Origin of the sequence: Pseudomonas sp. (assembly GCF_017744435.1) — a bacterium.
Taxonomy (GTDB): domain Bacteria; phylum Pseudomonadota; class Gammaproteobacteria; order Pseudomonadales; family Pseudomonadaceae; genus Aquipseudomonas.
Map to the genome: position 1 here is coordinate 1 of NZ_JAGIBG010000002.1, position 113,923 is coordinate 113,923.

The window sequence follows — 113,923 nt, forward strand, 5'->3', positions numbered from 1 at the left end:
AAACGGTATTGGGCGATAATCGAACGCTATGTAACGTCTAGTTAATTATTTGCCTGCACTGGCCTCTTCGCGGGTAAACCCGCCCCCACAGGTACAGCACAGCCTTCAGCATTTGTGCAAAACCTGTGGGAGCGGGTTTACCCGCGAAGAGGCCAGTGCAGGCAAATAATTAACTAGACGTTACATAGCGTTCGATTATCGCCCAATACCGTTTGCGGCGAATTGCCTCCCCCCCGCCCAGCCCCGCACCATCCCCACGCAACGCTTCGCAAGTTCATCACAAGACCCGCGCCTGCAGGCCGCATCCTGCAGCGCAGCGGTTCGCCCATAAAAACAAGAGATTTACGACAGATGAGCACTTCGCAACCCGCACGCCAGCTGCTGCCCGGCCTGTTGGCCATTTCCTGCGCCCTGCCTGTATACGCCGCCGACAATGGCGGCTTCATGGAGGACGCCAAGGCCAGCCTCAACCTGCGCAACTTCTACATCAACCGCAACTTCGTCGACCCGGCCTACCCGCAGGGCAAGGGCGAAGAATGGACCCAGAGCTTCATCCTCGATGCCCGCTCCGGCTTCACCCAAGGCACTGTGGGCTTCGGCGTGGATGTACTGGGCCTGTATTCGATCAAGCTCGATGGCGGCAAAGGCACCGCCAACACCCAGCTGCTGCCGGTGCATGACGACGGCCGCCCCGCCGACGACTTCGGCCGCCTGGGCGTGGCCTTGAAAGCCAAGCTGTCCGAGACCGAGCTGAAAGTCGGTGAATGGATGCCGGTATTGCCGATCCTGCGCTCGGACGACGGCCGCTCGCTGCCGCAGACCTTCCGTGGTGGCCAGGTCACCTCGAAAGAGATCGAAGGCCTGACCCTGTATGCCGGCCAGTTCCGCGGCAACAGCCCGCGCAACGATGCCAGCATGGAAGACATGTCGCTCAATGGCCGCGCAGCCTTCACCTCCGACCGCTTCAACTTCGGCGGCGGTGAATACACCTTCAACGACAAGCGCACCATGATCGGCCTGTGGGACGCCCAGCTCAAGGACATCTACCGCCAGCAGTACCTCAACCTGGTGCACAGCCAGCCGTTGGGCGAATGGACCCTGGGCGCCAACCTGGGCTACTTCTGGGGCAAGGAAGATGGCGCGGAGCGCGCCGGCCAGCTGGACAACAAGACCGCCTCGGCGATGCTGTCGGCGCGCTACAAGGGCAACACCTTCTACGTCGGCCTGCAGAAGGTCAGCGGTGACAATGCCTGGCTGCGGGTCAACGGCACCAGTGGCGGCACCCTGGCCAACGACAGCTACAACTCGAGCTTCGACAATGCCAAGGAACGCTCCTGGCAGGTACGTCACGACTTCAACTTCGTCAGCGTCGGTATTCCTGGCCTGACCCTGATGAACCGCTACATCAAGGGCGATAACGTCACCGCCGGCGGCGTGACCGACGGCAAGGAATGGGCGCGGGAAAGCGAGCTGGCCTATGTGATCCAGTCCGGCACCTTCAAGGACCTGTCAGTGAAGTGGCGCAACTCCACCATGCGCCGAGACTTCAGCAGCAACTCGTTCGACGAGAACCGGTTGATCGTGAGCTACCCGCTGAATCTCCTCTAAATCCACCGGCCTCTTCGCGACTGTGGGAGCGGCTTTAGCCGCGAAGAGGCCAGATGCCTTAACAAATAACTGATAGGCATAAACAAATCAAAAAACCTTCTTTGACGACATAAAAAACAATCGCTTAAATCGAGCCCTGTTCCACCGCAGAGCCTCGACATGGACCTTCGCCAACTGCGCTACTTCATCGCCCTTACCGAATACCGCAGTTTCGTCCGTGCCGCCGAAGCCATGGGCATCACCCAACCCGCCTTCAGCCGGGCCATCCAGGGCCTCGAACACACCTTCGGTTGCCCCTTGGTCGACCGCGCCAGCAAAGCCCTGCCCCCGACCCCTGAAGGCCTGGTGGTGCTGCAGCACGCCCGCCGCCTGGTGCAAGGCGCCACTCAGCTGAGTAACGAAGTGCTGCAAATGACCAAGCTCGACGCCGGCGAACTGCATTTCGGCAGCGGCCCGGCCCTGGCCGTGCGCCTGGTCCCGCAAGCGCTGCAACATTTCCTCGCCAGCCACCCCGGCATCCGCACGGCGCTGGTGGTGGACAATGCCGAACGCCTGGGCCAGGCCCTACGCCGAGAACAGATCGAGTTCTTCGTCGATGACATCCGCCCCTTCGAAGCCGACCCCAACTTCCACACCGAACCGCTCACGCCGCGCCCCGGGCTGTTTTTCTGCCGCCCCGGCCACCCGCTGCTGGCCAAGGACAGCCTGTCGACCAACGACCTGTTCACCTACCCCTTGGCCAGCGCCCTGCTCGCCCCCGGCGTGCGCAAGCGCCTGGCCAACCTGAGCGGGCGCAGCGACTTCGTCCCGCACCTGCAGACCGAGCACCTGGCGGTGTTGCGCAGCGTGGTGCTGGCCAGCGATGCCGTGGGCACGGCCAGCGAAGAAGCCGTGGCCGACGACCTCGCCAACGGGCGCCTGGTGCGCCTGCACTGGCGCAACCTGCCACCGGCACTGGAAGTCCTGAGCGTGAGGTGTGGGGTGGTCAGTCGCAGCGGCTACCGGTTATCACCGGCGGCACGGGCAATGATCGAGACCCTGGTAGGGCTGGATGCACCAATGCGCGCCGCGGCCATTCGCTGAACTGATGATGGTAGTGGCTTCCGGCTATTCTGGGCTATATGGGTGGGTAGTCCCGGCCTCTTCGCGGGCAAACCCGCTCCCACAGGAATACCACAACTCCAGAGAACTGCGCCGTACCTGTGGGAGCGGGTTTACCCGCAAAGAGGCCCGCACAGCCAGCACACCCCGATCAGGCAAACCAGGGAGGAACAACAATGAAAAACCTCGTCGAACACCTGAGCCAATACGCCAACTACCACCGTGACCCACGCAACATCGCCACCCACTTCGTCGGCATTCCGCTGATCGTCGTCGCCGTCACGGTGCTGCTGTCGCGCCCCGGCTGGGACCTGGCCGGCATCTGGCTATCCCCCGCCCTGCTCGCGGCTGCCGCTGCCGTGCGGTTCTACCTGCGCCTGGACCTGCGCTTCGGCCTGGTCATGGGCCTGCTGCTGGGCCTGTGCCTGTGGATTGGCCAGGCACTGGCCACGCAGTCCACCAGCCTGTGGCTCAGCGCCGGGCTGGGGGCGTTCGTGGTGGGCTGGATCATCCAGTTCGTCGGGCATCATTACGAAGGCCGCAAGCCCGCGTTCGTCGACGATATCAGCGGGCTGATCATCGGCCCGCTGTTCGTGGTGGCTGAAGCGGCGTTCATGTTGGGCCTGTGCCCGGCACTGAAACAGGCCGTGGAAGCCAATGCCGGGCCGGTGGCCGTGCGCGGGGTCTAGCCCCGCGACTCTACGCCCAGCTCATCCCACACCGACTCGGCCATGTGGAAGGTGGCATTGGCTGCCGGGATGCCGCAGTAGATCGCGCTCTGCATCAGCACTTCCTTGATCTCGTCGCGGGTCACGCCGTTGTTGGCCGCCGCGCGCAGGTGCAGCTTGAGCTCGTCGTTGCGGTTCATGCCGATCAGCATGGCGATGGTGATCAGGCTGCGGGTGTGACGCGGCAGGCCTGGGCGGGTCCAGATGTCGCCCCAGGCATGCCGGGTGATCATTTCCTGGAACTCGCCGTTGAAGTCGTTGAGCTTCTCCAGGCTGCGGTCCACGTGGGCATCGCCCAGCACTGCGCGGCGAACCTGCATGCCAGCGTCGTAACGTTGTTTCTCGTCCATGGCCAATTCCTCAGCGAGCCAGCAGGAAGTCGAGTACGCGGCGGCTGAATGCCTCGCCGATCTCGACGTTGGACAGGTGCGCCGCCGGGAACTCGGCGTAGGTGGCACCGATGATGCCAGCCTGCATGAAGCGGCCATGCTCCGGCGTGGTGACCACGTCTTCGGTGCCGGCGACGATCAGCGTCGCCACCTGGATGCGGCCCAGTTGCTCACGGAAATCGGCGTCACGCACGGCCGCGCAGTTGGCGGCATACCCTTGGGGGCTGGTTTGCGCCAGCATCTGGCAGATGCGCTGGGCTTCTTGTGGCTGCTGCTGGGCAAACGCCGGGGTGAACCAGCGGGCGATGGAGGCATCGCGCAGGTCGACCATGGCTTGCTGGCCGCCCTTGAGCACGGTGTCGATACGGGTGTTCCACACCTCGTCGTTGGCGATCTTGGCGGCGGTGTTGCACAGGGTCAGGCTGTGCAGGCGTGCGCCGGCATGGATACCCAGCCACTGGCCGATCAGCCCGCCCATGGACAGGCCGACAAAGTGTGCGTGCTGGATGTCCAGCGCGTCGAGCAGCGCCAGTACATCCTGACCCAGTTGCTCGATGCTGTAGGGGCCATCACTCACCAGCGAACCGCCATGGCCACGGGTGTCGTAGCGCAACACGCGCAAGTGTTCGCTCCAAAGCGGAATCTGGCTGTCCCACATGCCAAGGTCAGTACCCAGCGAGTTGGACAGCACCAGCACCGGCGCATCGGCCGGGCCGTCGAGTTGGTAGTTCAGTACGCCATCGGCCAGTTGCAAGTGCGCCACAGCGGTCTCCTTCAGGCAGTCAAACGTTGATGTTCAGCCACGGCGCGCGCCACCCAGACGCGGGCCTGGCCGAGGTAATGGGCAGGGTCGAGCAGGCGGTCGAGTTCTTCCGCGCTCAGTTCGGCACTGACCTGCGGCTCGTCACCCAGCACAGCGCGCAAATGGCGCTGTTCGGCCACGGCCCGCTGGCAGCACTGCTCCAGCAAGTGGTGGGCACGGTCACGGCCCAGGCGCTGGGCAAGCACGATGCTGACCGCTTCGGCCAGCACCAGGCCCTGGGTCAGGTCGAGGTTGCGGCGCATGCGCTCGGCATCCACTTCCATGCCTTCGGCGATCACCTGGGCCTGGCGCAGGGCGCCAGAGACCAGGCAGCAGATGTCCGGCAAGGTTTCCCATTCGGCATGCCACAGGCCGAGGCTGCGCTCGTGCTCCTGGGGCATGGCGGCGAACAGCGTCGAAAGCAGGCCCGGCACGCGGGTCGCGGCGCCGATCAGCACCGCCGCACCCACCGGGTTGCGCTTGTGCGGCATGGTCGAGGAACCGCCCTTGCCCGGTGCGGACGGCTCGAACACTTCACCGGCTTCGGTCTGCATCAGCAGGCTGACATCACGGCCGAACTTGCCCAGGCTGCCGGCAACCAGGCCCAGCACCGACGCGAACTCCACCAGGCGATCACGCTGGGTGTGCCACGGCTGCTCGGGCAAGGTCAGCTTGAGTTGTTCGGCCAGCGCTTCAGCCACCGGCAGGGCTTTGCTGCCCAGGGCCGCCAGGCTCCCGGAGGCACCGCCGAACTGCAGCACCAGCAGACGCGGGCGCAGCTCCTGCAGGCGCTGGCGATGGCGAGTCAAGGCACCGAGCACACCCGCCAGCTTCATGCCCAGGGTCACTGGCGTGGCATGTTGCAGCCAGGTGCGGCCAACCAGCGGAGTATCGGCATGCTGCAAAGCCTGGCGCGCCAGAGTCTCGGCCAGCTTGCCGAGGTCCGCTTCGATCAGCGCCAGTGCATCGCGCAACTGCAACACCAGCCCGGTATCCATCGCATCCTGGCTGGTGGCGCCCAGGTGCACGTAGCGTTCGGCTTCCGGCACACCAGTGGCGATCACCTTGCCCAGCGCCTTGACCAGCGGGATCGCCGAGTTGCCGGCGGTGGCGATGGCATCGGCCAGGGCGCGCACGTCATAGCGTTCGGCCTGGCAGGCCGCTTCGATGGCCGCCACGGCACTGTGCGGCACCAGGCCGGCAGCGGCCTCGGCACGGGCCAGCGCGGCCTCGAAGTCGAGCATGCCCTGCAGGCGGCCACGGTCGGAGAACACGTCGCGCATGGCCGGCGCGGTGAAGTAGGCGTCGAACAGTTGGTTGCTCATGCAACGTCCTTAATCATCGTGGTGCAGGTATTCCGCCTGCTTCGGCAGGCGCAGGCTGAACAGGAAGGCAATCGCCATCATGGCCGTCACGTACCAGTAGAAGGTGTTTTCCATGCCCATGGTCTTCAAGCCCAGGGCCACGTACTCGGCCGAGCCACCGAACGCTGCGTTGGCCACCGCGTAAGCCAGGCCAACGCCCAGCGCACGGACCTGCGGCGGGAACATCTCGGCTTTCACCAGGCCACTGATCGAGGTGTAGAAGCTGACGATGCACAGGGCCAGGGTGATCAGCACGAAGGCCATGAACGGGCTGCTCACGGTCTTCAGCGCCATCAGCAGCGGTACGGTAAAGATCGTGCCCAACGCACCGAACAGCAGCATCGAGTTACGCCGGCCGATGCGGTCGGAGAGCATGCCGAAGAACGGCTGCATCACCATGTACAGGAACAACGCGCCGGTCATCACGAAACTGGCGGTCTTCGCTGGCATGCCTGCCGTGTTGACCAGGTACTTCTGCATGTAGGTGGTGAAGGTGTAGAAGATCAGCGAGCCACCGGCGGTGTAGCCCAGCACGGTAATGAACGCTGCGGTGTGGTTGCGGAACAGCCCCTTGATGGTGCCGGCGTCTTTGTCTTTGCGGGTTTCGGCGCTGCTGGTCTCGTGCAGCGAGCGGCGCAGCATCAGCGAGATCAGCGCGGCGATGGCGCCGACCACGAACGGAATGCGCCAGCCCCAGGCGCGCAGCTCTTCCTCGGTCAGCAGTTGTTGCATGATCACCACCACCAGCACCGCCAGCAACTGGCCGCCGATCAGGGTCACGTACTGGAACGACGCGAAGAAGCCACGCTGACCGCGCAGGGCCACTTCACTCATGTAGGTCGCGGTGGTGCCATACTCGCCACCCACCGACAGGCCCTGGATCAGCCGCGCGAGCAGCAGCAACGCGGGTGCCCAGGCACCGATGCTCGAATAGGTCGGCAGGCAGGCGATCATCAGCGAGCCGAAGCACATCATCAGCACCGAGATCATCAGGGAATTCTTGCGGCCATGGCGGTCGGCCAGGCGGCCGAAGATCCAGCCACCGATCGGGCGCATCAGGAAGCCCGCAGCAAATACGCCGGCTGTGTTGAGCAGCTGCACGGTAGGGTCGTCGGAGGGGAAGAAGGACGCGGCGAAGTAGATCGCGCTGAAGGCATAGACGTAGAAGTCGAACCATTCCACCAGGTTGCCCGAAGAGGCACCGACGATGGCGAAGATGCGCTTACTGCGCTCTTCACCGGTGTAATAGGTTGAGGTCATGACGGTTTTACTCCTGGAGGGGTCCTAGGTAAGTCTAGACATACCTAGTAACACACTCGTTCCGCTTGCGGGCTGGCAATTGGCCTCCTCGCGGGTAAACCCGTTCCGACAGAGGGAGGCGTGGTTCCCCCGGTGGGAGCGGGCTTGCCCGCGAAGAGGCCGGTACAGGTCAAACCCGCTCGATGGCCAGCGCCAACCCTTGGCCGACGCCCACACACATGGTCGCCAGGCCCTTGCGCCCGCCGCTCTTCTCCAGCTGGTGAAGCGCAGTCAGCACCAGGCGCGCACCGCTCATGCCCAGCGGGTGGCCCAGGGCGATCGCGCCGCCGTTGGGGTTCACCTGCGGCGCATCGTCGGCCACACCCAGCTCACGCAGCACCGCCAGGCCTTGGCTGGCAAAGGCTTCGTTGAGCTCGATCACGTCGAAATCATTCACCGCCACACCCAGGCGCTCGGTCAGCTTGCGCACCGCTGGCACCGGGCCGATGCCCATGACACGCGGGGCAACACCGGCGCTGGCCATGCCCAGTACGCGGGCACGTGGGGTCAGGCCGTGTTTCTTCACCGCCTCGGCCGAGGCCAGGATCAGTGCTGCGGCACCATCGTTCACGCCGGAGGCGTTGCCCGCGGTGACGGTCTTGTCCGGACCATTGACCGGCTTGAGCTTGGTCAGCGCTTCCAGCGTGGTCTCAGGGCGCAGGTGCTCGTCACGCTCGACGATGGTTTCACCCTTCTTGTGGGCGATACGCACCGGCACGATCTCTTCGGCGAAGAAACCGGCAGCCTGGGCCGCAGCAGCCTTCTGCTGGCTGCGCAGGGCAAAGGCGTCCTGGTCAGCGCGGGAAACCTGGTAGTCGTCAGCCACGTTGTCGGCAGTTTCCGGCATGGCGTCGACGCCGTACTGGCTCTTCATCAGCGGGTTGATGAAACGCCAGCCGATGGTGGTGTCCTCGAGCTTCATGTTGCGCGAGTAGCCGCTTTCGGCCTTGCCCATGACGAACGGCGCACGCGACATCGACTCGACGCCGCCGGCAATCACAAACTCCATTTCGCCACTGGCAATGGCACGGAAGGCAGTGCCGATGGCATCCATGCCCGAGGCGCACAGGCGGTTCAGGGTCACGCCCGGGACGCTCTCTGGCAGCCCAGCCAGCAGCAGGGCCATACGCGCGACGTTGCGGTTGTCTTCACCGGCCTGGTTGGCGCAGCCGAAGAACACTTCGTCGAGCTGGTCCCACTGTACCGACGGGTTGCGCTCGATCAGCGCCTTCAGCGGAACGGCTGCCAGGTCGTCGGCACGCACGCCGGCCAGGGCGCCGCCGAAGCGGCCGATCGGGGTGCGGATGGCGTCACAGATAAATACTTCACGCATCAGGCTTCTCCTGCCAGGGGTGCTACGTTGAGCCCAGATTAAGGAGACTGAGGGGTCGCTTACAATTCGATAATCGACTAAATGTGCGGTTATCGAACAAAATGTTGCCCTGCTATCCATCTCCGATGTCAGGGCCGCAATGCGGCCCTCACCTGGTCAGGTCGCGTCGGCGTGGCTCACCAACCCTTTGACGATCACTCCCACCGTCGCCAGCGCCGCCGGCACCAGCAAGGCGGTCAGTACCTGTTCGAAGTTCCAGCCCAGGCCCAGCAGCGTTGCACCGCTCCAGGCCCCGAGGATCGCGCCGAAGCGGCCGATGCCCAACATCCACGATACGCCTGTGGCGCGACCTTGGGTCGGGTAGAAGCGCGCGGCCAGCGAAGGCATGGCCGACTGTGCACCGTTGACACACATGCCGGCCACCAGCACCAGGGTGGCGAGCACGGTGATGTTGCCCAGGCTCTGGCCCACGGCGTAGGCAAACACCCCGGCCAGCAGGTAGAAGATGCCAATGACCTTGTGCGGGTTGAAGCGGTCCATGGCCCAGCCTACCCCTACGGCGCTGAGCACACCGCCGAACTGGAACAACGCACCGATGAACGCGGCCTGTTCCATGCTGGCGCCACTGTCGCGCATCAGCGTCGGCAGCCAGCTGGTCAGCAGGTAGACGATCACCAGGCCCATGAAGTAGGTCAGCCACAGCAACACCGTGCCCAGGCCGTAGGTACCCGAGAAGATCACCGCAAACACATTGCGCGCAGCCACGGCCTTCTGCTCCGGTACGCTGAAGCTGGCCGCCTGTGCCACCACCGCCGGCGCGATCGGTGACAAGGTCTTGCGCACCTTGTCGTTACCGCGGTTGCGCACCACCAGGAAGCGCGCCGATTCCGGCAGCCAGACCATCAGCACCACTGCCAGCAGCAGCGGCAGCACGCCACCGATCACCAGCAGGCTGTGCCAGCCGTAGGCCGGGATCATCTTTGCGGAGATGAAACCACCACCGGCCATGCCCAGGTTGAAGCCGCAGAACATGCTGGTCACCAGCAGCGACTTGAGACGCTCCGGGGTGTATTCGGACAGCAGCGTGGTGGCATTGGGCATCCCCGCCCCCAGCCCCAGGCCTGTCAGGAAGCGCAGCACCAGCAGCTGGTCGACGTTGCCGGCATAGGCCGAAGCCAGGCTGAAACCACCGAACACCAGCACCGCACCGACCAGCACGCCCTTGCGCCCGAAACGGTCGGCCAGCGGCCCGGAACCCAGGGCACCGAACACCATGCCGATCAACGCGGCACTCATCACCGGGCCAAGGCTTGCGCGGTCGATGCCCCACTCCTGCGACAAGGCAGGCGCGATGAAACCCATGGCCGCAGTATCGAGGCCATCGAGGAAAACGATCAAAAAGCAGAGGATCACCACGCGCCACTGATAGCGCGACAGCGGTTGTTCATTGATGAACGACTGGACGTCGAGAGTGTTCCCGACAGAGTGTGGCTGGTTCATTGTTGTTATCCAGAATGGGGCACGGTCGGGCCACTGCACCAGGGTCAATAGCACAGGGCTTGATTAGCGATGAAGTGCGGCCTGAATCAGCCTGGATACAACGGCACTGCGAACGGGTGCGGCCGCGGCAGTCGGGTGACAGTGGTCATGGGATGCGCCTCTTATATTTTTCTTGTATCGGTCGGCAGAGCCGACCGTTGCGAGAGACATTAATCAGCGATTGCGGGTGGCGCAATTCACCCGGAGCGACACTGTGCGTTTATCGAACAGGAAACAGTGCCGCCAACACCGTCAACCGAACAACTGATGGCAAAGGTCGCGACTGGCCGCCAGCAGGATCGGCAGGAAGCGCTGCTCCAGCTCGCTGCGCGTCACCCGCCCGACATGGGTGCTCACGTTCAGCGCCGCCAGCACCTGCCCGGACGCATCATAGATAGGCACGGCGATCGAGCGCAGACCCTGCTCCAGTTCCTGGTCGACCACGCACCAGCCCTGCTCCCGCACCTGCTGGATGCAGGCGAACAACGACTCGGGGTCGTTCAGGGTACGGCTGGTACGCGCCTTGAGGTCGGCACGATCGAGGTATTCGCGCAGGCTGGTATCGTCCATTGCCGCCAGCAGGATGCGCCCCATGGACGTGCAATAGGCCGGCAACCGCCCACCGACCGAAAGGTCGACCGAAATCAGCCGCTCCACCGTGGCCGAACGGGCTATATAAAGGATGTCGTCACCTTCGAGGGTGGCCATGTTGGCTGCCTCGTGCAACTGGTCGCTGATGCGGTCCAGATACGGCTGGGCCGACACCGCCAGCGGCGTCGACGACAGGTAGGCATGGCCCAGGGTCAACACCTTCGGCAGCAGCGAATAGGTGCGCCCGTCCGTGGTGGCGTAACCCAGCTTGATCAGCGTGTGCAGGCAGCGGCGTACGGCGGCCCTGGGGATCTCGGTGCGATGGCTGATCTGGGCGATGGTCAGGTGGCGCTTGCGCTCCTGGAAGGCCTGGATCACCGCCAGGCCACGCGCCAGGGAGGTCATGAAGTCAGGGTCACCGGTAAACGCCTGAATACGCTTGGCCGGCGAGGCCACGATCGGCGGTGCCAGTGCGGGTGCGCTCGGGCGGGACACCTCTGGGTTGGCAGATTCGTTGGCCGTGGTTTCGTCGTTCATCGCTCACCTCAAAAAAATCGCTGGCTCGTGCGATTATCGAACGAACGGCCGATAATCGCAATTGACCGCCGACAAATTTACTTATACCTTTCTCCTGCCACATGTGGCTTCTTTGGAGAGACTGGTCAGGTACCCACCGTAGAAGTCCCCAGGCAACGGCCTCGCCTCGTGCGGGGCCGTTTTATTTCCGCCTTGCGGTAAAAAGACGGTGAACTCTTCCAGGTGCTGTTTGCTCAAAGTTTGTACAGGCCGCCTGTAGCCTTGAAACTTTGCACGCTATTACATAAATATCCCTGTTTGGCGATTTACCGATTGCTATAATCGATTCCGCTGGCCCGGATCGACACTCCGGCAATGGAATACTGGCCCGGCTTTCATCCGCCAACCAGCACGTCGCATGCATGGGCAACTTGCACCTGCATGCAACACCAGCCACTTCTACTCATTCAGGTATTACTGTGACGAAAGATGAACTGCGCGCGGAACTCGAGCGCCAGGCAGAACGTTACAAGGAAGTTTACGGTGGTGAAGTCACCACCTATGCCGCGCAACCGGAACCGGAGCGCAAGCCTTGGCGCAAACGCGCCACCGTTCAGGACCAGGCGTTCAGCCAGGAACTGGAAAAAATGGAAAAGGAACTGCGCAGCGAGCAACCCTGAGCTGCCTGTTGCACTGCCATCACGTCGCGGGCCTAGCGCCCTCGACGCGGCCGATCTTTACCGAAAGGCCGAGGATGAAATGGAATTACACAAATTTCATACAACCGTTTGAAGCGCTGCGGCGCCGAGATTTTTCCAGAAATTTAACGATTTTTTGGCGACTTCTTGATTTTTAACGGAACTTTTTCCGCCAGATCACGTCACCTGCTGGGCTGAGGGGGCGCTCACAAAGCTGCCATCGGTCAGCAGTGGGTGCATCGATTGCCAAGGTTTTCTGGCATAATCCCGCCCCCCTATGACCGCCAGACAACCTTCATGATCGATTTATTCAGCGGACTGGATGCCTGGGTATTGGTGAGCCTGCTGCTCGCCCTGACCTTCGTGCTCGCATTCGAGTTCATCAATGGCTTTCATGACACCGCAAACGCGGTAGCCACCGTCATCTATACCAAAGCCATGCCACCACACCTGGCCGTGTTCTTCTCCGGGGTGTTCAACTTCCTCGGCGTTCTGCTCGGTGGTGTCGGGGTGGCCTACGCCATCGTGCACCTGCTGCCGGTCGAACTGCTGATCAATGTGAATACCGGGCATGGCCTGGCCATGGTCTTCTCGTTGCTGGCCGCGGCCATCACCTGGAACCTCGGCACCTGGTACTTCGGCATTCCCGCTTCCAGCTCGCACACCCTGATCGGCTCGATCCTCGGCGTGGGCCTGGCCAACGCTTTGATCAACGACATCCCGCTGGGCGATGGCGTCAACTGGCAGAAGGCGATCGATATCGCCATGTCGCTGGTGGTCTCGCCGATTGCCGGCTTCGCTGTCGCCGCACTGGTGCTGGTCGGCCTGAAATGGTGGCGCCCGCTGTCGAAGATGCACAAGACCCCGGACCAGCGCCGCAAGCTCGACGACAAGAAGCACCCACCGTTCTGGAACCGCCTGGTCCTGGTGATTTCGGCCATGGGCGTGAGCTTCGTGCACGGTTCCAACGATGGCCAGAAAGGCATCGGCCTGATCATGCTGGTGCTGATCGGTATCGTCCCGGCCAAGTTCGTCCTCGACCTGAACAGCACCACCTACCAGATCGAACGCACCCGCGACGCCACCCTGCACATGAGCCAGTTCTACCAGCGCAACGCCGCCACACTGGGCGAGTTCCTGGCACTGGGCAAGGCCAAGTCGACCGACCTGCCGGAGCAGTTCAGCTGCAACCCGCAGCAGACCGAACCGACCATCGCCGCCCTGCAGTCTTCGCTGCAAGGCGTGACCGACTACCACGCGCTGGATGCCGAGAAGCGTGTTGAAGTGCGCCGCTATCTGCTGTGCCTGGACGACACCGCGAAGAAGGTCGGCAAGCTGCCTGGCCTGGACGCCCGTGAAAAGGCCGACCTCGAGAAGCTGCGCAAGGACCTGACCGCTACCACTGAATACGCCCCGTTCTGGGTGATCGTGGCCGTCGCCCTGGCCCTGGGCCTGGGCACCATGGTCGGCTGGAAGCGTGTGGTGCTGACCGTCGGCGAGAAGATCGGCAAGCAGGGCATGACCTATGCCCAGGGCATGTCGGCGCAGATCACCGCGGCCTGCGCCATCGGCATGGCCAACGTGTTCGCCCTGCCGGTGTCGACCACCCACGTGCTGTCGTCCGGCGTTGCTGGCACCATGGTCGCCAACAAGAGCGGCCTGCAAGGCGGTACCGTGAAGACCATCCTGCTGGCCTGGGTACTGACCCTGCCGGCGTCGATGGGCCTGGCAGCCGGGCTGTTCTGGCTGGCCTCCAAGGCACTGGCCTGAGCGATCCCGCTGCACTGAAAAAGGCGCCCCAGGGCGCCTTTTTCGTGGGTGTTTTTCCTGTGCCGACCTCTTCGCGGGACAAGCCCGCTCCCACAGGAATGGCGCTGCCCTCAGGCTGATCGCCACACCTGTGGGAGCGGGCTTGCCCGCGAAAGGGCCGGCACAGGCAATTACCGCTTCTTGCCACCCAGCAACGACCCCATCAACCCACGTACCAGCTGCCGCCCCAGCTGATTGGCCGCCTGGCGCACCGCCGACTTGATCGCCTGCCCCGCCGCACTCTGAAGAAACTCGCCTGCCTTGTCAGTGAAACTCTCTTCGTCCGCCTTTGGCACTGGCGCCGGCTCCACCGGCTCACCTTTGCGCTGGGTCAGCATTTCATAGGCCGACTCCCGGTCGATCGCCTTGTCATACCGCCCCAGCAAAGGCGAAGCCGCAATCAACGCACTGCGCTCGGCTGCACTCAAAGGCCCGATACGCGATTGCGGTGGTGCGATCAATACCCGCTGGACCATTGCCGGCGTGCCCTTCTCTTCCAGAGTGCCGACCAATGCCTCGCCAATCCCCAGTTCGGTCAGCACCGCCAGGCTGTCGAACGACGGGTTCGGGCGGAAGCCATCCGCCACGGCCCTGAGCGACTTCTGCTCTTTGGCGGTGAAGGCGCGCAGGCCGTGCTGGATACGCAAGCCAAGCTGCGCCAATACGCTATCGGGCAGATCACCTGGGGACTGGGTGACGAAATACACGCCAACCCCCTTGGAACGGATCAGCCGTACCACCTGCTCCAGGCGGTCCTGCAGCGCTTTCGGCGTGCCGTTGAACAACAGATGGGCCTCATCGAAGAACAGCGCCAGTACCGGTTTGTCGGCATCACCGCGCTCCGGCAGCTGCTCGAACAACTCAGCCAGCAGCCACAGCAGGAATGTCGCGTACACCTTTGGCGCCTCATGCACCAGCCGGCTGGCATCAAGCAAGTGGATACGCCCACGGCCATCGGCATCCGGCCGCAACAGGTCCTCCAGTTGCAACGCCGGTTCGCCAAACAACGCCTCGGCGCCCTGTTGCTCAAGGGTTGCCAGCCGGCGCAGCAAGGCCTGGGTCGAGCCAGTGGTCATCAACGCGCTGTCTTCACCCAACAGTTGCGGGTTGTCCTTCAGGTGCGCCAACAAGGCCTTGAGGTCTTTCAGGTCAAGCAGCAGCAAGCCTTCGCGATCCGCCACCTTGTACGCCGCATACAGCGCGGCCTGCTGGCTGTCGGTCAGCTCCAGCAGGTTGCCGAGCAGCAACGGGCCCATTTCGCTGAGGGTGGTACGCAACGGGTGGCCGGACTGCCCCGCCACATCCCAGAGCGTTACCGGGTAGGCTTTTGGCGTATACCCCAGCCAAGGCATGCCAGCGATCCGCTCGGCCACCTTGCCTTGTGGCGCACCTGCCGCACCCAGGCCGCACAGGTCGCCTTTGACGTCTGCCGCGAACACCGCCACGCCAGCATCGCTGAACACCTCCGCCAGGTGCTGCAGGGTCACGGTCTTGCCGGTACCGGTAGCACCGGCCACCAGGCCGTGGCGATTCGCCAGGCGCATGGCTTGCTGCACTGGCTGACCGCTCGGGTCAGCGCCTACAACTATGGTCGAAGTTTCCGACATCTCTCTAATCCCCGCTCAAGCTTTGGCTTAATTCGGCCGATACCTTTGGGTGATATTCGCCTTAATAGACAGGAGCAACCGAAAAAGGACTTTTCGGGATGTTGCACTGTTTGCAGCGACACCGTGCGAACGCCCGATAAAAACCTTAGCGGAAACGATTACGCCATGAACAAAAACCTGCGTTTCAGCCACAAGATCCTTTTGGCTGCGTCATTGATCGTGATACTCGCCTTCAGCCTGTTCACCCTTTACAACGATTACCTCCAGCGTAATGCGATCCGCGAGAATCTGGAGAATTATCTGGCTGAAATGGGCGAATCCACTTCGACCAACATCCGCAACCTGTTCGATGGCCGTATCAAGCTGGTGGAAAACCTGGCGCAGAACATTGCCCAGCAACCAGCCAACGCCGAAACCCTGATGGGCCAGAATGCCCTGATCTCGAGCTTCCTCACCGTCTACCTGGGCAAGGTCGATGGTGGTTTCAGCGTACGCCCGGACTCCAAGATGCCTGATGGCTACGACCCGCGTACCCGCCCCTGGTACAAGGACGGCATGAACGCCCAAGGTGCGATTCTCACCGAGCCCTACATCGACCTGACCACCAACAAGATGGTCATCGGCATCCTCAGCAAGGTGTCCGCCAGCGTCGGCGTGGTCGGTGGCGACCTGGCCCTCGATGGTCTGGTGCAGATCATCAACTCGCTGAACTTTGGCGGCATGGGTTATGCCTTCCTGGTCAACGACCAGGGCAAGATCCTGGTCCACCCGGACAAGGAACTGGTCATGAAGTCGCTGTCGGACCTGTTCCCGCAGCAAACGCCGAAACTGTCCGGCGAGCTGACCGAAGTCGACGCCAACGGCCAGGCTCGCCTGCTGACCTTCACCCCGATCAAAGGCCTGCCCTCGGCCAACTGGTACATCGGCCTGTCGGTGGACAAGGACAAGGCCTTTGCCATGCTCAGCACCTTCCGCACCTCGGCGGTGATCGCCACGCTGGTGGCGGTGGTGATCATCATCGGCCTGCTCGGCCTGCTGATCCGCGTGCTGATGCAGCCGCTGCACACCATGACCCGCGCCATGGAAGACATCGCCGAAGGTGAAGGCGACCTGACCAAGCGCCTGAGCATCCACAACCACGACGAGTTCGGCATTCTCGGCAAGGCCTTCAACCGCTTCGTCGAACGTATCCACGGCTCGATCCGCGAAGTGTCGTCGGCGACCGAGCAGGTCAACGAAGTGGCCCTCCGCGTGATCAGCGCCTCGAATTCGTCGATGGCCAACTCCGACGAGCAGTCCAACCGCACCAACAGTGTGGCCGCGGCCATCAACGAACTCGGCGCCGCCGCCCAGGAAATCGCCGGCAATGCCGCCCAGGCCTCGCAGCACGCCAGCTCCGCGCGCCTGCTGGCCGAGGAAGGCCAGCAGGTGGTGGAGCGCAACATCGCCGCGATGAACCGCCTGTCCGACCTGATCGTCACCTCGAGCGCCCACATCGAAACGCTCAACAGCAAGACCGTGAACATCGGCCAGATCCTCGAAGTGATCACCAGCATTTCCCAGCAGACCAACCTGCTGGCGCTCAATGCCGCGATCGAAGCAGCCCGCGCTGGTGAAGCCGGGCGTGGTTTTGCCGTGGTCGCCGACGAAGTCCGCAACCTGGCGCACCGCACCCAGGAATCGGCGCAGCAGGTGCAGACGATGATCGAAGAGCTGCAGGTCGGTGCCCGCGAGTCGGTCGATACCATGGGCCAGAGCCAGCGCCACAGCCAGGACAGCATGCAGATCGCCAACCAGGCCGGCGAGCGCCTGGACAGCGTGACCGTGCGCATCGGCGAAATCGACGGCATGAACCAGTCGGTGGCCACCGCCACCGAAGAGCAGACCGCCGTGGTCGACTCGATCAACATGGACATCAACGAGATCAACATGCTCAACCAGGAAGGTGTCGAGAACCTGCAGGCCACCCTGCGCGCCTGCTCGGACCTTGAGCAGCAGGCCACCCGCCTCAAGCATCTGGTCGGCAGCTTCCGCATCTGACGCTCAGACTGCGTCGCCTGCTTCGCGGCTAAAGCCGCTCCCACAGGGATCACCTCGGCTTCAAGAGCAGTGGAGATCCTGTGGGAGCGGCTTTAGCCGCGAAGAATCCAGCACCGCCCTCCCGCCCAACCCGACCGAACAAACTATCCTTCAGGAAGGTCAACCTTTAGGCGCGTCATCACCAGATGACAGACCCGAAGACGATCCCGGAGGGATGCTGATCGTGCACATCGCCGACATCACCATGTTCTACGCCCCGGCCAGCGGCGGCGTGCGGACTTACCTCGACGCCAAACACCATCGCCTCGACGCGCTTTCAGGCGTACGCCACAGCCTCCTGATCCCCGGCCCCAGCGCCAGCCATGCCGATGGCATCTACCAGGTCCCCGCACCGCCCCTGCCGTTTGGCAAAGGCTACCGCTTCCCGGTCCGCCTGGCGCCCTGGTGCAACGTGCTGCGCCGCCTCAAGCCCGACCTGATCGAAGTCGGCGACCCCTACCTCACCGCCTGGGCGGCACTGGAAGCCAGGCGCAAGCTCGACGTGCCGGTGATCGGCTTCTACCACTCCGACCTGCCGCTGCTGGTCAGCAACCGCATGGGCAACTGGTTCACGCCCAATGTCGAGGCCTATGTCAGCAAGTTGTATGGCAATTTCGACCGGGTGCTGGCGCCCAGCCTGGTGATGGCCGACAAGCTGCGCCGCCTGGGTGTGCGTGACGTGCATGTGCAGCGCCTGGGGGTCGACCTGCAGACCTTCCATCCCGACCATCGCGACCCACACCTGCGGGCCCAGCTGGGCATCGCCGACACCAGCCGCCTGCTCATCTATGCCGGGCGCGGTTCACGGGAGAAGAACCTGCCGGTGTTGCTCGAATGCATGCATCACCTGGGGCGCCCCTATCACCTGCTGCTGGTCGGCTCGAACATGCCGGCCAGCGTGCCTGAGAACGTCAGTGTCATCGACCAGTTCCGCCCACCGCAGGAGGTCGCCCGCCTGATGGCCAGCGCCGACCTGCTGGTGCACGCCGGCGACCAGGAAACCTTCGGCCTGGTCATTCTCGAAGCCATGGCCAGCGCCACCCCGGTGGTCGCAGTACGCGCCGGAGCCTTCGGCGAGATCATCAACGAACATTGCGGGCGTCTGTGCCAGGCCAACGATGGCCAGGCCATGGCCATGGCCGTATGCGAAGCGTTCGAAGCAGGGGTGCGCAAGCTCGGCGCCCAGGCCCGCCTGCATGTGGAGCAGCACTACTCGTGGGACAACGTGGTGGCTGGCCTGCTGCAACACTACCAGGCCGTGCTCGGCCACCAACCCCAGGTACGCGCCCATGGCTGAGCCGGGAGGGGCCTCGGGCAGCCTGATGCTGGTGCTGCACGATATCGCGCCCGAAACCTGGCCGGACTACCAGCCGTTCGTACAGGCCGTGGACGAGAGGGGCAATGTGCCAATGACCTGGTTGGTGGTGCCAGACTTTCATCACCGCAACCCGCTGACCCGCTCACCGACCTTCTGCCGCCTGCTCGAACGGCGCCTGGCCCGGGGTGACGAACTGGCGTTGCACGGTTTCTACCACGCCGACGACGGGCCCACGCCGCGCAGCCTCGGCGAATACTTCATGCGGCGTATCTACACCCACGAAGGCGAGTTCTATGCCCTTGACCAGGCGCAAGCCCTGCAGCGCCTGGAACAAGGTCTGGCCCTGTTCGCCGGGCAAGGCTGGCCGGTGGCCGGTTTCGTCGCCCCGGGCTGGCTGATGAGCCAAGGCACCCGGCAGGCTCTGAGCCAATTGCCGCTGCGCTACACCAGCACGCCCCAGCACCTGTATCGCTTGCCAGACTTCACCGCGTTCGAGGCGCCGGGGCTGGTATGGAGCGCACGCAGCGCATGGCGCCGAGGCCTGTCGAGGGTGGTCTGTGATTGGCAGTGCCGGCACTGGCGCACAGCTGAAACCCTGCGTCTTGGCTTGCATCCGGTGGACATGCGCCACCGCTCAGCGCGCAACTATTGGCTGCGCACCCTCGACAACCTGCTGCTGCAAGGCCGTGAGCCGCTGACCAAGTCGGCCTGGCTGGAGCGCCAGGTGATCGCATGAACCGCCTCGGCTGGCTGGCCCTGGCACTGGCCGGCGCCTTATTGGTGCCGGCGCTGCTCGGCGGCAACGAACTGCTGCCCAGGCTGGCGACTTTCGACACCAGGCTGTTGCTGATCCTGCTCGGCATGATCCTGCTGTGCTGGATGATCAATGCCATGCGCCTGCGCTTGCTGCTCGGCGAGCAAGCGACGCAGCTTGGCCGTGTGCGCAGCCTCGGCGTGGTGATGGCCACCGAATTCGCCATCTGTACCACCCCTGGCGGCAGCGGCGGCCCGATCACCCTCATGGCCCTGCTCGCCCGTGACCGCATCGGGCCGGCCCGCAGTGGTGCGGTATTTGCCATGGATCAACTGAACGACCTGCTGTTCTTCTTCTGCGCGATGCTGGCGATTGCCGGTTACGCCCTGTTCCACAGCCTGGGGCGCAGCCAGCAAAGCATGTTGTTGGGCAGCGCGTTGCTGCTGTGCGCTGCCCTGGCCATGATCGTCGTACTGCTGCGTTATCGCCGGGCGGTGATGCGCTTCAACGGGCGCTTGCTGCAGCGCCTGGGCATGCCCGGCCAGCGCAAACGCCGCTGGGCCCGCAAGGTTCTGCATTTCATCGACGCCCTGGCACAGACCTGGCAGCTGCCCAAACGTACCCTGGCGCTGGTGTTCACCCTCACCTGCCTGCACTGGAGCCTGCGCTACAGCGTGCTGTACCTGGTGCTGAAGGGTCTGGGGGTGGAGCTGTCGTGGATCCCGAGCTTCCTGGTGCAGATGCTGTCGCTCAGCGCCGGGCAATTCAGCCTGCTGCCAGGTGGCGCCGGTGCCGCCGAGCTGACCTCGGCCAGCCTGCTGACGCCGCTGGTGGGCAGTTCGACAGCCGCAGCGGCGATCGTGATCTGGCGGGCGATCACTTACTACTTTTATCTGCTGGCGGGCGGGCCGGTTTTTGTCTGCCTGCTAGCGCGTCCGTTGCTGGAGCGTTGGCGACGTCAGGCGGGTTGAGCTGACGCCACAGTTCAGCAGCATCGGGGAAGTCGGTGCCGTCGTCGTCGCTCAGGGCTTCGGGGTCGTAGCGGGCCAGGCAGCCTTCGCCGAGGGTGGGAGGAGTTGAGGCAGTGGGTTTGTTGCGTGAGATTGCCATCATGTTCTCCGCAAAGCATTGGGGGCCGCGATGCAGCCCCCGCAGTGGTATCAGTCAAAAACCACAGTCTTGTTGCCGTGCACCAGCACGCGGTCTTCCAGGTGATAGCGCAGGCCGCGGGCCAGCACCATCTTCTCGACGTCACGGCCGAAGCGGACCATGTCTTCGATGCTATCGGCATGGCTCACACGCACCACGTCCTGCTCGATGATCGGGCCGGCATCCAGCTCTTCGGTCACGTAGTGGCAGGTTGCACCGATCAGCTTCACGCCACGCAGGGCCGCCTGGTGATACGGCTTGGCGCCAACGAACGACGGCAGGAAGCTGTGGTGGATGTTGATGACTTTTTCGGCATAGTCCTGGCACAGCTGCGGCGGCAGGATTTGCATGTAACGCGCCAGCACCACCACGTCAGCCGCGTGCTCCTGGACCAGGCGCGACACTTCGGCAAAGGCCGGGGCCTTGTCCTTGGGGTCGACCGGCACGTGGAAGAACGGAATGCCATGCCACTCGACCATGCTGCGCAGGTCGTTGTGGTTGGAAATCACACAAGGGATCTCGCAATCCAGTTCATCGGTGTGCCAGCGGTGCAGCAGGTCGGCCAGGCAGTGCGATTCGCGGCTGGCCATCAGCACCACGCGCTTCTTCTGCGCCGAGTCGGTGATACGCCAGGTCATGGAGAACTCTTCGGCGATCGGCGCGAAGGCCTCGCGGAACGCCTCGATACCGAAAGGCAGCGACTCGGCGCGGATTTCATGGCGCATGAAGAACCAGCCGCTCTGCTCATCGGAGTGGTGGCTGGCTTCGTTGATCCAGCCATTGTACAAGGCCAGGAAATTACTGACTTTCGCCACGATGCCAACACGGTCGGGGCAGGCGATCACCAGACGATAGGTGCGCATGAATTAAGACTCCAGAACTTCGCAAAGGCGCTCATTCTAGCGGCCCGACCAAAAAAACGCAGTAATCATTGCGCCCGCCGGTAGCGCCATGCCCGGGAAGACAGGGCGAAAACCGCGCTACTACAGCCTGATGACAATCAGGACGAACTGCAGGGCCATATGTAAATTTTTCTTAATCTTGAGATATTTTGTCACAGGGCTACTAACAGTTAAGTGCCGAATAATATGTTTACTTGAGAGTATCGCCTGTCTATTATTGCCCCACACATTTCTGAACACGCATTAAAGGAACACTCCATGTCCCTGATCAACGAGTACCGCGCTACCGAAGAGGCCATCAAGGAACTTCAGGCCCGCCTGGCCAACCTGTCGCAGGATGACAAGCTGAAGAAAGAACTGGAGTTCGAAGGCAAACTGCGCACCCTGATGGGCGAGTACTCCAAGTCGCTGCGCGACGTCATCGCCCTGCTCGACCCAGAGTCGAAACTGAGCAAAGCACCACGTGGCGCTGCCAAACCTGTCGCTACCAAGCGTGCGCGCAAGGTCAAGCAATACAAGAACCCGCACAACGGTGAAGTGATCGAAACCAAAGGCGGCAACCACAAGACCCTGAAAGAATGGAAAGCCAAATGGGGTGGTGACGTGGTTGAAAGCTGGGCGACCCTGCTGGACTGATTGTCCACAGCAACGTTTTGTATATACAAACAAGAACGCCGGCATGATGCCGGCGTTTTTGTTTGTTCACTCAACAGCTGATAGCAAACTGCTCACGCAAGTTACTGGCATGCACCTGCCAGGCGTCCAGCACTCGCCGCCCGGCCTCGTCGGCATTGGCCCAGGCGCTCAGCCTGGCCTGCTCGAAATCACCCAGCGTGTTCGGTGCCCCCCACTGCGGGTCGCTCAGGCGCTGCTGGCAGAAGCCATACCAGCGCTGGCGCTCTTCACTGTTCAACGTCTCGGGGAAGTTTCGCGCGCGGTAGCGGAACAACAACTCCGGCAGGCGGGGATCATCGAACATCCAATGGCCATGCCCTAATTGCGCAGGGTCCAGCGTGCGAACTTGCTCGCACAGGCGACGGTCACGATCACCGATGAAACCGTCATACAACTGCTGTTCCGGGTCTTCAACCGCAGCGAAGTCCTCCTTGCCGTAGATATGCTCAAGCTTGTCTTGCCATTCAGCCTGTTGATTAGCCAACTGTTCAGCACGTGATTGCATCAGTGCCAGATCGATGCCCAGTCGCTGCTGATCGGAAGGGCGCAATACCGAAAGCGGCGCGACTACCGGGCAGCGATTGATCTGCACCAACTTGAGCGGCACCGGTAATTGTCCTTCAGATAGTTCCTCATGCCGTGTGTACAAACGCTCGCGCAGTACCTCGGCACTTTCCCTTATTAACGGTAGGGTTTCCTGATGCAGGTCGCACACAATCAGTGCATTGCGATTACGCGGGTGCCAGGCCAATGGCAGGACCACCCCCAGATAATTACGCGCCGCGGAAAAGCGCCCGGATATATGCACCAGCGGCTGCAATAGACGGATCTGCTCCATCACTTTGTGCTTGCTGCGCAACTGGAACAGCCACTCATACAACTTGGGTTGTTGCTGCCTTATCAGGCGTGCCAGGGCAATCGTGGCCCGTACGTCGGAAAGCGCTTCATGGGCATGCCCATGGTCGATGCCATTGGCCTGGCTGAGCAATTCAAGACGCAGGCTGGTGCGCCCGTCCTGTTGCGGCCAGACGATGCCTTCCGGACGCAGGGCATAGGCAGTGCGCACCACGTCGATCAGGTCCCAGCGGCTGTTGCCGCCCTGCCACTCGCGGGCATAAGGGTCGAAGAAGTTGCGGTACAGGCTGTAGCGGGTCACTTCATCGTCGAAGCGCAGGGTGTTGTAGCCGGCAGCGCATGTGCCAGGGCGCGCCAGCTGCGCGTGGACCCGGGTCATGAACTCGGCTTCGCACAGGCCCTGGTTGGCGAGTTGCTCGGGGGTGATGCCGGTGACCAGACAGGCGGCCGGGTGCGGCAGAATATCGTCCGAAGGGCGGCAATAGAGGTTGATTGGCTCTTCGATCTCGTTGAGTTCGAAATCGGTGCGCACACCAGCGACCTGCAGCGGCCGGTCGCAGCGCGGGTTGATGCCAGTGGTTTCGTAGTCGTGCCAGAAGATGCTGGAAGTCACGGGGTCGTCCTGTTTCGAGGTCGACCCGATTTTAGCGGAGACAGGCTCAGGCGGAAGCGTTGGCGGGGCGGAAACTGAAATAGTCGCGCAACGAGCGGACGAATTCATCGTATTCGCGCGGCGCCTGCAGCAGCATGAAACCGGAGTCGTAGTGGCCCGGGGTCTGGTCTTCGCGGCACCACAGGCAACTGGCGGTCAGGTTGATGAACTGAAACCCGCCACCGGCCAGTGGCAGGCGCAATTGCAGCTCGAAGTCCGGGCCGACCAGCACAGGCAGCGAGCTGATCAGCATGATCCCGTCTTCGGAGGCATTGCCCAGTTGACCGATCGGCTGATCGGTAAAGCGGTTGTAGACCTTCAGCACACAAGGCAACTGATGGCGTTCGATATGGCGCTGGATGAACATGATCGCGAGTGCAGTCCCGTACCTGATGCCAGGAATGCAAGGTACTGGCGGTTGTTGTAACAGCTGAGTTACAGATTAGCGCAGCGCGCCGGGCAAATCCCGTGAAATTAATGACACCTTGGTGTTAACGCCAAGTAGGGGTATTCACCGGGTTGGCCACCGCGGCCTCTGCACCCCGATAGTGCCCGAGCTTCTGCAGGGTCTCCAGGCGCGCCTTGGCCCGGTAGGCGTATTCATTGCCCGGGTACTGCTGGATCAGGTACTCGTAGGTCTGCGCGGCATCCACATAAAGCATGTCGCGCTCCAGGCACTGGCCACGCAGCAGTGACACTTCCGGGTGGATGAACGGTCGCGCACGGCTGGTGCGGTCGACCTGCGACAACTCCAGCATGACCTTCGAACAATCGCCCCGGTCATAGGCGCGGTAGGCGTTGTTCAGGTGGTGGTCCATGGACCAGCGGGTGCAGCCGACGGTGCTGGCCGCCAGGGCGATTATGATCAGGGCGCGCATGGGGTATCTCCTTTGATGCCTGTTTATCGGCCATTGCCGGCAAATCTTCACAGCCTTTTGCAAGGATACTCCCGCCCGTTCAAATGCCACCCTGCGTTGGTCGCAGGTAGTGCAACGGAACAATGACTACAGCGCAATTGAGGAGTAGCCTTTCGCTGCGCTTCACTATAGGAGTCTGTGCATGAGCATCCGCCGTACCAAAATCGTCGCCACCCTTGGCCCCGCCAGCAACTCGCCGGAAGTGATCGAACAGCTGATCCTCGCCGGCCTGGACGTGGCACGCTTGAACTTCTCCCACGGCACTCCGGACGAGCACAAGGCGCGCGCCCGCCTGATCCGTGACATCGCCGCCAAGAACGGCCGCCATGTCGCACTGCTGGGCGACCTGCAGGGTCCGAAGATCCGCATCGCCAAGTTCGCCAACAAGCGCATCGAACTGAAGATCGGTGACAAGTTCACCTTCTCCACCGCCCACCCGCTGACCGAAGGCAACCAGGACATCGTCGGTATCGACTATCCCGACCTGGTCAAGGACTGCGGCGTCGGTGACGAACTGCTGCTCGACGACGGCCGTGTGGTCATGCGCGTCGAAACCGCCACCGCAGACGCCCTGCACTGCGTGGTGATCATCGGTGGCCCGCTGTCGGACCACAAAGGCATCAACCGCAAAGGTGGCGGCCTGACCGCGCCGGCCCTGACCGAAAAAGACAAGGCCGACATCAAGCTGGCTGCGGAAATGGACCTGGACTACCTGGCTGTCTCCTTCCCGCGTGACGCCAGCGACATGGAATACGCCCGCAAGCTGCGTGACGAAGCCGGCGGCAGCGCCTGGCTGGTGGCCAAGATCGAGCGCGCCGAAGCCGTTGCCGACGACGAAACCCTCGACAAGCTGATCCTCGCTTCCGACGCCGTCATGGTTGCCCGTGGCGACCTGGGCGTGGAAATCGGCGACGCCGAGCTGATCGCCATCCAGAAGAAGATCATCCAGCACGCCCGCCGCAACAACAAGGCGGTGATCGTAGCGACCCAGATGATGGAGTCGATGATCCAGAACCCGATGCCGACCCGCGCCGAAGTGTCCGACGTGGCCAACGCCGTGCTGGACAACACCGACGCGGTGATGCTGTCGGCCGAAAGCGCCGCCGGTTCGTACCCGATCGAAGCCGTACAGGCCATGGCCCGTATCTGCTCCGGTGCCGAAAAGCACCCGACCAGCCAGAAGTCCAGCCACCGCCTGCACACCACCTTCGAGCGTTGCGACGAGAGCATCGCCCTGGCGGCCATGTACACCGCCAACCACTTCCCAGGCGTGAAAGCGATCATCGCCCTGACCGAAAGTGGCTACACCCCGCTGATCATGTCGCGCCTGCGCTCGCATGTGCCGATCTTCGCGCTGTCGCCGCACCGCGCCACCCAGGCCCGTGCCAACATGTTCCGCGGCGTCTACCCGATCGCCTTCGACCCGGCTTCGCTGCCGGCGGACAAGGTCAGCCAGGCAGCCGTCGACGAGCTGCTCAAGCGCGGACTGGTGGAGCAAGGTGACTGGGTGATCCTGACCAAGGGTGACAGCTACCACACCATCGGTGGCACCAACGGCATGAAGATCCTGCACGTCGGTGATCCGCTGGTCGGCTGATGCCTTCCGGGGCCGCTTTGCGGCCCAATCGCGACACAAGGCCGCTCCTACAGGCGTTTGCATTTCCCTGTAGGAGCGGCCTTGCCGGGGCGCCGGACCGGTCGGAAAGGAGGGCAAAGCCCTCCCCTGCTCATTCAGGCATGCTCGACGAACACATCAGCAAACACCTGCCCCCGCGGCACCCCGGCAATGAACAGCCGCCGGGCAAACCGCTCGACGCTACTTGGCGCACCGCACACCAGCGCCACTGTCTGCCGCGATGACGGCCGCAACCCTGCCAACGCCTCCTCCATCTGCTCCGCGAGCACCAGCTCGATTTTCACGCCCTGCAGTTGCATCAACGGCTCAGCCAGATAGTGCCCAACGCTATCTCGCGCCACATGCACCACCCGAATCTCCCCTTGATGCCCCTGGCGCATCGCTTCGCGCAAGATGCCCCACAACGGCGCCAAGCCGGTGCCCGCTGCCAGCAACCAGAGCGGCCGCGCCTGCCAGTCCGGGTCATAATGCAGCGCCCCGCCCCTTAGCTCACCGAGGCGCAACTCGTCGCCTACCTGCAACCCACGGGCCTTGTCACTAAAGGCACCCGGCCGCTGGCAGTCGATATGAAACTCCAGAAAATCTTCTTCGCCCGGCAGGCTGGCCAATGAATAAGGCCTTGCAACAGGCCCGTCCCACAACACCACATGCTGCCCCGTCTGATAACGCAGCGCCCTTTCCGGTCGCAGCCGCAAGCGCAGCACATCGCCAAACCAGCCCACTGCGCAGACCCGCGCTGGCACGCCATCCTGTTGCGGGTCGAACACCGCCACGCGCAGGTCCTCGACCACCCGGCACTGGCAGGCCAGGCGCCAGCCCTGGGCATGCTTGTCCAGCGCCAGAGCCTCGGGCAAGGCGTCCACCGGCTGCCCTTGCAGGCAATGCACCAGGCAGGCGTGGCAACTGCCGGCACGGCAGCTGTAGGGCACATTGAGCCCGGCCTCGTTCAAGGCATCGAGCAGGTTGCTGCCGGTCGGCACCGCCCAGCGGCGCGTGCCCACGCAAAGTTCGGGCATGGTAAGTCTGTCTCCATCGATCACCGGGTCACTGTATGCCAAGCGCGCATTGGCAGCAAAAAGGATGCCTGCCAACTGCCGACCATGGTCCAGACCACGCGCAGGTGTTTCGCGCGGTGAGGCGCGCTATACTGCCGCGCCCTTTTGCGTCGGCCAGCCTGCCGGCGCGCCTTGCAAGGCGCTTCGACACGCTGGTCGGCACCGTCGAGCGTCTTTTTGAATGTTCCCGTCTTTAAGAGGAGCGCGCTGCATGACCGTGATCAAGCAAGACGACCTGATTCAGAGCGTCGCCGACGCCCTGCAATTCATCTCGTACTACCACCCCGTCGATTTCATCCAGGCGATGCACGAGGCCTACCTGCGCGAAGAGTCGCCAGCGGCACGCGACTCCATCGCCCAGATCCTGATCAACTCGCGCATGTGCGCCACCGGCCACCGCCCGATCTGCCAGGACACCGGTATCGTCACCGTGTTCGTGCGCGTGGGCATGGACGTGCGCTGGGACGGCGCCACCCTGAGCGTCGACGACATGATCAACGAAGGTGTGCGTCGCGCCTACAACCTGCCTGAAAACGTCCTGCGCGCCTCGATCCTGGCCGACCCGGCCGGTGCCCGCAAGAACACCAAGGACAACACCCCGGCCGTCATCCACTACTCCATCGTCCCTGGCGACAAGGTCGAGGTCGACGTTGCAGCCAAAGGCGGCGGCTCGGAGAACAAGTCGAAGATGGCCATGCTCAACCCGTCCGACTCGATCGTCGACTGGGTGCTCAAGACCGTCCCGACCATGGGCGCTGGCTGGTGCCCGCCTGGCATGCTCGGCATCGGCATCGGCGGTACCGCCGAGAAGGCCGCGGTAATGGCCAAGGAAGTGTTGATGGAGTCCATCGACATCCACGAACTGAAAGCCCGTGGCCCACAGAACCGCCTGGAAGAGATCCGCCTGGAGCTGTTCGAGAAGGTCAACCAGCTGGGCATCGGCGCCCAGGGCCTGGGCGGCCTGACCACCGTGCTCGACGTCAAGATCATGGACTACCCGACCCACGCGGCTTCGCTGCCGGTCTGCATGATCCCTAACTGCGCCGCCACCCGCCACGCCCACTTCGTGCTCGACGGCTCCGGCCCGGCCGAGCTGGAAGCGCCGTCGCTGGACGCCTACCCGGAAATCGTCTGGGAAGCCGGCCCGAGCGCCCGCCGCGTCAACCTCGACGACATCACCCCTGAGGAAGTCGCCAGCTGGAAGCCGGGCGAGACCATCCTGCTCAACGGCAAGATGCTCACCGGCCGCGACGCCGCGCACAAGCGCATGGTCGAGATGCTCAACCGCGGTGAAGAACTGCCGGTGGACCTGAAAGGTCGCTTCATCTACTACGTCGGCCCGGTCGACCCGGTTGGTGACGAAGTGGTAGGCCCAGCCGGCCCGACCACTGCCACCCGCATGGACAAGTTCACCCGCCAGATCCTCGAACAGACCGGCCTGCTGGGCATGATCGGCAAGTCCGAGCGTGGCCCGACCGCGATCGAAGCGATCAAGGACAACAAGGCCGTGTACCTGATGGCCGTGGGTGGCGCTGCCTACCTGGTGGCCCAGGCCATCCGCAAGTCGAAGGTCCTGGCCTTCGCCGAGCTGGGCATGGAAGCGATCTACGAGTTCGAGGTCAAAGACATGCCGGTGACCGTCGCGGTCGACAGCAACGGTGAGTCGGTGCACATCACTGGCCCTGCCCTGTGGCAGAGCAAGATTGCCCAAAGCCTGGCAGTCGAAGTGAAGTAAACCTGCTGTAACGGCGGCGCCTGCTTCGCGGGCACGCCCGCTCCCACAAGTACAGCTCAAGCTTGAAGGCTACGCTGTACCTGTGGGAGCGGGCATGCTCGCGAAGCAGGCGCCGCCGCTCTCACAGAAGTCTCTCGAACTGTTCCGGCCAGTCCCTGCGGGTAAACACTTGCCCTTCCCGCCTCACCCGCCGCACTTCCTCAAGATCCACCTCACACACCAGCCACTGGCTGCTCACCGGGCTCATCGCCCCACTCAGCGCAACCACCCCGTCTCCCGGCATCCCATGATCCGGCGGAACGAACAGCCCAGCCCGGCCGATGTTCTCATCCAGTGCCGGCGACCAGGGCGCCACCCCCACCGTCGGGCTCTGCAACACGGCAATCTGGTTTTCCAGTGCCCGTGCCTGCGCGCCAATGCGTACCCGATGGTAGCCTGCCTCGGTATCGGTGCAGCTCGGCGCCAGGATCAGGTCGACACCACCCTCGGCCAGGCGCCGCGCCAGCATCGGGAACTCGTTGTCATAGCAGATCAGGATGCCCAGGCGGCCAAGCGCGGTGTCGAACACCTGCAGGCCATGACCTGCGGCAATGCCCCACTGCTCCCGCTCGAAGCGGGTCATCATCAGTTTGTCCTGATAGCCGAGCACGCCCTCGGGGCCGAACAGCCAGGCACGGTTGCGGTATTGCCCGTCGCGGTCGAGCACCGGCAGGCTGCCCGGCTGCAGGTAGATGCCCCAGCGCCGGGCAAGCCCTTCGCACAACGCCAACCAGGGCTCGATCAGCGGCTGGATGCCGGCGATCGAGGCCTTGAGGTCACCACGCTGTTCGGCCGGCAACTGGCCGCTGAGCACCAGCCCGGCGTATTCCGGCAACAGCAGCAGCTGGGCGCTTGCCGCCACCGCCTCGGCACACAAGGCCTGCAGATGCTCGGCATAGGCGTCCCAGGTTTCATGCAGCTCGATGGCGTACTGGCACGCCGCGAGGCGGATCAAATGGGCAGCTCCTTGGTCCAGAACGACATGATCTTTTCCGAGCTTTCCGACTCGTCCAAATCACGCCAGGCGTAGCTCGTGCGCAAGGCCGGGTCATGCAGGAAGCCGCGATTGCGCCAGAACCCGTGCAGCGGCTTGTAGTCGGCAGGCCGGCGCGGATGCACACCCGGGCGCTCCACGGCACAGAACGCGCAGAAGTCGAATTCGGCCAGTTTGTGGGCATAGGACTCGCGCTCGATGAAAAAGCGCACGCCCAGGCCCCGGCCACGGTACGCCGGCAGTACCAGCGACTCACCGAAGTAGTAGACGCTGGCCGGGTCGCGCCCCAGCGCCAGGAATGGCTGCTGGAACTGCGGAGCCACATCCACCAGCGGCAGGCCGGTGGAGGCGCCAACCACCTGGCCGTCGTCCAGGGCCAGCACCACCAGGCTGCGCCCGGAACGGGTGTAGCTGGCCAGGTAGTCGGCCTCGTACTCCGGGGTGCCGTCGTAGAGGTAGGGGAACTCGCGGAACACGGTCAGGCGCAGGCGAGCGAGGTCATCGATGTAAGGCGCGATAGCGGCGCCGTGCAACAGGCGTATTTCCATGCTTGGCGGTCGTTTTGTCGATGTGGATGACGCGCTCGGCTAAGCCGGGCTTGAGGGGAAACCCTATCATCCGAGCCAGCACACTGCCTTTTCCCTACACGACAGGAATTGTTCCATGACCGCTACCGAACTGGTAAATGCTTACTACGCTGCCTTCAATGCTGGCGACATGCCGGCCTTCCTGGCACTGCTCAGCGAAGACGTGATCCACGACATCAACCAGGGCGAGCGGCACATGGGCAAAGCGAAGTTCGCTGCGTTCATGGACAAGATGAACCGCTGCTACCGCGAGCGCCTGGCCGATATCGTGGTGATGCAGAACGCCGATGGCAGCCGGGCGGCGGCGGAGTTCACCGTACATGGCGAATACCTGGCCGACGACGAAGGCTTGCCGGCAGCCAATGGGCAGACCTACGTGCTGCCGGCGGGGGCCTTCTTCTACATCCACTGCGGCAAGATTGCCCGGGTCACCAACTACTACAACCTCAATGACTGGGTCGAACAGGTTGCCTGACGCAACACGGCCCCTGTGGGAGCGTCCGTCAGGCGATACGGGTGCCAAGCACCTTGAGGAAGGCGGCCAGCCAGGCCGGGTGCGCCGGCCAGGCGGGCGCGGTCACCAGGTTACCATCGACATGCGCCTGGTCCACCGCGATATCGATGAACGTGCCACCGGCCAGGCGCACTTCCGGCGCACAGGCCGGATACGCACTGCACTCGCGCCCTTCCAGCACACCCGCCGCCGCCAGCAGCTGCGCGCCATGGCACACCGCCGCAATCGGCTTGCCGGCCTGGTCGAACGCCCTCACCAGCTCCAGCACCTTCTCATCCAGGCGCAGGTACTCCGGCGCACGGCCGCCAGGGATCAGCAACGCGTCATAACCCTCGGCCCGTACCCGCACAAAATCGTAGTTCAGGGCAAAGTTGTGCCCTGGCTTTTCGCTGTAGGTCTGCTCGCCTTCGAAATCATGAATCGCCGTGCGCACGGTCTGCCCCGCGACCTTTTCCGGGCATACCGCATGCACCGTGTGCCCGACCATGCTCAGCGCCTGGAACGGCACCATGGCCTCGTAATCTTCGACATAGTCGCCAACCAGCATGAGAATCTTCTTCGCCGTCATCGCACCCACTCCTTCGATTGCCTAGGGACAGTCACTGCACGATAGCCGTTCTCAGTCGCGCCGGTCGAGCAAGTTGACCACCAGCCGGTCCAGCCATCCCCACACGCGCTGCTTCACCCGACGCCACAGCGGCCGGGCATGCCAGTGGTCAAGGTCGACCACCTCGCTCAAGGCAAAATCGCGCTCGAAGCTGGCCTGCACGGCAGCCGTCAACGGCGGGTCGAGTGCCTCGATGTTGGCCTCCAGGTTGAAGCGCAGGTTCCAGTGATCGAAGTTGCACGAACCGACACTGACCCAGTCGTCGATCAGCACCATCTTCAAATGCAGGAAGCACGGCTGGTACTCGTAGATGCGCACTCCGGCACGCAGCAATCGGGGGTAATAACGGTGCCCGGCGTAACGCACCGAAGGGTGGTCAGTGCGCGGTCCGGTCAACAGCAAGCGCACGTCGACGCCTTTGCTGGCGGCGCGGCGCAACGACCGGCGCACGCTCCAGGTCGGCAGGAAGTAAGGCGTGGCCAGCCACACCCGCTGTTTGCCACTGTTGATCGCCCGTACCAGCGAATGCAGGATGTCCTGGTGCTGGCGGGCGTCGGCATAGGCCACCCGGCCCATGCCCTGGCCTTGCACCGGCACCTTGGGCAGGCGCGGCAGGCCGAAGCCCTCGGCCGGGCGCCAGGCGGTGCGGCGGTTGTTGGCTTGCCACTGGCGGTCGAACAGCAACTGCCAGTCGCTCACCACCGGCCCTTGCATCTGCACCATCACCTCGTGCCAGGCGCTGGTCGCCTCACCTGGCGTCCAGAACTCGTCGGTGACGCCCGTGCCGCCCACCACCGCCCAGCGTTCGTCCACCAGCAACAGCTTGCGATGGTCGCGGTACAGGTTGCGAAAACCCCGCTTCCAGCGCAGGCGGTTATACCAGCGCAAGTACACCCCGGCCTCCAGCAGGCGCTGGCGCAACGCCGCGGTAAAGGCCAGCGAACCATAGTCATCGAACAGGCAACGCACCCGCACGCCGCGCCGTGCCACCTGCTCCAGCGCCTCCACCACTGCCTCGGCACACGCACCGGCCTCGACCAGATACAGTTCGAGGTCGACCTGGAACTCGGCGCGCAGGATCGCCTGGAGCATGCGTGGAAAGAATTCGGGGCCGTCGATCAGCAGTTCGAACTCATTGCCATCCCGCCAGGGGAAGACCGGCCCCGGCATGTCAGCGGGCGTTGAAGATCAGTACCGCATTGACCGGTACCGACGGGTTGATGGATTTTAGTCTGGCGAACTTGCGCAGGCTTTCCAGCCCAGGCAACAGACCAAAGTCCGAGGCCCGTAGCACCAGCGGTTCGAGGGTCACCACCTGGAAGCGCCGCTCATCCAGGCGGGTGGCCAGCAGCAACGCGTTGTAGCTGTGCGATTGGCCGTGCAGGGTGACGGTCAGCGGCAGGCGCAGTTCGATCTGCGCACCGTCGGCCAGGTCGTTGATCGGCCGCAAGTCGATCTGCGCCTTCACGCTCGCCTCGGCGAAGCGCTCTACCTCGAACAGGTTGTCGCGCATCTGCTCGTCACGCAGCGGGATGCCGCTGCTCACCGAGTCCATCTCGATGCTCAGCGCAGCCGCGCCCTTGCGGTTGACGCTGCCGTGCAGCACCAGAAAACGATGCACCTCGGCGGTATCACCGTTCTTGCCGGTGACGAATGACAAGCGTGATGACTCACCATCGAGGTGCCAGTTGGCGTGGGCGGGCAGGCACAAAGCCAGCAGCAGGGCAGGCAGAAAACGGGGCAGCTTGAACATGACAGGTCTCGTGAAACTTGACCGTCAACCTTACCCGCCCGCCCTCATGGCAGCAAGCGGCAGCCGGCCTGCGCGCCCTGCCACGCCGCCTGGTTGCGCTGGCCGAGGCCTTCGGCGGTGACCCGCCGTTGCGGGCCGTCTTCCTCCAGGCGGCTCAGGGGCAACCATTGCTTCACATAGCCCCGGCAATAGGCCTCGTCGAAGCCCATGACGAAGCGGCACGAGCAGTACTCCTTGGCCGAATAGGCCGACAGGATGCTCGGGAAGTCCGCCAGCGCCTGGCGCTCGAGCCAGGCCCAGCCGAGCAAGGCGACGATCACCAGCAACAGCACGCGCTTCATGCGCCCTCCTTGGCCAGCGCCGCCAGCACCCGCTTGAGCAGTTCGTTGTGGCGGTAGCTGCCATCGCGGTCATCGGCATAGCGCACGATCAGCAGTTTCTGCGACGGCACGATATACAGCGCCTGGCCCCAGTGGCCAAGCGCAGCGTAGGTATCGGTCGGGGCGTCGGGCCACGGTGTCGGGCTGCCCGGCAATGGCAGGTTGAGCCACCAGTGGCCGCCCGGGTTGGCTTCGCCGGGCATCGCGGCGGCCAGGGTAAAGGGTGTGCGGTTGAAGGCAACCCAGCTCGGCGGCAGCAGCTGGCGACCTTGCCAGCGGCCATCGCGCTGCATCAGCAAGCCGATGCGCGCCAGGTCCCGGGCACTGAGATAGAGGTAGGAAGAGCCAACGAACGTACCTGCACCGTCGCGTTCCCAGACCGCGCTGTCGATGCCCAGCGGGGTGAACAGCGCCTGCCAGGGGTAGTCGGCATAGGTGCCGGCATCGAGCATGCCGCGCAAGACGGCTGCCAGCACGTTGCTGTCGCCACTGGAGTAGAGAAAGCGCTGGCCGGGCTTTTCAGCGCCGGCGCGGGCGGCGGTATAGGCCGCCATGTCGTCGCGCCCACGGGTATAGAGCATGGCCACGACCGAAGACTTCAACGGTGCGTACTCGTAGTCTTCCTGCCAGTCCAGGCCGCTGGCCCAGTGCAGCAGGTCGGCCAGGTGCACGTCAGGATGGGCCTGCATCGGCGGGTAGAAACGTGCGGCTGGGTCCTGCAGCTGGAAACGGCCTTCACCCTGGGCGACGCCTAGCACGGTGGCCAGCACGCTCTTGCTGACCGACCAGGTCAGGTGGGCAGTATTGGCGGTGGTAGGGGCGCTGTAGCGTTCGTGTAGGATGCGACCGTCGCGGATGATCAACAGGGCGTCGGTGCGGATGCCGCTGCGCTCGCTGGCGTTGCGTTCGGGGAAGGCGTAGGTGTCGACGGCTTGCCAGTCGAGAGCGGTATTGTCGATTGGCCAGTCCGGTTCGGGCCAGACTTCGGCCCAGGCGGGCATGATGGTCAGGCCAATGATTGCCAACAGGGTCTTGATCATGGGGCATGCCTTGTTGGGGCCGCTTCGCACCCCATCGCAGGCAAGCCAGCTCCCACATGTCCAGCGCAAGCTTGAAGCATTGCACCGTCCTGTAGGAGCTGGCTTGCCTGCGATGGGCTGCAGAGCAGCCCCAGAATCTAAAGGATCACGCAGTCTTGCAGACTTTCATGACAACCCTGCTGCCAACCAGGCCTTGGCCAGGCGCTTTTCCCGCGCCGCAGTGGCCAATGCCAATACCCCCTGATCCCGCTGCCACAGCTGCGCCCATTGCTCCGGCCCTGCCAGCAGCGCCTTGTCGATCGCCCCGCGCAGTTCCTGAAACTGCGAGAACAATCCCCCCAGCAGCAGGTGGCAGCCGACGCTGTCGGCGCACTGCCGGCTGCCCTCGGCACATCCTGCCAACAATCCTAACAGACGCAAACGCAGCTCCTGCGGCCAGCCGCACTCCTGCCCCACTCCATACAACCAGGCCGTCAGCGCCGCGAGCACGTACAAGTCCTCCAGCGAGCGGAACGGTTTGACATAGGCATCCCAACCATCGCCAGCCAGCAGCTCACAGGCCGCATCCTGCAACTGCAATCGACCGTGCCCTACCTCGGGCATCAGCGGCAGGGTCGGCAGTGCCTCCAGCGTCACCCCGGCCTCCCCCGGGTAAACCACCGCCAGGCTCAGCCGTGGCGCTTCACCCAGCGCTTCGCTGCGTGCGGCCACCAGTAGCCACTCGGCATCCAGGCCGGCGGTGACGAAATCCTTGTTGCCGTTCAGGCGCAAACCGACCAGCCGGGTATGCATGTCCGCCGGCCGCACGCTGCGCCGCTCGGTGGCGCACAACGCACCCAGGCAGGCAGGCGCACTGGGCCAGAGTACGCGCAAGGCGGCCTGGTAACCGATGAGAAAGGCCAGGCCCGGCGTGGCCATGGCGCGCCCGCCCAGCACCGCCAGTTCGAACGGGGCAACCGCGCCAAGGCGCTCGAGTTGAGTGGCATAGGTCTCGCCCAAGGTGCCGGCCAGCGGCTGGCGGAGAGGGTCGTTGAGTCGTTGCAACCAGGCCATCGGATGCTCCTTCAAGGGGGCTGTTCTGGGGTGTCATGCAAGCATCACCAAAGAGTCACAGGGGTGACACCGCGCCTACCTAGGCTGACTTTGCACAACAAAGCCGACCGGCCGCAACCCTTCATGGCTGGCTTATGGAGACTCGTAATGACTCGGATCGCTCACTCTGGCGACAACAGCACTGAACGCCGTCTGCAAGCCGAACGCCTGGTCGGCGCCGCGGCCCTGCAGGAAGCCCAGGCCCTGCGCTACAAGGTGTTCAGCGCCGAATTCAAGGCCAAGCTCAAAGGCGCCGAACTGGGCCTGGACATGGATGACTACGACGTACATTGCCGCCACATCGGCGTGCGCGACCTGAGCACCGGCGAGCTGGTGGCCACCACCCGCCTGCTCGACCACCAGGCCGCCAGCAGCCTGGGGCGTTTCTACAGCGAAGAAGAATTCAGCCTTCACGGCCTGCTGCAACTGCAAGGCCCGATCCTCGAACTGGGCCGTACCTGCGTCGCCGCCGACTACCGCAACGGCGGCACCATCGCCGTGCTCTGGGGCGAACTGGCCGAAGTGCTCAACGAGGGCCGCTACAGCTACCTGATGGGCTGTGCCAGCATCCCCATGCAGGACGGCGGCGTGCAGGCCCACGCCGTCATGCAGCGCCTGCGCGAGCGCTACCTGTGCACCGAGCACCTGCGTGCCGAACCGAAGAACCCGTTGCCCAGCCTGGCCCTGCCGAACAACGTCATCGCCGAAATGCCGCCGCTGCTCAAGGCCTACATGCGCCTGGGCGCGAAGATCTGCGGCGAGCCGTGCTGGGACGAGGACTTCCAGGTGGCCGACGTGTTCATCCTGCTCAAGCGCGACGACCTTTGCCCGCGCTACGCCCGCCACTTCAAGGCAGCGGTCTGATGCCTGGGCTGCGGGTGCTCGCCCGCCTCGCTCGGCTGCTGCTGGTGCTGTCGCTCGGCATGCTCATGGCTGGCGTCATCGCCGTGGGCGAACGCCTGGGCATCAAGGCGTCCATCGAACTTCGCCAGCGCTGGTCGTGCTGGTTCATGAAGCGACTGGTCGGCGCCCTGCCCTTCGAGGTGCGGGTGATCGGTGAACTGCCACAACGGCCGATGCTGTGGGTCAGCAACCACGTGTCCTGGACCGACATTCCCCTGCTCGGCATGCTGCTGCCGTTGTCGTTCCTGTCCAAGGCCGAGGTCCGCCACTGGCCGGTGGCCGGCTGGCTGGCAGAGAAGGCCGGCACGCTGTTCATTCGCCGCGGTGGGGGTGACGGCCAGCGCCTGCGCGAACAGATCAGCGACCAACTAGGGCAGGCCCGGCCACTGCTGATCTTCCCCGAAGGCACCACCACCGACGGTCGCCAGCTGCGTACCTTCCACGGTCGTCTGCTGGCCGGGGCCATCGACCAGGGCGTGGCCGTGCAGCCGGTGGCCATTCAGTACCTGCGCAATGGCGAGGCGGACCCGATTGCGCCGTTCATTGGCGACGATGACCTGGTTTCACACCTGATGCGCTTGTTTGCCGAGCCACGGGGTGAGGTGTGCATTCACCTGTTGAAGCCGATTGGCAGCGTCGCGAAGGAACGTGCGGCGCTGGCATTTCAGGCGCAGCAGGCGATTCACATGGCGTTGTTCGGCGTCGAGGAAGTCGCGGTGGCTCCAAGGCGTCAAGCGCGCGCGGCTTGATTCATCTATTACCTTTACTGGCCTCTTCGCGGGCAAGCCCGCTCCCACAGGTACATCACAGTTTTCGAGCCTGTGGTCTTCCTGTGGGAGCGGGCGTGCCCGCGAAGAGGCCGGTTCAGCCAGCACAAGGCTCAGTTATCAGATAGCCTTCCTGCCGCCGCAAACACCTGCAACTGTGGATAGAACTCGCGAAAATCCGCCAGCAACGGCTCATACAACCGCTCCAGCTCATCCATCACTCCAGCCACGCCTTCCGGCCGCGACAAACGCCGGGCAATGCCGTTGAACACCTGCTCCAGCGTGGCGAAATCGCCATACGCCCCCAGCCAGTCATCCGCCGCCATGAACGGCGCAATCCGCGCCAGCCGCCCCGGTAGCTCAGGCTCGGCCAGCAGCACCCGATAAAAATTTCCGGTGAACTGCACCAGCGGCTGCTCGGCGTAATCCCCCCAGTGCCGCGCCAGGCAATGGTCGAAAAACACATCCAGGACGATCCCGGCAAAACGCCGCCGCTCCCGCGGAAATCGCGCCAGCGCCGCCAGCACCAAGGGGTGCTGGTCGGTGTAGCTGTCGATATGCCGGTGCAGCCGGATCGCCGCCTCCAGCGCAGGCGGGAAGCGCCCCTCCAGCGAGCCTTTGACGAAGTCGCCATACAGGCTGCCGAGCAGTTGTTGCGGCGCCGGGCCGCCCAGGTGCAGGTGTGCGAGGTAGTTCATGGACGCAGTCTAGCACCCCCATCGCGTATATCGTTATAACGCGATATAGCGATTCGTGCTCAGCTCAGAACCTCTTCATATTTGTATATCGCGAAATACCGATGTACGTTTCGCCCTATCGCGATATACCGCTACAACACGAGCCTCAACCCATGCCACTCGATCTCGACGAAATCATAAAAGCACTGGCCCATCCGGTCAGGCGAGAAATCCTCAGCTGGCTGAAAGACCCGGCAACGCAATTCCCGGACCAGTACCACAGCACCGAAAACGGTGTCTGTGCCGGGCAGATCGACCAGCGCTGCGGGCTGTCGCAGTCGACCGTGTCTGCCCACCTGGCCACCTTGCAGCGGGCCGGTCTGATCAGCAGCCAGAAGGTCGGCCAGTGGCACTTCTTCAAACGCAACGAAGCCACCATCGAGGCGTTCCTCGAACAACTGCGCCAAGCGCTTTGACAAGGCAGGTAACCGTCATGACCACGCTTTTCGATCCGATCCAACTGGGCGACGTGCAACTGCCCAACCGCATCATCATGGCCCCGCTGACGCGCTGCCGCGCCGATGAAGGCCGCGTGCCCAATGCGCTGATGGCCGAATACTACGTGCAGCGCGCCAGTGCCGGCCTGATTCTCAGCGAGGCGACATCGGTCAGCGCGATGGGCGTCGGCTACCCCGACACCCCCGGCATCTGGAACGACCAGCAGGTACGTGGCTGGAACAATGTCACCAAGGCCGTGCATGGTGCTGGCGGGCGCATCTTCCTGCAGCTGTGGCACGTTGGCCGTATCTCCCACCCCAGCTACCTCAATGGCGAACTGCCGGTGGCGCCCAGCGCGATCCAGGCCAAAGGCCACGTCAGCCTGGTGCGCCCGCTGAGCGATTACCCGACCCCGCGCGCACTGGAAACCGAAGAGATCGCCGACATTGTCGAGGCCTACCGCAGTGGTGCCGAGAACGCCAAGGCCGCCGGCTTCGATGGCGTGGAGATTCACGGTGCCAACGGCTACCTGCTCGACCAGTTCCTGCAGAGCAGTACCAACCAGCGTACCGACCGCTACGGCGGCTCGCTGGAAAACCGCGCACGGTTGCTGCTGGAAGTGACCGATGCGGCCATCGAAGTGTGGGGAGCCGGCCGCGTTGGCGTGCACCTGGCGCCACGCGCCGATGCCCATGACATGGGCGATGCCGACCGCGCCGAGACTTTCACCTACGTGGCGCGCGAGCTGGGTAAACGCGGCATTGCCTTTATCTGCTCGCGGGAGAAGGAAGCCGACGACAGCATCGGCCCGCTGATCAAGGCGGCATTTGGCGGGCCGTACATCGTCAACGAGCGCTTCGACAAGGCCAGCGCCAATGCTGCATTGGCGGCGGGCAAGGCCGATGCGGTGGCATTTGGCGTGCCGTTTATCGCCAACCCGGACCTGCCGGCGCGGCTGGCGGCGGATGCGCCATTGAATGAGGCACATCCAGAGACCTTCTATGGAAAAGGGCCGGTCGGGTACATCGACTATCCACGCCTGTAATCGAGATTGCCGGGGCCGCTTTGCGACCCTTTCGCGACACAAGGCCGCTCCTACAAGGGAACGCGATCACCTGTAGGAGCGGCCTTGTGTCGCGAAAGGAGGGCAAAGCCCTCCCCTGCAATCTCAGGGCCGGGAGTTGATCTGCTGCTGCAGGTTCTGGATCTGGCTCTGCAGGGTATTGAGGTTACGCGTGGTCTGCCCGCGGAATGCATCGAACTCCTGCACCGTCGCCCCGCTCGACGAGGCCGAACGGTTTTCCATCTGCGTCTTGAGCACCAGCACATCCTGCTCCAGGCTTTCCACAGCAGCCTTCTGGTTACCCTGCTTCTTCAGCGCGGCCACTTCATCGTTGAGGTTCTTGAGCTGGCCATCGAGCTTGCCGCCATCCACCTGCCCCGACTTCAGTGCCGCCAGCTCACCGTTCACGGCCTTCAGCTGTGCCTGCAGCTGGGTCTGCAGTTCGGTCACCGCCTTCTGCTGCTCACGGGTATCGGCCAGCACCTGCTCCAGGCGCTTGCCCAGGTCACCGGCCTGCCCCGCCACACCTTGCTGCTGCTTGCCCTGCTCGGTCAGGCTGGCCTGCAACTGACGGATCTGCAGCTTCAGCGCTTCACTGCCCGTGGTACTCGACGACTCGCTGGCATCGACCTTGCCGCTGATCGCCTGCAAGCGCCCGGCAGCTTCTTCGCTGATACGTGCAAAACTTTCCTGGGTGGCCACCAGTTGCTGCTCCATCAACGAGATCTGCTGGAAGCTCCACCAGCCCAGCCCCGCCAGGGCGATGAACGACGCTCCCAGCAATGCCCACAGTGGCCCGGTGCTGGCCGGCCTGGCGGCCTTCTGGCGGCTACGCGAGACGTGCGCGGGCAGCAACTCGTCGTCATCTGGGGTACCCGCCCGCAAGGTGGGCACATCATCGAAATCGTCGTTGGCATCGTTACGCATAGGTGGCTTCAACCGCGGTGGTAGCAAAGAGACATGAGTATAAACCGCTCACGCGGCGCACTGATGACCATCATCTGCAGATCTGGTTCACTGCCCCAGTGGTTGATGCTTCCACCAGGCACAGAATTCATCCAGCGCGGTCCACAGGCTGACCTTGGGCTGGTAATCCAGGTATTGGCGGGCGCGGCTGATGTCCAGGGTGAAATCCCGGCTCATCACCTGCATGCCCAGGCGTGACAAGGTCGGCTGCGGGCGCCCGGGCCAGAGCATGCAGGCCGCCTCGTTCAAGGCGGCCAGGCTGTAGGCCAGGCCGTAGGAACGGTAGCGGGTAACTTGCGGCAGCTGCATCTGGCGCATCACGTAGTTGACCACGTCCCATAGCGGCAGTGGCTGGCCGTTGCTGATGTTGTAGGCCTGGCCCAGGGCACGGTCTTCGGCGAACAGCGCGCTGAGCAATGCCTCGTTGAGGTTGTGCACGCTGGTGAAGTCGACCTTGTTCAGGCCGTTGCCGATGATCGCCACACGGCCCTTGCGCTGCATCTGCATCAAGCGCGGGAAGATGCTCGCATCACCGGCCCCGGTGACGAAGCGAGGGCGCAGCGCCAGCACTTCCAGGCCGAACTCCTGGGCACCGAACACTTTCTGTTCAGCGATATGTTTGGTTTGCGCATAGTGATCGTGAAAACGGCGTGGCACCTGGTCTTCGCGGATACCCAGGCGTGAATGGCCGTTGAAGTAGATCGACGGCGACGACAGGTGCACCAGGCGCCGCACATGCTCCTTGAGGCAGCCCTCGACGACGTTTTCCGTGACCACCACGTTGCCCTGGTAGAAGTCCTGGTAACGCCCCCAGTTACCCACGGCACCCGCGCAATGCACCACGGCCTCGACACCCTGGCACAGCCGGCGCGCCAGCTCAGGGTCACCCAGGTCGCCAGGAATGAACTGTGCGCCGCGCTTGACCAGGTGCTCCACGCCTTCGGCACGCCGGCCGCTGACCCGTACAGCCAGGCCCTGCTCCAGGGCAAAGCGCGCAAAGCGCCCGCCAATGAAGCCGCTCGCGCCGGTGACCAGAATTTGCATGTATGACTCCGCCTTGATTTCAGATGCAACAGACGCCAGCCGCTGCTACAAGGGCACCAGCCAATGCCGTGCCGTGTGCCGCAGGTGTTCGGTCAGTTGCGCGAGCAGGTGCCCGCCGTTGCGCCAATGATGCCAGTACAACGGCACATCGATGGGTGTATCGCTGCAGATTTCCACCAACTGGCCATTGGCCAACTGTTCACGGGCTTGCAACTCGGGCACCAGGCCCCAGCCCAGGCCGGCCTCGGTCATGCGCAGAAAGCCTTCGGACGAAGGGCACAAGTGGTGCAGGAAACCATCCTGAATCCCCAGCGAAGCCAGGTAACGGTGCTGCAGGAAATCGTCCGGCCCGTAGACAATGGCCGGCGTGCGGGCCAACCGTTGCGCCGCGAAACCCTGCGGGAAATACCGCGCCATGAAGCCTGGGCTGGCCAACGCCCGATAACGCATGGCCCCCAGCGGCAGGCTGCGTGCGCCAGCCACCGGCCGCTCGCTGCCACACAGGCAGGCTGCCACTTCACCCGCACGCATGCGCTTGAGGCCGACCTCCTGGTCTTCCACCACCAGGTCGGTGAGCAGCTGATGCTCGGCGCAGAATGCCCCCACCGCGCCGGCCCACCAGGTCGCCAGGCTGTCGGCATTGAGGGCAATACGCAGGCGCTCGGGCATGCCCTCCTCGTCCAGTGCCGGCACCTGACGCTGCAGGTCGCGTTCGAGCAGGCGCACCTGCTGCACATGGTTGAGCAACTGGCGGCCGACCTCGGTCGGGCTCGGCGGCGTGGCGCGCACCAGCACTGGCTGACCCACCCGCGCTTCGAGCAGCTTGATGCGCTGCGAAATGGCCGACTGTGACAGCCCCAGCACCTGCGCGGCACGTTCGAAACCGCCTTGCTCGATCACCGCCGCGAGGGCAGCCAGCAGCTTGTAGTCGAACATCGATTTTCCTAATGACAGATCAGCTTTATTTGTTTTTCTTATACAGCCTCACTCGCCACAATAGCCAGCATCTTGTTTGGAGTATTCGCCATGTGGCAAAGCTATCTCAACGGCATGCTGGTGGCCTTCGGCCTGATCATGGCCATCGGCGCACAAAACGCCTTCGTCCTCGCCCAGAGCCTGCGCCGCGAGCACCATTTGCCGGTGGCGGCGCTGTGCATCGTCTGCGACGCGATCCTGGTGGCAGCCGGCGTGTTCGGCCTGGCCACGGTGCTGGCGCACAACCCGACGTTGCTGGCGATCGCCCGCTGGGGTGGCGCGGTGTTCCTCATCTGGTACGGCACCAAGGCCCTGCGCAGCGCCTTTTCCAAGCAGAGCCTGCAGCATCAGGAAGGCCAGGGCATGCGCTCGCGCCGGGCGGTGCTGCTGAGCGCGCTGGCGGTCACCCTGCTCAACCCGCACGTGTACCTCGACACCGTGCTGCTGATTGGCTCGCTGGGTGCTCAGCAGACTGTGCCTGGTGCCTATGTGGCGGGCGCCGCCAGTGCTTCGCTGCTGTGGTTCTCGACCCTGGCGATCGGCGCCGCGTGGCTGGCGCCATGGCTTGCACGGCCAGCGACCTGGCGGATGCTCGACCTGATGGTGGCAGTGATGATGTTCGCCGTGGCGGCGCAGCTGATCTTCAATTGAAGGCCGCCGGTCGGCGGCCGCCAACCGCTCTGGAACCTCTATTCCCTATCTTTGTTGCGTGGTTATGCGCCGGGCCCGGTGCTATGATCCAGCCCTTGCGTCGCAAAGAGTACAAACTCGCCGACGTACATCGGGCCGCCCGTGATCGGCCTTGCGCAAACCGCAAACAGACCTGAATCAGGAGATCCACCATGGCTTTTGAATTGCCGCCGCTGCCGTACGCCCACGATGCCCTGCAGCCGCACATCTCCAAGGAAACCCTGGAGTATCACCACGACAAGCACCACAACACCTATGTCGTGAACCTGAACAACCTGGTCCCAGGCACCGAATTCGAAGGCAAGACCCTGGAAGAGATCGTCAAGAGCTCTTCGGGCGGCATCTTCAACAACGCCGCTCAAGTCTGGAACCACACCTTCTACTGGAACTGCCTGGCTCCTAACGCCGGTGGCCAGCCGACCGGCGCCCTGGCTGATGCCATCAACGCCGCTTTCGGTTCCTTCGACAAGTTCAAGGAAGAGTTCTCCAAGACTTCGATCGGCACCTTCGGTTCCGGCTGGGGCTGGCTGGTGAAGAAAGCTGACGGTTCCCTGGCCCTGGCCAGCACCATCGGCGCCGGCTGCCCGCTGACCAGCGGCGACACCCCGCTGCTGACCTGCGACGTCTGGGAACACGCCTACTACATCGACTACCGCAACCTGCGTCCGAAGTACGTCGAGGCGTTCTGGAACCTGGTCAACTGGAAATTCGTTGCCGAGCAGTTCGAAGGCAAGACCTTCAAGGCCTGATTCATTCAGCCCTGAACGAAGAAACCCGGCCATGTGCCGGGTTTTTTTATGTCTGTGCCGGCCTCTTCGCGGGTAAACCCGCTCCCACAGGGATGGCTTCGACATCACAGGCGGCGCAGTACCTGTGGGAGCGGGTTTACCCGCGAAGAGGCCGGCACGGTTTTGCTTGCTCAGCGCGTATAGCACGCTAACATCAACCGTCTGGAAGTTTGATACCGCGCACTCAAGTTGCAGGGTCGGGCAACCGATACACTACCCAAGGTCGGCCGATAGTGTATTGCCAACAGTTAATGGCAAAATGATGTCATGCGCATGGATTAAGGAAACCCCATTGAAGCTGGAATTGCGGAACAGCTTATCGGTCAAGTTGCTCAGGGTCGTGCTCCTTTCGGCGCTGGCGGTCGGCGTTGTCCTGAGTTGCGCGCAGATCGTCTACGACACCTACAAGACCCGCCAGGCCGTCAACAACGACGCCCAACGCATTCTCGACATGTTCCGCGACCCCTCTACCCAGGCGGTGTACAGCCTCGACCGGGAAATGGGCATGCAGGTGATGGAAGGCCTGTTCCAGGACGAATCGGTGCGCATGGCCTCGATCGGCCACCCCAACGAAACCATGCTGGCGGAAAAGTCCCGCCCTCTGCAGGACATGTCGATGCGCTGGCTGACCGACCTGATCCTCGGCCAGGAACGCACCTACACCACCCAGCTGGTCGGCCGTGGCCCTTACAGCGAGTACTACGGCGACCTGAGCATCACCCTCGATACGTCGTCCTATGGCGAAGACTTCCTGATCAATGCGGTGATCATCTTCATTTCCGGGGTGCTGCGCGCCCTGGCCATGGGCCTGGTACTGTACCTGGTCTATCACTGGCTGCTGACCAAGCCGCTGTCGAAGATCATCGAGCACCTTACCCAGATCAACCCTGACCGCCCCAGCCAGCACCAGATCCCGCTACTCAAGGGCCACGAGAAGAACGAGCTGGGTATCTGGGTCAATACCGCCAACCAGCTGCTGGCCTCGATCGAGCGCAACACCCACCTGCGCCACGAAGCCGAGAACAGTTTGCAGCGCATGGCCCAGTACGACTTCCTCACCGGCCTGCCCAACCGCCAGCAACTGCAGGAGCAGCTCGACAAGATCCTCGCCGACGCCGGCCGCCTGCAGCATCGCGTGGCCGTACTGTGCGTAGGCCTGGACGACTTCAAGGGCATCAACGAGCAGTTCAGCTACCAGACCGGGGACCAACTGCTGCTGGCCCTGGCCGACCGCCTGCGCGCCCACAGCGGGCGCCTGGGTGCCCTGGCGCGGCTGGGTGGCGACCAGTTCGCCCTGGTCCAGGCCAATATCGAGCAGCCTTACGAAGCGGCGGAGCTGGCCCAGAGCATCCTCGACGACCTGGAACTGCCTTTCGGCCTCGACCACCAACGGATCCGCCTGCGCGCCACCATCGGCATCACCCTGTTCCCCGAGGACGGCGACAGCACCGAGAAGCTGTTGCAGAAGGCCGAACAGACCATGACCCTGGCCAAGGCCCGCTCGCGCAACCGCTACCAGTTCTACATCGCCAGTGTCGACAGCGAAATGCGCCGCCGTCGCGAGCTGGAAAAGGACCTGCGCGAAGCCCTGCCGCGCAACCAGCTGTACCTGGTCTATCAACCGCAGATCAGCTACCGCGACCACCGCGTGGTCGGGGTCGAGGCCTTGCTGCGCTGGCAGCACCCGGAGCTGGGCATGGTCCCGCCCGACCAGTTCATCCCGCTGGCCGAACAGAACGGCAGCATCATCTGCATCGGCGAGTGGGTACTCGACCAGGCCTGCCGGCAGTTGCGCGAATGGCACGACCTGGGCTTCAGCGAACTGCGCATGGCGGTCAACCTGTCCACCGTGCAGCTGCACCACAACGAGCTGCCACGGGTGGTCAACAACCTGCTGCAGGCCTACCGCCTGCCTCCGCGCAGCCTGGAGCTGGAGGTGACCGAGACCGGCCTGATGGAAGACATCAGCACCGCCGCCCAGCACCTGCTGAGCCTGCGCCGTTCCGGGGCGATGATCGCCATCGACGACTTCGGCACCGGCTACTCGTCGCTCAGCTACCTGAAGTCGCTGCCGCTGGACAAGATCAAGATCGACAAGAGCTTCGTCCAGGACCTGCTCGACGACGATGACGACGCCACCATCGTTCGCGCCATCATCCAGCTGGGCAAGAGCCTGGGGATGCAGGTGATCGCCGAAGGCGTGGAAACCGCCGAGCAGGAAACCTACATCATCGCCCAGGGGTGCCATGAGGGTCAGGGCTACCACTACAGCAAGCCGTTGTCAGCCCGCGAGCTGACCAACTTCCTCAAGCAAGCCCAGCGCAATCAGGTCTCCGCGCTGTAACGCCTGCCCCTCCGTTTACCGGCCGTGACGCGCATTTACATGAATTGCGCGCCCGCCCCCTTTACAGCAAATGCAAATCTTTCGCATGATGTTGCCGTTTCGCGTGCCACGGCGCACGGCCTAACCCCTTGGTCCAACCACACGACGCAGGAAAACCAATAATGATTCGTATGCCTCTGGCCTCCGCCAGTCTGCTGGCCATCGCCATCGCTCTCGCCGGTTGCGGTGAAGGCAAGGATGACAAGGCCGCCGCTCCGCAAGCTCAGGCACCTGCTGCTGCCAGCACCACCGCTGCGGCGCCCGGGGCTGTCGACGAAGCGGCCGGCAAAGCCGTGGTCAAGCATTACAGCGAAATGGTCTATGCCGTGTACAGCGACGCGCTGAGCACCGCCAAGACCCTGCAGACCGCCGTCGACGCGTTCCTTGCCAAGCCCAACGACGAAACCCTGAAGGCCGCCAAAGAGGCCTGGGTCGCCGCACGCGTTCCATACCTGCAGAGCGAAGTGTTCCGCTTCGGCAACACCATCATCGACGACTGGGAAGGCCAGGTGAACTCCTGGCCGCTGGACGAAGGCCTGATCGACTACGTCGACAAGAGCTACGAGCACGCCCTGGGCAACCCGGCGGCCAGCGCCAACATCATCGCCAATACCGAGATCCAGGTCGGCGAAGAGAAGGTCGACGTCAAGGACATCACCCCTGAGAAGCTGGCCAGCCTGAACGAGCTGGCTGGCTCCGAAGCCAACGTCGCCACTGGCTACCACGCCATCGAATTCCTGCTCTGGGGCCAGGACCTCAACGGCACCGGCCCAGGCGCAGGCAACCGCCCGGCTTCCGACTACCTGGAAGGCGCTGGTGCCACCGGTGGCCACAACGACCGTCGCCGTGCCTACCTGAAGGCAGTCACCGAGCTGCTGGTCAAGGACCTCGAAGAGATGGTCGGCAACTGGACGCCGAACGTCGCCGACAACTACCGCGCCACGCTGGAAGCCGAGCCGGTGGCCGATGGCCTGCGCAAGATGCTGTTCGGCATGGGCAGCCTGTCGCTGGGCGAACTGGCCGGCGAACGCATGAAGGTCTCGCTGGAAGCCAACTCGCCGGAAGACGAGCAAGACTGCTTCAGCGACAACACTCACTACTCGCACTTCTACGACGCCAAGGGCATCCGCAACGTCTACCTGGGCGAGTACACCCGTGTCGACGGCACCAAGATGACCGGCCCGAGCCTGTCCTCACTGGTGGCCAAGGCCGACCCGGCGGCCGACGCCACCCTCAAGGCCGACCTCGAAGCCACCGAAGCGAAGATCCAGGTCATGGTCGACCACGCGCTCAAGGGCGAGCACTACGACCAGCTGATCGCCGCCGACAACGCTGCCGGCAACCAGATCGTGCGTGATGCCATCGCCTCGCTGGTCAAGCAGACCGGCTCGATCGAGCAGGCTGCTGGCAAGCTGGGTATTGCCAACCTGAACCCGGATACCGCCGATCACGAATTCTGATCGACAGTTTCGGTTCACAAAGAGGCGGCCTTAGGGTCGCCTTTTTTCTGTCCCGGCCCGCGAAAGGGCCGCTACAGCAAATGAAAATGCTGGCATTTCACATCCTTTTCACCCGGGTAATTGCAAATTGCTCTTATTCAAATAACGCCGCCCTGCTAAGCTTGCACGCCGGTTTTTCGTCCACGCCCAGGATTTTGCATGTCCTCGTCGCTGTCCCGACTTTCCCCTCTGCTGCTGGCCCTCGCCCTTGCCGCCTGTGACGACGCCCCGCGTTTCACCCAGGCCGAGCCCGGCGAAGCGCTGTCTGGCGGCCAGGCAACGGTCCGGCGCGACGACCGCAAGGCGTTTTCCCTGCCTTCTGCCAACCTCTCGGCCGAACGGCGCCTGGACTTCGCCGTAGGCAACAGCTTCTTCCGCAGCCCTTGGGTAATCGCACCTTCCACCACCACCGCGCGTGACGGCCTGGGCCCGTTGTTCAACACCACGGCCTGCCAGAACTGCCACGTGCGCGATGGCCGCGGGCATCCGCCTGAGCCGGGCGACAGCAATGCCGTGGGCATGCTGGTGCGCCTGTCGATCCCCGATCAGCCTTACCTGGCCAAGGAAATCGAGCGCCTGGGCGTAGTCCCCGAGCCCGTCTACGGCACCCAGTTGCAGGACATGGCCATCCCCGGCGTGGCGCCAGAGGGCAAGGTGCGGGTGAACTACACCACCCAGACCGTCACCTTCAAGGACGGCCACCCGGTCGAACTGCGCCGCCCGACCTTGCAGATTACCCAGCTCGGCTACGGTGCGATGCACCCCGACACGCGCTTCTCGGCCCGCGTGGCCCCGCCGATGATCGGCCTGGGCCTGCTCGAGGCCATCCCCGAGGCCGACATCCTGGCCAACGAAGACCCGGACGATCGCAATCACGACGGTATCCGCGGCCGCGCCAACCGGGTCTGGGACGATGCCCAGGGCAAGACCGTGATCGGCCGCTTCGGCTGGAAGGCCGGGCAGCCCAACGTCAACCAGCAGAACGTGCATGCCTTCAACGGTGACATGGGCCTGACCAGCACCTTGCAGCCGAAGGACGACTGCACCCCGGCCCAGGTCGATTGCCGGGCCGCGCCCAATGGCGACGGCGAGGGCGACGAGAAGGAAGTCAGCGACAACATCCTGCGCCTGGTCACCTTCTACACCCGCAACCTCGGCGTGCCCGCCCGTCGTGACGTCGGCACGCCGCAAGTGCTGGCCGGCAAGAACCTGTTCTACCAGGCCGGTTGCCAGGCCTGCCATATCCCGCAGTTCACCACCGCCGCCAACACCGCCGAAGCGGAACTGGCCAACCAGGTGATCCGCCCCTACAGCGACCTGCTGCTGCACGACATGGGCCCGGGCCTGGCCGACGAGCGCACCGAATTCGCCGCCAACGGCCAGGACTGGCGTACCCCGCCGCTGTGGGGCATCGGCCTGACCGAAACCGTCAGTGGCCACACCCAGTACCTGCATGACGGCCGCGCCCGCAACCTGCTCGAAGCCGTGCTCTGGCACGGCGGCGAAGCCCAGGCGGCGCGCGACCATGTCTTGACCTTCAATGCCGAGCAGCGCGCTGCGTTGCTGGCTTTCCTGAACTCACTTTAATACGCGCAAGGAGCCGGGCATGTTCCGACCCAAACTGTTGTTCACCAGCCTCGCCGCACTCGCCCTGGGTGCCTGCTCGCCGCAGGACCCGCAGGCGGTGACGTCCGCCGCCATCGCCAAACAGGTGATCCTGCCGACCTACAGCCGCTGGGTCGAAGCCGACCGCCAGCTGGCCGCCAGCGCCCTGGCCTACTGTGAAGGCAAGGAAAGCCTGGACACCGCCCGCGCCGATTTCCTCAATGCGCAGAAAGCCTGGGCGGAACTGCAACCACTGCTGGTCGGCCCGCTGGCCGAAGGCAACCGCGCCTGGCAGGTACAGTTCTGGCCTGACAAGAAGAACCTGGTCGGACGCCAGGTCGAACAGCTGGTCAACGGCGACAAGCCGGTCGATGCCGCCGCCCTGGGCAAGGCCAGCGTCGTGGTACGCGGCCTGTCCGCTTACGAGTACATCCTCTTCGACAGCAAGCCGGACATCGCCACGGCCGAACAGAAAGCCCGCTACTGCCCGCTGCTGGTCGCCATTGCCGATCACCAGAAGGTCCTGGCCGAGGACATCCTCAAGACCTGGAACAGCACCGACGGCATGCTGTCGCAGATGACCAAGTTCCCCAACCAGCGCTACGCCGACTCCCACGAGGCGATCGCCGACCTGCTGCGCTCGCAGGTCACTGCCCTGGACACCCTGAAGAAGAAGCTGGGTGCGCCGATGGGCCGCCAGAGCAAAGGCATTCCACAACCGCTGCAGGCCGAAGCCTGGCGCAGCCACTCCTCGCTGAAGAGCCTGGAAGCCACCCTCAAAGCCGCCCAGGCGGTGTGGGTCGGGGTCGACAACCAGGGCCTGCGCAGCCTGCTGCCCGGCGATCAGAAAGCCCTGGCGCAGAAGATCGACGACGCCTACGCTTCGGCGCTCAAACTGCTGGCCGACAACCAGAAGACCCTCGGCGAGCTGCTGGCCGACGACGCCGGTCAACAGACCCTCAACCAGATCTACGATGCCCTCAACGCCGTCCACCGCCTGCACGAAGGCGACCTGGCCAAGGCGCTGAACATCCAGCTGGGCTTCAATGCCAACGACGGTGACTGATCATGCTGCGACGCCAGGCCCTCAAACTCGGTAGCGTATTGCTCAGCGCCCTGACCCTGGGCGGTTGGAGCCTGTTCCGCAACAAAGGCAGCGAACCCTTGCTGTTGTCGGCGCGGGACGATGGCGACGGCAGGCACTACGCGGTCGGGTTCCGCCTGGACGGCACCCAGGTGTTCAGCACCCAGGTTGCCCAGCGTTGCCATGCCATCATCAACCACCCCGAGCTGCCGATCGCCCTGTTCGTCGCCCGCCGCCCCGGTACCGAAAGCTACCTGGTCGACCTGCGCGACGGGCGACTGCTGCAGACCGTCACCTCGCAACCGAACCGGCACTTCTATGGCCATGCGGTGATCCACAAGGGTGGCGAATGGCTGTATGCCACCGAGAACGACACCACCGACCCAGGCCGTGGCGTGCTCGGCGTGTACCGCTTCGAGGGTGAGCGCCTGGTGCACACCGGTGAGATCCCGAGCCACGGCATCGGCCCCCATGAAGTGGCCTGGCTGCCGGACGGCGAAACCCTGATCGTGGCCAACGGCGGTATCCGTACCGAGGCCGAGAGCCGGGTCGAGATGAACCTCGATGCCATGGAACCAAGCCTGGTGCTGATGCAGCGCGACGGCACCCTGCTGAGCAAGGAGACCCTGGCCCAGCAGATGAACAGCGTGCGCCACCTGGCGGTGGGCGACGATGGCACCATCGCCGCCTGCCAGCAGTTCATGGGCGCTGCCGACGAGACTGCCGAGCTGCTGGCGATCAAGCGCCCGGGCGAGCCGTTCAAGGCCTTCCCGGTACCGGAGCGCCAGCTGCAATCGATGGCCCAGTACACCGCCAGCGTCGCCATTCACAGCGACCTGCGCCTGGTGGCCCTGACCGCACCGCGGGCCAACCGCCTGTTCGTCTGGGACCTGGACAGCGGTGCGGTGAAGCTCGATGCGCCGATGCCCGATTGCGCCGGGGTCGGCGCGGTCAAGGATGGTTTCGTCGTCACTTCCGGGCAAGGACGTTGCCGCTTCTACGATTGCCGCAAGGCCGAACTGATCGGGCAACCGATGGACCTGCCGTCCGGGTTCTGGGACAACCACCTGCATCTCGTCTGATTCTTCTGCTGGCTGTACCGGCCCCTTCGCGGCTAAAGCCGCTCCCACAGGAACCGCGCAACCCGTTAACTGCGCGGTCTCTGTAGGAGCGGCTTTAGCCGCGAAAGGGCCGGTACAGGCAATCCCCTCCCCCTTCTGCAATACTTCTCCCATCCGCACGTGGGCAGGATCGCCCGTTGTCGTGTCAAAACGAATAACAACCACGCATCCAAGGAACCGGACTTATGCTGCGCCGCCGCATGCTCATCATGTTGGCTGTCGTTCTGCTGATCGTGCTGGCCCTGGGGGGCTACAAAGGCTTCTCGATCTACCAACAGATCCAGATGTTCTCCGCGCCCAGGCCGCCCATCACCGTTGCGGCTGCCCCGGCCGAACAGCGCCAGTGGCAGGAGCGCCTGCCTGCCGTAGGCAGCCTCAAGGCCCTGCAAGGCGTCGAGCTGAGCCTGGAAGTGGAAGGCATCGTCAAGGCCTTGTACTTCGACTCCGGGCAGAAGGTCAAAGCCGGGCAACCGCTGCTGCAGCTCAACGACGACCAGGAAACCGCCCTGCTCGGCACCGCCCAGGCCGACCTGGGACTGGCCAAGGTCGATTTCGGTCGCGGCAGCCTGCTGGTCGGTGATGCCGCCATCTCCCGTGGCGAGTTCGATCGCCTGTCCTCCCAGTACCGGCGCAATCAGGCGGTGGTCGAGCAGCTCAAGGCGCAGAAGATCAAGAAAAGCATCAACGCGCCGTTCAGTGGCACCATCGGCATTCGCCAGGTGGACATCGGCCAGTACCTGGCCGCCGGCACGGTGATCGCTACCCTGCAGGACCTGTCCAGCCTGTACGTCGACTTCAACGTCCCGGAACAGGCGTTGCCGCACCTGAGCCTGGGCCAGCAGGTGCTGGTGCAGGTGGCGGCCTATCCCGGCCAGACCTTCCCGGCCAGCCTCAGCGCGATCAACCCCAAGGTTGATGAAAACACACGCAACCTGCTGGTGCGCGCGACCCTGGCCAACCCGGACGACAAGCTGCTGCCTGGCATGTTCGCCAACCTGCTGGTCCTGCTGCCCGACCCGCAACCCCAGGTGGTGGTGCCGGAAAGTGCCATCACCTACACCCTGTACGGCAACTCGGTGTACGTCGCCGCGCCGAAGAAGGACAAGGACGGCAACCCGGAAAACGACGACAAGGGCCAGCCACAGCTCAGTGCCGAACAGCGCACCGTGCAGACCGGCGAACGCCGCGATGGCGTGGTGGTGGTCAGCAAGGGCCTCAAGGCCGGGGAGCAGGTGGTCACCGCCGGGCAGCTCAAGCTGACCCCGGGTGCGGCCATCCGCATTGGCCAGGACAGCGCGCTCAAGCCCGAACAGGGCGCCCCGCGCACCGACTGAGCAGGAGGCTGGCATGGCGTTCACCGACCCGTTCATCCGCCGCCCGGTGCTGGCCAGCGTGGTCAGCCTGCTGATCCTGCTGCTCGGCTTCCAGGCCTGGAACAAGCTGCAGATCCGCCAGTACCCGAAAATGGAAAACGCCCTGATCACGGTGACCACCGCCTACCCCGGGGCCAACGCCGAGACCATCCAGGGCTACATCACCCAGCCGCTGCAACAGAGCCTGGCCAGCGCCGAAGGCATCGACTACATGACCTCGGTCAGCCGGCAGAACTTCTCGGTGATCTCCATCTACGCGCGCATCGGCGCCGACAGCGACCGCCTGTTCACCGAACTGCTGGCCAAGGCCAACGAGGTGCGCAACCAGCTGCCGCAGAACGCCGAAGACCCGGTCCTGAGCAAGGAAGCCGCCGATGCCTCGGCACTGATGTACATCAGCTTCTACAGCAAGGAGATGAGCAACCCGCAGATCACCGACTACCTGTCGCGGGTGATCCAGCCCAAGCTGGCCACCCTGCCGGGCATGGCCGAAGCGGAAATCCTCGGCAACCAGGTGTTCGCCATGCGCATCTGGATCGACCCGGTGAAGCTGGCCGGCTTCGGCCTTGCCGCCACCGACGTGACCAATGCCGTACGCCGCTACAACTTCCTCTCCGCCGCCGGCGAGGTAAAGGGCGAGTACGTGGTCACCAGCATCAACGCCAGCACCGAGCTGAAATCGGCCGAAGCCTTCGCCGCGCTGCCGCTCAAGGTGTCCGGTGACAGCCGGGTGCTGCTGGGTGACGTGGCGCGCGTGGAGATGGGCGCGGAAAACTACGACACAGTCAGTTCGTTCGATGGCACGCCGTCGGTCTACATCGGCATCAAGGCCACCCCGGCGGCCAACCCGCTGGACGTGATCAAGGAAGTGCGGCGCATCATGCCGGAGCTGGAAAGCCAGCTGCCGTCGGCGCTGAAGGTATCGATCGCCTACGACGCCACGCTGTTCATCCAGGCGTCCATTGACGAAGTGATCAAGACCTTGGGCGAAGCGGTGCTGATCGTCATCGTGGTGGTGTTCCTGTTCCTCGGGGCCCTGCGCTCGGTGCTGATCCCGGTGGTGACCATTCCGCTGTCGATGATCGGCGTGCTGTTCTTCATGCAGATGATGGGCTACTCGCTGAACCTGCTGACACTGCTGGCGATGGTGCTGGCCATCGGCCTGGTGGTGGACGATGCCATCGTGGTGGTGGAGAACATCCACCGGCACATGGAAGAAGGCAAGTCACCCTTCGATGCGGCCCTGGAAGGCGCGCGGGAAATCGCCATGCCAGTGGTGTCGATGACCATCACTCTGGCGGCGGTGTACGCGCCCATCGGCTTCCTTACCGGGCTCACCGGTGCGCTGTTCAAGGAGTTTGCCCTGACCCTGGCTGGCGCGGTGGTGATCTCCGGCATCGTCGCCCTGACCCTGTCGCCGATGATGTGCGCCCTGCTGCTGCGCCAGGAGCAGAACCCCAGCGGCCTGGCCCATCGGCTCGACGTGCTGTTCGAAGGCCTCAAGGTACGCTACCAGCGCCTGCTGCACGCCACCCTCGACAGCCGCCCGGTGGTGCTGGTGTTCGCCGTGATCATCCTGTGCCTGATCCCGGTGCTGCTCAAGTTCACCCAGAACGAGCTGGCGCCCAACGAGGACCAGGGCGTGATCTTCATGATGAGCAGCTCGCCGCAGCCGGCCAACCTCGACTACCTGAACGCCTACACCGACCAGTTCACGCCCCTGTTCAAGAGTTTCCCCGAGTACTACTCGTCGTTCCAGATCAACGGTTTCAACGGCGTACAGAGCGGCATCGGTGGCTTCCTGCTCAAGCCCTGGAACGAACGCCAGCGTACACAGATGGAGCTGCTGCCACTGGTGCAGGCCAAGCTGGAGCAGATCGGCGGGCTGCAGATCTTCGGTTTCAACCTGCCGTCGCTGCCGGGCACCGGTGAGGGCCTGCCATTTCAGTTCGTGATCAACACTGCCGGTGACTACCCTGCCCTGCTGGAGGTCGCCCAGCGGGTCAAGCAACGGGCGCAGGAATCGGGCAAGTTCGCCTTCCTCGACATCGACCTGGCCTTCGACAAGCCTGAAGTGGTGGTCGACATCGACCGGGCCAAGGCGGCGCAGATGGGCGTGTCCATGGATACCCTGGGCGGCACCCTGGCCACCCTGCTGGGCGAGGCGGAAATCAACCGTTTCACCCTTGAGGGCCGCAGCTACAAGGTGATTGCCCAGGTGGAACGGCCCTATCGGGACAACGCCGGCTGGCTCAACAACTACTACGTGAAGAACGAGCAAGGGCAGTTGCTGCCCTTGTCGACACTGATCACCCTCAGTGACCGCGCCCGCCCCCGCCAGCTCAACCAGTTCCAGCAGTTGAACTCGGCGATCATCCAGGGGGTGCCGATGGTCAGCATCGGCGAGGCGTTGCAGACGGTGCGCGACATCGCCCGGGAGGAGGCACCGGAGGGCTTTGCCTTCGACTACGCCGGGACGGCCAGGCAGTACGTTCAGGAAGGCAGCGCCCTGTGGGTAACCTTCGGCCTGGCGCTGGCGATCATCTTCCTGGTGCTGGCCGCGCAATTCGAGAGTTTCCGCGACCCGTTGGTGATCCTGGTGACCGTGCCGTTGTCGATCTGTGGTGCGCTGCTACCGCTGTTCCTGGGCATATCCAGCATGAACATCTACACACAAGTGGGGCTGGTGACGCTGATCGGGCTGATCAGCAAGCACGGCATCCTGATCGTCGAGTTCGCCAACCAGTTGCGTGAGGAAAAGGGCTTGAGCGTTCGCCAGGCCATCGAGGAAGCTGCCGCGATTCGCCTGCGGCCGGTGCTGATGACCACGGCGGCGATGGTGTTCGGCATGGTGCCGCTGATTCTGGCCACCGGGGCCGGCGCGGTGAGCCGGTTCGATATCGGCACGGTGATCGCTACCGGCATGTCGATCGGCACCTTGTTTACCCTGTTTGTGCTGCCGTGCATCTACACCTTGCTGGCACACAAGTCGGTTGCCAAGGAGCCAGTTGTCGCCTGATAGGGCCCCTTCGCGGGCACGCCCGCTCCCACAGGGATATCACACTCCTTGAGCACTGTGCTTTCCCAGTGGGAGCGGGCGTGCCCGCGAAGAGGCCAGTGAGGCAGACAGAAAAAACGAAGGCCTCGCGATTGCGAGGCCTTCATCTTGCTCGAGCTCTATCAGCCAAACGGCCGTAGCCCCTGGCGCATGCCGAAGAGGAACAACAGCAGGTCCTGGTCCGGCTCGGCCTTGTTCTGCTGTGCCTTGACCTCACGCGGCACCGCGCACTGGTCTGCCTTGCTGAATACCACAGGCCGCGGCTCTTCCCAGGCAGCTACCGCCGCCGTGGTCACAGCCAACCCAGCCACCAGGAATAAAGCTCGAGCTATTTCTAGTTTCATTACTCTAACCCTTTGACAGCGCTGCCAAACGCCATCTGGTAAAAATAGAGCAGCGTTTGCCATTCCGTGTCATTTAGCGACGAGTGGCGGCGCAGCTGACGCAGGTCGTTACCCGCAGCCCGCTGACAGCTGATGCGTCGTCGGCACTTTTCCAGGTCCAGGAGTGCTACCTCGACGCGGGCCTGCTCACCCTCGCCGATGACCTTGATGAAGACGTGCTTGCCGTACAGGCAGCCATGCTGCCAATGCCCCAGGTGCATGCGCGCCAGGTTGTCGGCCAAATCCTTGAGCATGCGTTCATGCACAACTTGAGGATAGTGCTCACGCGCGCCTTCGGCGTGCCACGTGTCGAGTTCGACAAAGCCATCCAGCGCCTCGCTGACCAGCAGCGCGCGCCATTGGTGCTCGGGATCACGCTCGGCACCACAAAACACGATGCGCGGCACGCGCACACCCAGTTGCTCGAAGCTGTTCAGTGCATCGAGCTCACGCAACACGGTCGGCCTGCCGAATGGGTGCAACAGGCTGCGATAGATATGGCCGACCTGACGCTTGGCATACAGCACCTTGCCGTTGCCATCGTTCAGCCGTTGTACGCCACTTTCACCACCGCGCCGCTGGTTGGGTTCCTCGACCCATTCGCCCTGCTGGCGCCAGTAATAATCGAACCGTGACTCCCCATTTTGGGCTACAGCCATCAAACACTACCCCTTACGCAATACATACACCCGCCACATGGCATAGAACGGCAGGAAGTCGAGGTGTTCCTGGATTCTGAAGCCGGCGGCCTTGAATTCTGCTTCAACCGTTTCTGCCGGTAGCACGAAACGGTTCTGATAACTGCCCTGCTCGGCCTTGGCATGACGCTCTTGCTCGAGCTTTTTGCGGCGCCAGGCCTTGAAGTTGCCGTCCACCCACAATGACAGGATTACGCTGTCACGGCTAACCCTTTGAAACTCGTCAAGAATGGTCTTGCGGTGAGCCGCTTGGCCAATGTGATGGAACAGCCGCATGCAGAAGATGCTGTCGACCGAATTATCCGGCAAGTCGATCGCGAATGCCGAAGTCTGCAAAGGACGTACCCGCGCCACCACCTCTGGCGGTTGTGCGGCACAGGCCGTCTGGATCATCGCCTCGGAGTTGTCGGCACCGATGATCACCCGATTCGGCTTTTCCGCCAGCAGCGGCCAGAAACGGCCCGCACCGCAAGGCAAGTCGAGGACCAGGCCCGGTTCTCCAGCCAGCGCCAGGGCGCGACGGGCCAGCTGCTCGTCACGCTTGTGGGACAGGCGTCGAGCCAGCCCATCCTGGTGCTTGAGGAAGTAGTCCTGGGCATGTTGCTGGTCGTACTTCTCGGAAAATTCGAGTTTGATCGGGCTGCGCATCGAGTGGCTCCTGTCTCCAATGCGCATACCTTAGGTAACAAATCGTAGGCAACTGGTCATGCCAATGTGAAAATAATGTCATCAAACGGCAGGTATGTTTCACATTATTTCGTAGAGATTTTCCACCTTATTCCTGCGTGGGATCGATCTTTTCCGCGCTCTGGCTCAGGTCCACCTGGAAGCGGCAGCCATGCGGTGCCGTCGAGGTCAGCGTCACTCGCCAGCCCTGGTCATCGCAGATCCGCTGCACCAACGACAGGCCCAGCCCGAGGCCTTCGCCACGCCGCTCCTCACCGCGCACGAAAGGCTGGAACATGGCCTCGCGCTGCTCCTCCGGGATACCCACGCCACTGTCCTCGACACTGAAGCCATTGAGTTCCAGGCTGAGGCGGATGTAACCGCTGTCGGTGTAATGGGCGGCGTTGCGTAGCAAGTTGCCCATCACGGATTGCAGGAAGGTGGCGTTGTACAGCAAAGGGCCTGCGCTGACCTGGCCATCGAAATAGAGTGCCAGGCCCTTCTGCTCGATGGTATCGCGCCACACCCCGATCAGGTCGTCGGCGACTTCGCGCAGGGTTGCCTGGGATGCCACGGCCCCCTGGTCACGCTGGGCACGCGCCAGCATCAGGAAGGTCTTGACCAGCTCGCGCATCTCTTCCGTGGCGCGGGCGATACGCTCGACCTGGCTGCGCGCGCGGGTATCCAGATTGGGGTTTTCCATCAGCAGTTCGCACGAGGTGGCCAGCACCATCAGCGGTGTGCGCAACTCATGGCTGACATCGCTGGTGAACAAACGCTCGCGGGTCAGTGCATCGCGCAGCCGGCCCAGGGTATCGTCGAACGCCACCGCCAGCTGGCCGACTTCGTCGGCCGCGTAGTCCGGTGCCAACGGCGGCGCCAGGCCAAGCAACTGATCACGATGGCGAACCTGTCGCGCCAGGCGGATGACCGGTGCCATCACCCTGCGCGCCAACAGCCAGCCGAGCACCACGGCCAGCACCAGGCTGAGCACGAAGCCCACCACCACGACGGCGAACAGCACGCGCTCGCGCTCTTCGAAATCGCTCTGGTCCTGCAGCAGCACATAGCGGCGACCATCGACGATCTCGACCATCGCGTGGTAGGACAGCTGGTCGCGGAACACCTCATGGAAGCCGACATCAAGGTGGCGCAGGTCCTTGGGCAGCTCGAAGTCATCGCGCCCGCCACTGAAATAGAACAGCTGGTCAGGCCGTGGCCGGTGGCTCCAGTCACTCACGCTGTCCATGCGCAGCAAGCGCTGCAGGTCGCCGCCGAGCACCGACGAAATCAAGCGCTCCTCGACCAGGTGCACGGTGGCGACAATACCGAAGGCGAAGGCGCCGGCCACCAGCGCGCTCATCAACGCAAAGGCGATGATGATGCGCTGGGCAAGGCTTTGCTTAAACTCCATCACGGCCCTCGGCGAGGCGATAGCCGACGCCATGGACGGTATGCAGCAGCGGTTTTTCGAACGGTTTGTCGATCACCTGGCGCAACTGGTGCACGTGGCTGCGCAGGCTGTCGCTATCCGGGCAGTCATCGCCCCAAAGGGCCTCTTCCAGCACCTCGCGGCGCAGCACGTGCGGGCTCTTCTGCATCAATACCGCGAGCAGCTTGAGACCGACCGGGTTGAGCTTGAGCAGGCGGCCCTGACGGGTCACTTCGAGGGTATCGAGGTCGTAGCTCAAGTCCGCGACCTGCAGGGTACGGCGCCCGCCGCCCTGGGCCCGGCGCAGCACCGCCTCGATGCGCGCGGCCAACTCGGACAGGGCAAAGGGTTTGAGCAGGTAATCATCAGCACCCGAGCGGAAGCCCTGCAGGCGATCGTCCAGCTGGTCGCGGGCCGTGAGCATGATCACCGGGGTATCACGGCGGGCATCCTCGCGCAGGCGCTTGCACAGGGTATAGCCATCGATACCGGGCAGCATGATGTCGAGCACGATCAGGTCATAGTGCTCGGTGGCGGCCAGATGCAGGCCCGAGAGGCCGTCCTGGGCGCAGTCGACGGTGTAGCCTTTCATGCCCAGGTAATCGGCAAGGTTGGCAAGAATATCGCGGTTGTCTTCAACCAAAAGAATACGCATCGGGTTCTCCTGTGCGGCGCTTCGCTAGGGTGCGCGGCAGGCGCAGCTTAAGGCCATCGCCGGCAGTGTGCCAGCCCTAGGGCAAATTCAGCGAACTTGACAGTTTTTTCACTGATCCTTCACGGACAGAGGATAGCGGGCGCATGACAATGCCCGGTCTTTTTACCCCCTGGAGTCGTCATGCAACAACGCACTCGTCCGCGTCCGATCAATCTCTGGCTGTACCTGGGCATACCCCTGGCTGTTGCCGCGGCCCTGCTCCTGCTGGAACTGACCTCGCTCGACATGGACGTCGCCAACCTGTTCTTCGACCCCGCCGCCGGGCAGTTCATCGGCCGTCACAGTTACCTGCTGGAAACCGTCATGCACGACCGGGTCAAGCAAGGCGTGATCCTGCTTGGCCTGATTTCGCTGGGCGCGTTCGCCTCGAGCTTCTTCTGGAAGCGCCTGTTCAGCTGGCGTCGCGAGCTGGGCTGCCTGGTTCTGGCGTTGGGGCTGTCGACGGCCTTCGTCACGCCGCTGAAGAAGGTGACCCAGGTGCAATGCCCGTGGAGCCTGACCCAGTTCGGCGGCAAGGAAACCTACAGCAAGCTGCTGGAACACCGCCCGGCGACCGACAAGCCTGGCCTGTGCTGGCCGGGTGGCCACGCAGCCACCGGCTTCTGCCTGTTCGGCCTGTTCTTCATGCTGCGTGACCGCAAGCCGAAGCTGGCGCGGGTGGCGTTCGGGGTGGCCCTGGTGGCTGGCTCGGCGCTCGGGTTGGGGCGGATGCTGCAGGGCGCGCACTTCCTGTCGCATAACGTGTGGACCGCGGTGTTCTGCTGGCTAATCGGCTTGGGCTCGTATTACCTGGTGCTGTATCGCAAGGGCATGGCCGAAGCGGCAGCCGGCGAGCACCGCACTGCCTGACAGAGGGGCCGCTCTGCGGCCCCAATGGCCGGCACAGAAAAACGAAAAAGCCCCGCACTAGGTGGGGCTTTTTCTTGCTGCAGGGGGTAAGGCTGTCTTACATCATGCCGCCCATACATGCCTGGCATTTCGGCTGTTGGCTGGTCTGCCAGCAAGTCGGCGATCATAGCTTCTGGGTTTCTGGAACGTGACGCGGTAAGGCATAACGTTCCGGCCCTCCCTGCAAGTACAAACGCAGGTATTAGATCAATCCACGCCCCTGCTTGCTGGCATTGAATCTTGACTGATAATTCTGCCAGTTTTCTGGCCACAATTCCTCTGGCAATCTTGTAAGACCTTGCGAAGAAGGTCTGAAATCACATGGTTAAGCCTTTTACTTATATTGCTTATGGATATAGCAATAGCGCCCTTCGGAGACTTTCACAGTTCGGTTTCAACGGGCAAAAAATCGACGCGCTCACTGGCTTGTATTTACTAGGCAACGGCTACAGGGCCTATAACCCGATACTAATGCGCTTTCACTCTTCGGACAGCATGAGCCCCTTCGGCGCAGGTGGCTTAAATGCATACGCTTATTGTTCTGGAGATCCGGCCAATGCTAGCGACCCTGGCGGGCATTGGACGCTGAGAAGATACAACTCGATGCCGTCTCTTCGCCCCCGCCCACAGCCGCGAAGAAACTCAATGCCAGATCTGCGAGGGCAACCAGCAGGACTAGAGAGGGTTTCACACCTTCCAGCTATGGATAACATCCTCTCCCGCCTGGGTAACGCAGATCTCATGAACTTGTCCCAGACATCCAAAACACTCGCGCGAGCAGTCGGTCATCGTTCTTCAAACAGGGCAAGCAAGCTCTCCGGTTCCATGGAGCTTCTTGCCGCCGCAGAGGGCAACCATGAAGGTGTTTTGCCTAAAGACGCATTGGCAAGAGCCGAGCATCTTCACCCTCATTACCGAGGTGGCCCAAAAGAACTTATGCGTATGTGGCAAGGTTCGCGGCAGGCAGACTCTTATGAAGATCCCTCTCCTGCATCGGCAATCGTAGGTCCTGGCGGGGTTCTGGGCATCAGACAAGGCCAGCAAACACAATGGCTATCACCACGTTGATGTAAGCCCATCCGAAATGAAAAAGCCCCGGTTTTCACGAACCGGGGCTTTTTCTTGGTGCAGGGGGTAAGGCTGGCTTACATCATGCCGCCCATGCCACCCATGCCGCCCATGTCAGGCATGCCAGCAGCTGGCTTGTCTTCCGGCAGGTCGGCAACCATGGCTTCGGTGGTGATCATCAGACCGCCGATCGAAGCAGCAGCTTGCAGAGCCGAACGGGTGACCTTGGCTGGGTCGAGGATACCCATCTCGATCATGTCGCCGTATTCGCCGGTAGCAGCGTTGTAGCCGTAGTTGCCCGAACCTTGCTTGACCTTGTCAGCGACAACGCTTGGCTCGTCGCCGGCGTTGGCAGTGATCTGGCGCAGCGGCGCTTCTACAGCGCGACGCAGCAGGGCGATACCGACGTTCTGGTCTTCGTTGTCGCCTTTGAGGTCGGCAATGGCAGCCAGGGCGCGAACCAGGGCAACACCACCGCCAGGCACCACGCCTTCTTCGACGGCAGCACGGGTAGCGTGCAGGGCGTCTTCAACGCGGGCTTTCTTCTCTTTCATTTCAACTTCGGTGCCAGCACCGACCTTGATCACGGCAACACCGCCAGCCAGTTTGGCCAGACGCTCTTGCAGCTTCTCACGGTCGTAGTCCGAAGAGGTTTCTTCGATCTGGGCACGGATCTGCTTGACGCGTGCTTCGATGTCGGCGTCAACGCCAGCACCGTCGATGATGGTGGTGTTTTCCTTGGACAGGATGACGCGCTTGGCGTTACCCAGGTGCTCCAGGGTGGTGGTTTCCAGGGTCAGGCCGATTTCTTCGGAGATGACCTGGCCGCCGGTCAGGACAGCGATGTCCTGCAGCATGGCCTTGCGGCGGTCGCCGAAGCCCGGTGCCTTGACTGCAGCAACCTTGACGATGCCGCGCATGTTGTTGACCACGAGCGTAGCCAGGGCTTCGCCTTCGACGTCTTCAGCGACGATCAGCAGTGGGCGGCCGGCCTTGGCAACGGCTTCCAGAACTGGCAGCAGCTCACGGATGTTGGAGATCTTCTTGTCGACCAGCAGCAGCAGCGGGCCTTCCAGTTCGGCAACCATGGTGTCCGGCTTGTTGATGAAGTACGGCGACAGGTAGCCGCGGTCGAACTGCATGCCTTCTACGACGGACAGTTCGTTTTCCAGGCCCGAGCCTTCTTCAACGGTGATCACGCCTTCTTTACCGACTTTTTCCATGGCTTCGGCGATGATTTCACCGATGGAGTTGTCGGAGTTGGCGGAGATGGTACCTACCTGGGCGATGGCCTTGGAGTCGGCGCATGGCTTGGACAGGTTCTTCAGCTCGGCGACAACGGCGGCGGTGGCCTTGTCGATGCCGCGCTTCAGGTCCATCGGGTTCATGCCGGCAGCGACGGCTTTCAGGCCTTCGTTGACGATGGCCTGGGCCAGAACGGTAGCGGTGGTGGTGCCGTCACCGGCAGCGTCGTTGGCCTTGGAAGCAACTTCCTTGACCAGCTGGGCGCCCATGTTTTCGAAGGCGTCTTTCAGCTCGATTTCTTTGGCGACGGAAACGCCGTCCTTGGTGATGGTCGGAGCACCGAAGCTCTTGGCCAGCACTACGTTACGGCCTTTCGGGCCGAGGGTCGCTTTTACCGCGTCAGCCAGAACGTTGACACCAACCAGCATTTTCTTACGAGCGGAATCGCCGAATTTTACGTCTTTAGCAGCCATGATCGTTTAATCCTTGGAAATCTTTGGAGTAACGGGAAGTCGGGGGTGAAATCAGCCTTCGATAACGGCGAGGATTTCGTTCTCGGCCATGACCAGCAGGTCTTCGCCATCGACTTTCACGGTGTTGCTGCCCGAGTAAGGGCCGAAAACCACTTTGTCACCGACTTTCACGGCCAGCGCACGTACTTCGCCGTTTTCCAGGACGCGACCGGTGCCAACAGCAACGACTTCGCCGCGGTTTGGTTTTTCAGCGGCCGAACCCGGCAGGACGATACCGCCAGCGGTTTTCGATTCTTCTTCGCTGCGACGGATGACTACGCGGTCATGCAGAGGACGAAGCTTCATTGTCGATCTCTCCCAAATTGTGGTTTTCATCGGCCGGTATCGACACCGGCGGGTTGATGCGGTCCGGCGTTGCCGGGGGTGGCCCGCAAAGGGCGAACCACCTGTGTCATGACTGGTGTTGCCACCAGAAACCTTGCGGTGACCACATACATGAGGCCGCCATATTCAATTACAAGGCTTGATATGCAAAATTTTTCAGCCGGTTGAAAAAGACCGGGGCCGCTTGTGCGGCCCCGGGGTGACAGGTCTGGTTATTTGTCGCGGCGCTCGTACTCGCCTTCGATCACGTTCGGGCGATGGCCGCCATCACGCGGCTGCGCCTGGAACGGGTCGTCCTGGAACGCACGCTGGCGCATGGACTGGGCTTCGGCGCGCTCGCGCATCTTGCGGGCGGCCAGGTGGCGGGTGAACGGCAGCAGGCACAGCAGGCCCAGCACGTCGCTGATGAAGCCTGGCAGCAGCAGCAAACCACCACCCACGGCCAACATCAGACCCTGGAACATGTCCTCGGCGGGCAGTTCGCCACGCTGCAGGCTTTCACGGGCACGCAGGGCGGTGGCGAGGCCCGCCACACGCACCACCAGCACACCCAGGGCGGAGCCGGCGATGATCAGCAGCAGCGCCGGGAAGAAACCGATGGCGCCGGCAACCTTGACGAAGACGAACAGCTCCAGCACCGGGAACAGTAGAAACAGCAGTAGAAAAGCACGCATCAAAGCATTCCTCGTCGGAAGAGACCCTTCCTGTAAGACCTACAGATGGATGCGTGCGCTCGGGATTTCAAGCCTCGACTTCAGTCGCAGCCGGCCATTGGTCGGCGCGCGCCAGCAGAACCAGGGCTTCGCGGACTTGTGTCGGCGTGTTGCAAGGCGCGGGGAACGCCAACCAGTAGATACCTTGGCCGATACGCAGGTGCATGCCTTCGCTGTCGATACCTACCATCTGCGCCGGTACGCTGCGCGGCAGGTCGCTCAGCTCGACGTAGTGGGCGATGGCATTGGCATGGTCGCTGTTCATGTGCTCGATCATGCTCGTCTCGGCCTTGCCCGCGAACGGATTGGCCAGGGTCACCTGGTCGAGCCAGTGGATCGCGCCGAAACCACCGATGTAGCGATGGCGCACCGGCTGCAGGACCCAGAAGTCGAAATCGTGGGCCTTGTGGTAGTTGGCTGCATCGGGGAAATAGCGGTAGTAGCGCTCGGCCGCCGCCTCGATGGCGACCTCGTCGACCAGCTTGTGCGCTTCGGCCATCACCGTCAGGCGGCCTACCGCCTGCACGTCCTCGGCCTCACGCTCACCCACCAGCAGCGAGCACTTGGGGTCCTTGAGCAGGTTGTGGGTGTGCTGGGCAATGCGGCTGATCAGGATCAGCGGGTTGCCCTCGGCATCCAGGCAGTAAGGCACCACCGAACCGAACGGGAAGCCCGGCATGGACTTGGAATGGGTCGAGAGCACGCCGCGGTATTCCTTGAGCAGCAGTTCCCGGGCGGGGCGGATGGCGTTGGTACTCACTTGGGGGGCTCCTGGCGGCGGACTGGATAAGTGACAAGATAAGCATTATCACATCCAGTGCCAATTATTGCGCATACCTCCTGTGGAAGCCGCGCTTGCCGGCGAAAGGGGCGCATAGCGCCCCCATACGGTCTACCAGGTCACACCGAAACCGGCGGTGTAACGGGTCTTGTCCAGGTCGCTATCCCGCGTCCCGGTAATGATGTCCTTCTCCGCCTTGAGGTTGAGCGAGGCCCATTCGGTGACCTTGTAGCGCAGCCCCACCTCGGCATCCAGCGCGTAGTCGGCCACGCCGCCCAGCGGCTTGGCAAACTCGCCATTGGTGAACAGCTGGACGTTCTTGCCGATCAGGTAGCGGGTGTAGTCCCACTTCACCGCCGCCGAGTAGAAGTTGTCCTTGGCACCGTCCTGGTACTCGAAGTCGGTACGGTTGATCAGCGAACCCAGCGAGAACGCGCCCAGTTCGTCGTCCCAGAACTGGTAGCCAGGGCCGGTACCGACCGTGCGCTGGCGGGATAGCTCTTCGATGCGGTCGCGTTTGTACTCCATGCGCCCCTGCCAGAACCACTTCTCGGTGATGAAGCGGTCAAGTGCGTACTCGGCGCTCCAGTTGTCGGTGGTGGTGACATCGTCCTTGGATTCGCGGTTGTATTCGCCTTCGGCATTGTGCCGCCAGCGGCCGTGGCGGGCGGTGGTCTTGAAGTCGATGTCGTAGTCGTCGCTGTTGGTCTCGGCGCGCTTGTAGTCCATGGCCACATCGACATTGCCTTTCCAGATGAAGTCCTCGACCAGCGGTTTGGGCTTCATGATCTGCTGGACACTGGCCAGATCGACCGTCTTCGGCGCATCACCGTTGGCCAGGGTCACCTTGCCCGGCTCGGCGGCCTTGAGCGACTTGGCCTTCTCACCGCTGTAGGCGTCCTGCTTGACCAGCAGTTCCTGGTCGCTTTCCAGGGTCTTGACCTGTTTCCAGTCCAGCGAGATCGAGCCGCCATACGGGGTTTCCAGCAGTAGCTTGCCACCGTCGAAAACGCGGATCTTGCCGCTGAGCCGGTCTCCGTTCTTCATCCACACAGTGTCGGCGAACGCCGGGGCGGCGCACAGCGAAGCGGTCAACAGGCAAAGCAAGGATCTAGAATACATAAGCGCGCTACAGGTTCGATTTGACGAAAAAAGCCGGGCATTATCCAGATACCCAAGACCAGAGCAAGGACTGACCCAGGAGCATGCGATTGAGTTCAACGCCCATTTGCCGCAACCATTCGTCCGGTTTCATCCCAGGCCAGGGCTGCTCTGATGTCTGAGCCATATGTGCATGCCGCGGAATCACCAGAGGCCCGACGAACGGCGCTGTTTACCGTCCTGGGACAAGTGCCGCCCGGCAAGGTCGTGACCTATGGCCAGCTTGCCGAGTTGGCGGGACTGGGCCGGGCGGCGCGCTGGGTTGGCCGAGTGCTCGGGCAACTGCCAGCGGACAGCCGCCTGCCATGGCACAGAGTGGTCGGTGCGGGCGGCCGCTTGAGCCTCGCGGCAAGCACGCCCTCTGGCGACGAACAGCGGGCACGCCTAAGGGCAGAAGGTGTTGAAGTGTCTAATAATCGTGTGGGAATAGCGCGCCATGGCTGGCGCCCGATGGAGCACAGCGGTTAGAGTGCGCGCTTTGTTTTCGCAAATTTGAGGCAGATGTTGGCCCATGCCCCGTAAAACCTGGCGCGCTGCGCTTGCTGCCTATGCCAGCCCGTCTACCTTGGTACTTTTGCTGCTGGGCTTCGCCGCCGGCCTGCCTTACATGCTGGTGTTCTCGACCCTGTCGGTGTGGCTGCGCGAAGCGGGCGTGGCCCGTGAAACCATTGGCTACGCCAGCCTGATCGGCTTGGCCTATGCCTTCAAATGGGTCTGGTCACCCCTGCTCGACCAGTGGCGCCTGCCGCTGCTTGGCGGCCTGGGGCGGCGCCGTTCGTGGCTGTTGCTGTCGCAAGCGCTGGTGGTGATCGGCCTGGTCGGCATGAGCTTGTGCGACCCGCAGCAACACCTTTCCTGGCTGATCGCCCTGGCGGTGCTGGTGGCCTTTGCCTCGGCCACCCAGGACATCGCCGTCGATGCCTATCGCCTCGAGATTGCCGACGACCAGCGCCAGGCGGCCCTCGCCGCCAGCTACATGGCCGGTTACCGGGTCGCCGCCCTGCTCGCGACCGCAGGCGCACTGTTCTTCGCCGAATGGTTCGGTTCCACCGGCTACAGCTACCTGCACAAGGCTTGGGCTGGCACCTACGTGCTGTTCGGCGTGATGATGCTGCCGGCCCTGTTCACCACCTTGGTCATGCGTGAGCCTCCCGTACCGATGCGCACCCAGCTGTCGGCCGCGCGCTATGGCCTGATGCACCAGATGGCCTCGGTGTTCGTGCTGATCATCCTGCTGGTGTCGGTACCGGCCAGCTTCACCCAGATGTTCAACACCGGCTGGTCGAGCGTCATTTCCGGCGATGCGACGCCACTCGACCTGTTGCTCGAAGACCGCGCCTTCCTGCGCCTGATCCTCTACGTGCTGCTGACCTGGGCCTGCCTTTCGAGCATGGGCCGTCGAGGCCTGGCCCCAGTGCTGACACCGGTGCACGACTTCATCGCGCGCTATCGCTGGCAGGCGCTGTTGCTGCTCGGTCTGATTGCCACCTATCGCATGTCGGACACGGTCATGGGCGTAATGGCCAACGTGTTCTATATCGACATGGGCTTCACCAAGGACCAGATCGCCAGCGTCAGCAAAGTCTTCGGCCTGATCATGACCCTGGTGGGTGCCGGCGTCGGCGGCTTGCTGATCGTGCGCTTTGGCATCCTGCCGATCCTGTTCATCGGCGGCGCCGCCTCGGCAGCCACCAACCTGCTGTTCCTGATGCTGTCGGACATGGGGCCGAACCTGGAAATGCTGGTGGTGACCATTTCGCTGGACAACTTCAGCTCGGGCCTGGCCACCTCGGCGTTCGTCGCCTACCTGTCGAGCCTGACCAACCTGAAGTTCTCGGCCACGCAATATGCGCTGCTCAGCTCGATCATGCTGTTGCTGCCGCGCCTGATCGGCGGGTATTCAGGGGTGATGGTGGAAAAGTACGGGTATCACGACTTCTTCATGATCACTGCGCTGTTGGGCGTTCCGACCTTGATCCTGATTGCGCTGCACTGGCGCCAGGAAGTGAGCCGGGGAAAGCAGGTACCGGTGGATAACCCGGCGGCCGAGCAGCCCTGATAGCTCTCAAAAGCCTGTTCCGGCCTCTTCGCGGGTGAACCCGCTCCCACAAGGTTCCCCACTTGCCTTGAAAGCAGTGGTGTACCTGTGGGAGCGGGTTCACCCGCGAAAGGGCCGGTACAGGCAACGAAGATTACTGAGCGACAGCCCCTTCCCCAGGTCGCCCACCTACCACGAACCAGAGCGGCCACAGCGCCAGGGCACCTGCCACGCCAGCCGCGAGGGCAAAGTGCAACAGGCTCGCCCCCGCCCCGATCATCGCCAGTAGCGCCCCGCCCAGCCCCAGCAAGGCAATGGTGATCATCCCCAGCATCGCCGACACCAGCCCCTTGCTCTGCTCGCTGGCGAACAGCGTCATGCGGTACAGCACGGCGTTGGCCACGCCCAGCCCCAATGCATACAGCGACATGCCGGCGACCACACTGGTCACCGTCGGCCACACCCAGGTCGCCAGCACCATCAGGCACAGCCCGGCCAGGTACGGCCCCAGCGCACCGCGTACCAGGGCCGGCAACGGGTAACGATCGGCGATGCGGTTGATGATCAGGTTACCCAGGATCAACCCACCGAACACCGGCAACTGCCACAGTGCATATTCCATCGTGCTCAGCCCCTCGTCGTGAATCAGCAGCACCGGCGAAAGACCGATCCAGCCAATCAGCGGCAGGCCTACCAGGCCCAGCGCGGCACTGCCGGCGACGAACTTGCGGTTGGCCAGCAGCTGGCCGTAACCGGCGAGCAGTGGCAGCAGGTGGATCGGGGTGAACGGCAGGCGTGAACCATCACGACGCTCCACGCCGAGGGTTTCCGGCATCAGGCGATGCAACAGCAGCCAGCACAGCACCGCACCGATGGCGAAGGCCACGAACAGCCAGCGCCAGTCCAGCCATTGCAGCATGAGGGTACCGACCAGCGGGCCGAGCAGCGGCGACAGCAAGGCGATGTTCGCCAGCAACGCCATCATGCGCACCGCGTCCGCTTCGCTGAACGATTCGTTCAGTGCCGGGTAGCTGACCGTCACCACGAAGCCCAGGCCGATGCCCTGCAGCAGGCGCAGCAGGTTGAACAAGCCAATGTCCTGCACCCAGTAGGTGGCCAGGCAGGCGACGCCGAAGAAGGCACAGCCGGCCAGCAGCAGCGGGCGACGCCCGTAACGGTCGGCCAACGGGCCGATCAGCCATTGCAGCACCACGCCACCGAGCAGGTACAGGTTGAGTGCATGGGGGATGTACTCGGGGCTGGCGTTCAGGTGCTCGACCACCACCGGCATGGCCGGCATCACGGCGTCGCTGGCCAGGTAGGTGAGCAGCTCGAACAGGGCCAGGGTCAGGCCGAACAAGAGGGCCCGAAGAGGCGTGATATAGAGCAGTGGTTTCATGATGGCGTATCGGGTGCAGGCGGGGGGGACAGGCTATATGCCAGAAATGGCGGGGAATTGCTGTGAACAAGTGTAAGGGAACAGAAATAGCCGGGGCCGCTTCGCGCCCCTTCGCGGGCACGCCCGCTCCCACAGGTACTGCACAAGTCTCGAAGCTTGTGCGATACCTGTGGGAGCGGGCGTGCCCGCGAAGGGGCGCGAAGCGGCCCCGGTTGCCACGCGATTACTGCGCTGCAGTCTCCTGCACCACGCGGATCACCCGCTGCGGGAACGGAATGTCGATGCCTTCGGCGCGCAAGCGGTCACGGGCGTGCTCGTTGAGCATGAACATCACGTCCCAGTAGTCGGCGGTCTTGGTCCACAGGCGCAGCGACACGGTGATCGAGCTGTCGCCCAAGGTCGAGACTACCGCTTGTGGCGCCGGGTCCGGCAGCACGCGCGGGTCCTGCGCCAGCTCCAGCAGCACCTGACGGGCCTTCTGCAGGTCTGCCTCGTAGTCCACGCCCACATCGAACACCACCTTGCGCGTCGGCTGGCGGTTGGTATTGGTGATGATGCCGTTGGACAGGGCACCGTTGGGCATGATCACCGTCTTGTTGTCACCGGTGCGCAGCACGGTGTGGAAGATCTGGATGCTGTCGACGGTACCCGCCACGCCCTGCGCTTCGATCCAGTCGCCGATGCGGAACGGGCGGAACATCAGGATCAGCACGCCACCGGCGAAGTTCGCCAGGCTGCCCTGCAAGGCCAGGCCGATGGCCAGGCCGGCGGCACCGATGGCGGCGACGAACGAGGTGGTCTCGATGCCGATCATCGACGCCACGCTGACGAACAGCAGCACTTTCAGCACGATGTTCGACAAGGTGCTGATGAAACCTTGCAGTGCCAGGTCGGCGTTACGCAGGCCAACCAGTTTGCCCAGGCGGGTGCTGACCTTGTTGACGATCCACCAGCCGACCGCGAGGGTCAGCAGTGCCAGCAGCAGGCGGCTGCCGTATTCCATGATCAAGGGGATCCAGGTCTGCGATTGGCGGACCAGCTGATCGACTTCAGCGTTCAAATCCATAGTTATCTCCTGATGCCTGACGGCACGTGCACAGTAAAGCAGGCCGCCGGCATTTCAGCGGCCAAGGACCCCATGGACATCATTGCGCCATCGGGGTTCCGGACAACCCTGCGATCAGTCGCGGAAGTTGTTGAACTGGATCGGCATGTCGAACTCTTTGGTGCGCAGCAGGGCGATGGCTTCCTGCAGGTCGTCGCGCTTCTTGCCGGTGACGCGCACCTGCTCGCCCTGGATGGCGGCCTGGACCTTGAGCTTGCCGTCCTTGATGGTGGCGACGATCTTCTTGGCCAGGTCCTTGTCGATGCCTTCGCGGAACTTGGCTTCCTGTTTCTTTTCCTTGCCCGAGGCATACGGGTCCTTGGTTTCCAGGCACTTCACGTCGATCTTGCGCTTGACCAGGGCCAGGCGCAGGATCTCCAGCATGGCTTCGAGCTGGAACTCTTCCTCGGCGGTCAGCACCACGGTCTGCTCCTTGTCCTTGAACTCGAAGCTGCCCTTGCCCTTGAGGTCATAGCGGCGGTCGAGGTCCTTGATGGCGTTGTCGACCGCGTTCTGCACTTCGTGCTTGTCCAGTTCCGATACCACGTCGAACGAAGGCATGGGTAATCTCCATAAATTAAACGCGCGCTCAGTCTTAACATGGAGCGCGTCGGTGTTAGCGGGTTAAAATGCGGGCTCATTATAACGGGTTGCGAAACGCAGATGAGCAGCACCTGGCATATTCTCGGCGCCGGTAGCCTCGGCAGCCTCTGGGCCTGCCGCCTGGCACGCGCCGGCAAGGCGGTACGCCTGATCCTGCGTGATGCGCAGCGCCTGCAGGCCTACCAGCGGGCCGGCGGCCTGACCCTGGTCGAACAGGAGCAAACCCGCCTCTACGCCATCCCGGCCGAAACGGCCGAGTCCGGCGGGCCCATCCACCGCCTGCTGTTGGCCTGCAAGGCCTACGATGCCGCCCCCGCCATCGCCCGCCTTTCGCCGCGCCTGGCTGAAGGCGCGGAAATCGTGCTGTTGCAGAATGGCCTGGGCAGCCAGGACGAAGTCGCCGATCGGGCCCCCCTCGCCCGCTGCATCTTCGCCTCCAGCACCGAAGGCGCCTTCCGCGAGGACGACTGGCAGGTGCGCTTCGCCGGCCATGGCTTCAACTGGCTGGGTGACCCGGCCAACCCCACCACCCCAGAATGGTTCGATGACCTGAACCACGCCGGCATCCCGGGCGAATGGACGGTCGACATCCTTACTCGCCTGTGGCGCAAGCTGGCGCTCAACTGCGCCATCAACCCACTGACCGTGCTGCACGATTGCCAGAACGGCGGCTTGCTCGGGCATCTCGACGAAGTCGAGGCACTGAGCACGGAACTGGCCGAACTGCTGCGCCGTTGTGGCCAGCCGGAAGCTGCGGCCGATCTGGATGAAGAAGTGCAGCGGGTGATCCTGGCCACCGCAGCCAACTACTCTTCCATGTACCAGGACGTGCGCGCGGGTCGGCGTACCGAAGTGCACTACCTGCTGGGCCACGCCTGCCGGGCGGCCGAGCGCCACGGCATGCTGCTGCCACGGCTGGAACACCTGCACCAGCGCCTGGTCGATAACCTGCGAGCGCGTGGCTTGCCCAGCGCCTGACGTCAACCCAATACGGACATTGCCTTGCCCATGAGCCTGCGCCAACGCCTGGAAAACCTCCCGGTCGGGCAGAAACTGCTGGCAGCCCTGCTGGTACTGCTGGTGACCATCCTGCTGGTAGCCAACCTGACCTTCATCAGCGCCGCCTACTGGATCACCCAGGAGAGCATGGCGCCGCAGGCATTGCAGACCATCGGCAAGCTGGTGGCCAACCCGCAACTGTCGGCCCGTGCCGGCGACTCGACCGAAACAGCCACTGCCCTGCTCAAGGAGCTGGACAGCTACACCCCGCTACGCGCCGCTGCCCTCTATGGCGGCGACGGCAGCATGCTGGCCCAGCTGCAACACGGCGAGCCACTGGCCCTGCCCAAGCGCTACCGCAACATCGACGGCTGGCGCCTGATGGAGTTTCGCAGCACCCAGCTGATCCGCATCCCCCGCGAGGCCAGCCCACCGGCGCACCTGCTGCTGGTGGCCAGCAGCGAACTGCCCACGGCGTTCTACACCGGCACGCTCAGCGCCAGCCTGGCGATCCTGGTGTTCAGCATCCTGCTGTGGATGATCATCGCCCGGCAGATCAAGCGCCTGATCACCCAGCCGATCAATCAGCTCGAAGAACTCAGCCGCCAGGTCACTCGCGAAGAAAGCTACGCCTTGCGCGCCACCCGCGGCAACGACGACGAGATCGGCAGCCTGGCCGAAGCCTTCAACACCATGCTCTCGCGCATCGAGGCCCGCGAGCAGCAGCTCAAGCGCGCCCGCGACGAATTCCAGATGGCCTACGACCAGGCCCAGGGCCTGGCCGAGGAAACCCGCCACACCAACCGCAAGCTGGAGCTGGAAGTCCAGGTACGCAGCAAGATCGAGAAGAAGCTCACCGGCTTCCAGAACTACCTCAACAGCATCATCGACTCCATGCCCTCGGCACTGATCGCCCTCGATGAGCAGCTCTACGTCACCCAATGGAACCACGAGGCCACAGTGCTCTCCGGCACGCCGCTGGACGAAGCGCTGAACCAGCCGATCTTCATTGCCTTCGAGCCGCTCAAGCCGTTCCTGCCGCAACTCAAGGAAAGCGTGGAAAAGCACCGGGTGGCGAAGATCGAGCGAGTCACCTGGCCCAAGGGCGACGACCTGCGCCATTACGCCCTGACCTTCTACCCGCTGATGGGCGGCGGTGGCCGCGGCGTGGTCATCCGTATCGACGACATCACCCAGCGCCTGTCGCTGGAAGAGATGATGGTGCAGTCGGAGAAGATGCTCTCGGTCGGCGGCCTCGCCGCCGGCATGGCCCATGAAATCAACAACCCGCTGGGCGCGATCCTGCACAACGTGCAGAACATCCGCCGGCGCCTCTCGGCAGAGTTGCCGCGCAACCAGGAACAGGCGAGCGAGCTGGGCATCGACCTGGCCAACGTCAACCGCTACCTGGACAACCGTGAAGTGCCGCAACTGCTCGACGGCATTCAACAGGCCGGCGCACGTGCAGCCAAGATCGTCACCCACATGCTCAGCTTCAGCCGCCGCAGCAACCGCCAACTGGCGCCCTGCGAACTGCCGGCACTGATCGACCAGGCTGTGGAAATTGCCAGCAACGACTTCGACCTGACCATCGGCTTCGACTTCAAGGGCCAGGCCATCGTCCGCCAGTTCGACCCCAGCCTGGGCCCGGTGCCCTGCACCGCCAACGAGCTGGAGCAGGTGCTGCTGAACCTGCTGAAGAACGCTGCACAGGCCATCCACCAGCGGCCTCAGCCCAGCGAGCCAGGGCGCATCACTTTGCGCACGAAACTCAATCCGCCCTGGGCCGAGATCCAGGTCGAGGACAATGGCGTGGGCATGCCCGAAACCGTGCGCAAACGCACCTTCGAGCCGTTCTTCACCACCAAGGAAATCGGCCAGGGCACCGGGCTCGGGCTGTCGGTCTCGTACTTCATCATCACCAACAACCACAAGGGGCAGATGGAAGTGCAGTCCACGCCCGGCCAGGGCACCTGCTTCACCCTGCGCCTGCCCCTCGGCCAGCCGCCAGCGGCTGCGCCGACCCACACGGAGGCATGACATGGGCTATCGCCTGTCGAAGATCTACACCCGCACTGGCGACAAGGGCGAAACCGGCCTCGGCGACGGGCGGCGGGTGCCCAAGGACCACCCGCGGGTCGAGGCGATCGGTGAGGTGGACAGCCTCAACAGCCAGCTCGGGCTGCTGCTGGCCGGGCTGGATGAGCACAAGCTGGATGAGGTGAGCAACGTTCTGGCGCCATGCCAGCATCGCTTGTTCGACCTTGGCGGCGAGTTGGCGATGCCCAGCTACCAGGCCTTGAACCAGGCTGAGGTGGAGCGGCTGGAGGCGGCGATCGATGTGTGGAACGAGGAGCTGGGGCCGCTGAAGAACTTCATTCTGCCCAGTGGTTCGGCGCTGGTGGCGCAGGCCCATGTGTGCCGTAGCCTGGCGCGCAGTGCGGAGCGGCGGTGTCAGCAGTTGAATGCGCTGGAGCCGTTGGAGGGGGTTGGGTTGGCTTACATCAACCGGCTTTCGGATCTGCTGTTTGTGGCGGCGCGGATCATTGGGCGGCGGCAGGGTGTTGCAGAGGTTTTGTGGCAGCCTGCGGAAAAGCCCAAGGGCTGATATCGCCGGGGCTGCTTTGCAGCCCTTTCCGACCGGTCCGGCGCCCCGGCAAGGCCGATCCTACAGGGGAACGCGATCCCTTGTAGGAGCGGCCTTGCCGGGGCGCCGGACCGGTCGGAAAGGGCCGCAAAGCGGCCCCAGTTACTCAGGCCTCGGGCCAGAATGCGCGAATCCCGGCAACACCTTGGGCGCCGGATTCCCAGGCCTTCTCCCGCTCACCCGGCCCAACCCCACCCAGCAGGTAAACTGGCTGGTTGAACCCGGCAATCAGCCGCTGTGCCTCATCCCACCCCAGCGGCACCGCCTCGGGGTGGGTCTGGGTCGCCTGCACCGGCGACAGGGTGACGAAGTCCACGCCCATCTGCTCGGCCAGCGCCAGCTCTTCGGCACTGTGGCACGATGCCGCCAACCAGCGCTCCTTGGGGAACGGGCGGCCTTTGGCGGCGTACTTGCGCAGCTGCGCGGCGGTCAGGTGCCAACCGGCGGACGGGAAGTCGCCCAGCCACTCCAGCGGCCCCTTGAGCATCAGCTGCGCCTTGCCAGCGCACAGCCCGACCGCATCCACCGCCACATCGCGGTACTTGGGGTCGTACATGTCCGGGGCGCGCAGCTGGATCAAGCGGATACCATTGGCCACGGCCTTCTGGATACCTTTGAGCATCTGCGGCACTTCCAGGCCATCCGGGGTGATCAGGTACTGATCCGGCAAGCGCGCAGCGGCGACGATCGGCTTGTTGGCTTCAGGGAATTCGTATTGCCCCAGGTCCCGTGGCGCGACCCAGGCCAGTGGCTGGCCTTCGGCGCCGTGGGGCTCGCCGGTGAACGCATCGACCTCACGGACATCCAGCAGCACCTGCTTGTCCGGGTAGTCGTGGCTGACCTTGATCAACGCCCGCGAACGGGTCACTTCGATGCCCAGCTCTTCGCGCAACTCGCGGGCCAGGGCCGCTTCGACGCCCTCGCCCTCTTCCACCTTGCCGCCCGGGAATTCCCACAGGCCACCCTGGTGCTGGGTATCGGCGCGGCGGGCAATCAGAATGCGCCCGTCACTACCGCGGATCACCGCGGCTACAACATGAATCCGTTTCAACCTTCACGCTCCGCCAGGCCAGCTTGCTGCCAGGCCTGGAAGGCCGGCCACTGGTAAATGGTTTCGATATAGGTGGCTGCCTCGGCGGGCACTTCCACGCGGTAGGTACGCAGGCGCACCGCCACCGGGGCAAAGAAGGCATCGACCAGGGTCGGCTTGCCGAACAGGAAGGGGCCACTGTCCTTGGCCACCAGACGGCACTCGGACCACAGCGCGACGATGCGGTCGATGTCCACCTGCACGTCCAGCGGCATGTCATCCAGCGCCTGGTCACGGGTCAGGTCGAACGGCATCGCACCGCGCAGGGCGAAGAAGCCGCTGTGCATCTGTGCGCAGGCCGAACGGGCCTGGGCACGGGCAGCTACATCGGCCGGCCACAGCTGGGCCTCGGGGTGGCGTTCGTTGAGGTACTCGGCAATGGCCAGGGAGTCGGCAATCACCCCGTGCTCGGTCTTGAGCAGCGGCACCTTGCCGGTGGAGGAAAATTCGAGGATGCGCTTGCGGGTGTCGGGCTGGTTCAGGCTGATCAGCGTTTCTTCGTATGGCACGCCGGCCAGCTCAAGGGCCAGGGCGCCACGCAGCGACCAGGAGGAATACAGCTTGTCGCCGATGATCAGGTGATAGCTCATGGTTCGGCTCCATGTATTGGGAATTTTGGGGCTGCTTTGCAGCCCTTCGCGGGCTTGCCCGCTCCCACAGGTACAGCACAGGGATGAATATTGTGCAGTACCTGTGGGAGCGGGCAAGCCCGCGAAGGGCCGCAAAGCGGCCCCATTTGCATCAGGTGCGGTATTCGGCGTTGATCTTCACGTATTCGTGGGACAGGTCGGTAGTCCAGATGGTTTCGCTGCACTGGCCACGGCCCAGCTCGATACGGATGGTGATCTCTTCCTGGGCCATCACTGCCGAACCCTGCGCTTCGGTGTAGCTTGGGCTGCGGCCGCCTTTGCTGGCGATGCACACGTTGTCCAGGTACACGTCGATCAGGCTGACATCCAGCTCCGGCACGCCGGCACGGCCCACGGCAGCCAGGATACGGCCCCAGTTCGGGTCGGAGGCGAACAGCGCGGTCTTGATCAGCGGCGAGTGGGCCACGGCGTAACCGACATCCAGGCACTCCTGGTGGTTGCCGCCGCCGTTGACCTGCACGGTAACGAACTTGGTGGCACCTTCGCCGTCACGGACGATGGCCTGGGCCACGTCCATGCACACTTCGAATACGGCCTTCTTCAGCGCTTCGAACAGCGCGCCGCTGGCTTCGGTCACTTCCGGCAGGTTGGCCTTGCCGGTGGCGATCAGCATGCAGCAGTCGTTGGTCGAGGTGTCGCCGTCGATGGTGATGCGGTTGAACGACTTGTTGGCGCCGTCGAGCATCAGGTCCTTGAGCACCGCCGGGGCAACTCTGGCGTCGGTGGCGATGTAGCCGAGCATGGTGGCCATGTTCGGGCGGATCATGCCGGCGCCTTTGCTGATACCGGTCACGGTGACGGTCACGCCCTCGTGCTGGAACTGGCGGCTGGCACCTTTGGGCAGGGTGTCGGTGGTCATGATGCCGGTGGCGGCTTCAGCCCAGTGGTTTTCCGACAGGTTGTCCAGAGCGGCCTGCAGCGCACCTTCGATCTTCTCGACCGGCAGTGGCTCACCTATCACACCGGTGGAGAACGGCAGTACCGACTCGGCAGGTACGCCGGTCAGTTCGGCCAGCTTGGCGCAGGTGCGTTCGGCAGCGGCCAGGCCTGGCGCGCCGGTACCGGCGTTGGCATTGCCGGTGTTGGTCAGCAGGTAGCGCACGGTGCCCTGCACACGCTGCTTGGACAGGATTACCGGAGCGGCACAGAAGGCGTTGAGGGTGAACACGCCAGCCACGCTGGAGCCTTCGGCGCAGCGCATGACCACCACATCCTTGCGCCCAGGGCGCTTGATGCCGGCAGAAGCGATGCCGAGTTCAAAACCCGGAACCGGGTGCAGGGTGGGCAAAGGACCAAGACCAACAGCCATTAGAGCGCTCCTAGAAATACGGTGAATATGGAAAAAGGGGGCCGCAATGCGGCCCCCAGGGATGTCACGATACAACAATCAGGTCAGGTCACTCGATCTGACCATGGCAATGCTTGAATTTCTTGCCCGAACCACACCAGCACGGCTCATTGCGGCCCAGCTTCAGGTCGTTGCGCACCGGGGCAGCGGCCACGGCCACTTCGGCGCCCTCCTCGCTCAGCTGTTCGCTTTCAAGGCCCGGCGCGGCGGCATGCTGGAACTGCATTCGGCTGGCCAGCTCCTCGGCTTCGCGGCGCAGACGGGCTTCTTCCTCGGCCGGGTCTTCGCGGCGCACCTGAACGTGCGACAGCACGCGAATGGTGTCGCGCTTGATCGACTCGAGCAGTTCCTGGAACAGGGAGAACGACTCGCGCTTGTACTCCTGCTTCGGGTTCTTCTGTGCGTAACCACGCAGGTGGATACCGTGACGCAGGTGGTCCATGGTCGACAGGTGGTCTTTCCACAGGTCGTCCAGCACGCGCAGCAGAATCTGCTTCTCGAAGGTACGCAGGGCTTCGATACCGGCCTGGTCTTCCTTCTCGGTGTAGGCGGTGGTGATCTCGTTCAGCAGCTTCTCGCGCAGGGTCTCCTCGTAGAGGTGATCGTCCTCGTCCAGCCACTGCTGGATCGGCAGCTTCATGGCGAAGTCGCTGGCCAGCGCAGCTTCCAGGCCAGCCACGTCCCACTGCTCCGGCAGCGACTGCGGCGGGATGTGCTGACTGATGGTGGCATCCAGTACTTCCTGGCGGAACTCGGCGATGGTGTCGCCAATGTTATCGGCCGCCAGCAGGCTGTTGCGCATGTGGTAGATCACCTTGCGCTGTTCGTTGGCCACGTCATCGTATTCAAGCAGCTGTTTGCGGATATCGAAGTTGCGGCCTTCGACCTTGCGCTGGGCTTTTTCGATGGCGTTGGTGACCATGCGGTGCTCGATGGCCTCGCCAGACTGCATGCCCAGTGCCTTCATGAAGTTCTTCACCCGGTCAGAGGCGAAGATGCGCATCAGGCTGTCTTCCAGCGACAGGTAGAAGCGGCTCGAACCCGGGTCGCCCTGACGGCCGGAACGGCCACGCAGCTGGTTGTCGATACGGCGCGATTCGTGACGCTCGGAAGCGATCACGTGCAGGCCACCGGCTTGAATCACCTGCTGGTGACGCTTCTGCCAGTCGGCCTTGATCTGGGCGATCTGCTCGGGGGTCGGGTTTTCCAGGGCCGCCACTTCGGCTTCCCAGTTACCGCCCAGCAGGATGTCGGTACCACGGCCCGCCATGTTGGTGGCGATGGTCAGCGCACCCGGAGCACCGGCTTGCGCGATGATCTCGGCTTCCTTCTCGTGGTACTTGGCGTTCAGTACCTTGTGGTCGATACCTTCCTTCTTCAGCAGGTTCGACATGTGCTCCGAAGTTTCGATGGTGGCGGTACCCACCAGGATCGGGCGGCCCTGGGTCATGCTCTCTTTGATGTCGGCGATGATCGCGGCGTATTTCTCGTCGGCGGTCAGGTACACCAGGTCGTTGAAGTCCTTACGCGCGAGCGGCTTGTTCGGCGGAATGACCATCACGTTGAGGGCGTAGATCGACTGGAACTCGAACGCTTCGGTGTCGGCGGTACCGGTCATGCCGGACAGCTTGGTGTAGAGACGGAAGTAGTTCTGGAAGGTGGTCGACGCCAGGGTCTGGCTTTCGGCCTGGATGTTCAGGTTTTCTTTCGCCTCGATGGCCTGGTGCAGGCCTTCGGACAGGCGACGGCCGGGCATGGTACGGCCGGTGTGCTCGTCGATCAGCAGGACCTGGCCGTCCTGGACGATGTACTCGATGTTGCGGTGGAACAGCTTGTGCGCGCGCAGGCCGGCGTAGACGTGGGTCAGCAGGCCCAGGTTGTGCGCCGAGTACAGGCTCTCGCCTTCGGCCAGCAAGCCTGCCTGGGTGAGCATCTCTTCGATGTACTGGTGACCGGCTTCGTTGAGCTCGACCTGGCGGCTCTTCTCGTCGATGGTGAAGTGGCCTTCCTGGGTGACCTGGCCTTCGACTTCTTCGATGTGCTGGGTCAGGCGCGGGATCAGGCGGTTGATCTCGATGTACAGCTTGGAGCTGTCTTCGGCCTGGCCGGAAATGATCAGCGGAGTGCGCGCTTCGTCGATGAGGATCGAGTCGACTTCGTCGATCACGGCGAAGTTCAGTTCACGCTGGAACTTCTCTTCCTGGCTGAATGCCATGTTGTCGCGCAGGTAGTCGAAACCGAATTCGTTGTTGGTGCCGTAGGTGATATCGGCGGCGTAGGCGGCGCGCTTTTCTTCAGGCGGCTGGAAGGCCGAGACGATGCCTACGGACAGGCCGAGGAATTCGTACAGCGGGCGCATCCAGTTGGCGTCACGGCGGGCCAGGTAGTCGTTCACCGTGACCACGTGTACGCCGTTGCCGGACAGGGCATTGAGGTAAACGGCCAGGGTACCGACCAAGGTCTTGCCTTCACCGGTACGCATTTCTGCGATCATGCCCTCGTGCAGGGTCATGCCGCCGATCAGCTGCACGTCGAAGTGGCGCATGCCCATGACGCGCTTGCCGGCCTCACGGGCCACGGCGAAGGCTTCGGGCAGCAGTTGGTCCAACGTCTCGCCTTTGGCCAGGCGCTCCTTGAACTCTGCGGTCTTGCCCCGCAGTTGCTCATCGGAGAGGGCCACCATCTTCTCTTCGAAGGCATTGACGATAGATACCGTCTTGAGCATGCGTTTGACTTCACGCTCGTTCTTGCTTCCAAAAAGTTTCTTTAACAAAGGCGCAAACATATCGGCAGGATCTTCCACACGTAGGGATGGAGGGCGGCCCCATGAGTCGCCCGTGCAGCCCTGAGGCCGCATGCGAACGAGCATTCTACCCGGAAACGATGGTGAGGAAAGTGGTCGATTGCCACGATGCTGGCACAGCGCTTAGGCGGGGGCTTTTCTAAGATAGGGGCATTTTCCCCGAGTTCAACCCGTGGGTTGATGAAACAATAGCGAGAATGACTCCTATCTTGCACCGCCCTCTTCGCGGGTAAACCCGCTCCCACCGGTATCGCGTCACCTTCAAGGTGACATGATCCCCTGTGGGAACGGGTTCACCCGCAAAGAGGCCAGCTCAGGCAACGGGGATGTTAGACTGACCCCCTTGCCACTTATGCACACCAACATGGCCTTCAAACCCTCCCCCGCCCAGCCGCCCGCCACCCTGCTGCGCCAGAACCGCCCGCTGCGCCTGCTGCTGAACCAGGCCGAGCGCCTGGAGCACCTGCAGCGCCTGCTGGAAAGCCAGCTGCAACCGGCAGCCCGCGAACATTGCCATGTGGCCTCGTGGCGGGACGGTACGTTGTTGCTGGTGGTCACTGACGGCCACTGGGCCACTCGCCTGCGCTACCAGCAGAAGCGCCTGCAGCGCCAACTTCAGGCGCTGGAAGCGTTCGGCAACCTGCAGCGTATCCTCTACAAGGTGCAGCCGCCCCTGGTGCCGGCCAAGCGCGGCGGTAACACCACCGAACTGTCGAACACTGCCGCCGAGAGCATCCGAGACTCCGCCGAGGGTATCGCCGACCCCAAGCTGCGTGCCGCCCTGGAGCGCCTGGCCAGTCACGCCAACAAAGAAAAGCGCTGAAATAAAAAAGGCCACCCGAAGGTGGCCTCAATCAACGAACTAGAGAGTGTTCGAACTTACACAGCCGCAACAGGGCGCATGTACGAGATCGGTGCCGTGCTGGCATCTTCGAAAGTGACCACTTCCCAGGCATCGGTTTCAGCGATGAGCTTGCGCAGCAGCTGGTTGTTCAGCGCGTGGCCGGACTTGTAGCCCTTGAACTCGCCGATCAGGCTGTTGCCCAGCAGGTAAAGGTCGCCAATGGCGTCGAGGATCTTGTGCTTGACGAATTCGTCATCGGAACGAAGGCCGTCTTCGTTGAGCACACCGGTCTCGTCGACCACGATGGCGTTCTCTACACTGCCGCCCAACGCAAGGTTGTGCTTGCGCAGGTACTCGATGTCACGCATGAAGCCGAAAGTACGGGCACGGCTGACTTCCTTCACGAACGAGGTGCTGGAGAAGTCGACGACCGCACTCTGGGTCTGGCCCTTGAGGACCGGGTGATCGAAGTCGATCTCGAAGCTCACCTTGAACCCGTCGAATGGCAGGAAGGTGGCGCTCTTGTCGCCCTCCACCACTGTCACTTCGCGCAGGATGCGGATGAACTTCTTGGCTGCGTCCTGCTCTTCCAGGCCGGCAGACTGAATCAGGAATACGAAGGGACCGGCGCTGCCATCCATGATCGGCACTTCCGAGGCGGAGAGCTCGACGTAGGCGTTATCGATGCCCAGGCCCGCCATGGCGGAGAGCAGGTGCTCGACCGTATCGACCTTGACGTCACCGTTGACCAGCGTGGTGGACATGGTGGTCTCACCGACGTTGGCCGCACGCGCCGGGATCTCGACCACAGGGTCGAGGTCGGCGCGACGGAAGACGATGCCGGTGTCGACAGGCGCAGGCTTGAGGGTCAGGTAGACCTTCTCCCCGGAGTGCAGGCCGACGCCCGTGGCACGGATGGTATTCTTCAGGGTGCGTTGTCTAATCATGGCATTGGCCGCTTCAGCGCAAATAATGCGAACAGGTATCAACAAAGGCTGGGGATGATAACAGACCCGGCCTTTGCTGAACACCAATCACCCTTATACCCCTGATAAATTCCATCAATCGGCCTGACGACGCAGGAAGGCTGGGATATCGAGGTAGTCCAGGTCATCCTGAGGGTTGAGTTTAGCTGCCGCAGCGGCACCTGCGTGGGCCTGGTTGCGCATCACGGTCGGGCGCTCCAGGTCACGGTAGTTGACGGCTGGCTGCTCCTGGCGAACTGGCGCCGGGTTGGAAGCTTCGTACACCTGCTGAGCGGTCTGCAGGGTGTTGTCGACCACCTTGACCGGTTTTTCGATGCGCGCGCCCAGACCCGTGGCAACTACGGTCACGTGCAGTTCGTCACGCATGTCAGGGTCGATCACGGTGCCGACCTTGACCATGGCGTGGTCGGAGGCGAAGGCTTCGATGATGCTACCCACGTCGGAGTACTCACCCAGCGACAGGTCAGGACCTGCGGTGATGTTCACCAGGATGCCGCGGGCGCCCTGCAGGTTGACGTCTTCGAGCAGCGGGTTGCGGATGGCCGCCTCGGTGGCTTCGCGAGCACGGTTCGGGCCGCTGGCGCAGCCGGTACCCATCATCGCCATGCCCATTTCACCCATGACGGTGCGCACGTCGGCGAAGTCGACGTTGATCATGCCCGGACGCTTGATGATGTCGGAGATACCGCGAACGGCACCGGCCAGTACATCGTCGGCCTTGGCAAAGGCGGACAGCAGGCTGGCATCCTTGCCCAGGATGGTCAGCAGCTTCTCGTTGGGGATGGTGATGAGCGAGTCGACGCTCTCAGCCAGCATGCGGATGCCTTCGTCGGCGATCTGCATGCGCTTGCGGCCTTCGAACGGGAACGGACGGGTCACCACTGCAACGGTGAGAATGCCCATTTCCTTGGCCACTTCGGCGATGATCGGCGCCGCGCCGGTACCGGTACCGCCGCCCATGCCGGTGGTGATGAACACCATGTTGGTGCCCTGCAGCACCTCGGCGATGCGCTCACGGTCTTCCAGCGCGGCCTGACGGCCGACTTCCGGATTGGCACCGGCACCCAAACCCTTGGTCACGCCGGTGCCCAGTTGCAGGATGGTGCGTGCGCCGATGTTTTTCAGCGCCTGGGCATCGGTGTTGGCGCAGATGAACTCGACGCCTTCGATGCTGCTCTTCACCATGTGGTTGACGGCGTTGCCGCCGCCACCGCCAACACCGATCACTTTGATGACCGGACTTTGCGGGACGTTGTCTACGAGCTCGAACATTTTCCCTCTCCTTACAGTTCTCTAGTTGTCGCGCCTACCACTACTGCTTTGAAACTTAGAAGTTGCCCTGGACCCACCGCTTGAAGCGTTCAAGCACTGGGGCCTTCGGTTCATCGCCATAGCTGTTGCTGTTGCTGTTGCTGTTACCGGTCAGGACCATGTCCTCGGACTGCTTGAGCAGGCCGTAGGTGAGCAAGCCCACGCCGGTGGAATAGATCGGGTTGCGCACCACGTCGCTCAGCCCCCGAACGCTGTGCGGTACGCCCAGGCGTACCGGCATGTGGAAGATTTCCTCGGCCAGTTCCACTGCGCCTTCCATCTTCGCGGTGCCGCCGGTGAGGACGATGCCGGCTGGCACCAGGTCCTCGTAGCCGCTGCGGCGCAGCTCGGCCTGGATCAGGGTGAAGAGCTCGTCGTAACGTGGCTCCACCACCTCGGCCAGGGCCTGGCGCGACAGCTCGCGCGGTGGGCGGTCGCCCACGCTCGGCACCTTGATGGTCTCGCCGGCGCCGGCCAGCTTGGCCAGGGCGCAGGCGTAGCGGATCTTGATTTCTTCGGCGTACTGGGTCGGCGTACGCAGGGCCATGGCGATGTCGTTGGTGACCTGGTCGCCGGCAATCGGGATGACCGCGGTGTGACGGATCGCGCCCTCGGTGAAGATGGCGATGTCGGTGGTGCCACCACCGATGTCCACCAGGCACACGCCCAGCTCTTTCTCGTCATCGGTCAGCACCGAATAGGCCGAGGCCAGCTGCTCGAGGATGATGTCGTCGATTTCCAGGCCGCAGCGGCGTACGCACTTCTCGATGTTCTGTGCCGCGTTGACCGCGCAGGTGACCACGTGGACCTTGGCTTCCAGGCGCACGCCGGACATGCCCAGCGGCTCGCGCACGCCTTCCTGGTTGTCGATCACGTAGTCCTGCGGCAGGGTGTGCAGCACGCGCTGGTCAGCCGGGATGGCCACGGCCTGGGCGGCGTCGAGCACGCGCTCGAGGTCGGCAACGCTGACCTCGCGGTCGCGGATGGCGACGATGCCGTGGGAGTTCAGGCTACGGATGTGGTTGCCAGCCACGCCGACGAACGCCGAGTGGATACGGCAGCCGGCCATCAGCTGGGCTTCTTCCACCGCGCGCTGGATCGACTGCACGGTCGATTCGATGTTCACCACCACGCCCTTCTTCAGGCCGCGGGATGGATGGGTGCCGATGCCCACGATCTCGAGGGTGCCGTCTTCGCCCACTTCACCCACCAGCGCCACCACCTTGGAGGTGCCGATGTCCAGCCCGACGATCATTTTGCCGCTATGCGCGTTTGCCATGGTCCTGCCTCTCTCTAATTCTTCGCAACGGCGGGTTTGGCCGTCGTCGGTGCGTTCGGTTCCCGCCAACCAACGGCAAGTCCGTTGGCGTAACGCAGATCAATGCGGGCGATATTGGTGATCTGCTCTTTGAGTGTCTTGTCGTAAATGGCAATGAAACGGCGCATCTTCTCCACCAGGTGGTCGCGCCCCAACAGCAGCTCGATGCCTGGCCCGGCACTGCTCGCACCGGTGGTCAGGAACCAGCTGCCCCGCTCGCGCAGCTCCAGGCGAGCGATGGAAAAGCCCAGGGGGCGCAGCATCTGGCTCAATACCTGATATTGCTGCATGACTTGTTGCTGAGCACGCTGCGGCCCGGCCAGCTGCGGCAGGTGCTCATAGTTGGCCAGTTCGCGCGGGGTGAAGGCCTGGCCCTGGTTGTTGAGCAGGGCCTCGTCACCCCAGCGCGCCACCGGCAGCTGTTCTTCCAGGCGAATCACCACTTCGTCCGGCCACACCCGGCGTACTTCGGCATGGGCGATCCACGGCATCTGCTCGAGCTCGGCGCGCATCGCGGTGAGGTCGACGCTGAAGAAGCTCGCCGCCACATAGGGCGCAATGCGCTGCTGCACCGACTGCTGGCTGATGTAGCTGAGGTCGCCCTGCACGTCGATCTTGGTGATCGGCCGGTCGGCATACGGCATCAGGCGGATGGCGCCCTCATAGGCGCCGAAGCCTGCAGCCACCAGCACGATCGGCCACAGCAGGCGCTTGAGGCCGCCCAGGCTGGGCCGCGGCAGGCGCGCCGATACGGGCTCGTCGGCCACCAGTCGGCTGGCACCGCGCGGCACCGGCTTGCTGCGGCCGGTAACGGGTTGCTGCTGACGTATCATTGCGCCTTGCATGATGGTTAACCTCGCGTCGCCACGCTTTCAGCCAGGATCGCCAGCACCAGTTGCTGGAAGTCCAGGCCGGCCGCGCGGGCCGCCATGGGCACCAGGCTATGGTCGGTCATGCCGGGTGCGGTGTTGACTTCGAGCAGCCAGAACCGGCCCTGCTCGTCCTGCATCACGTCCAGCCGGCCCCAGCCTTCGATGCCGATGGCATCGCAGGCGCGCGCGGTCAGGTCGATCAGTTCTTGCTCCTTGGCACTGTCCAGGCCGCACGGGATGCGGTACTGGGTGTCATTGGCGATGTACTTGGCGTCGTAGTCGTAGAACACGTGCGGAGTGCCCAGGGCGATCGGCGGCAGCACCTGGCCACGCAGAACGGCGATGGTGAACTCCGGGCCGTGGATCCATTGCTCGACCAGGACTTGCGAATCGTAATGGGCGGCATCCTTCCAGGCGGCGACCAGCTCTTCCACGCTGTTCACCTTGGCCATGCCGATGCTGGAACCTTCATGGGCCGGTTTGACGATCAACGGGAAGCCCAGTTCCGTACCGGCGGCAACACAATCGTGTTCGCTGGCCAGCACCGCGTGACGCGGGGTCGGAATTCCCAGACTCTGCCACACCTGCTTGGTGCGCAGTTTGTCCATGGCCAGTGCCGAAGCGAGGATGCCACTGCCGGTGTAGGGGATACCCAGGCACTCGAGCAGGCCCTGCATGCTGCCGTCTTCACCGCCACGGCCGTGGAGGATGATGAAGGCGCGGTCGATCTTCTCGTTCTGCAGGCGCGCCAGCAGGTCGTCACCGACGTCAATGCCGACCACGTCGACACCGGCAGTGGTCAGCGCGTCGATCACTGCGGCGCCAGACTTCAGCGACACTTCACGCTCGGCGCTCTTGCCGCCGTACAGTACGGCCACGCGGCCGAACGCTTTCACGTCCAGGGTCGAGCGCAGTTGTTCGTAGGCGCTGGTCATTTCGACTTCTCCTGCTTGGCGCCAGCGAACAGCGGGCTTTTCATCAGTTGCGGGGCCAGGCCACCGACGTCACCGGCACCCTGGCAGATCAGGATGTCGCCAGCGCGCAGCAGCGGCTTGACCAGCGGCGCCAGCTCGGCGCCGCGTTCGATGTAGATCGGGTCCAGCTTGCCGCGCTGGCGGATGCTGTGGCACAGCTGGCGACTGTCGGCACCGGGGATCGGCTCTTCGCCGGCCGGGTAGACCTCCATCAACAGCAGCACGTTGGCATCGCCCAGCACCTGGACGAAATCGTCGTACAGGTCGCGGGTACGGCTGTAGCGGTGCGGCTGGTAGACGATCACCAGGCGCCGGCTTGGCCAGCCACCGCGTACGGCCTTGATCACTGCAGCCACTTCGGTCGGGTGGTGACCATAGTCGTCGACCAGCATCACGCTGCCGCCGTCGACCGGCAGTTCGCCATAGACCTGGAAGCGTCGGCCGACGCCCTGGAAGCCGGACAGGCCCTGGACGATGGCTTCATCGCTGATGCCTTCGTCAGTGGCGATGGCAATGGTGGCCAAGGCGTTGAGCACGTTGTGGTTGCCGGGCATGTTCACCGACACCTCGAGCGGCTCGCAGTCACGGCGCAGCACGGTGAAGTGGGTCTGCATGCCCTGCTGGCGCACGTTGATGGCGCGGATGTCGGCCTCTTCGCTGAAACCGTAGGTGACGGTCGGGCGCTTGACCTGCGGCAGGATCTCACGCACGACAGGGTCGTCCAGGCACATCACGGCCAGGCCGTAGAACGGCAGGTTGTGCAGGAACTCGACGAAGGTCTTCTTCAGCTTGTTGAAGTCACCTTCGTAGGTTGCCATGTGGTCGGCGTCGATGTTGGTGACCACGGCAACCATCGGCTGCAGGTGCAGGAAGCTGGCATCGCTTTCGTCGGCTTCGGCAATCAGGTAGCGGCTGGTGCCCAGCTGCGCGTTGGTGCCGGCAGCGGTCAGGCGACCACCGATGACGAAGGTCGGGTCAAGGCCGCCGGCGGCGAATACCGAAGCCAGCAGGCTGGTGGTGGTGGTCTTGCCGTGGGTACCGGCAACCGCCACGCCGTGGCGATAGCGCATCAGCTCGGCGAGCATTTCGGCACGCGGCACCACCGGAATACGACGTTCCAGGGCGGTGGCGACTTCCGGGTTGGCCGGGTTGATGGCGCTGGACACTACCAGCACATCGGCATTGGCGGCGTTCTCGGCGCGGTGGCCGACGAAGATCTCGGCGCCGAACGACTCCAGGCGCTCGGTAACCGGCGACGCCTTGAGGTCGGAACCGGATACCTGGTAGCCCAGGTTCAGCAGCACTTCAGCGATACCGCACATGCCCACGCCGCCGATACCGACGAAGTGGATGCGATTGATGCGGCCCATCTTCGGCTGGGGCATGGCTTTCTGGCTTTCAACCATGGGCCACCTCCAGGCAGATATCGACCACGGTGCTGGTTGCAGCAGGTTTGGCCAGGCGCCGTGCGGTGCCAGCCATGGTGTTGAGTTTCTCGGGTTGCATCAGCACCTCGTTCAGGCGTTCAGCGAGTTGCGCTGCGCCAGTTGTCGCTTGTGGCATGAGGAAGGCAGCACCTTCCCGGGCCAGATATTGGGCGTTGTAGGTCTGGTGATCGTCGATCGCGTGGGGCAAGGGCACCAGCATCGAAGGCAGGCCCGCCGCCGCGAGTTCGCTGACGGTCAGGGCACCGGCCCGGCAGACCACGATATCGGCCCAGCCATAGGCATGGGCCATGTCCTTGATGAACGGTTCGACCTGGGCCTCGACACCTGCCTCGCGGTAACGCTCGGCAGTGGCCGGCGCATGGTGCTTGCCGGCCTGGTGGAACACCTCTGGGCGCAGGTCTGCCGCCACTTCGGACAGGGCCTTAGGCAACAATTTGTTCAATGGTTCCGCACCCAGGCTGCCACCCATCACCAGCAGGCGCGCGCGGCGCTCGGCCAGGGGGGCGCGCTGGGCATCCATGAACAGCTCCGGACGCACAGGGTTGCCGGTGGTACGCAGCTTGTCGCTGGCGTCGAAGGTCGCCGGGAAGGCTTCGCAAACACGCGCCGCCAGCGGCAGCAGCAGGCGGTTGGTGGTGCCGGCACGGGCGTTCTGTTCGTGGATCACCAGCGGCACGCCGCACAGCCGCGCGGCAACGCCGCCCGGGCCGGTCACATAGCCGCCGAAGCCAACTACGCACACGGGCTTGAGCTCGCGCACGATACGGCGTGCCTGGAGCACCGCCTTGACCAGGGTGAACGGCGCCTTGAGCAGCGACAGCTTGCTCTTGCCCCGCAGGCCGCTGACCTGGATCAGGTGCAGTGGCAGGCCGGCTTGCGGCACCAGTTCGTTCTCGATGCCACGCGGCGTGCCCAGCCAATGCACGGTGTAACCGCGGGCCTGGAACTCACGGGCGCAGGCCAGGGCCGGGAACACGTGGCCCCCGGTGCCGCCGGCCATGATCAGTACGTTCTTGCCGTCAGCGGCCATGACTGGTCTCCTCGGCAAAATCGCTCTCTTTGAATTCGTGCTCCTCGCTGCCCAGGTGCGTGCGACTCTCCCATTCGATGCGCAACAGCAAACCCACGCAGGCACAGCAGATCACCAGCGATGAACCGCCGTAACTGAGGAACGGCAAGGTCAGGCCCTTGGTCGGCAGCAGGCCGACGTTCACGCCGATGTTGATCAGGAACTGGCCGATCCACAGGAACGCCAGGCCGAATGCCATGTAGGCAGCAAAGAACTGCTTGGCCTTCTCTGCCCACAGGCCGATGTACAGCGCGCGGATGGTAACGAAGACAAACAGCGCGATGGTCACCAGCGAGCCGACCACACCCAGCTCTTCGGCCAGTACCGAGAACACGAAGTCGGTGTGCGCTTCAGGCAGGTAGAACTGCTTCTGCACGCTGTTGCCCAGGCCGACGCCCAGCCACTCGCCGCGACCGAAGGCGATCAATGCCTGGGTCAGCTGGTAGCCGGAGCCGAACTGGTCGGACCAGGGGTCGGTGAAGGTGATCAGTCGCGCCATCCGGTACGGCTGCGCCTGCACCAGGATGAACACCGCAGCTACCGCCAGCACCACCATCAGGCTGAAGCGGAACAGCCCCACCCCGCCGAGGAACAGCATCGCGGCGGCGGCCCCCATCATCACCACGGTGGCGCCGAAGTCCGGCTCCATCAGCAGCAGAGCGGCCATCGGCAGCAGCACGATGAACGGCTTGAAGAAGCCCATCCAGGTTTCACGCACCTCGGTCTGCCGGCGCACCAGGTAGCCGGCCAGGTAGATGACCACGAAGACCTTGGCGATCTCCGAGGGCTGCACGTTGAAGAAGCTGAAGCCGATCCAGCGCATCGAACCGTTCACTTCACGACCGATCCCCGGCACCAGCACCATCACCAGCAGGCCGAAGGCACCGATCAGCATCATGAAACCCATGCGCTGCCAGGTAGCGATCGGCACCATCATGGTCGCGCCACAGGCAAGCAGGCCAAGGAACACGTACACCAGGTGGCGGAACATGTGGTACAGCGGGTTGCCGGACTGCACTGCGGCAACTTCCGACGATGCCGAGGTGATCATCACCAGGCCCAGGCCCAGCAGCGCCAGGCAGCCGGCCAGCATCGCGAAATCGAGATCGATGCCACGGCCGCTGATCAGCGGCGACGGATAGGGCTTGAGGATGCCGAAAATCATGCCAGCCCTCCCGCCGCCAGGGCGAACAGGCGCCCGCGTTCTTCGAAGTTCTTGAACATGTCGAGGCTCGCGCAGGCCGGCGACAGCAGCACCGCGTCGCCTGGCTGGGCCAGCTCGGCACACTGCTGCACTGCGTCTTCCAGGGTCTTGACCCGCACCAACGGCGCGCCGTCACCCAAGGCATCGGCCAGGCGCTCGGCATCACGGCCAAGCAGCACCACGGCGCGGCAGAAGCGCTTGACCGGCTCGCGCAGCGCGGCGAAATCGGCGCCCTTGCCGTCACCACCGGCGATCAGCACCAGCTTGCCGTCGATGTCCGCACCCAGGCCTTCGATCGCCGCCAGGGCAGCACCGACGTTGGTGGCCTTGGAATCGTCGTACCAGTTGACGGCGTTGTGCTCACGGATCCACTGGCAACGGTGAGCCAGGCCCTTGAACTCACGCAGCGCTTCGAGCATCGGCGCGAACGGCAGGCCGGCAGCGTGGCCGAGGGCCAGGGCCGCCAGGGCGTTGCTCTGGTTGTGGGCGCCGCGAATCTTCAGCTCACGCACCGGCATCAGGGTCTGGAATTCGTACGCCAGGTATTTCTCGCCATCGACTTCACGCAGGCCGAAGGCCTTGAAGTCCGGCTGGTTGAGGCCGAAGGTGAAGCATGGGCGGCCTTCCACCGGCAGCGGCCGGCTCAGGGCGTCCTGGCGGTTGACCACGACCTGACGGGCACCGCGGAAGATCCGGTGCTTGGCCAGGTGGTAGGCCGGCAGGCCGCTGTAGCGGTCCATGTGGTCTTCGCTGATGTTCAGCACGGTGGCCACTTCGGCGTTGAGCTGGTCGGTGGTTTCCAGCTGGAAGCTCGACAGCTCCAGCACATACAGCTCGACGTCGTCGCTCAGCAGGTCCAGCGCCGGGGTACCCAGGTTGCCACCCACGGCGACGCGCTTGCCGGCCTTGGCGGCCATTTCGCCGACCAGGGTGGTGACGGTGCTTTTCGCGTTGGAGCCGCTGATCGCCACGATCGGCGCCTTGGCATGGCGGGCGAACAGTTCGATGTCACCGGACAGCTGTACGCCACGCGCCGCAGCCTGCTGCAGGGCCGGCGTGGCCAGAGCCAGGCCCGGACTCACGTACAGCTCGTTGGCGCGGCACAGGAAGTCCACATCCAGCTCACCACAGCGCACTTCCACCTGCGGGTAATCACGGCGCAGGGTTTCCAGTTCCGGCGGTTGCTCACGGGTGTCGGCGACCGCAAAGGCAATGCCCCGGTTCGCCAGGAAGCGAACCAGGGACATGCCGCTCTTGCCGAGGCCGACAACGATGCGGAATTGGTCGGAAGCGATCAATGACACGCTTTTCTACCTCAGTTTCAGGGTTGCCAGGCCGATCAGCACCAGAATCACGGTGATGATCCAGAAACGGACGATCACGCGTGGCTCAGGCCAGCCCTTGAGTTCAAAGTGGTGGTGAATCGGCGCCATGCGGAACACGCGCTTGCCGGTGAGCTTGAACGAGGCGACCTGGATCACCACCGACAGGGTTTCCATCACGAAGATGCCACCCATGATGAACAGCACGATTTCCTGGCGTACGATCACGGCGATGGTGCCCAGCGCGGCGCCCAGCGCCAGTGCGCCGACGTCGCCCATGAACACCTGGGCCGGATAGGTGTTGAACCACAGGAAGCCCAGGCCGGCACCGATCAGCGCGCCGCAGAACACGATCAACTCGCCAGAACCCGGCACGTAAGGGATCAGCAGGTACTCGGCAAACTTCACGTTACCCGACAGGTAGCAGAAGATACCCAGCGCACCGCCGACCATCACGGTTGGCATGATCGCCAGGCCATCGAGGCCGTCGGTCAGGTTGACCGCGTTGCTCGAACCGACGATGACGAAATAGGTGAGGACGACGAAGCCGATACCCAGCGGGATGGTGACGTCCTTCAGGAACGGCACGATCAGGGTGGTCTCGACACTGGTCGGGGCGGTCATGTACAGGAACACGGCCGCGCCCAGGCCGAACACCGACTGCCAGAAGTACTTCCAGCGGCTCGGCAGGCCACGCGAGTTCTTTTCGATCACCTTGCGGTAGTCGTCGACCCAACCGATGGCACCGAACAGCAGGGTGACGATCAGCACGGTCCAGACATAGCGGTTGGACAGGTCGGCCCACAGCAGGGTGCTGACGCCGATGGCAGACAGGATCAGTGCGCCACCCATGGTCGGGGTGCCGGACTTGGACAGGTGCGATTGCGGGCCGTCGTTACGAACGGCCTGACCGATCTGGCGAATCTGCAGGGTACGGATCATCCACGGCCCCAGCCACAGCGCCAGCGACAACGCAGTCAGTACGCCAAGAATCCCGCGCAGGGACAGGTACTGGAAGACCGCGAAGCCCTTGTGGAACTGTTGCAGATACTCGGCCAACAGCAGCAGCATTAATGTTTCTCCCCGCTGGCACCGCACAATGCAGCCACGACGTTTTCCATCGCAGCGCTGCGCGAGCCCTTGATCAAGATAGTGGTGTCGCTGGCAGTCTCGGCGCGAACGGCGTCGATCAGCTCAGCTTGAGTAGCGAAATGACGGCCATTGGCGCCGAACGCCTTGACCGCATGAATCATGTTGGAACCCGTTGCATACACGGCGTCAACCTTGCCGCGTGCGTAGTCACCCACCTGCCGGTGGCCTTCTTCCGCCCACTGGCCCAGTTCGCCGATATCCCCCAGCACCAGAACGGTGCGCCCGGAAAAGCCGGCGAGTATATCAATGGCCGCACACATGGAGGTGGGATTTGCGTTGTAGCTGTCGTCGATGACCCGTACACCGTTCGGAGCGATTTGCGCCACGGTGCGGCCCTTGACCGGTTGCACGGCGTTGAGGCCGGCGGCAATGCCGCTCAGGCTCAGACCAACGGCATGGGCAGCGGCGGCGGCGGCCAGGGCGTTGCTGACGTTATGGGTGCCCAGCAAGTTCAGCTGCACCGGCACACTGCCATCAGGGCCGTGCAGGGTGAACGATGGGCAGCCACGGGCATCACGGCCAATACCGCTGGCATGGAAATCGGCCTGCGGGTTGTCCAGGGCGAAGCTGAAGATACGGTGGCTGCCAGCGCGCTTGCGCCAGATATCGAACGCCTTGTCAGCCAGGTTGAGGATGGCGGTGCCGCCCTCGCCCAGGCCTTCGAGGATCTCGCCCTTGGCTTCGACAATCTTCTCGGGGCCACCGAACTCGCCAACATGGGCGGTGCCGGCATTGTTGATGATCACCACCTGCGGCCGGGTCAGGCCGACGGTGTAGCGGATCTCGCCGATGCGCGAAGCGCCCAGCTCGATCACCGCGGCGCTGTGCTCCGGAGCGATCTCCAGCAGGGTCAGCGGAGCGCCGAGGTCGTTGTTCAGGTTGCCACGGGTGGCGTGCACCAGGCCACGGGTGCGCAGGATGCTGGCAAGCATCTCCTTGACCGTGGTCTTGCCGCTGGAACCGGTGATGGCGACGACCGGCTTGTCGAAGGCAGCGCGGTTCAGCGCGCCGAGCTGGCCGAGCGCGACGCGGCAGTCGGCGACCAGCAGCTGCGGCAGATCGACATCGGCGATTTCACGCTCGACCAGCGCCGCGACGGCGCCTTTGGCCTGCACGTCGGCGAGGTAATCATGGCCATCGAAGCGCGGCCCGGTCAGGGCAACGAACAGTTGGCCTGCAGCGACGCTGCGGCTGTCGATGCTGACACCGGTGAAACTGGCATCGGCGTTGACCAGGCGCGCATTCAAGGCGCTGGTCAGCTGACTGAGGGTCATGGGCTTAAGCATGTGGAGCCTCCCAGGCTGCAAGTGCCTTGTCGGCTTCGATCAGGTCGGAGAAGGCATGGCGCTCGCCGTGGATCTCCTGGTAGTCCTCGTGCCCCTTGCCAGCCAGGACGATCACGTCATTGGCGGCAGCGGTGGCGATCAGGTGGGCGATGGCTTCGCCACGACCAGCGACGAATTCGACATCGGCGGGCTTGGCGAAACCTGGGCGAATATCGTCGAAGATGCGCAGCGGGTCTTCGGTCCGCGGGTTGTCGTCGGTGACCAGTACACGGTCGGCCAGGCGCTCGGCCACTTCGGCCATCAGCGGGCGCTTGCCGCGATCACGGTCGCCACCGCAGCCGAACAGGCACAGCAGCTTGCCGTGAGCATGCGGGCGCAGGGCTTCGAGGACCTTTTCCAGGGCGTCGGGGGTGTGGGCGTAATCGACCACCACCAGCGGCTTGTCACCGCCACCCAGGCGCTGCATGCGGCCGACCGGGCCCTGCAGGTCGGGAACGACCTTGAGGATCTCTTCCAACGAGTAGTCCAGCGCCAGCAGCGTGGCCACGGCCGCGAGCATGTTGCTCAGGTTGAAGCGGCCCAGCAGCTGGCTGCGCAGGGTGCGTTCACCCTGGGCGGTGACGAGCGTGGCGCGCACGCCATCATCATCGAAATGCGCTTCGCGGCAGAACAGCGAAGCGTCCGGGTTTTCCAGGCTGTAGCTGAGCAGCCGGGTCTCGATATGCTCGACACTCGGGCGGCGGGCAAAGTCGTCGGCCAGGCGACGACCGAAGTCATCATCCAGGTTGACCACCTGGCAACGCAGGCTCGGCCAGGCGAACAGCTTGGCCTTGGCGGCCTCGTAGGCCTCCATGCTGCCGTGGTAATCCAGATGGTCGCGGGACAAGTTGGTCATGACCGCAATGTCGAATTCCAGCGCAGCGACCCGGCCCTGCTCCAGGGCATGGGAGGAGACTTCCATGGCCACGGCCTTGGCGCCGCCTTTCTTGAGGTCGTTCAGGGTCGACTGCACGGCGATCGGATCGGGCGTGGTCAGGCGGCCGCTCTGCAGCTCGCCATAGAAGCCGGTGCCCAGGGTACCGATCAGGCCACAGCGCTGGCCCAGCGCATCGAGCGCCTGGGCCACCAGCTGAGTGACACTGGTCTTGCCGTTGGTGCCGGTGACGCCCACCAGGTTCAGCTGGCGGCTCGGCTCGCCGTAGAAGCGGCCGGCAATCTGCGACAGCTGGCCGATCAGGCCCTTCACCGGAATCAGCGGCACATCGGTGATCGGCAGCACGTTGACGCCCTGCTCTTCGTACGCCACGGCCGCAGCGCCACGCGACAGCGCATCGGCGATGTGCTCACGGCCGTCAACCTTGGCACCCGGCACCGCGAGGAACAGGTCGCCCTGACGCACCTGACGGCTGTCCAGGGTCAGTTCACGGATCAGCGGGTCGCGGCTGGCGTGGGCGAAAAGCTTGCTCAATGGCATCGTCATCATCCACGCCCTCCTTTGGCGGGTGCTGCACTGGCCTGCTGCGGATCACTCGGCGGCGGCAGGTTGTCTGGCGGCACGTTCATCAGGCGCAGGGTGCCCGACATGACCTTGCTGAATACGGGGGCCGACACCAGGCCGCCGAAGTAACCACCCTTGCCCGGTTCGTCGATGACCACGACGATGGCATAGCGCGGGTCGCTCATCGGGCCGAAGCCGGCGAACAGCGAGCGGTAGGCGTTTTCGGTGTAACCCTTGGAGCCGACGGTGGCCTTACGTGCGGTACCGGACTTGCCGGCCACGTGGTAGAACGGCACCTGGGCGCGGAATACGCCGCGCGGCGCTTCGATCACCTGCTGCAGCATGCCCTGGACGGTTTCGGCGGTTTCTTTCGGAATGGCCTGCACCGCTTCCGGCGCCTTGTCGACCTTGAGGATCGACAGCGGCACCATCTTGCCGTCGTTGGCCAGGGCCGCGTAGGCGTGCACCAGCTGCAGAGCGGTGACCGACACACCGTAGCCGTAAGACAGGGTCGCGGTTTCAGCCTTGCGCCACTCACGGTGGTTGGGCAGGTTGCCAACGCGTTCGCCCGGGAAGCCGAGGCCGGTGTACTGGCCCAGGCCAACCTGGGACATGACCCGGTAGATGGCTTCACCGCCGATATCGAAGGCGATCTTGCTCATGCCGACGTTGGAGGAGTTGATCAGGATGCCAGTCAGGTCGAGGATCGGGCCCTCGCTCTTGGACACGTCCTTGATGGTGTAGCGACCGATCTGCAGGCTGCCCGGATACACCTCGACCTTGTCGGTCGGCTTCCAGCGGCCGCTCTGCAGCGCCGCACTCATCGAGATCGGTTTGACCGTCGAGCCCGGCTCGAACACGTCGATGATCGCCCGGTTACGCATGGCGGCCGGGAACATGCTGCGACGGTTGTTAGGGTTGTAGGTCGGCTGGTTGACCATCGCCAGGACCTCACCGGTCTTGACGTCCATGATCACCAGGCTGCCGGCCTTGGCGTCCTGTTCGGCGATGGCGTTACGCAGTTCGCGGGTGGCCAGGTATTGCAGGCGCAGGTCGATGGACAACGCCAAGGTCTTGCCGGCCTTGGCGTTCTTGGTAACCTGGATGTCCTTGATCAGCCGGCCGCGCCGGTCCTTGATCACTTGCCGCTTGCCGGGCACGCCGGCCAGCCATTCATCGTAGGCCAGCTCCACGCCTTCGCGACCATGGTCGTCGAGGTCGGTGAAGCCGACCATGTGCGCGGTCACGTCGCCAGCCGGATAGAAGCGGCGGAATTCTTCCAGGCCATACACGCCCGGCACTTTCAGGTCGAGCACGTGCTGGCCCTGTTCCGGGGTCAGGCCACGGACCAGGTAGATGAACTCTTTGTTGGCCTGCTGGGTCAGGCGTTCGGTCAGTTGCTGGGCGTTCTGCCCAAGGGCCGCGGCCAGCTGCGGCCAGCGGTCCTTGGCGGCCTGCATTTCCTTGGGGTTGGCCCACAGGGTGGTGACCGGGGTACTGACCGCCAGCGGCTCACCGTTGCGGTCGGTGATCAGGCCACGGTGCGCAGGAATGGGAATGTGACGCAGGCTGCGGGCATCGCCCTGGCCCTTGAGGAAGTCACGGTCGACCACCTGCAGATCGATGATGCGCCAGCAGATGGCACCGACCATCAGGGCCAGCAAACCGATCACTACCCGGAAGCGCCAGGGGTAGAGTGCGCCTTCGAGCTTCATCATGGCGCCACCATCCGCACTTCGTCAGCCGCAGGCACGCGCATCTTCAACTGCTCGGAGGCCAGGCTCTCGATACGGCTGGAGGCGGTCCAGGTGCTTTGCTCGAGAATCAGCCGGCCCCACTCGGCCTGGGCCTTGTCACGCTCGCTCAACTCGCCGTACAGGGTGTTGAGCAGTTGACGATTCCAGTGGGCGCTGTAAGACACGGCGATGGCCGAAACGAGCACACCGACAAACAGCAGAAGCATCAGGAAGCTTCCGCCTGGCAGAGGTTTGGCAAATAGCCGGCTCACCGAAGCTTCTCCGCCACCCGCATCACGGCGCTGCGCGACCGCGGGTTGGCCTTGAGTTCGGCTTCGGAGGCAAATTGCGCCTTGCCGATCAGCTTGATCTTCGGCTCGAAGACCTTGTGCTGCACCGGCAGGTTGCGAGGCAGGTTGTCGGCCTCGCCCTTGACCAGCTTGCGCATGAACAGCTTGACGATGCGGTCTTCCAGCGAGTGGAAGCTGATGACCGCCAGGCGGCCGCCTACTTCCAGGGCGTCGAGCGCAGCCTCAAGGCCAGCCTCGAGGTCACCCAGCTCGTTGTTGACGTGGATACGCAGCCCCTGGAAGGCCCGGGTCGCCGGGTTCTTGCCCTTTTCCCAGGCCGGGTTGGCGACCTTGAGCACTTCAGCAAGGTCGGCAGTACGGGTGAACGGCTGCTTTTCACGACGCTCGACCACGGCACGGGCCATGCGCCCGGCAAAGCGCTCCTCGCCGTATTCCTTGAAGACACGGGCAATTTCTTCGACAGGCGCGGTGGCGATGAACTCGGCAGCGCTGATGCCCTGATCCGGGTTCATGCGCATGTCCAGCGGGCCATCGTTGAGGAAACTGAAGCCGCGCTCAGGGTCATCCAGCTGCGGCGAGGACACGCCCAGGTCAAGCAGGATGCCGCTGACCTTGCCGGCCAGACCACGCTCGGAGACTTCCGAGCCAAGCTCGGCAAAGCTGCGCTGCACAATGACAAAGCGGCCGTCTTCGGCCGCCAGCGCTTGCCCGGTGGCAATCGCTTGAGGATCTTTGTCGAAGCCCAGCAGCCGCCCCTGCGGCCCGAGCTTGCTGAGGATCAGGCGGCTATGGCCGCCACGCCCGAAGGTGCCGTCCAGATAGCAACCGTCGGCGCGCAGGGCCAATGCCTCGACAGCTTCGTCGAGGAGGACGGTGATGTGGTTGAAGCCGCTATCTATGGTCACAGGATCAGGTCACGCAAATCGTCGGGCATGGCGCCCGGTTGTTGGATAGCTGCAAGGTCGGCTGCCGAAACCGCGTTCCAGGCATCCTCATCCCACAGCTGGAATTTGTTCAGCTGCCCCACCAGCATCGCCTTCTTGTCCAGCTTGGCGTACTCACGCAGGCGGGGCGGTACCAGGAAACGACCACTGCCATCGAGCTCCAGGTCAACCGCATTACCGATCAGCAAGCGCTGCAGGCGGCGGTTTTCCTCACGCAACGACGGCAAGGCACGCAACTTGGCTTCAATCTGTTCCCACTCATCGAGGGGATAAACACACAAGCACGGGTCAACGGCGTCGATGGTCACGATCAGTTGACCATTGCAACGCGAATCGAGCTCGTCACGGTACCGGCTCGGCATGGCGAGACGGCCCTTGGCATCGAGGCTGACGGCGTTGGCTCCGCGGAACACGGCTGCGATTCCCCACAATGTTAGCTTTTTTGTGCCAGAAAACCCACTTCATCCCACTTTCTGCCACTTGCGCACACTATAGGAATCCGTCCGCTGCACCGTCAAGGCACGTTCATAAGGAAAACCCTTACAGGACCGAGATTTAGCGCAACAACGGAAGGAGAAAGGACTGCCAGGCGGGGAAAAACGCGAGAAAAATCAAACCGACTCAAACGAATGCCGTTCGAAGTTAAAGTGAATTATTAAGAGTAAGATCTTTTTGGTATTACCAAGAGGGATCTGCTATCGATTCAAGCAGGAAAGGAAAAGGTGGAGAGTCGATCTGTAAGCCGGGTTTTGTCGAGGACAGTCATTCCTCTACGACGGCCATCACTGGACGCCTCTAGCAACCTACCCGGTTCCGACGCGGGCCACGCCTGATGGAACCCTATTTGGTCTTGCTCCGAGTGGGGTTTACCTAGCCACGAACTGTTGCCAGCCGTGCGGTGCGCTCTTACCGCACCTTTTCACCCTTACCGGCACCGAAGTGCTTAGGCGGTTATTTTCTGTGGCACTTTCCGTAGGCTCGCGCCTCCCAGGCGTTACCTGGCACTCTGCCCTATGGAGCCCGGACTTTCCTCCCCCATCTTTTGCGGAACAAAAGACGGCAGCGACTGTCCGATCGACTCTCCGCCGACAAGGTTAACGGCACGCGCGCGCAAGAACAAGCGATACCGTGAACTATGTCTAATTGCCACTACTGTGCTTTCTGCTTTTCCAGGGCCACCTGATACAGCAGGTTCTTGCGCACACCGGTGATTTCCGCTGCCAATGCCGCCGCCCTTTTCAGCGGCAATTCCGCCAGCAACAGGTCCAGCACGCGCTGCGCCTCGGCGCTGATCGCATCTTCGCCTTCAGGTGCACTCCAGCCACCGACCAGCACCACGCACTCGCCGCGCTGCTGGTTGCTATCGCCGGCGACGAACGCTCGCAGCTCAGCCAACGGCAGGCCTTTGAGGGTCTCGAAGGTCTTGGTCAGCTCGCGCGCCAGCAGCGCCGGGCGCTCGCCGCCGAACACCAGCTCCATGTCTTCGAGGCACTCCAGGATGCGGTGTGGCGCCTCGTAGAAGATCAGCGTGCGCGGCTCTTCCTTGACCTGCTCCAGGCGCGCCCGACGCCCAGCGGCCTTGGCTGGCAGGAAGCCTTCGAAGATAAAGCGGTCGGAAGGCAGGCCGGCCGCCGAAAGCGCAGCAATCAAGGCGCAGGCACCGGGTACCGGCACCACACTGACGCCCGCGGCCCGGGCCTGACGCACCAGGTGGTAGCCCGGGTCGGAAATCAGCGGCGTACCGGCATCGGATACCAGCGCCACATCTTCACCGGCCAGCAACTTGGTGATGAAGCGCCCGCCCTCGTCGCGCTCGTTGTGCTCATGGCAGGCCGCCAGCGGCGTGTCGATGCCGAAGTGCTGCAGCAGGCGGATCGAATGCCGGGTGTCCTCGGCGGCGATCAGGGCGACATCGGCCAGCACCTTGAGCGCCCTGGCGCTCATGTCATCAAGGTTGCCGATGGGGGTCGCGACCACATAAAGCGTCCCCATGGTGGATTTCGAAGCCCCGGCCACATCAGTCACTGCACACATCCTGCCTTTCGGATCAAAGGCGCTATTGTAGCCCGAGCGCCGGTAACAGGGCGCAAAGAACTTAATCGGCGTCCATCGACGAGCGGCCTATAGTGAAGGTTCTGCTAACGGCAGATCGCGCCCCGGCCGCTGCTTGGGTACAATTGCCGGCCAACTTGATCGAGTAACAGGACCTTTACATGATCGCTTGCCTGCGGCTGTTCACAGCCCTCTGCCTCGCTGCCCTGCTGGCAGCCTGCGCCAGCTCGCCCTCATCCAGCCTGGGCGAACTGCCACGCACCCCGGATGCCAGCATCGAGCAACTGCTCGAGAAGGCCGCCACCAGCAAGTCCGCCGAAGACGCTGCCTTGCTGCGCCTGAGCGCAGCCGACCTGGCTTACAAGCAGAAGGACTTCCCACGCGCCGCACGCATCCTCGAGCAGGTGCCGATGGACACGCTCAAGCCGGCCCAGCAAATCTTCGCCGCCACCCTCGGCGCCGAACTGGCCATGAGCCGCAACCAGCCCAAAGCCGCGCTGACCGCGCTTTCCCACCCGAGCCTGCAACACATCGCAGAGCTGCCAGAGCAACAGCAGGTGCGCACCTACAGCGTCCACGCCGCCGCCCTCGAGGCCGACGGCCAGGCCATGGCCGCCGCCCAGCAACGCGTGCTGCTGAGCCCCCTGCTCAGCGGCCAGGCTGCCAGCGCCAACAATGACGCGGTCTGGGCCCTGGTCGCTTCGCTGCCAGCCGAGCAGCTGCAACAGCCTGCCAGCAACGAAATCCTGGCCGGCTGGACCAGCCTGGCGCTGGCGGTGAAAAGCGCCGGCACCCTGGAGCAGCAGCAGGCTGCCATCGAGTCCTGGCGCAAACAGCACCCCGATCACCCAGCCGCCAAGCAGCTGCCTCTGGCCCTGACCAAGCTCAAGGAACTGGCCAGCCAGCCGCTGACCAAGATCGCCCTGCTGCTGCCCCAGGAAGGCTCGCTGGCCGGCGTTGCCCGCGCCCTGCGTGACGGTTTCATGGCCGCCCACTTCCAGGCCCAGCAGGCTGGCGGGCAAGCGCCTGCCGTGCAGGTCTACGACAGTTCGCGCATCGGTTCGCTCGACGCGTTCTATCGCCAGGCCCAGGCCGACGGCGTACAACTGGTGGTCGGCCCGCTTGAAAAGCCGCTGGTCAAGCAGCTCGCTGGCAACACCCAGCTGCCAATCACCACCCTCGCCCTGAACTACGCCGACGCCGGCCAGAAAGCGCCGCCCCAACTGTTCCAGTTCGGCCTCGCCGCCGAGGACGAAGCCCGTGAAGTGGCACGCCGCGCCCGCGCTGACGGCATGGTCCGCGCCGTGGCCCTGGTACCGAGCGGTGAGTGGGGTGACCGTGTGCTGGCCGCCTTCCGTCAGGACTGGGAAGGCAATGGCGGCACCATCATCGCCGCCGAGCGCATCGCCCAGCCAGTCGCACTGGCCCAGCAGATCGCCAGGCTGTTCCAGCTGCGCCAGAGCGAAGGTCGCGCCCAGAGCCTGCAAAGCACTGTGGGCGGCAGCATCGCGGCACAACCGTCGCGCCGTCAGGACATCGACTTCATCTTCCTCGCCTCGACCCCACAGCAGGCGCAGCAGATCAAACCGACCCTGAACTTCCAGTACGCCGGTGACGTACCGGTCTACGCCACCTCGAACCTGTACAGCGCCAGCGGTGACGTCAACCAGTACAACGACATGAACGGCATTCGCTTCTGCGAAACCCCGTGGCTGCTCGACACCAGCAACAGCCTGCGTCAGCAGGTCGTGCAGCAGTGGCCGCAAGCCGCAGGCAGCCTCGGCCGCCTGTACGCCATGGGCGTCGACGCCTACAGCCTGGCGCCACGCCTGGGCCAGCTCAAGGCACTGCCAGACAATCGCGTGCAAGGCCTGTCCGGCAGCCTGAGCATCAACGCCAGCCAGCGCGTCGAGCGCCAACTGCCGTGGGCCGAGTTCTCTGGCGGCCAGGTCAAGCGCCTGCCAGACACCTCGCACTGATGCCCGAAGCATCGCCCAGCAGCGCCGGCCAGGCGGCAGAAACCCAAGCCCTTGAGTACCTTCAAGGGCAAGGCCTGCAATTGCTGACACGCAATTGGCGATGCAAAGGCGGCGAGCTTGATCTGGTCATGCTCGACGCCGATACAGTAGTATTCGTCGAAGTCCGCTACCGGTTGCACGCGGACTTCGGCGGCGCCCTCGGCAGCATTGACGGGCGCAAGCAGAAACGGCTGGTGCTTGCCGCCACGCTGTTCCTGCAGAAGGAGTCCCGCTGGGCCAATCACCCCTGCCGCTTCGACGTTGTCGCCCTGCAGGGCAGTCGCCATGCAGGCCAGCCGCTTCAATGGCTGAAAAACGCCTTCGAATGCTGAACCCACTCCGATTTATTTGCTCTATGTTTCGCGGGCTGGTCCTTGTTGCGCGTAGCAAAGGCCACCGCCCCACTTAAGGTCACCAGATGGACATGCAATCCCGAATTCGCCGGCTGTTCCAGGCCAGCATCGACACCAAGCAACAGGCAATGGACATCCTGGCACCGCACATCGAGCAGGCCAGCCTGGTCATGGTCAATGCGCTGCTCAACGAGGGCAAGATGCTCGCCTGCGGCAATGGCGGCTCGGCCGGCGATGCCCAGCACTTCTCTTCGGAGTTGCTCAACCGTTTCGAGCGTGAGCGCCCGAGCCTGCCGGCCATCGCCCTGACCACCGACAGCTCGACACTGACCTCGATCGCCAACGACTACAGCTACAACGAAATCTTCTCCAAGCAGATCCGCGCCCTGGGCCAACCCGGCGACGTACTGCTGGCGATTTCGACCAGCGGCAACTCTGCCAACGTGATTCAAGCGATCCAGGCCGCACATGATCGCGAAATGATTGTCGTAGCATTGACCGGACGTGACGGCGGCGGCATGGCTTCGCTGCTGCTGCCCGAAGACGTGGAAATCCGCGTACCGTCGACGGTCACCGCACGTATCCAGGAAGTCCACCTGCTGGCGATCCACTGCCTGTGCGATCTGATCGACAGCCAACTGTTCGGGAGTGAAGAATGACCCCCATACGCCTCGGCCTGATGGCCCTGACCCTGTGCCTGAGCGTCACCGGCTGCAGCTCGGTACTGACCTCGACCCGCAACTCGCCGATCGAGGATGATCGTGGCACCCGCACCATCGGCAGCAAGATCGACGACTCACTGATCGAAACCAAGGCTTCGGTCAACATTGCCAAGGCCAGCCCTGACCTGGACAAGAGCTCGCACATCGTCGTCAGCAGCTACAACGGCATCGTCCTGCTCGCCGGGCAAACCCCGCGCGCCGACCTCAAGAGCCTGGCCGAACAGACTGCCAGCCAGGTCCAACGGGTGAAGAAGGTGCACAACGAGCTGCAGGTGATGCAGCCGTCTTCGATCCTGGCGCGCAACAACGACGCCTGGCTGACCACCAAGATCAAGACCCAGATGCTCACCGACAATGCCGTGCCCAGCTCGCGCATCAAGGTGATCACCGAAAACGGCATCGTCTACCTGCTGGGCCTGGTGACTCAGCAAGAAGCCAACTCTGCCACTGCCGTAGTTCAGGGCGTGTCTGGCGTGCAGAAGATCGTCAAGCTGTTCGAGTACATCGACTGATTCAGTTGCCGCCGTTACCAGCCATTGGCTGGCATCGGCGGCAGCTTGCCTCACCTGTTCAATTTCCAGGAAATACCGCATGAAAAAGCTTCTGCTGCCCGCCCTGCTGCTCGGCGCCTTCGCCACCCTGGCCGGCTGCTCCACCCCAAGCCTGATCACCCTCAACGACGGCCGCGAAATCCAGGCGGTCGACGCCCCGCACTTCGACAAGGACTCGGGCTTCTACGAATTCCAGCAGCTCGACGGCAAGCGCACCCGCATCAACCGGGATCAGGTCCGCACCATCAGCGACCTGTAAGCACCGCTTAGCGGCAAAGAAAAAGGCGACCCATACGGATCGCCTTTTTTGTTACTTGACCACCTTCAGACTGGGTCGGCCGCTTGGGCGCGGTGGCTGGCCACCCCCTTCCGGCGGGCCATCGTCATCCGGCTCGACACTATCGTCTTCCAGCTCATCATCCTCCATCAGCGGCGGCTCCAGCTCGAAGACCATGCCCTGACCGTTCTCCCGGGCATAGATACCCAGGATGGCGCCCGCTGGCACGAACAACGAATGGGCAACGCCACTGAAGCGCCCCTCGAAACTCACCGCGTCGTTGTCCATGTGCAGGTTGCGCACGGCACTCGGCGAAATGTTCAGGACAATCTGGCCATCACTGGCAAAACCTTGTGGCACCTGGACCGCCGGGAATTCGGCATTGACCAGCATATGGGGGGTGCAATCGTTGTCGACGATCCACTCGTACAGTGCTCGAACCAGGTAGGGGCGACTGGAGTTCATCAACGGCTCCTTAAAGCTTGCGCATTTCACGTTCAACAGAGGACAGGCTCGCCTGGAAGGGCTCGCGGGCGAACTGTCTCTCCATGTAATCCAGCAGCGGCTTGGCCTGCCGCGGCAATTCGATACCCATTACCGGCAAACGCCATAATATGGGCAATAGACAACAGTCGACCAGACTTTGCTCCTCACTCATGAAGCAAGCAAACTCGGCGAACAACGGCGAGACGCCGGTCAGGCTTTCGCGCAGCGCCTTGCGCGCCTCGGTACGGGCAGCCTCAGCGCTGCGCGGGTCGAGAATGGTATCCGCCAGGGCGCACCAGTCACGCTGAATGCGGTGCATCAGCAGACGGCTGTTGCCACGCGCGACCGGGTACACCGGCATCAGCGGCGGATGTGGATAACGCTCCTCGAGGTATTCCATCACCACGGTCGACTCATACAACGCCAGGTCACGATCGACCAGGGTCGGCACGCTGCCGTAAGGGTTCACCTCTGCCAGCTTGGCTGGCAGCCGCGCAGGGTCGACGTCGATGACCTGCACGCTGACGCCCTTCTCGGCGAGCACGAGGCGTACCCGATGAGAATAATGGTCAGCAGGGTCGGAATAACAGGCTAACCGGTTGGTTGCGCCCATGTAGCGCCTCCTCGCAGGGGATGCTTGTAAAACTCTAAATGAAAACGCGCCCGCGGGGCCCTGGCACATGTGCCAGGGCCCCGCGGGCGCGTTCAACTACCAGAAATTACTGCGTGATCAATGCACGTCCTTCCAGTATTCGCGCTTGAGCAAGTAGGCAAATACGAAGAAGAAAGCCAGGTACAGCAACACGTAGGTACCGATGCGCTGGCTTTCCAGTTTGACCGGGTTGGCCGAATAGGCCAGGAAGGTCACCAGGTTCTTGACCTTCTCGTCGAACTGCTCGGTGTTCAGGGTACCGGAATTCGGCGTAATGGTCAGCTGGTCACAGGCTTCATGGGTCAGCGGGCTGCCCGTCAATGGGTCGAATTGCTTCTTGCCGTCGACCACCATCTGCACCTGCTTGCAGCCAACCACCTGGTTACCCTGCAGGCCGACCAGCACGTTGGGCATGCCGACGTTCGGGAACACCTTGTTGTTGACCCCGTACGGGCGCGACTTGTCTTCATAGAAGCTGCGCAGGTAGGTGTACAACCAGTCGGTACCCCGCACCCGGGCGACCAGGGTCAGGTCGGGCGGCGCGGCGCCGAACCAGGTCTTGGCGTCACTGGGCTGCATGCCGATCTGCATGTGGTCGCCGATCTTGGCACCGGTGAACACCAGCTTCTCGAGCATCAACTCATGAGGAATGCCAAGGTCATCGGCAACCCGCTCGTAACGCTGGAACTTGGCGCTGTGGCAACCCATGCAATAGTTGGCGAAGGTGCGCGCACCGTCCTGCATGGCCGCCTTGTCGGTCAGGTCGATATCGACCTTGTCCAGCTCCAGGCCGTGTTCGGCAGCGAAGGAAAAGGCAGGCATCACTGCCAGCAAAAATACTGCAATCAACTTTTTCATCAGCCAGTCACCCTTTCCGGAACCGGTTTGGTCTTCTCGAGCCTTGTGTAGAACGGCATCAGCAGGAAGTAGGCGAAGTACAGCACTGTGCACACCTGCGACAGCAAGGTACGCCCAGGTGTAGGCGCCAGTACGCCGAGGATGCCGAGGATGACGAAGGCAATGCAGAACACCAGCAGGAAGACCTTGCTGATCCAGCCCTTGTAGCGCATGGAGCGCACCGGGCTGCGGTCGAGCCAGGGCAGCACGAACAGCACGGCGATCGCGGCGCCCATGGCGATTACCCCCATGAGCTTGTCAGGCACCGCCCGCAGGATCGCGTAGAACGGCGTGAAGTACCACACAGGCGCGATATGCTCGGGCGTCTTGAACGCGTTCGCCTGCTCGAAGTTGGGTTTTTCCAGGAAGTAACCACCCATTTCCGGGAAGAAGAACACCACGGCGCAGAACACGAAGAGGAACACCACCACACCGACGATATCCTTGACGGTGTAGTACGGGTGGAACGGAATGCCGTCGAGCGGAATGCCGTTTTCGTCCTTTTTCTTCTTGATGTCCACACCATCGGGGTTGTTCGAACCCACTTCGTGCAGGGCCAGGATGTGCAGCACCACCAGGCCGAGAATCACGATCGGCAGGGCCACCACGTGCAAGGCGAAGAAGCGGTTCAGGGTGATGCCCGAGATCAGGTAGTCACCACGAATCCACTGGGTCAGGTCACCACCGATCACCGGGATGGCGCCAAACAGCGAGATGATCACCTGGGCACCCCAGTACGACATCTGCCCCCACGGCAGCAGATAGCCCATGAAGGCTTCAGCCATCAGCGCCAGGTAGATCAGCATGCCGAACAGCCACACCAGCTCGCGGGGCTTCTGGTAGGAGCCGTAGAGCAGGCCGCGGAACATGTGCAGGTAGACCACGATGAAGAACGCCGAAGCGCCGGTGGAGTGCAGGTAGCGCAGGATCCAGCCGTACTCGACGTCCCGCATGATGTATTCGACCGAGGCGAAGGCCTCTTCCGCCGAGGGCGTGAAACTCATGGTCAGCCACACGCCAGTGACGATCTGGTTGACCAGCACCAGCAGTGCCAGCGAGCCGAAGAAATACAGGAAGTTGAAGTTCTTGGGCGCGTAATACTTGCTCAGGTGGTCTTCCCACATCTTGGTGGCGGGGAAGCGAGCGTCAATCCAGTCCATGAACTTGCTCATCATGCTTTCTCCTGGTCGACGCCGATGACGACGATGTCGTCCGACTCATAAGAATGCGGCGGCACTGGCAGGTTGAGAGGCGCCGGCTGCGACTTGTAGACACGACCGGCCAGGTCGTAGTGGGAGCCGTGGCAAGGGCAGAAATAACCACCGACCCACTTCGGCCCGAGGTCTGCGGGCGCGACTTCCGGGCGGAAGGTCGGCGAGCAGCCCAGGTGCGTGCAGAGGCCGACGAGAATGAGGATTTCTGGCTTGATCGAGCGAACCTCGGGGTCGACATAGGTCGGCTGCACCGAGCTCTTCGATTGAGGGTCGGAGAGGTCACCTTCGATCTTTTTCAGGTTGCCAAGGATCTCCTGCGTTCGCCGGACGATGAACACCGGCTGGCCACGCCATTCAGCAACCATCTGCTGCCCTGGCTCGACCTTGGCAATATTGACCTTCACCGGTGCGCCGGCCGCCTTCGCCTTGGCACTGGGAAACCATGACCCCACGAACGGTACCGCAGCCCCCACTGCCCCCGCTGCCCCGACCACGGATGTCGCGGCTACGAGGAAGCGGCGCCGGCCTGCGTTGACGCCGTCATTGCTCATTCAGTCCTCTCCCATCAGCTTTGCTTGGCCAGTTGGACCTGGCCTGTACTTAGGTTGTGTCTGTGGCACTAAAATTTGGCCGCCATGGTAAGAAACAAATCCACACAGTGACAAGGTGATTACCCCCACAAGGAGCTATAACCCGCGCTTTGCTTGATCTGCGTCTATGCGACAAGTGGTCACCGACATGCTGACAGGTTAGTTCAAGCACAAAAAAAAGCCCGGTTCCAAGGAACCGGGCTTTTTTCGACTGCCGAAGCGGTATTAACGCTTGGAGTACTGAGGACGCTTACGCGCTTTACGCAGACCCACTTTCTTACGCTCGACTTCACGAGCGTCGCGGGTGACGTAGCCAGCACGACGCAGAGCGCCACGCAGGGTTTCGTCGTATTCCATCAGAGCGCGGGTGATACCGTGACGGATCGCACCGGCCTGACCGCTGACACCACCACCGGAAACGGTGACGTAGATGTCGAACTTCTCAGTGGACTCGGTCAGCTCGAGCGGCTGACGAACAACCATGCGAGCGGTTTCGCGACCGAAGAACACGTCCAGAGAACGGTTGTTGATGGAAATGTTACCAGTACCCGGACGCAGGAAAACGCGAGCGGTTGCGGTCTTGCGACGGCCAGTGCCGTAATTTTGAGTCGCCGACATAATGAACTTTCCCGTTAGATCTTCAGTTCTTGAGGCTGCTGAGCAGTGTGTGGGTGAGCAGCACCCGCGTACACTTTCAGCTTACGGTACATGTCGCGACCCAGCGGGTTCTTAGGCAGCATGCCCTTGACCGCGGTTTCGATAACACGCTCAGGGGCCTTGGCGATCAACTTCTCGAAGTTGATTTCCTTGATGCCGCCTGGGAAACCGGAGTGGGAGTAGTACATTTTGTCGGAAGACTTGGCACCAGTCACACGAACCTGTTCAGCGTTGATGACGACGATGTAGTCGCCGGTGTCAACGTGAGGGGTGTATTCTGGTTTGTGTTTGCCACGCAGACGGGTAGCGATTTCGGTAGCCAGACGACCCAGGGTCTGGCCAGCGGCGTCAACTACGAACCACTCGCGCTTTACTGTTTCCGGTTTAGCAGTAAAAGTTTTCATTCTCTAAAGCCTCAGAGGCCGCCCAGCGAAAAATAGACGGCGAATCTTACTGGATAGTGCACAGCTTGCCAAGGGCAAGCGCGCAGCCGAACGCTGACGCTTTTGGGGGCTCGGGTCGGGCACGCCAATGTTCGACGGGGTTCTTCCTGCGTGGTGGTGCATCACTTCCGCCACACGGAGAGGGGCAGAATTATCCAGATTGCGCGAAAAATTTCAACCTGCTTTGATGGGCTTCTTTTGCCAAGGAGTGTTTTCCCGATGGAATACCGCAAGCTCGGCCGTACCGACCTCGACGTCAGTGCCCTGTGCCTGGGCACCATGACCTGGGGCGAGCAGAACACCCAGGACGAGGCCTTCGAGCAGATTGCCCTGGCCAAGGCCAGCGGCATCAACTTCATCGACACCGCCGAGATGTACCCGGTGCCGCCACGCCCGGAAACCTATGCCGCCACCGAGCGCATCATTGGCAACTGGTTCCGTGCCAACGGCGATCGCGATGACTGGGTCCTGGCCAGCAAGGTCGCCGGCCCCGGCAACGGCATCAGCCACATCCGCGACGGCCAGCTCAAGCACAACCGCCAGCACATCGTCGCCGCGCTGGACGAGAGCCTCAAGCGCCTGCAGACCGACCGCATCGACCTCTATCAGTTGCACTGGCCGGAGCGCAGCACCAACTTCTTCGGCAAGCTCGGTTACCAGCACCTGGCCAACGACCTGTTCACCCCGCTGGAAGAAACCCTCGAGGTGCTCGACGAGCAGGTGCGTGCCGGCAAGATCCGCCACATCGGTTTGTCCAACGAAACCCCATGGGGCACCATGAAGTTCCTGCAACTGGCCGACAGCCGTGGCTGGCCGCGGGCGGTGTCGATCCAGAACCCCTACAACCTGCTCAACCGAAGCTTCGAAGTGGGCCTGGCAGAAGTGGCGATCCGCGAGCAATGCGGCCTGCTGGCCTACTCGCCACTGGCCTTCGGCATGCTCTCGGGCAAGTACGAGAATGGTGCCCGGCCAGAAAAAGGCCGCCTGACCCTGTTCAGCCGCTTCGCCCGCTATTCCAACCCGCAGACCGTGGCGGCCTGCAGCCGTTATGTGCAGCTGGCCCAGGCCCATGGCCTGGACCCGGCCCAGATGGCCCTCGCGTTCGTGACCCGACAGCCGTTCGTGACCAGCAACATCATTGGTGCAACCGACCTGGTACAGCTGCAGAGCAACCTCGACAGCCTGCAACTGAACCTCAACGACGAACTGCTCGCGGCAATCGAGGCAATCCATCAGGAGCAGCCGAACCCGGCGCCTTGAACAGCATGGGCCGCTTTGCGGCCCCTCTGCGACACGGGGTAGACACAATCGCCAAAAAATAAGACGATCCAGCCGGTGATTGACCACTCTACCCTATAAGAACAATGACAATGATGTTTACCCAACCCTCCGCGTCGTTGCGGCGCGTCAGCATCCTGGCCATTGACAAGGTGTTCGCTTCGACCCTGATGCAGGCCAAGGATTTCTTCCACCTCGCCAGCTTGCGCTACAGCAAGCAGCTGGGCCTGGGCTTGCAGCCCATGTTCGAGATTCGCCTGGTGAGCCCCGACGGCCAGCCGGTGGACAGCTTCAGCAATGTGCAGTTGCCGGTCGATGGTGGCCTTGACGATGCCGACGTGATCATCCTCCCGGCCTTCTGGGAAGATTTCGACAACCTCCAGCAACGTTATCCACAGGTGCTGCCATGGCTGCGCGAACAGCACGCCCGTGGCGCCGTGCTGTGTGCCGAAGCCAGCGGTGTATTCTGGCTGGCCGAGTCCGGCCTGCTCGACGGCAAGGAGGCGACCACCTACTGGCGCTTCTTCAACAGCTTCGCCGAGCGCTACCCGAAGATCCGCCTGAATCAGGACAAGCACCTGACCGACGCCGACAACCTGTACTGCGCCGGTGGCACCACTTCAGCCTGTGACCTGTATATCTACCTGATCGAGCGCTTCTGTGGCGCCAATGTGGCGCGTGCCGTGGCCCGCGACATCCTCTACGAAGTGCAGCGCAACTACACCCCGGGGCGCATGGGCTTTGGCGGGCAGAAGCTGCACCAGGACCTGATCATCCTGCAGATCCAGCATTGGCTGGAGGAACACTTCGCCGACAAGTTCCGCTTCGAGGATGTCGCCCGCAACCATGGCATGAGCATTCGCAACTTCATGCGCCGTTTCCAGGGGGCTACCGGTGACAAACCGCTACACTACCTGCAACGGTTACGTATCGAGACGGCCAAGGGGCTGCTGTCGAGCACGCGCAAGAGCATCAAGACCATCAGTTATGAGGTCGGCTATGACGATGCGAGCTTCTTTGCGAGGTTGTTCCGCCAGCACACGGAGTTGTCGCCGAACCAGTATCGGCAGCAGTTCATGCAAGAGGCTTGAGGCCAATGGGGCTGCTTTGCAGCCCCAGGATCTTATGGCTTGTGCGCCCGCGACAGGAATTCGTGCGACTGCATTTCCAGCAACCGGCTGAGGGTCCGCTGGAACTCGAAACTCAGGCGCCCGCCGGTGTACAGGTCCTTCAGCTCCACCTCGGCCGAGATGATCAGTTTGACGTTGCGGTCGTAGAACTCGTCCACCATGTTGATGAAACGGCGGGCGATGTCGTCGGTGGTGACGCCCATCTGCTCCACATTGCTCAGCAACACGGCGTGGAAGATCTTGCCCAGCTCGATGTAGTCGTTCTGGCTGCGCGGCCCGTCGCACAGGGCGCGGAAGTCGAACCAGGCGACGTCGTCGCAGGTACGCAGGGCATTGATCGGGCGATTTTCGATCATCAGCACGTCGTTCTCGACGGCCTGGGTGCACTCGGGCGTCAGCGCCTTGAAGCTGGCACGCATGCTCTGGTG

Annotated in this window: 109 protein-coding genes, 1 other RNA gene and 1 pseudogene (1 of these 111 cut by a window edge); 42 read left to right on the forward strand and 69 right to left on the reverse strand. The window is 63.4% G+C overall.

Annotated elements, in window-relative coordinates; all coding sequences use genetic code 11:
* Window positions 1-351: 351 nt before the first annotated feature.
* From J7573_RS01875 to J7573_RS01885, 3 genes are all read left to right on the forward strand, one after another.
* Window positions 352-1,608 (forward strand): OprD family porin, encoded by a 1,257-nt coding sequence (locus J7573_RS01875; RefSeq protein ID WP_294324838.1) that lies wholly within the window; start codon window positions 352-354, stop codon window positions 1,606-1,608.
* 159 nt (window positions 1,609-1,767) lie between these two features.
* Window positions 1,768-2,691, forward strand: a complete 924-nt coding sequence (locus tag J7573_RS01880; RefSeq protein ID WP_294324839.1) for a LysR family transcriptional regulator — start codon at window positions 1,768-1,770, stop codon at window positions 2,689-2,691.
* A gap of 194 nt (window positions 2,692-2,885) precedes the next feature.
* Window positions 2,886-3,398, forward strand: a complete 513-nt coding sequence (locus J7573_RS01885) for an Mpo1-like protein (RefSeq protein WP_294324840.1) — start codon at window positions 2,886-2,888, stop codon at window positions 3,396-3,398.
* Here J7573_RS01885 and pcaC read toward each other — a convergent pair.
* From pcaC to pcaR, 7 genes are all read right to left on the reverse strand, one after another.
* Window positions 3,395-3,787: a 4-carboxymuconolactone decarboxylase gene (pcaC, locus tag J7573_RS01890; RefSeq protein ID WP_085675148.1), complete on the reverse strand. Its 393-nt coding sequence runs from the start codon at window positions 3,785-3,787 to the stop codon at window positions 3,395-3,397. The two genes, J7573_RS01885 and pcaC, sit on opposite strands and share 4 nt — an antisense overlap.
* A gap of 10 nt (window positions 3,788-3,797) precedes the next feature.
* A complete protein-coding gene (gene pcaD, locus J7573_RS01895; protein ID WP_294324841.1) occupies window positions 3,798-4,589 on the reverse strand; it encodes a 3-oxoadipate enol-lactonase in 792 nt (263 codons plus the stop codon).
* Window positions 4,590-4,600: 11 nt separating this feature from the next.
* The gene (locus J7573_RS01900) at window positions 4,601-5,953 is read right to left on the reverse strand and encodes a 3-carboxy-cis,cis-muconate cycloisomerase (RefSeq protein WP_294324842.1); all 1,353 of its coding nucleotides are present in this window, start codon (window positions 5,951-5,953) and stop codon (window positions 4,601-4,603) included.
* A 9-nt stretch (window positions 5,954-5,962) separates the two neighbouring features.
* On the reverse strand, window positions 5,963-7,252 hold the full coding sequence (locus J7573_RS01905; protein WP_159409034.1) for an MFS family transporter: 1,290 nt from the start codon (window positions 7,250-7,252) through the stop codon (window positions 5,963-5,965).
* A gap of 169 nt (window positions 7,253-7,421) precedes the next feature.
* Entirely contained in the window at window positions 7,422-8,627 is a 1,206-nt protein-coding gene (pcaF, locus tag J7573_RS01910) for a 3-oxoadipyl-CoA thiolase (RefSeq protein ID WP_205524627.1), read from the reverse strand.
* 153 nt (window positions 8,628-8,780) lie between these two features.
* Entirely contained in the window at window positions 8,781-10,124 is a 1,344-nt protein-coding gene (locus J7573_RS01915; RefSeq protein ID WP_294324843.1) for an MFS transporter, read from the reverse strand.
* Between the two features lie 291 nt (window positions 10,125-10,415).
* Complete coding sequence (gene pcaR, locus J7573_RS01920; RefSeq protein WP_294324844.1) at window positions 10,416-11,291, reverse strand: pca regulon transcriptional regulator PcaR; 876 nt, start codon at window positions 11,289-11,291, stop codon at window positions 10,416-10,418.
* 458 nt (window positions 11,292-11,749) lie between these two features.
* Between pcaR and J7573_RS01925 the strand changes: the two genes are divergently transcribed.
* Complete coding sequence (locus J7573_RS01925) at window positions 11,750-11,950, forward strand: hypothetical protein (RefSeq protein ID WP_027917930.1); 201 nt, start codon at window positions 11,750-11,752, stop codon at window positions 11,948-11,950.
* A 315-nt stretch (window positions 11,951-12,265) separates the two neighbouring features.
* On the forward strand, window positions 12,266-13,738 hold the full coding sequence (locus tag J7573_RS01930; protein WP_079226693.1) for an inorganic phosphate transporter: 1,473 nt from the start codon (window positions 12,266-12,268) through the stop codon (window positions 13,736-13,738).
* A 170-nt stretch (window positions 13,739-13,908) separates the two neighbouring features.
* Here J7573_RS01930 and J7573_RS01935 read toward each other — a convergent pair whose 3' ends face one another.
* Window positions 13,909-15,384: a helicase HerA-like domain-containing protein gene (locus J7573_RS01935; protein ID WP_294324845.1), complete on the reverse strand. Its 1,476-nt coding sequence runs from the start codon at window positions 15,382-15,384 to the stop codon at window positions 13,909-13,911.
* A gap of 165 nt (window positions 15,385-15,549) precedes the next feature.
* On the opposite strand from J7573_RS01935, the gene J7573_RS01940 reads away from it, so the two are divergent.
* From J7573_RS01940 to J7573_RS01955, 4 genes are all read left to right on the forward strand, one after another.
* Entirely contained in the window at window positions 15,550-17,424 is a 1,875-nt protein-coding gene (locus J7573_RS01940; RefSeq protein ID WP_159409028.1) for a methyl-accepting chemotaxis protein, read from the forward strand.
* A 214-nt stretch (window positions 17,425-17,638) separates the two neighbouring features.
* Window positions 17,639-18,760: a glycosyltransferase family 1 protein gene (locus tag J7573_RS01945; protein ID WP_294324846.1), complete on the forward strand. Its 1,122-nt coding sequence runs from the start codon at window positions 17,639-17,641 to the stop codon at window positions 18,758-18,760.
* Complete coding sequence (locus J7573_RS01950) at window positions 18,753-19,517, forward strand: DUF2334 domain-containing protein (RefSeq protein WP_294324847.1); 765 nt, start codon at window positions 18,753-18,755, stop codon at window positions 19,515-19,517. Before J7573_RS01945 ends, J7573_RS01950 begins: the two co-directional genes overlap by 8 nt.
* Window positions 19,514-20,506, forward strand: coding sequence for a lysylphosphatidylglycerol synthase transmembrane domain-containing protein (locus J7573_RS01955; RefSeq protein WP_294324848.1), 993 nt, complete (start codon window positions 19,514-19,516; stop codon window positions 20,504-20,506). Before J7573_RS01950 ends, J7573_RS01955 begins: the two co-directional genes overlap by 4 nt.
* Here J7573_RS01955 and J7573_RS01960 read toward each other — a convergent pair.
* Complete coding sequence (locus J7573_RS01960; RefSeq protein ID WP_294324849.1) at window positions 20,412-20,645, reverse strand: hypothetical protein; 234 nt, start codon at window positions 20,643-20,645, stop codon at window positions 20,412-20,414. The two genes, J7573_RS01955 and J7573_RS01960, sit on opposite strands and share 95 nt — an antisense overlap.
* 50 nt (window positions 20,646-20,695) lie before the next feature.
* Window positions 20,696-21,547: a formyltetrahydrofolate deformylase gene (purU, locus tag J7573_RS01965; RefSeq protein WP_023378897.1), complete on the reverse strand. Its 852-nt coding sequence runs from the start codon at window positions 21,545-21,547 to the stop codon at window positions 20,696-20,698.
* A 297-nt stretch (window positions 21,548-21,844) separates the two neighbouring features.
* Here purU and mvaT point away from each other — a divergent pair, with 297 nt between their 5' ends.
* On the forward strand, window positions 21,845-22,222 hold the full coding sequence (gene mvaT, locus J7573_RS01970; protein WP_027917937.1) for a histone-like nucleoid-structuring protein MvaT: 378 nt from the start codon (window positions 21,845-21,847) through the stop codon (window positions 22,220-22,222).
* A 70-nt stretch (window positions 22,223-22,292) separates the two neighbouring features.
* Here mvaT and sbcB read toward each other — a convergent pair whose 3' ends face one another.
* The 3 genes from sbcB to J7573_RS01985 form a co-directional block, all read right to left on the reverse strand.
* Window positions 22,293-23,729, reverse strand: a complete 1,437-nt coding sequence (sbcB, locus tag J7573_RS01975; protein WP_294324850.1) for an exodeoxyribonuclease I — start codon at window positions 23,727-23,729, stop codon at window positions 22,293-22,295.
* A gap of 46 nt (window positions 23,730-23,775) precedes the next feature.
* On the reverse strand, window positions 23,776-24,135 hold the full coding sequence (locus tag J7573_RS01980) for a PilZ domain-containing protein (RefSeq protein WP_294324851.1): 360 nt from the start codon (window positions 24,133-24,135) through the stop codon (window positions 23,776-23,778).
* A 124-nt stretch (window positions 24,136-24,259) separates the two neighbouring features.
* A complete protein-coding gene (locus J7573_RS01985) occupies window positions 24,260-24,646 on the reverse strand; it encodes a tetratricopeptide repeat protein (protein WP_110635943.1) in 387 nt (128 codons plus the stop codon).
* 181 nt (window positions 24,647-24,827) lie between these two features.
* Here J7573_RS01985 and pyk point away from each other — a divergent pair, with 181 nt between their 5' ends.
* Window positions 24,828-26,282, forward strand: coding sequence for a pyruvate kinase (pyk, locus tag J7573_RS01990; RefSeq protein WP_110635940.1), 1,455 nt, complete (start codon window positions 24,828-24,830; stop codon window positions 26,280-26,282).
* Window positions 26,283-26,416: 134 nt separating this feature from the next.
* Here pyk and J7573_RS01995 read toward each other — a convergent pair whose 3' ends face one another.
* Window positions 26,417-27,337, reverse strand: a complete 921-nt coding sequence (locus tag J7573_RS01995; RefSeq protein WP_294324852.1) for an iron-sulfur-binding ferredoxin reductase — start codon at window positions 27,335-27,337, stop codon at window positions 26,417-26,419.
* A 250-nt stretch (window positions 27,338-27,587) separates the two neighbouring features.
* Between J7573_RS01995 and J7573_RS02000 the strand changes: the two genes are divergently transcribed.
* The gene (locus tag J7573_RS02000) at window positions 27,588-29,111 is read left to right on the forward strand and encodes a fumarate hydratase (RefSeq protein WP_012274004.1); all 1,524 of its coding nucleotides are present in this window, start codon (window positions 27,588-27,590) and stop codon (window positions 29,109-29,111) included.
* A gap of 121 nt (window positions 29,112-29,232) precedes the next feature.
* Here the strand turns inward: J7573_RS02000 and J7573_RS02005 are convergent, their stop codons facing one another.
* Together J7573_RS02005 and J7573_RS02010 are read right to left on the reverse strand one after the other, a co-directional pair.
* Entirely contained in the window at window positions 29,233-30,105 is an 873-nt protein-coding gene (locus tag J7573_RS02005) for a carbon-nitrogen hydrolase family protein (RefSeq protein WP_294324853.1), read from the reverse strand.
* Complete coding sequence (locus J7573_RS02010; RefSeq protein WP_294324854.1) at window positions 30,102-30,692, reverse strand: GNAT family N-acetyltransferase; 591 nt, start codon at window positions 30,690-30,692, stop codon at window positions 30,102-30,104. The genes J7573_RS02005 and J7573_RS02010 overlap by 4 nt, the downstream gene beginning before the upstream one ends.
* Window positions 30,693-30,807: 115 nt before the next feature.
* Here J7573_RS02010 and J7573_RS02015 point away from each other — a divergent pair, with 115 nt between their 5' ends.
* Window positions 30,808-31,206, forward strand: a complete 399-nt coding sequence (locus tag J7573_RS02015) for a nuclear transport factor 2 family protein (RefSeq protein ID WP_110635927.1) — start codon at window positions 30,808-30,810, stop codon at window positions 31,204-31,206.
* A gap of 28 nt (window positions 31,207-31,234) precedes the next feature.
* Here the strand turns inward: J7573_RS02015 and J7573_RS02020 are convergent, their stop codons facing one another.
* The 6 genes from J7573_RS02020 to J7573_RS02045 all read right to left on the reverse strand — a co-directional run bounded on the left by J7573_RS02020 (window position 31,235) and on the right by J7573_RS02045 (window position 36,078).
* Window positions 31,235-31,813, reverse strand: coding sequence for a DJ-1/PfpI family protein (locus tag J7573_RS02020; protein WP_054885073.1), 579 nt, complete (start codon window positions 31,811-31,813; stop codon window positions 31,235-31,237).
* 51 nt (window positions 31,814-31,864) lie between these two features.
* Window positions 31,865-33,022 (reverse strand): phosphatidylserine/phosphatidylglycerophosphate/cardiolipin synthase family protein, encoded by a 1,158-nt coding sequence (locus J7573_RS02025; protein ID WP_294324855.1) that lies wholly within the window; start codon window positions 33,020-33,022, stop codon window positions 31,865-31,867.
* A gap of 1 nt (window position 33,023) precedes the next feature.
* Entirely contained in the window at window positions 33,024-33,605 is a 582-nt protein-coding gene (locus tag J7573_RS02030) for a YceI family protein (RefSeq protein WP_294324856.1), read from the reverse strand.
* Between the two features lie 44 nt (window positions 33,606-33,649).
* Window positions 33,650-33,946, reverse strand: coding sequence for an amidase (locus J7573_RS02035; RefSeq protein WP_294324857.1), 297 nt, complete (start codon window positions 33,944-33,946; stop codon window positions 33,650-33,652).
* Window positions 33,943-35,025 carry a serine hydrolase gene (locus tag J7573_RS02040; protein WP_294324858.1) on the reverse strand — a complete coding sequence of 361 codons (1,083 nt, stop codon included), beginning with the start codon at window positions 35,023-35,025 and terminating at the stop codon, window positions 33,943-33,945. Before J7573_RS02040 ends, J7573_RS02035 begins: the two co-directional genes overlap by 4 nt.
* A gap of 165 nt (window positions 35,026-35,190) precedes the next feature.
* Window positions 35,191-36,078: an acyl-CoA dehydrogenase gene (locus J7573_RS02045; protein WP_294324859.1), complete on the reverse strand. Its 888-nt coding sequence runs from the start codon at window positions 36,076-36,078 to the stop codon at window positions 35,191-35,193.
* 147 nt (window positions 36,079-36,225) lie between these two features.
* Between J7573_RS02045 and olsB the strand changes: the two genes are divergently transcribed.
* Window positions 36,226-36,981, forward strand: a complete 756-nt coding sequence (gene olsB / locus J7573_RS02050) for an L-ornithine N(alpha)-acyltransferase (protein ID WP_159409011.1) — start codon at window positions 36,226-36,228, stop codon at window positions 36,979-36,981.
* A complete protein-coding gene (locus tag J7573_RS02055) occupies window positions 36,981-37,769 on the forward strand; it encodes a lysophospholipid acyltransferase family protein (RefSeq protein WP_294324860.1) in 789 nt (262 codons plus the stop codon). Before olsB ends, J7573_RS02055 begins: the two co-directional genes overlap by 1 nt.
* Before the next feature lie 131 nt (window positions 37,770-37,900).
* Here the strand turns inward: J7573_RS02055 and J7573_RS02060 are convergent, their stop codons facing one another.
* The gene (locus J7573_RS02060; RefSeq protein WP_294324861.1) at window positions 37,901-38,485 is read right to left on the reverse strand and encodes an ACP phosphodiesterase; all 585 of its coding nucleotides are present in this window, start codon (window positions 38,483-38,485) and stop codon (window positions 37,901-37,903) included.
* Window positions 38,486-38,637: 152 nt separating this feature from the next.
* Here J7573_RS02060 and J7573_RS02065 point away from each other — a divergent pair, with 152 nt between their 5' ends.
* Window positions 38,638-38,940, forward strand: coding sequence for a helix-turn-helix transcriptional regulator (locus tag J7573_RS02065; RefSeq protein WP_054885082.1), 303 nt, complete (start codon window positions 38,638-38,640; stop codon window positions 38,938-38,940).
* Between the two features lie 17 nt (window positions 38,941-38,957).
* Window positions 38,958-40,007 carry an alkene reductase gene (locus J7573_RS02070; protein ID WP_294324862.1) on the forward strand — a complete coding sequence of 350 codons (1,050 nt, stop codon included), beginning with the start codon at window positions 38,958-38,960 and terminating at the stop codon, window positions 40,005-40,007.
* A 123-nt stretch (window positions 40,008-40,130) separates the two neighbouring features.
* Here the strand turns inward: J7573_RS02070 and J7573_RS02075 are convergent, their stop codons facing one another.
* The 3 genes from J7573_RS02075 to J7573_RS02085 form a co-directional block, all read right to left on the reverse strand.
* Window positions 40,131-40,952: an ATPase gene (locus tag J7573_RS02075; protein ID WP_294324863.1), complete on the reverse strand. Its 822-nt coding sequence runs from the start codon at window positions 40,950-40,952 to the stop codon at window positions 40,131-40,133.
* A gap of 87 nt (window positions 40,953-41,039) precedes the next feature.
* Complete coding sequence (locus J7573_RS02080) at window positions 41,040-42,035, reverse strand: NAD(P)-dependent oxidoreductase (protein WP_294324864.1); 996 nt, start codon at window positions 42,033-42,035, stop codon at window positions 41,040-41,042.
* Window positions 42,036-42,080: 45 nt separating this feature from the next.
* A complete protein-coding gene (locus tag J7573_RS02085; protein ID WP_294324865.1) occupies window positions 42,081-42,971 on the reverse strand; it encodes a LysR family transcriptional regulator ArgP in 891 nt (296 codons plus the stop codon).
* Window positions 42,972-43,061: 90 nt separating this feature from the next.
* Between J7573_RS02085 and J7573_RS02090 the strand changes: the two genes are divergently transcribed.
* From J7573_RS02090 to J7573_RS02130, 9 genes are all read left to right on the forward strand, one after another.
* The gene (locus J7573_RS02090; RefSeq protein WP_294324866.1) at window positions 43,062-43,661 is read left to right on the forward strand and encodes a LysE/ArgO family amino acid transporter; all 600 of its coding nucleotides are present in this window, start codon (window positions 43,062-43,064) and stop codon (window positions 43,659-43,661) included.
* Window positions 43,662-43,852: 191 nt separating this feature from the next.
* Window positions 43,853-44,449 carry a Fe-Mn family superoxide dismutase gene (locus J7573_RS02095; protein WP_294324867.1) on the forward strand — a complete coding sequence of 199 codons (597 nt, stop codon included), beginning with the start codon at window positions 43,853-43,855 and terminating at the stop codon, window positions 44,447-44,449.
* 331 nt (window positions 44,450-44,780) lie between these two features.
* A complete protein-coding gene (locus J7573_RS02100) occupies window positions 44,781-46,832 on the forward strand; it encodes a bifunctional diguanylate cyclase/phosphodiesterase (protein ID WP_294324868.1) in 2,052 nt (683 codons plus the stop codon).
* Window positions 46,833-46,993: 161 nt separating this feature from the next.
* Window positions 46,994-48,331, forward strand: coding sequence for an imelysin family protein (locus tag J7573_RS02105; RefSeq protein WP_294324869.1), 1,338 nt, complete (start codon window positions 46,994-46,996; stop codon window positions 48,329-48,331).
* A gap of 198 nt (window positions 48,332-48,529) precedes the next feature.
* Entirely contained in the window at window positions 48,530-49,957 is a 1,428-nt protein-coding gene (locus tag J7573_RS02110) for a di-heme oxidoredictase family protein (protein WP_294324870.1), read from the forward strand.
* 19 nt (window positions 49,958-49,976) lie between these two features.
* Window positions 49,977-51,041 (forward strand): imelysin family protein, encoded by a 1,065-nt coding sequence (locus tag J7573_RS02115; RefSeq protein WP_294324871.1) that lies wholly within the window; start codon window positions 49,977-49,979, stop codon window positions 51,039-51,041.
* A gap of 2 nt (window positions 51,042-51,043) precedes the next feature.
* A complete protein-coding gene (locus J7573_RS02120) occupies window positions 51,044-52,141 on the forward strand; it encodes a DUF1513 domain-containing protein (RefSeq protein ID WP_294324872.1) in 1,098 nt (365 codons plus the stop codon).
* A gap of 224 nt (window positions 52,142-52,365) precedes the next feature.
* Window positions 52,366-53,514: an efflux RND transporter periplasmic adaptor subunit gene (locus J7573_RS02125; RefSeq protein WP_294324873.1), complete on the forward strand. Its 1,149-nt coding sequence runs from the start codon at window positions 52,366-52,368 to the stop codon at window positions 53,512-53,514.
* A 13-nt stretch (window positions 53,515-53,527) separates the two neighbouring features.
* A complete protein-coding gene (locus tag J7573_RS02130; RefSeq protein ID WP_294324874.1) occupies window positions 53,528-56,572 on the forward strand; it encodes a multidrug efflux RND transporter permease subunit in 3,045 nt (1,014 codons plus the stop codon).
* Between the two features lie 161 nt (window positions 56,573-56,733).
* Here J7573_RS02130 and J7573_RS02135 read toward each other — a convergent pair whose 3' ends face one another.
* The 5 genes from J7573_RS02135 to colR form a co-directional block, all read right to left on the reverse strand.
* A complete protein-coding gene (locus J7573_RS02135; protein ID WP_294324875.1) occupies window positions 56,734-56,955 on the reverse strand; it encodes a hypothetical protein in 222 nt (73 codons plus the stop codon).
* Window positions 56,955-57,653 (reverse strand): lipopolysaccharide kinase InaA family protein, encoded by a 699-nt coding sequence (locus J7573_RS02140; RefSeq protein ID WP_294324876.1) that lies wholly within the window; start codon window positions 57,651-57,653, stop codon window positions 56,955-56,957. The genes J7573_RS02135 and J7573_RS02140 overlap by 1 nt, the downstream gene beginning before the upstream one ends.
* A gap of 6 nt (window positions 57,654-57,659) precedes the next feature.
* A complete protein-coding gene (locus tag J7573_RS02145; RefSeq protein ID WP_294324877.1) occupies window positions 57,660-58,340 on the reverse strand; it encodes a class I SAM-dependent methyltransferase in 681 nt (226 codons plus the stop codon).
* Between the two features lie 127 nt (window positions 58,341-58,467).
* The gene (locus tag J7573_RS02150; protein ID WP_294324878.1) at window positions 58,468-59,772 is read right to left on the reverse strand and encodes a HAMP domain-containing sensor histidine kinase; all 1,305 of its coding nucleotides are present in this window, start codon (window positions 59,770-59,772) and stop codon (window positions 58,468-58,470) included.
* Entirely contained in the window at window positions 59,762-60,445 is a 684-nt protein-coding gene (gene colR / locus J7573_RS02155) for a two-component system response regulator ColR (protein WP_003255215.1), read from the reverse strand. The genes J7573_RS02150 and colR overlap by 11 nt, the downstream gene beginning before the upstream one ends.
* Before the next feature lie 180 nt (window positions 60,446-60,625).
* Between colR and J7573_RS02160 the strand changes: the two genes are divergently transcribed.
* The 3 genes and pseudogenes from J7573_RS02160 (at window position 60,626) to J7573_RS26315 (ending at window position 62,461) form a co-directional block, all read left to right on the forward strand.
* Window positions 60,626-61,354, forward strand: a complete 729-nt coding sequence (locus J7573_RS02160) for a phosphatase PAP2 family protein (protein ID WP_294324903.1) — start codon at window positions 60,626-60,628, stop codon at window positions 61,352-61,354.
* Between the two features lie 387 nt (window positions 61,355-61,741).
* Window positions 61,742-61,972, forward strand: a pseudogene (locus J7573_RS02165) (RHS repeat-associated core domain-containing protein); the annotation flags it as partial.
* A 123-nt stretch (window positions 61,973-62,095) separates the two neighbouring features.
* Window positions 62,096-62,461 carry an F-box protein gene (locus J7573_RS26315; protein ID WP_363262991.1) on the forward strand — a complete coding sequence of 122 codons (366 nt, stop codon included), beginning with the start codon at window positions 62,096-62,098 and terminating at the stop codon, window positions 62,459-62,461.
* 77 nt (window positions 62,462-62,538) lie between these two features.
* Here J7573_RS26315 and groL read toward each other — a convergent pair whose 3' ends face one another.
* The 5 genes from groL to J7573_RS02190 all read right to left on the reverse strand — a co-directional run bounded on the left by groL (window position 62,539) and on the right by J7573_RS02190 (window position 67,179).
* On the reverse strand, window positions 62,539-64,179 hold the full coding sequence (groL, locus tag J7573_RS02170; protein WP_294324904.1) for a chaperonin GroEL: 1,641 nt from the start codon (window positions 64,177-64,179) through the stop codon (window positions 62,539-62,541).
* A gap of 51 nt (window positions 64,180-64,230) precedes the next feature.
* Window positions 64,231-64,524, reverse strand: coding sequence for a co-chaperone GroES (locus tag J7573_RS02175; protein ID WP_009684394.1), 294 nt, complete (start codon window positions 64,522-64,524; stop codon window positions 64,231-64,233).
* A 251-nt stretch (window positions 64,525-64,775) separates the two neighbouring features.
* A complete protein-coding gene (locus J7573_RS02180) occupies window positions 64,776-65,237 on the reverse strand; it encodes an FxsA family protein (protein WP_294324929.1) in 462 nt (153 codons plus the stop codon).
* Between the two features lie 67 nt (window positions 65,238-65,304).
* Window positions 65,305-66,036: a HugZ family protein gene (locus tag J7573_RS02185; protein ID WP_294324931.1), complete on the reverse strand. Its 732-nt coding sequence runs from the start codon at window positions 66,034-66,036 to the stop codon at window positions 65,305-65,307.
* A 132-nt stretch (window positions 66,037-66,168) separates the two neighbouring features.
* Window positions 66,169-67,179: a DUF481 domain-containing protein gene (locus tag J7573_RS02190; protein ID WP_294324933.1), complete on the reverse strand. Its 1,011-nt coding sequence runs from the start codon at window positions 67,177-67,179 to the stop codon at window positions 66,169-66,171.
* Between the two features lie 153 nt (window positions 67,180-67,332).
* Between J7573_RS02190 and J7573_RS02195 the strand changes: the two genes are divergently transcribed.
* Window positions 67,333-67,686, forward strand: coding sequence for an MGMT family protein (locus J7573_RS02195; RefSeq protein ID WP_294324935.1), 354 nt, complete (start codon window positions 67,333-67,335; stop codon window positions 67,684-67,686).
* Window positions 67,687-67,729: 43 nt separating this feature from the next.
* Window positions 67,730-69,277: an AmpG family muropeptide MFS transporter gene (locus tag J7573_RS02200; protein WP_294324936.1), complete on the forward strand. Its 1,548-nt coding sequence runs from the start codon at window positions 67,730-67,732 to the stop codon at window positions 69,275-69,277.
* A gap of 133 nt (window positions 69,278-69,410) precedes the next feature.
* On the opposite strand, the gene J7573_RS02205 is transcribed toward J7573_RS02200, so the two are convergent.
* The 3 genes from J7573_RS02205 to J7573_RS02215 form a co-directional block, all read right to left on the reverse strand.
* Entirely contained in the window at window positions 69,411-70,655 is a 1,245-nt protein-coding gene (locus J7573_RS02205; RefSeq protein ID WP_294324938.1) for an MFS transporter, read from the reverse strand.
* 223 nt (window positions 70,656-70,878) lie between these two features.
* Window positions 70,879-71,721, reverse strand: coding sequence for a mechanosensitive ion channel family protein (locus J7573_RS02210; RefSeq protein WP_294324940.1), 843 nt, complete (start codon window positions 71,719-71,721; stop codon window positions 70,879-70,881).
* A gap of 114 nt (window positions 71,722-71,835) precedes the next feature.
* A complete protein-coding gene (locus J7573_RS02215) occupies window positions 71,836-72,321 on the reverse strand; it encodes a YajQ family cyclic di-GMP-binding protein (RefSeq protein ID WP_167061457.1) in 486 nt (161 codons plus the stop codon).
* Window positions 72,322-72,423: 102 nt separating this feature from the next.
* Between J7573_RS02215 and J7573_RS02220 the strand changes: the two genes are divergently transcribed.
* The 3 genes from J7573_RS02220 to J7573_RS02230 are packed head-to-tail and all read left to right on the forward strand — an operon-like array spanning window position 72,424 to window position 75,970.
* Window positions 72,424-73,341: a putative 2-dehydropantoate 2-reductase gene (locus tag J7573_RS02220; protein WP_294324945.1), complete on the forward strand. Its 918-nt coding sequence runs from the start codon at window positions 72,424-72,426 to the stop codon at window positions 73,339-73,341.
* A 30-nt stretch (window positions 73,342-73,371) separates the two neighbouring features.
* Window positions 73,372-75,402 carry an ATP-binding protein gene (locus J7573_RS02225; protein ID WP_294324947.1) on the forward strand — a complete coding sequence of 677 codons (2,031 nt, stop codon included), beginning with the start codon at window positions 73,372-73,374 and terminating at the stop codon, window positions 75,400-75,402.
* Window position 75,403: 1 nt separating this feature from the next.
* Window positions 75,404-75,970: a cob(I)yrinic acid a,c-diamide adenosyltransferase gene (locus J7573_RS02230; RefSeq protein ID WP_294324949.1), complete on the forward strand. Its 567-nt coding sequence runs from the start codon at window positions 75,404-75,406 to the stop codon at window positions 75,968-75,970.
* Between the two features lie 145 nt (window positions 75,971-76,115).
* Here J7573_RS02230 and J7573_RS02235 read toward each other — a convergent pair whose 3' ends face one another.
* From J7573_RS02235 to secA, 4 genes are all read right to left on the reverse strand, one after another.
* Window positions 76,116-77,060, reverse strand: coding sequence for a Nudix family hydrolase (locus J7573_RS02235; RefSeq protein WP_294324952.1), 945 nt, complete (start codon window positions 77,058-77,060; stop codon window positions 76,116-76,118).
* Window positions 77,057-77,689 carry a glutathione S-transferase family protein gene (locus tag J7573_RS02240; protein ID WP_294324954.1) on the reverse strand — a complete coding sequence of 211 codons (633 nt, stop codon included), beginning with the start codon at window positions 77,687-77,689 and terminating at the stop codon, window positions 77,057-77,059. Before J7573_RS02240 ends, J7573_RS02235 begins: the two co-directional genes overlap by 4 nt.
* A 151-nt stretch (window positions 77,690-77,840) precedes the next feature.
* A complete protein-coding gene (argJ, locus tag J7573_RS02245) occupies window positions 77,841-79,058 on the reverse strand; it encodes a bifunctional glutamate N-acetyltransferase/amino-acid acetyltransferase ArgJ (RefSeq protein ID WP_294324956.1) in 1,218 nt (405 codons plus the stop codon).
* Window positions 79,059-79,146: 88 nt separating this feature from the next.
* Window positions 79,147-81,882: a preprotein translocase subunit SecA gene (gene secA, locus J7573_RS02250; protein WP_294324958.1), complete on the reverse strand. Its 2,736-nt coding sequence runs from the start codon at window positions 81,880-81,882 to the stop codon at window positions 79,147-79,149.
* Between the two features lie 382 nt (window positions 81,883-82,264).
* Here secA and J7573_RS02255 point away from each other — a divergent pair, with 382 nt between their 5' ends.
* Window positions 82,265-82,723, forward strand: coding sequence for a DciA family protein (locus J7573_RS02255; RefSeq protein ID WP_294324960.1), 459 nt, complete (start codon window positions 82,265-82,267; stop codon window positions 82,721-82,723).
* A gap of 56 nt (window positions 82,724-82,779) precedes the next feature.
* On the opposite strand, the gene lpxC is transcribed toward J7573_RS02255, so the two are convergent.
* The 18 genes from lpxC to rsmI form a co-directional block, all read right to left on the reverse strand.
* Entirely contained in the window at window positions 82,780-83,691 is a 912-nt protein-coding gene (lpxC, locus tag J7573_RS02260; RefSeq protein WP_060508542.1) for a UDP-3-O-acyl-N-acetylglucosamine deacetylase, read from the reverse strand.
* Window positions 83,692-83,805: 114 nt separating this feature from the next.
* Window positions 83,806-85,002, reverse strand: coding sequence for a cell division protein FtsZ (gene ftsZ / locus J7573_RS02265; protein ID WP_003260772.1), 1,197 nt, complete (start codon window positions 85,000-85,002; stop codon window positions 83,806-83,808).
* Window positions 85,003-85,057: 55 nt separating this feature from the next.
* Window positions 85,058-86,320: a cell division protein FtsA gene (gene ftsA / locus J7573_RS02270; RefSeq protein WP_294324974.1), complete on the reverse strand. Its 1,263-nt coding sequence runs from the start codon at window positions 86,318-86,320 to the stop codon at window positions 85,058-85,060.
* 14 nt (window positions 86,321-86,334) lie between these two features.
* Window positions 86,335-87,204 (reverse strand): cell division protein FtsQ/DivIB, encoded by an 870-nt coding sequence (locus J7573_RS02275; protein WP_103449230.1) that lies wholly within the window; start codon window positions 87,202-87,204, stop codon window positions 86,335-86,337.
* A 5-nt stretch (window positions 87,205-87,209) separates the two neighbouring features.
* Entirely contained in the window at window positions 87,210-88,166 is a 957-nt protein-coding gene (locus tag J7573_RS02280; RefSeq protein WP_294324979.1) for a D-alanine--D-alanine ligase, read from the reverse strand.
* On the reverse strand, window positions 88,163-89,611 hold the full coding sequence (gene murC, locus J7573_RS02285; protein ID WP_110635803.1) for a UDP-N-acetylmuramate--L-alanine ligase: 1,449 nt from the start codon (window positions 89,609-89,611) through the stop codon (window positions 88,163-88,165). Before murC ends, J7573_RS02280 begins: the two co-directional genes overlap by 4 nt.
* Entirely contained in the window at window positions 89,604-90,683 is a 1,080-nt protein-coding gene (gene murG / locus J7573_RS02290) for an undecaprenyldiphospho-muramoylpentapeptide beta-N-acetylglucosaminyltransferase (protein ID WP_294324981.1), read from the reverse strand. Before murG ends, murC begins: the two co-directional genes overlap by 8 nt.
* Window positions 90,673-91,884 (reverse strand): putative lipid II flippase FtsW, encoded by a 1,212-nt coding sequence (ftsW, locus tag J7573_RS02295; protein ID WP_294325519.1) that lies wholly within the window; start codon window positions 91,882-91,884, stop codon window positions 90,673-90,675. The genes murG and ftsW overlap by 11 nt, the downstream gene beginning before the upstream one ends.
* On the reverse strand, window positions 91,884-93,230 hold the full coding sequence (gene murD / locus J7573_RS02300) for a UDP-N-acetylmuramoyl-L-alanine--D-glutamate ligase (protein WP_294324982.1): 1,347 nt from the start codon (window positions 93,228-93,230) through the stop codon (window positions 91,884-91,886). The genes ftsW and murD overlap by 1 nt, the downstream gene beginning before the upstream one ends.
* A 6-nt stretch (window positions 93,231-93,236) precedes the next feature.
* Window positions 93,237-94,319, reverse strand: coding sequence for a phospho-N-acetylmuramoyl-pentapeptide-transferase (gene mraY, locus J7573_RS02305; RefSeq protein WP_079226637.1), 1,083 nt, complete (start codon window positions 94,317-94,319; stop codon window positions 93,237-93,239).
* Entirely contained in the window at window positions 94,319-95,686 is a 1,368-nt protein-coding gene (gene murF, locus J7573_RS02310) for a UDP-N-acetylmuramoyl-tripeptide--D-alanyl-D-alanine ligase (protein ID WP_294324983.1), read from the reverse strand. The genes mraY and murF overlap by 1 nt, the downstream gene beginning before the upstream one ends.
* Window positions 95,679-97,166, reverse strand: a complete 1,488-nt coding sequence (locus J7573_RS02315; RefSeq protein ID WP_294325522.1) for a UDP-N-acetylmuramoyl-L-alanyl-D-glutamate--2,6-diaminopimelate ligase — start codon at window positions 97,164-97,166, stop codon at window positions 95,679-95,681. The genes murF and J7573_RS02315 overlap by 8 nt, the downstream gene beginning before the upstream one ends.
* Complete coding sequence (locus tag J7573_RS02320; RefSeq protein WP_176508370.1) at window positions 97,166-98,899, reverse strand: penicillin-binding protein 2; 1,734 nt, start codon at window positions 98,897-98,899, stop codon at window positions 97,166-97,168. Before J7573_RS02320 ends, J7573_RS02315 begins: the two co-directional genes overlap by 1 nt.
* Complete coding sequence (gene ftsL, locus J7573_RS02325; protein WP_033702839.1) at window positions 98,899-99,192, reverse strand: cell division protein FtsL; 294 nt, start codon at window positions 99,190-99,192, stop codon at window positions 98,899-98,901. The genes J7573_RS02320 and ftsL overlap by 1 nt, the downstream gene beginning before the upstream one ends.
* Complete coding sequence (gene rsmH, locus J7573_RS02330) at window positions 99,189-100,130, reverse strand: 16S rRNA (cytosine(1402)-N(4))-methyltransferase RsmH (RefSeq protein ID WP_294325530.1); 942 nt, start codon at window positions 100,128-100,130, stop codon at window positions 99,189-99,191. The genes ftsL and rsmH overlap by 4 nt, the downstream gene beginning before the upstream one ends.
* A 2-nt stretch (window positions 100,131-100,132) precedes the next feature.
* The gene (gene mraZ, locus J7573_RS02335; RefSeq protein WP_011535546.1) at window positions 100,133-100,588 is read right to left on the reverse strand and encodes a division/cell wall cluster transcriptional repressor MraZ; all 456 of its coding nucleotides are present in this window, start codon (window positions 100,586-100,588) and stop codon (window positions 100,133-100,135) included.
* 309 nt (window positions 100,589-100,897) lie between these two features.
* An RNA gene (gene rnpB / locus J7573_RS02340) (RNase P RNA component class A) lies at window positions 100,898-101,257 on the reverse strand.
* A 67-nt stretch (window positions 101,258-101,324) separates the two neighbouring features.
* On the reverse strand, window positions 101,325-102,167 hold the full coding sequence (gene rsmI, locus J7573_RS02345) for a 16S rRNA (cytidine(1402)-2'-O)-methyltransferase (protein ID WP_181004561.1): 843 nt from the start codon (window positions 102,165-102,167) through the stop codon (window positions 101,325-101,327).
* Between the two features lie 221 nt (window positions 102,168-102,388).
* Between rsmI and J7573_RS02350 the strand changes: the two genes are divergently transcribed.
* The 5 genes from J7573_RS02350 (at window position 102,389) to J7573_RS02370 (ending at window position 106,130) form a co-directional block, all read left to right on the forward strand.
* Window positions 102,389-104,206, forward strand: coding sequence for a penicillin-binding protein activator (locus J7573_RS02350; RefSeq protein WP_294325027.1), 1,818 nt, complete (start codon window positions 102,389-102,391; stop codon window positions 104,204-104,206).
* Window positions 104,206-104,577 (forward strand): YraN family protein, encoded by a 372-nt coding sequence (locus J7573_RS02355; RefSeq protein WP_159408964.1) that lies wholly within the window; start codon window positions 104,206-104,208, stop codon window positions 104,575-104,577. The genes J7573_RS02350 and J7573_RS02355 overlap by 1 nt, the downstream gene beginning before the upstream one ends.
* A gap of 86 nt (window positions 104,578-104,663) precedes the next feature.
* Window positions 104,664-105,257, forward strand: a complete 594-nt coding sequence (locus J7573_RS02360) for a phosphoheptose isomerase (RefSeq protein ID WP_008097558.1) — start codon at window positions 104,664-104,666, stop codon at window positions 105,255-105,257.
* On the forward strand, window positions 105,254-105,832 hold the full coding sequence (locus tag J7573_RS02365; RefSeq protein WP_085675072.1) for a BON domain-containing protein: 579 nt from the start codon (window positions 105,254-105,256) through the stop codon (window positions 105,830-105,832). The genes J7573_RS02360 and J7573_RS02365 overlap by 4 nt, the downstream gene beginning before the upstream one ends.
* 79 nt (window positions 105,833-105,911) lie before the next feature.
* Entirely contained in the window at window positions 105,912-106,130 is a 219-nt protein-coding gene (locus J7573_RS02370) for a YgdI/YgdR family lipoprotein (protein ID WP_294325035.1), read from the forward strand.
* A gap of 51 nt (window positions 106,131-106,181) precedes the next feature.
* Here J7573_RS02370 and J7573_RS02375 read toward each other — a convergent pair whose 3' ends face one another.
* From J7573_RS02375 to rplM, 7 genes are all read right to left on the reverse strand, one after another.
* On the reverse strand, window positions 106,182-106,613 hold the full coding sequence (locus J7573_RS02375) for a ClpXP protease specificity-enhancing factor (protein WP_294325037.1): 432 nt from the start codon (window positions 106,611-106,613) through the stop codon (window positions 106,182-106,184).
* A gap of 10 nt (window positions 106,614-106,623) precedes the next feature.
* Window positions 106,624-107,247, reverse strand: a complete 624-nt coding sequence (locus tag J7573_RS02380) for a glutathione S-transferase N-terminal domain-containing protein (RefSeq protein ID WP_294325040.1) — start codon at window positions 107,245-107,247, stop codon at window positions 106,624-106,626.
* A gap of 117 nt (window positions 107,248-107,364) precedes the next feature.
* On the reverse strand, window positions 107,365-108,144 hold the full coding sequence (locus tag J7573_RS02385; protein ID WP_027918011.1) for a cytochrome c1: 780 nt from the start codon (window positions 108,142-108,144) through the stop codon (window positions 107,365-107,367).
* Window positions 108,144-109,355 carry a cytochrome bc complex cytochrome b subunit gene (locus tag J7573_RS02390; RefSeq protein WP_016395499.1) on the reverse strand — a complete coding sequence of 404 codons (1,212 nt, stop codon included), beginning with the start codon at window positions 109,353-109,355 and terminating at the stop codon, window positions 108,144-108,146. Before J7573_RS02390 ends, J7573_RS02385 begins: the two co-directional genes overlap by 1 nt.
* Complete coding sequence (gene petA, locus J7573_RS02395) at window positions 109,355-109,948, reverse strand: ubiquinol-cytochrome c reductase iron-sulfur subunit (protein WP_016395498.1); 594 nt, start codon at window positions 109,946-109,948, stop codon at window positions 109,355-109,357. The genes J7573_RS02390 and petA overlap by 1 nt, the downstream gene beginning before the upstream one ends.
* Before the next feature lie 264 nt (window positions 109,949-110,212).
* Window positions 110,213-110,605, reverse strand: coding sequence for a 30S ribosomal protein S9 (rpsI, locus tag J7573_RS02400; RefSeq protein WP_103449210.1), 393 nt, complete (start codon window positions 110,603-110,605; stop codon window positions 110,213-110,215).
* 14 nt (window positions 110,606-110,619) lie between these two features.
* Window positions 110,620-111,048, reverse strand: coding sequence for a 50S ribosomal protein L13 (rplM, locus tag J7573_RS02405; protein WP_003251819.1), 429 nt, complete (start codon window positions 111,046-111,048; stop codon window positions 110,620-110,622).
* Between the two features lie 258 nt (window positions 111,049-111,306).
* Here rplM and J7573_RS02410 point away from each other — a divergent pair, with 258 nt between their 5' ends.
* Together J7573_RS02410 and J7573_RS02415 are read left to right on the forward strand one after the other, a co-directional pair.
* Entirely contained in the window at window positions 111,307-112,347 is a 1,041-nt protein-coding gene (locus J7573_RS02410) for an NADP(H)-dependent aldo-keto reductase (RefSeq protein ID WP_294325155.1), read from the forward strand.
* Window positions 112,348-112,535: 188 nt separating this feature from the next.
* The gene (locus tag J7573_RS02415; RefSeq protein ID WP_178083381.1) at window positions 112,536-113,456 is read left to right on the forward strand and encodes a GlxA family transcriptional regulator; all 921 of its coding nucleotides are present in this window, start codon (window positions 112,536-112,538) and stop codon (window positions 113,454-113,456) included.
* Window positions 113,457-113,488: 32 nt separating this feature from the next.
* Here the strand turns inward: J7573_RS02415 and zapE are convergent, their stop codons facing one another.
* Window positions 113,489-113,923, reverse strand: the 3' end of a protein-coding gene (zapE, locus tag J7573_RS02420) for a cell division protein ZapE (RefSeq protein ID WP_103449208.1). The gene runs 660 nt beyond the window's last position; the window shows 435 of its 1,095 coding nt (coding positions 661-1,095); the start codon falls outside the window, past its right edge — the gene reads right to left on this strand; it ends in the stop codon at window positions 113,489-113,491.

Coding starts and splice junctions, on each gene's coding strand:
- J7573_RS01875 (WP_294324838.1), top strand. CDS start 352: ATGAGCACTTCGCAACCCGCACGCCAGCTGCTGCCCGGCCTGTTGGCC.
- J7573_RS01880 (WP_294324839.1), top strand. CDS start 1,768: ATGGACCTTCGCCAACTGCGCTACTTCATCGCCCTTACCGAATACCGC.
- J7573_RS01885 (WP_294324840.1), top strand. CDS start 2,886: ATGAAAAACCTCGTCGAACACCTGAGCCAATACGCCAACTACCACCGT.
- pcaC (WP_085675148.1), bottom strand. CDS start 3,787: ATGGACGAGAAACAACGTTACGACGCTGGCATGCAGGTTCGCCGCGCA.
- J7573_RS01900 (WP_294324842.1), bottom strand. CDS start 5,953: ATGAGCAACCAACTGTTCGACGCCTACTTCACCGCGCCGGCCATGCGC.
- J7573_RS01905 (WP_159409034.1), bottom strand. CDS start 7,252: ATGACCTCAACCTATTACACCGGTGAAGAGCGCAGTAAGCGCATCTTC.
- J7573_RS01915 (WP_294324843.1), bottom strand. CDS start 10,124: ATGAACCAGCCACACTCTGTCGGGAACACTCTCGACGTCCAGTCGTTC.
- pcaR (WP_294324844.1), bottom strand. CDS start 11,291: ATGAACGACGAAACCACGGCCAACGAATCTGCCAACCCAGAGGTGTCC.
- J7573_RS01930 (WP_079226693.1), top strand. CDS start 12,266: ATGATCGATTTATTCAGCGGACTGGATGCCTGGGTATTGGTGAGCCTG.
- J7573_RS01935 (WP_294324845.1), bottom strand. CDS start 15,384: ATGTCGGAAACTTCGACCATAGTTGTAGGCGCTGACCCGAGCGGTCAG.
- J7573_RS01940 (WP_159409028.1), top strand. CDS start 15,550: ATGAACAAAAACCTGCGTTTCAGCCACAAGATCCTTTTGGCTGCGTCA.
- J7573_RS01945 (WP_294324846.1), top strand. CDS start 17,639: ATGCTGATCGTGCACATCGCCGACATCACCATGTTCTACGCCCCGGCC.
- J7573_RS01950 (WP_294324847.1), top strand. CDS start 18,753: ATGGCTGAGCCGGGAGGGGCCTCGGGCAGCCTGATGCTGGTGCTGCAC.
- J7573_RS01955 (WP_294324848.1), top strand. CDS start 19,514: ATGAACCGCCTCGGCTGGCTGGCCCTGGCACTGGCCGGCGCCTTATTG.
- J7573_RS01960 (WP_294324849.1), bottom strand. CDS start 20,645: ATGGCAATCTCACGCAACAAACCCACTGCCTCAACTCCTCCCACCCTC.
- purU (WP_023378897.1), bottom strand. CDS start 21,547: ATGCGCACCTATCGTCTGGTGATCGCCTGCCCCGACCGTGTTGGCATC.
- mvaT (WP_027917937.1), top strand. CDS start 21,845: ATGTCCCTGATCAACGAGTACCGCGCTACCGAAGAGGCCATCAAGGAA.
- J7573_RS01980 (WP_294324851.1), bottom strand. CDS start 24,135: ATGTTCATCCAGCGCCATATCGAACGCCATCAGTTGCCTTGTGTGCTG.
- J7573_RS01985 (WP_110635943.1), bottom strand. CDS start 24,646: ATGCGCGCCCTGATCATAATCGCCCTGGCGGCCAGCACCGTCGGCTGC.
- pyk (WP_110635940.1), top strand. CDS start 24,828: ATGAGCATCCGCCGTACCAAAATCGTCGCCACCCTTGGCCCCGCCAGC.
- J7573_RS01995 (WP_294324852.1), bottom strand. CDS start 27,337: ATGCCCGAACTTTGCGTGGGCACGCGCCGCTGGGCGGTGCCGACCGGC.
- J7573_RS02000 (WP_012274004.1), top strand. CDS start 27,588: ATGACCGTGATCAAGCAAGACGACCTGATTCAGAGCGTCGCCGACGCC.
- J7573_RS02010 (WP_294324854.1), bottom strand. CDS start 30,692: ATGGAAATACGCCTGTTGCACGGCGCCGCTATCGCGCCTTACATCGAT.
- J7573_RS02015 (WP_110635927.1), top strand. CDS start 30,808: ATGACCGCTACCGAACTGGTAAATGCTTACTACGCTGCCTTCAATGCT.
- J7573_RS02020 (WP_054885073.1), bottom strand. CDS start 31,813: ATGACGGCGAAGAAGATTCTCATGCTGGTTGGCGACTATGTCGAAGAT.
- J7573_RS02025 (WP_294324855.1), bottom strand. CDS start 33,022: ATGCCGGGGCCGGTCTTCCCCTGGCGGGATGGCAATGAGTTCGAACTG.
- J7573_RS02030 (WP_294324856.1), bottom strand. CDS start 33,605: ATGTTCAAGCTGCCCCGTTTTCTGCCTGCCCTGCTGCTGGCTTTGTGC.
- J7573_RS02035 (WP_294324857.1), bottom strand. CDS start 33,946: ATGAAGCGCGTGCTGTTGCTGGTGATCGTCGCCTTGCTCGGCTGGGCC.
- J7573_RS02040 (WP_294324858.1), bottom strand. CDS start 35,025: ATGATCAAGACCCTGTTGGCAATCATTGGCCTGACCATCATGCCCGCC.
- J7573_RS02045 (WP_294324859.1), bottom strand. CDS start 36,078: ATGGCCTGGTTGCAACGACTCAACGACCCTCTCCGCCAGCCGCTGGCC.
- olsB (WP_159409011.1), top strand. CDS start 36,226: ATGACTCGGATCGCTCACTCTGGCGACAACAGCACTGAACGCCGTCTG.
- J7573_RS02055 (WP_294324860.1), top strand. CDS start 36,981: ATGCCTGGGCTGCGGGTGCTCGCCCGCCTCGCTCGGCTGCTGCTGGTG.
- J7573_RS02060 (WP_294324861.1), bottom strand. CDS start 38,485: ATGAACTACCTCGCACACCTGCACCTGGGCGGCCCGGCGCCGCAACAA.
- J7573_RS02065 (WP_054885082.1), top strand. CDS start 38,638: ATGCCACTCGATCTCGACGAAATCATAAAAGCACTGGCCCATCCGGTC.
- J7573_RS02070 (WP_294324862.1), top strand. CDS start 38,958: ATGACCACGCTTTTCGATCCGATCCAACTGGGCGACGTGCAACTGCCC.
- J7573_RS02075 (WP_294324863.1), bottom strand. CDS start 40,952: ATGCGTAACGATGCCAACGACGATTTCGATGATGTGCCCACCTTGCGG.
- J7573_RS02080 (WP_294324864.1), bottom strand. CDS start 42,035: ATGCAAATTCTGGTCACCGGCGCGAGCGGCTTCATTGGCGGGCGCTTT.
- J7573_RS02085 (WP_294324865.1), bottom strand. CDS start 42,971: ATGTTCGACTACAAGCTGCTGGCTGCCCTCGCGGCGGTGATCGAGCAA.
- J7573_RS02090 (WP_294324866.1), top strand. CDS start 43,062: ATGTGGCAAAGCTATCTCAACGGCATGCTGGTGGCCTTCGGCCTGATC.
- J7573_RS02095 (WP_294324867.1), top strand. CDS start 43,853: ATGGCTTTTGAATTGCCGCCGCTGCCGTACGCCCACGATGCCCTGCAG.
- J7573_RS02105 (WP_294324869.1), top strand. CDS start 46,994: ATGATTCGTATGCCTCTGGCCTCCGCCAGTCTGCTGGCCATCGCCATC.
- J7573_RS02110 (WP_294324870.1), top strand. CDS start 48,530: ATGTCCTCGTCGCTGTCCCGACTTTCCCCTCTGCTGCTGGCCCTCGCC.
- J7573_RS02115 (WP_294324871.1), top strand. CDS start 49,977: ATGTTCCGACCCAAACTGTTGTTCACCAGCCTCGCCGCACTCGCCCTG.
- J7573_RS02120 (WP_294324872.1), top strand. CDS start 51,044: ATGCTGCGACGCCAGGCCCTCAAACTCGGTAGCGTATTGCTCAGCGCC.
- J7573_RS02125 (WP_294324873.1), top strand. CDS start 52,366: ATGCTGCGCCGCCGCATGCTCATCATGTTGGCTGTCGTTCTGCTGATC.
- J7573_RS02130 (WP_294324874.1), top strand. CDS start 53,528: ATGGCGTTCACCGACCCGTTCATCCGCCGCCCGGTGCTGGCCAGCGTG.
- J7573_RS02135 (WP_294324875.1), bottom strand. CDS start 56,955: ATGAAACTAGAAATAGCTCGAGCTTTATTCCTGGTGGCTGGGTTGGCT.
- J7573_RS02140 (WP_294324876.1), bottom strand. CDS start 57,653: ATGGCTGTAGCCCAAAATGGGGAGTCACGGTTCGATTATTACTGGCGC.
- J7573_RS02145 (WP_294324877.1), bottom strand. CDS start 58,340: ATGCGCAGCCCGATCAAACTCGAATTTTCCGAGAAGTACGACCAGCAA.
- J7573_RS02150 (WP_294324878.1), bottom strand. CDS start 59,772: ATGGAGTTTAAGCAAAGCCTTGCCCAGCGCATCATCATCGCCTTTGCG.
- colR (WP_003255215.1), bottom strand. CDS start 60,445: ATGCGTATTCTTTTGGTTGAAGACAACCGCGATATTCTTGCCAACCTT.
- J7573_RS02160 (WP_294324903.1), top strand. CDS start 60,626: ATGCAACAACGCACTCGTCCGCGTCCGATCAATCTCTGGCTGTACCTG.
- J7573_RS26315 (WP_363262991.1), top strand. CDS start 62,096: ATGGATAACATCCTCTCCCGCCTGGGTAACGCAGATCTCATGAACTTG.
- groL (WP_294324904.1), bottom strand. CDS start 64,179: ATGGCTGCTAAAGACGTAAAATTCGGCGATTCCGCTCGTAAGAAAATG.
- J7573_RS02175 (WP_009684394.1), bottom strand. CDS start 64,524: ATGAAGCTTCGTCCTCTGCATGACCGCGTAGTCATCCGTCGCAGCGAA.
- J7573_RS02180 (WP_294324929.1), bottom strand. CDS start 65,237: ATGCGTGCTTTTCTACTGCTGTTTCTACTGTTCCCGGTGCTGGAGCTG.
- J7573_RS02190 (WP_294324933.1), bottom strand. CDS start 67,179: ATGTATTCTAGATCCTTGCTTTGCCTGTTGACCGCTTCGCTGTGCGCC.
- J7573_RS02195 (WP_294324935.1), top strand. CDS start 67,333: ATGTCTGAGCCATATGTGCATGCCGCGGAATCACCAGAGGCCCGACGA.
- J7573_RS02200 (WP_294324936.1), top strand. CDS start 67,730: ATGCCCCGTAAAACCTGGCGCGCTGCGCTTGCTGCCTATGCCAGCCCG.
- J7573_RS02205 (WP_294324938.1), bottom strand. CDS start 70,655: ATGAAACCACTGCTCTATATCACGCCTCTTCGGGCCCTCTTGTTCGGC.
- J7573_RS02210 (WP_294324940.1), bottom strand. CDS start 71,721: ATGGATTTGAACGCTGAAGTCGATCAGCTGGTCCGCCAATCGCAGACC.
- J7573_RS02215 (WP_167061457.1), bottom strand. CDS start 72,321: ATGCCTTCGTTCGACGTGGTATCGGAACTGGACAAGCACGAAGTGCAG.
- J7573_RS02220 (WP_294324945.1), top strand. CDS start 72,424: ATGAGCAGCACCTGGCATATTCTCGGCGCCGGTAGCCTCGGCAGCCTC.
- J7573_RS02225 (WP_294324947.1), top strand. CDS start 73,372: ATGAGCCTGCGCCAACGCCTGGAAAACCTCCCGGTCGGGCAGAAACTG.
- J7573_RS02230 (WP_294324949.1), top strand. CDS start 75,404: ATGGGCTATCGCCTGTCGAAGATCTACACCCGCACTGGCGACAAGGGC.
- J7573_RS02240 (WP_294324954.1), bottom strand. CDS start 77,689: ATGAGCTATCACCTGATCATCGGCGACAAGCTGTATTCCTCCTGGTCG.
- argJ (WP_294324956.1), bottom strand. CDS start 79,058: ATGGCTGTTGGTCTTGGTCCTTTGCCCACCCTGCACCCGGTTCCGGGT.
- secA (WP_294324958.1), bottom strand. CDS start 81,882: ATGTTTGCGCCTTTGTTAAAGAAACTTTTTGGAAGCAAGAACGAGCGT.
- J7573_RS02255 (WP_294324960.1), top strand. CDS start 82,265: ATGGCCTTCAAACCCTCCCCCGCCCAGCCGCCCGCCACCCTGCTGCGC.
- lpxC (WP_060508542.1), bottom strand. CDS start 83,691: ATGATTAGACAACGCACCCTGAAGAATACCATCCGTGCCACGGGCGTC.
- ftsZ (WP_003260772.1), bottom strand. CDS start 85,002: ATGTTCGAGCTCGTAGACAACGTCCCGCAAAGTCCGGTCATCAAAGTG.
- ftsA (WP_294324974.1), bottom strand. CDS start 86,320: ATGGCAAACGCGCATAGCGGCAAAATGATCGTCGGGCTGGACATCGGC.
- J7573_RS02275 (WP_103449230.1), bottom strand. CDS start 87,204: ATGCAAGGCGCAATGATACGTCAGCAGCAACCCGTTACCGGCCGCAGC.
- J7573_RS02280 (WP_294324979.1), bottom strand. CDS start 88,166: ATGACCAGCGCCTACGAACAACTGCGCTCGACCCTGGACGTGAAAGCG.
- murC (WP_110635803.1), bottom strand. CDS start 89,611: ATGGTTGAAAGCCAGAAAGCCATGCCCCAGCCGAAGATGGGCCGCATC.
- murG (WP_294324981.1), bottom strand. CDS start 90,683: ATGGCCGCTGACGGCAAGAACGTACTGATCATGGCCGGCGGCACCGGG.
- mraY (WP_079226637.1), bottom strand. CDS start 94,319: ATGCTGCTGCTGTTGGCCGAGTATCTGCAACAGTTCCACAAGGGCTTC.
- murF (WP_294324983.1), bottom strand. CDS start 95,686: ATGCTTAAGCCCATGACCCTCAGTCAGCTGACCAGCGCCTTGAATGCG.
- J7573_RS02315 (WP_294325522.1), bottom strand. CDS start 97,166: ATGACGATGCCATTGAGCAAGCTTTTCGCCCACGCCAGCCGCGACCCG.
- J7573_RS02320 (WP_176508370.1), bottom strand. CDS start 98,899: ATGAAGCTCGAAGGCGCACTCTACCCCTGGCGCTTCCGGGTAGTGATC.
- rsmI (WP_181004561.1), bottom strand. CDS start 102,167: ATGGGGACGCTTTATGTGGTCGCGACCCCCATCGGCAACCTTGATGAC.
- J7573_RS02350 (WP_294325027.1), top strand. CDS start 102,389: ATGATCGCTTGCCTGCGGCTGTTCACAGCCCTCTGCCTCGCTGCCCTG.
- J7573_RS02355 (WP_159408964.1), top strand. CDS start 104,206: ATGCCCGAAGCATCGCCCAGCAGCGCCGGCCAGGCGGCAGAAACCCAA.
- J7573_RS02360 (WP_008097558.1), top strand. CDS start 104,664: ATGGACATGCAATCCCGAATTCGCCGGCTGTTCCAGGCCAGCATCGAC.
- J7573_RS02365 (WP_085675072.1), top strand. CDS start 105,254: ATGACCCCCATACGCCTCGGCCTGATGGCCCTGACCCTGTGCCTGAGC.
- J7573_RS02370 (WP_294325035.1), top strand. CDS start 105,912: ATGAAAAAGCTTCTGCTGCCCGCCCTGCTGCTCGGCGCCTTCGCCACC.
- J7573_RS02375 (WP_294325037.1), bottom strand. CDS start 106,613: ATGAACTCCAGTCGCCCCTACCTGGTTCGAGCACTGTACGAGTGGATC.
- J7573_RS02380 (WP_294325040.1), bottom strand. CDS start 107,247: ATGGGCGCAACCAACCGGTTAGCCTGTTATTCCGACCCTGCTGACCAT.
- J7573_RS02385 (WP_027918011.1), bottom strand. CDS start 108,144: ATGAAAAAGTTGATTGCAGTATTTTTGCTGGCAGTGATGCCTGCCTTT.
- J7573_RS02390 (WP_016395499.1), bottom strand. CDS start 109,355: ATGAGCAAGTTCATGGACTGGATTGACGCTCGCTTCCCCGCCACCAAG.
- petA (WP_016395498.1), bottom strand. CDS start 109,948: ATGAGCAATGACGGCGTCAACGCAGGCCGGCGCCGCTTCCTCGTAGCC.
- rpsI (WP_103449210.1), bottom strand. CDS start 110,605: ATGTCGGCGACTCAAAATTACGGCACTGGCCGTCGCAAGACCGCAACC.
- rplM (WP_003251819.1), bottom strand. CDS start 111,048: ATGAAAACTTTTACTGCTAAACCGGAAACAGTAAAGCGCGAGTGGTTC.
- J7573_RS02410 (WP_294325155.1), top strand. CDS start 111,307: ATGGAATACCGCAAGCTCGGCCGTACCGACCTCGACGTCAGTGCCCTG.
- J7573_RS02415 (WP_178083381.1), top strand. CDS start 112,536: ATGCAGGCCAAGGATTTCTTCCACCTCGCCAGCTTGCGCTACAGCAAG.